Annotated in this window: 100 protein-coding genes, 8 pseudogenes and 4 riboswitches (1 of these 112 cut by a window edge); of the genes and pseudogenes, 74 read left to right on the top strand and 34 right to left on the bottom strand. The window is 40.5% G+C overall.

What is annotated here, in order from left to right; genetic code table 11:
* The first annotated feature begins 87 nt into the window (after positions 1 to 87).
* Positions 88 to 867, top strand: coding sequence for a DODA-type extradiol aromatic ring-opening family dioxygenase (locus AC1D7X_RS11065; RefSeq protein ID WP_495457090.1), 780 nt, complete (start codon positions 88 to 90; stop codon positions 865 to 867).
* 125 nt (positions 868 to 992) lie between these two features.
* Here the strand turns inward: AC1D7X_RS11065 and AC1D7X_RS11060 are convergent, their stop codons facing one another.
* Positions 993 to 1,517 (bottom strand): DoxX family protein, encoded by a 525-nt coding sequence (locus AC1D7X_RS11060; protein ID WP_495457089.1) that lies wholly within the window; start codon positions 1,515 to 1,517, stop codon positions 993 to 995.
* Positions 1,518 to 1,753: 236 nt separating this feature from the next.
* Here AC1D7X_RS11060 and AC1D7X_RS11055 point away from each other — a divergent pair, with 236 nt between their 5' ends.
* The 4 genes from AC1D7X_RS11055 to corA all read left to right on the top strand — a co-directional run bounded on the left by AC1D7X_RS11055 (position 1,754) and on the right by corA (position 5,717).
* A complete protein-coding gene (locus tag AC1D7X_RS11055) occupies positions 1,754 to 2,827 on the top strand; it encodes a DUF3048 domain-containing protein (RefSeq protein ID WP_495475232.1) in 1,074 nt (357 codons plus the stop codon).
* A 194-nt stretch (positions 2,828 to 3,021) separates the two neighbouring features.
* A complete protein-coding gene (locus AC1D7X_RS11050) occupies positions 3,022 to 3,636 on the top strand; it encodes a DUF47 domain-containing protein (RefSeq protein WP_495457087.1) in 615 nt (204 codons plus the stop codon).
* A gap of 14 nt (positions 3,637 to 3,650) precedes the next feature.
* Positions 3,651 to 4,640, top strand: a complete 990-nt coding sequence (locus AC1D7X_RS11045; protein WP_495457086.1) for an inorganic phosphate transporter — start codon at positions 3,651 to 3,653, stop codon at positions 4,638 to 4,640.
* Positions 4,641 to 4,757: 117 nt separating this feature from the next.
* Positions 4,758 to 5,717, top strand: a complete 960-nt coding sequence (corA, locus tag AC1D7X_RS11040) for a magnesium/cobalt transporter CorA (RefSeq protein ID WP_495457085.1) — start codon at positions 4,758 to 4,760, stop codon at positions 5,715 to 5,717.
* A gap of 69 nt (positions 5,718 to 5,786) precedes the next feature.
* On the opposite strand, the gene AC1D7X_RS11035 is transcribed toward corA, so the two are convergent.
* Positions 5,787 to 6,347, bottom strand: a complete 561-nt coding sequence (locus AC1D7X_RS11035; protein ID WP_495457084.1) for a tyrosine protein kinase — start codon at positions 6,345 to 6,347, stop codon at positions 5,787 to 5,789.
* Positions 6,348 to 6,647: 300 nt separating this feature from the next.
* On the opposite strand from AC1D7X_RS11035, the gene AC1D7X_RS11030 reads away from it, so the two are divergent.
* The 4 genes from AC1D7X_RS11030 to rlmD all read left to right on the top strand — a co-directional run bounded on the left by AC1D7X_RS11030 (position 6,648) and on the right by rlmD (position 10,150).
* Complete coding sequence (locus AC1D7X_RS11030; protein WP_068661038.1) at positions 6,648 to 6,938, top strand: YerC/YecD family TrpR-related protein; 291 nt, start codon at positions 6,648 to 6,650, stop codon at positions 6,936 to 6,938.
* Position 6,939: 1 nt separating this feature from the next.
* Positions 6,940 to 7,710 carry a sirohydrochlorin chelatase gene (locus AC1D7X_RS11025; protein WP_495457083.1) on the top strand — a complete coding sequence of 257 codons (771 nt, stop codon included), beginning with the start codon at positions 6,940 to 6,942 and terminating at the stop codon, positions 7,708 to 7,710.
* Positions 7,711 to 7,730: 20 nt separating this feature from the next.
* Positions 7,731 to 8,618 carry a diacylglycerol kinase gene (locus tag AC1D7X_RS11020; RefSeq protein ID WP_495457082.1) on the top strand — a complete coding sequence of 296 codons (888 nt, stop codon included), beginning with the start codon at positions 7,731 to 7,733 and terminating at the stop codon, positions 8,616 to 8,618.
* Positions 8,619 to 8,689: 71 nt separating this feature from the next.
* Entirely contained in the window at positions 8,690 to 10,150 is a 1,461-nt protein-coding gene (gene rlmD / locus AC1D7X_RS11015) for a 23S rRNA (uracil(1939)-C(5))-methyltransferase RlmD (protein ID WP_495475231.1), read from the top strand.
* Positions 10,151 to 10,550: 400 nt separating this feature from the next.
* Here the strand turns inward: rlmD and AC1D7X_RS11010 are convergent, their stop codons facing one another.
* On the bottom strand, positions 10,551 to 11,009 hold the full coding sequence (locus AC1D7X_RS11010; RefSeq protein ID WP_495457080.1) for a MarR family winged helix-turn-helix transcriptional regulator: 459 nt from the start codon (positions 11,007 to 11,009) through the stop codon (positions 10,551 to 10,553).
* 143 nt (positions 11,010 to 11,152) lie between these two features.
* Here AC1D7X_RS11010 and AC1D7X_RS11005 point away from each other — a divergent pair, with 143 nt between their 5' ends.
* Together AC1D7X_RS11005 and AC1D7X_RS11000 are read left to right on the top strand one after the other, a co-directional pair.
* Entirely contained in the window at positions 11,153 to 12,082 is a 930-nt protein-coding gene (locus AC1D7X_RS11005) for an ATP-binding cassette domain-containing protein (protein ID WP_495457079.1), read from the top strand.
* Positions 12,083 to 12,097: 15 nt separating this feature from the next.
* On the top strand, positions 12,098 to 12,886 hold the full coding sequence (locus tag AC1D7X_RS11000; protein ID WP_495457078.1) for an ABC transporter permease: 789 nt from the start codon (positions 12,098 to 12,100) through the stop codon (positions 12,884 to 12,886).
* 341 nt (positions 12,887 to 13,227) lie between these two features.
* On the opposite strand, the gene AC1D7X_RS10995 is transcribed toward AC1D7X_RS11000, so the two are convergent.
* Entirely contained in the window at positions 13,228 to 13,542 is a 315-nt protein-coding gene (locus AC1D7X_RS10995; protein ID WP_495457077.1) for a retropepsin-like aspartic protease, read from the bottom strand.
* 594 nt (positions 13,543 to 14,136) lie between these two features.
* Positions 14,137 to 15,042 carry a helix-turn-helix transcriptional regulator gene (locus AC1D7X_RS10990; protein WP_495475230.1) on the bottom strand — a complete coding sequence of 302 codons (906 nt, stop codon included), beginning with the start codon at positions 15,040 to 15,042 and terminating at the stop codon, positions 14,137 to 14,139.
* A gap of 198 nt (positions 15,043 to 15,240) precedes the next feature.
* Between AC1D7X_RS10990 and AC1D7X_RS10985 the strand changes: the two genes are divergently transcribed.
* The 7 genes and pseudogenes from AC1D7X_RS10985 to AC1D7X_RS10955 form a co-directional block, all read left to right on the top strand.
* Complete coding sequence (locus AC1D7X_RS10985) at positions 15,241 to 16,089, top strand: sugar phosphate isomerase/epimerase family protein (RefSeq protein WP_495475229.1); 849 nt, start codon at positions 15,241 to 15,243, stop codon at positions 16,087 to 16,089.
* Between the two features lie 23 nt (positions 16,090 to 16,112).
* Positions 16,113 to 17,132: a Gfo/Idh/MocA family protein gene (locus AC1D7X_RS10980; RefSeq protein ID WP_495457073.1), complete on the top strand. Its 1,020-nt coding sequence runs from the start codon at positions 16,113 to 16,115 to the stop codon at positions 17,130 to 17,132.
* Positions 17,133 to 17,156: 24 nt separating this feature from the next.
* Positions 17,157 to 18,380, top strand: a complete 1,224-nt coding sequence (locus tag AC1D7X_RS10975; RefSeq protein WP_495457072.1) for a Gfo/Idh/MocA family protein — start codon at positions 17,157 to 17,159, stop codon at positions 18,378 to 18,380.
* A 158-nt stretch (positions 18,381 to 18,538) separates the two neighbouring features.
* Positions 18,539 to 18,730 carry a CD3324 family protein gene (locus AC1D7X_RS10970; protein WP_495457071.1) on the top strand — a complete coding sequence of 64 codons (192 nt, stop codon included), beginning with the start codon at positions 18,539 to 18,541 and terminating at the stop codon, positions 18,728 to 18,730.
* Between the two features lie 595 nt (positions 18,731 to 19,325).
* Positions 19,326 to 19,871 carry a hypothetical protein gene (locus tag AC1D7X_RS10965; RefSeq protein ID WP_495457070.1) on the top strand — a complete coding sequence of 182 codons (546 nt, stop codon included), beginning with the start codon at positions 19,326 to 19,328 and terminating at the stop codon, positions 19,869 to 19,871.
* A 91-nt stretch (positions 19,872 to 19,962) separates the two neighbouring features.
* On the top strand, positions 19,963 to 20,478 hold the full coding sequence (locus AC1D7X_RS10960; protein ID WP_495475228.1) for a hypothetical protein: 516 nt from the start codon (positions 19,963 to 19,965) through the stop codon (positions 20,476 to 20,478).
* Between the two features lie 324 nt (positions 20,479 to 20,802).
* Positions 20,803 to 21,019, top strand: a pseudogene (locus tag AC1D7X_RS10955) (GNAT family N-acetyltransferase); the annotation flags it as partial.
* Here AC1D7X_RS10955 and AC1D7X_RS10950 read toward each other — a convergent pair.
* Positions 21,020 to 21,550 (bottom strand): VanZ family protein, encoded by a 531-nt coding sequence (locus AC1D7X_RS10950; protein WP_495457067.1) that lies wholly within the window; start codon positions 21,548 to 21,550, stop codon positions 21,020 to 21,022. It abuts the pseudogene before it with no gap.
* Positions 21,551 to 21,868: 318 nt separating this feature from the next.
* On the opposite strand from AC1D7X_RS10950, the gene AC1D7X_RS10945 reads away from it, so the two are divergent.
* From AC1D7X_RS10945 to AC1D7X_RS10915, 7 genes are all read left to right on the top strand, one after another.
* On the top strand, positions 21,869 to 22,837 hold the full coding sequence (locus AC1D7X_RS10945) for a tRNA dihydrouridine synthase (RefSeq protein WP_495457066.1): 969 nt from the start codon (positions 21,869 to 21,871) through the stop codon (positions 22,835 to 22,837).
* A 178-nt stretch (positions 22,838 to 23,015) separates the two neighbouring features.
* Positions 23,016 to 24,176 carry a cobalamin-independent methionine synthase II family protein gene (locus tag AC1D7X_RS10940; RefSeq protein WP_495475227.1) on the top strand — a complete coding sequence of 387 codons (1,161 nt, stop codon included), beginning with the start codon at positions 23,016 to 23,018 and terminating at the stop codon, positions 24,174 to 24,176.
* A gap of 351 nt (positions 24,177 to 24,527) precedes the next feature.
* On the top strand, positions 24,528 to 25,694 hold the full coding sequence (locus AC1D7X_RS10935; RefSeq protein WP_495457064.1) for a DUF4317 domain-containing protein: 1,167 nt from the start codon (positions 24,528 to 24,530) through the stop codon (positions 25,692 to 25,694).
* Positions 25,695 to 25,886: 192 nt separating this feature from the next.
* On the top strand, positions 25,887 to 26,627 hold the full coding sequence (locus AC1D7X_RS10930) for a LytR/AlgR family response regulator transcription factor (RefSeq protein WP_495457063.1): 741 nt from the start codon (positions 25,887 to 25,889) through the stop codon (positions 26,625 to 26,627).
* A 1-nt stretch (position 26,628) separates the two neighbouring features.
* Positions 26,629 to 27,927 carry a GHKL domain-containing protein gene (locus AC1D7X_RS10925; protein WP_495457062.1) on the top strand — a complete coding sequence of 433 codons (1,299 nt, stop codon included), beginning with the start codon at positions 26,629 to 26,631 and terminating at the stop codon, positions 27,925 to 27,927.
* A gap of 112 nt (positions 27,928 to 28,039) precedes the next feature.
* Entirely contained in the window at positions 28,040 to 30,088 is a 2,049-nt protein-coding gene (locus AC1D7X_RS10920; protein ID WP_495457061.1) for a serine hydrolase domain-containing protein, read from the top strand.
* A gap of 146 nt (positions 30,089 to 30,234) precedes the next feature.
* Entirely contained in the window at positions 30,235 to 30,804 is a 570-nt protein-coding gene (locus AC1D7X_RS10915; RefSeq protein ID WP_495475226.1) for an SF0329 family protein, read from the top strand.
* A 127-nt stretch (positions 30,805 to 30,931) separates the two neighbouring features.
* Here AC1D7X_RS10915 and AC1D7X_RS10910 read toward each other — a convergent pair whose 3' ends face one another.
* Positions 30,932 to 32,269, bottom strand: coding sequence for a M56 family metallopeptidase (locus tag AC1D7X_RS10910; protein ID WP_495475225.1), 1,338 nt, complete (start codon positions 32,267 to 32,269; stop codon positions 30,932 to 30,934).
* The gene (locus AC1D7X_RS10905) at positions 32,266 to 32,625 is read right to left on the bottom strand and encodes a BlaI/MecI/CopY family transcriptional regulator (protein WP_495457058.1); all 360 of its coding nucleotides are present in this window, start codon (positions 32,623 to 32,625) and stop codon (positions 32,266 to 32,268) included. Before AC1D7X_RS10905 ends, AC1D7X_RS10910 begins: the two co-directional genes overlap by 4 nt.
* 204 nt (positions 32,626 to 32,829) lie before the next feature.
* Between AC1D7X_RS10905 and yaaA the strand changes: the two genes are divergently transcribed.
* Positions 32,830 to 33,582 carry a peroxide stress protein YaaA gene (gene yaaA / locus AC1D7X_RS10900; RefSeq protein ID WP_495475224.1) on the top strand — a complete coding sequence of 251 codons (753 nt, stop codon included), beginning with the start codon at positions 32,830 to 32,832 and terminating at the stop codon, positions 33,580 to 33,582.
* Between the two features lie 246 nt (positions 33,583 to 33,828).
* On the opposite strand, the gene AC1D7X_RS10895 is transcribed toward yaaA, so the two are convergent.
* Entirely contained in the window at positions 33,829 to 35,604 is a 1,776-nt protein-coding gene (locus AC1D7X_RS10895) for an ABC transporter ATP-binding protein (RefSeq protein WP_495457056.1), read from the bottom strand.
* Positions 35,591 to 37,366 carry an ABC transporter ATP-binding protein gene (locus AC1D7X_RS10890; RefSeq protein WP_495457055.1) on the bottom strand — a complete coding sequence of 592 codons (1,776 nt, stop codon included), beginning with the start codon at positions 37,364 to 37,366 and terminating at the stop codon, positions 35,591 to 35,593. Before AC1D7X_RS10890 ends, AC1D7X_RS10895 begins: the two co-directional genes overlap by 14 nt.
* Before the next feature lie 161 nt (positions 37,367 to 37,527).
* On the opposite strand from AC1D7X_RS10890, the gene AC1D7X_RS10885 reads away from it, so the two are divergent.
* The 5 genes from AC1D7X_RS10885 (at position 37,528) to AC1D7X_RS10865 (ending at position 41,983) form a co-directional block, all read left to right on the top strand.
* Positions 37,528 to 38,154 (top strand): RNA polymerase sigma factor, encoded by a 627-nt coding sequence (locus AC1D7X_RS10885; RefSeq protein ID WP_495457131.1) that lies wholly within the window; start codon positions 37,528 to 37,530, stop codon positions 38,152 to 38,154.
* Complete coding sequence (locus AC1D7X_RS10880; protein ID WP_495475223.1) at positions 38,151 to 38,975, top strand: hypothetical protein; 825 nt, start codon at positions 38,151 to 38,153, stop codon at positions 38,973 to 38,975. Before AC1D7X_RS10885 ends, AC1D7X_RS10880 begins: the two co-directional genes overlap by 4 nt.
* Positions 38,965 to 39,846 carry an ABC transporter ATP-binding protein gene (locus tag AC1D7X_RS10875; RefSeq protein WP_495475222.1) on the top strand — a complete coding sequence of 294 codons (882 nt, stop codon included), beginning with the start codon at positions 38,965 to 38,967 and terminating at the stop codon, positions 39,844 to 39,846. The genes AC1D7X_RS10880 and AC1D7X_RS10875 overlap by 11 nt, the downstream gene beginning before the upstream one ends.
* Entirely contained in the window at positions 39,843 to 40,979 is a 1,137-nt protein-coding gene (locus tag AC1D7X_RS10870) for an ABC transporter permease (protein WP_495475221.1), read from the top strand. Before AC1D7X_RS10875 ends, AC1D7X_RS10870 begins: the two co-directional genes overlap by 4 nt.
* Before the next feature lie 116 nt (positions 40,980 to 41,095).
* Positions 41,096 to 41,983 (top strand): spermine/spermidine synthase domain-containing protein, encoded by an 888-nt coding sequence (locus AC1D7X_RS10865; protein ID WP_495475220.1) that lies wholly within the window; start codon positions 41,096 to 41,098, stop codon positions 41,981 to 41,983.
* 59 nt (positions 41,984 to 42,042) lie between these two features.
* Here the strand turns inward: AC1D7X_RS10865 and AC1D7X_RS10860 are convergent, their stop codons facing one another.
* Positions 42,043 to 42,723 (bottom strand): formylglycine-generating enzyme family protein, encoded by a 681-nt coding sequence (locus AC1D7X_RS10860; protein WP_495475219.1) that lies wholly within the window; start codon positions 42,721 to 42,723, stop codon positions 42,043 to 42,045.
* 24 nt (positions 42,724 to 42,747) lie between these two features.
* A complete protein-coding gene (locus tag AC1D7X_RS10855) occupies positions 42,748 to 43,113 on the bottom strand; it encodes a DUF4180 domain-containing protein (protein WP_495457130.1) in 366 nt (121 codons plus the stop codon).
* A gap of 321 nt (positions 43,114 to 43,434) precedes the next feature.
* On the opposite strand from AC1D7X_RS10855, the gene tnpB reads away from it, so the two are divergent.
* Together tnpB and AC1D7X_RS10845 are read left to right on the top strand one after the other, a co-directional pair.
* Positions 43,435 to 44,586, top strand: a complete 1,152-nt coding sequence (gene tnpB / locus AC1D7X_RS10850) for an IS200/IS605 family element RNA-guided endonuclease TnpB (protein ID WP_495457049.1) — start codon at positions 43,435 to 43,437, stop codon at positions 44,584 to 44,586.
* Positions 44,587 to 44,743: 157 nt separating this feature from the next.
* Entirely contained in the window at positions 44,744 to 45,427 is a 684-nt protein-coding gene (locus AC1D7X_RS10845; protein WP_495457048.1) for a hypothetical protein, read from the top strand.
* 407 nt (positions 45,428 to 45,834) lie between these two features.
* On the opposite strand, the gene AC1D7X_RS10840 is transcribed toward AC1D7X_RS10845, so the two are convergent.
* On the bottom strand, positions 45,835 to 46,374 hold the full coding sequence (locus tag AC1D7X_RS10840) for a PadR family transcriptional regulator (protein ID WP_495457046.1): 540 nt from the start codon (positions 46,372 to 46,374) through the stop codon (positions 45,835 to 45,837).
* A gap of 45 nt (positions 46,375 to 46,419) precedes the next feature.
* Positions 46,420 to 47,607: a YhgE/Pip domain-containing protein gene (locus tag AC1D7X_RS10835; protein WP_495457045.1), complete on the bottom strand. Its 1,188-nt coding sequence runs from the start codon at positions 47,605 to 47,607 to the stop codon at positions 46,420 to 46,422.
* Positions 47,608 to 47,899: 292 nt separating this feature from the next.
* On the opposite strand from AC1D7X_RS10835, the gene AC1D7X_RS10830 reads away from it, so the two are divergent.
* Positions 47,900 to 48,997: a nucleotidyltransferase domain-containing protein gene (locus tag AC1D7X_RS10830; RefSeq protein WP_495475218.1), complete on the top strand. Its 1,098-nt coding sequence runs from the start codon at positions 47,900 to 47,902 to the stop codon at positions 48,995 to 48,997.
* Between the two features lie 191 nt (positions 48,998 to 49,188).
* Positions 49,189 to 49,749, top strand: a complete 561-nt coding sequence (locus AC1D7X_RS10825) for a hypothetical protein (RefSeq protein ID WP_495457043.1) — start codon at positions 49,189 to 49,191, stop codon at positions 49,747 to 49,749.
* A 94-nt stretch (positions 49,750 to 49,843) separates the two neighbouring features.
* On the opposite strand, the gene AC1D7X_RS10820 is transcribed toward AC1D7X_RS10825, so the two are convergent.
* The gene (locus AC1D7X_RS10820; RefSeq protein ID WP_495457042.1) at positions 49,844 to 50,752 is read right to left on the bottom strand and encodes an EamA family transporter; all 909 of its coding nucleotides are present in this window, start codon (positions 50,750 to 50,752) and stop codon (positions 49,844 to 49,846) included.
* A gap of 143 nt (positions 50,753 to 50,895) precedes the next feature.
* On the opposite strand from AC1D7X_RS10820, the gene AC1D7X_RS10815 reads away from it, so the two are divergent.
* The 4 genes from AC1D7X_RS10815 (at position 50,896) to AC1D7X_RS10800 (ending at position 55,493) form a co-directional block, all read left to right on the top strand.
* On the top strand, positions 50,896 to 51,549 hold the full coding sequence (locus tag AC1D7X_RS10815; RefSeq protein ID WP_495457041.1) for a M48 family metallopeptidase: 654 nt from the start codon (positions 50,896 to 50,898) through the stop codon (positions 51,547 to 51,549).
* A gap of 149 nt (positions 51,550 to 51,698) precedes the next feature.
* Positions 51,699 to 53,084, top strand: coding sequence for an MATE family efflux transporter (locus tag AC1D7X_RS10810; RefSeq protein WP_495475252.1), 1,386 nt, complete (start codon positions 51,699 to 51,701; stop codon positions 53,082 to 53,084).
* A gap of 196 nt (positions 53,085 to 53,280) precedes the next feature.
* Positions 53,281 to 53,967, top strand: coding sequence for a response regulator transcription factor (locus AC1D7X_RS10805; RefSeq protein ID WP_495457039.1), 687 nt, complete (start codon positions 53,281 to 53,283; stop codon positions 53,965 to 53,967).
* Positions 53,967 to 55,493 (top strand): sensor histidine kinase, encoded by a 1,527-nt coding sequence (locus AC1D7X_RS10800; protein ID WP_495475217.1) that lies wholly within the window; start codon positions 53,967 to 53,969, stop codon positions 55,491 to 55,493. Before AC1D7X_RS10805 ends, AC1D7X_RS10800 begins: the two co-directional genes overlap by 1 nt.
* Positions 55,494 to 55,604: 111 nt before the next feature.
* On the opposite strand, the pseudogene AC1D7X_RS10795 reads toward AC1D7X_RS10800, so the two are convergent.
* Positions 55,605 to 57,001: pseudogene (locus AC1D7X_RS10795) on the bottom strand (RNA-guided endonuclease InsQ/TnpB family protein).
* 353 nt (positions 57,002 to 57,354) lie between these two features.
* On the opposite strand from AC1D7X_RS10795, the gene AC1D7X_RS10790 reads away from it, so the two are divergent.
* From AC1D7X_RS10790 to AC1D7X_RS10775, 4 genes are all read left to right on the top strand, one after another.
* Positions 57,355 to 58,563, top strand: coding sequence for a WD40 repeat domain-containing protein (locus AC1D7X_RS10790; protein WP_495475216.1), 1,209 nt, complete (start codon positions 57,355 to 57,357; stop codon positions 58,561 to 58,563).
* A gap of 18 nt (positions 58,564 to 58,581) precedes the next feature.
* Positions 58,582 to 59,280 carry a stalk domain-containing protein gene (locus AC1D7X_RS10785; protein WP_495475215.1) on the top strand — a complete coding sequence of 233 codons (699 nt, stop codon included), beginning with the start codon at positions 58,582 to 58,584 and terminating at the stop codon, positions 59,278 to 59,280.
* Between the two features lie 90 nt (positions 59,281 to 59,370).
* The gene (locus AC1D7X_RS10780; protein ID WP_495475214.1) at positions 59,371 to 60,285 is read left to right on the top strand and encodes a VanZ family protein; all 915 of its coding nucleotides are present in this window, start codon (positions 59,371 to 59,373) and stop codon (positions 60,283 to 60,285) included.
* 282 nt (positions 60,286 to 60,567) lie between these two features.
* Positions 60,568 to 61,044: a GNAT family protein gene (locus AC1D7X_RS10775; RefSeq protein WP_495457034.1), complete on the top strand. Its 477-nt coding sequence runs from the start codon at positions 60,568 to 60,570 to the stop codon at positions 61,042 to 61,044.
* A 110-nt stretch (positions 61,045 to 61,154) separates the two neighbouring features.
* Here the strand turns inward: AC1D7X_RS10775 and AC1D7X_RS10770 are convergent, their stop codons facing one another.
* The 3 genes from AC1D7X_RS10770 to AC1D7X_RS10760 form a co-directional block, all read right to left on the bottom strand.
* On the bottom strand, positions 61,155 to 62,234 hold the full coding sequence (locus AC1D7X_RS10770) for a mannose-1-phosphate guanylyltransferase (RefSeq protein ID WP_495457033.1): 1,080 nt from the start codon (positions 62,232 to 62,234) through the stop codon (positions 61,155 to 61,157).
* Complete coding sequence (locus AC1D7X_RS10765) at positions 62,227 to 63,333, bottom strand: glycosyltransferase (protein ID WP_495457032.1); 1,107 nt, start codon at positions 63,331 to 63,333, stop codon at positions 62,227 to 62,229. Before AC1D7X_RS10765 ends, AC1D7X_RS10770 begins: the two co-directional genes overlap by 8 nt.
* A 79-nt stretch (positions 63,334 to 63,412) precedes the next feature.
* Positions 63,413 to 64,609, bottom strand: coding sequence for a glycosyltransferase family 4 protein (locus tag AC1D7X_RS10760; RefSeq protein ID WP_495457031.1), 1,197 nt, complete (start codon positions 64,607 to 64,609; stop codon positions 63,413 to 63,415).
* A 202-nt stretch (positions 64,610 to 64,811) separates the two neighbouring features.
* Here AC1D7X_RS10760 and AC1D7X_RS10755 point away from each other — a divergent pair, with 202 nt between their 5' ends.
* The 4 genes from AC1D7X_RS10755 to AC1D7X_RS10740 all read left to right on the top strand — a co-directional run bounded on the left by AC1D7X_RS10755 (position 64,812) and on the right by AC1D7X_RS10740 (position 70,299).
* Positions 64,812 to 65,111 (top strand): helix-turn-helix domain-containing protein, encoded by a 300-nt coding sequence (locus AC1D7X_RS10755; protein WP_495457030.1) that lies wholly within the window; start codon positions 64,812 to 64,814, stop codon positions 65,109 to 65,111.
* Positions 65,077 to 66,018 (top strand): DUF1861 family protein, encoded by a 942-nt coding sequence (locus AC1D7X_RS10750; RefSeq protein WP_495457029.1) that lies wholly within the window; start codon positions 65,077 to 65,079, stop codon positions 66,016 to 66,018. The genes AC1D7X_RS10755 and AC1D7X_RS10750 overlap by 35 nt, the downstream gene beginning before the upstream one ends.
* A 301-nt stretch (positions 66,019 to 66,319) precedes the next feature.
* Positions 66,320 to 67,570 (top strand): hypothetical protein, encoded by a 1,251-nt coding sequence (locus AC1D7X_RS10745; protein ID WP_495475213.1) that lies wholly within the window; start codon positions 66,320 to 66,322, stop codon positions 67,568 to 67,570.
* 98 nt (positions 67,571 to 67,668) lie between these two features.
* Entirely contained in the window at positions 67,669 to 70,299 is a 2,631-nt protein-coding gene (locus AC1D7X_RS10740; protein WP_495475212.1) for a cation-translocating P-type ATPase, read from the top strand.
* A 129-nt stretch (positions 70,300 to 70,428) separates the two neighbouring features.
* Here the strand turns inward: AC1D7X_RS10740 and AC1D7X_RS10735 are convergent, their stop codons facing one another.
* Together AC1D7X_RS10735 and AC1D7X_RS10730 are read right to left on the bottom strand one after the other, a co-directional pair.
* A complete protein-coding gene (locus AC1D7X_RS10735) occupies positions 70,429 to 70,722 on the bottom strand; it encodes a hypothetical protein (protein WP_495457026.1) in 294 nt (97 codons plus the stop codon).
* A gap of 144 nt (positions 70,723 to 70,866) precedes the next feature.
* Positions 70,867 to 72,321, bottom strand: coding sequence for an esterase-like activity of phytase family protein (locus tag AC1D7X_RS10730; protein ID WP_495457025.1), 1,455 nt, complete (start codon positions 72,319 to 72,321; stop codon positions 70,867 to 70,869).
* A 335-nt stretch (positions 72,322 to 72,656) separates the two neighbouring features.
* Here AC1D7X_RS10730 and AC1D7X_RS10725 point away from each other — a divergent pair.
* The 4 genes and pseudogenes from AC1D7X_RS10725 to AC1D7X_RS10710 all read left to right on the top strand — a co-directional run.
* Positions 72,657 to 73,115, top strand: a pseudogene (locus AC1D7X_RS10725) (protoglobin domain-containing protein); the annotation flags it as partial.
* A 90-nt stretch (positions 73,116 to 73,205) separates the two neighbouring features.
* Entirely contained in the window at positions 73,206 to 73,655 is a 450-nt protein-coding gene (locus AC1D7X_RS10720) for a methyl-accepting chemotaxis protein (protein WP_495475251.1), read from the top strand.
* A 279-nt stretch (positions 73,656 to 73,934) separates the two neighbouring features.
* Positions 73,935 to 75,257, top strand: a complete 1,323-nt coding sequence (locus AC1D7X_RS10715) for a DEAD/DEAH box helicase (RefSeq protein WP_495457024.1) — start codon at positions 73,935 to 73,937, stop codon at positions 75,255 to 75,257.
* A 169-nt stretch (positions 75,258 to 75,426) separates the two neighbouring features.
* Entirely contained in the window at positions 75,427 to 75,867 is a 441-nt protein-coding gene (locus AC1D7X_RS10710) for a HEAT repeat domain-containing protein (RefSeq protein ID WP_495457128.1), read from the top strand.
* Positions 75,868 to 76,120: 253 nt separating this feature from the next.
* On the opposite strand, the gene AC1D7X_RS10705 is transcribed toward AC1D7X_RS10710, so the two are convergent.
* Positions 76,121 to 77,122, bottom strand: coding sequence for a MerR family transcriptional regulator (locus AC1D7X_RS10705; protein WP_495475211.1), 1,002 nt, complete (start codon positions 77,120 to 77,122; stop codon positions 76,121 to 76,123).
* Positions 77,123 to 77,375: 253 nt separating this feature from the next.
* Between AC1D7X_RS10705 and AC1D7X_RS10700 the strand changes: the two are divergent.
* Positions 77,376 to 77,556, top strand: a pseudogene (locus tag AC1D7X_RS10700) (helix-turn-helix domain-containing protein); the annotation flags it as partial.
* A gap of 1,031 nt (positions 77,557 to 78,587) precedes the next feature.
* Positions 78,588 to 78,803, top strand: a pseudogene (locus AC1D7X_RS10695) (integrase core domain-containing protein); the annotation flags it as partial.
* A gap of 470 nt (positions 78,804 to 79,273) precedes the next feature.
* Here AC1D7X_RS10695 and AC1D7X_RS10690 read toward each other — a convergent pair.
* A complete protein-coding gene (locus AC1D7X_RS10690; RefSeq protein ID WP_495475210.1) occupies positions 79,274 to 80,104 on the bottom strand; it encodes a copper amine oxidase N-terminal domain-containing protein in 831 nt (276 codons plus the stop codon).
* Between the two features lie 676 nt (positions 80,105 to 80,780).
* Here AC1D7X_RS10690 and AC1D7X_RS10685 point away from each other — a divergent pair.
* From AC1D7X_RS10685 to AC1D7X_RS10665, 5 genes and pseudogenes are all read left to right on the top strand, one after another.
* Complete coding sequence (locus tag AC1D7X_RS10685; RefSeq protein ID WP_495475209.1) at positions 80,781 to 81,896, top strand: hypothetical protein; 1,116 nt, start codon at positions 80,781 to 80,783, stop codon at positions 81,894 to 81,896.
* A gap of 69 nt (positions 81,897 to 81,965) precedes the next feature.
* Complete coding sequence (locus AC1D7X_RS10680) at positions 81,966 to 83,024, top strand: hypothetical protein (protein WP_495475208.1); 1,059 nt, start codon at positions 81,966 to 81,968, stop codon at positions 83,022 to 83,024.
* Positions 83,025 to 83,475: 451 nt separating this feature from the next.
* Positions 83,476 to 83,985: pseudogene (locus AC1D7X_RS10675) on the top strand (RNA-guided endonuclease TnpB family protein); the annotation flags it as partial.
* A gap of 586 nt (positions 83,986 to 84,571) precedes the next feature.
* Positions 84,572 to 86,002 carry a group II intron reverse transcriptase/maturase gene (gene ltrA / locus AC1D7X_RS10670; protein ID WP_495475207.1) on the top strand — a complete coding sequence of 477 codons (1,431 nt, stop codon included), beginning with the start codon at positions 84,572 to 84,574 and terminating at the stop codon, positions 86,000 to 86,002.
* Between the two features lie 200 nt (positions 86,003 to 86,202).
* Entirely contained in the window at positions 86,203 to 87,495 is a 1,293-nt protein-coding gene (locus tag AC1D7X_RS10665) for an amidohydrolase (protein WP_495475206.1), read from the top strand.
* 595 nt (positions 87,496 to 88,090) lie between these two features.
* Here the strand turns inward: AC1D7X_RS10665 and gcvPB are convergent.
* Genes gcvPB through gcvT form a run of 3 tightly spaced genes read right to left on the bottom strand, consistent with a single transcriptional unit; the run spans position 88,091 to position 92,027 of the window.
* On the bottom strand, positions 88,091 to 89,548 hold the full coding sequence (gene gcvPB / locus AC1D7X_RS10660) for an aminomethyl-transferring glycine dehydrogenase subunit GcvPB (RefSeq protein WP_495475250.1): 1,458 nt from the start codon (positions 89,546 to 89,548) through the stop codon (positions 88,091 to 88,093).
* Between the two features lie 8 nt (positions 89,549 to 89,556).
* Entirely contained in the window at positions 89,557 to 90,915 is a 1,359-nt protein-coding gene (gene gcvPA, locus AC1D7X_RS10655; protein WP_495475205.1) for an aminomethyl-transferring glycine dehydrogenase subunit GcvPA, read from the bottom strand.
* A 5-nt stretch (positions 90,916 to 90,920) separates the two neighbouring features.
* The gene (gcvT, locus tag AC1D7X_RS10650) at positions 90,921 to 92,027 is read right to left on the bottom strand and encodes a glycine cleavage system aminomethyltransferase GcvT (RefSeq protein WP_495475204.1); all 1,107 of its coding nucleotides are present in this window, start codon (positions 92,025 to 92,027) and stop codon (positions 90,921 to 90,923) included.
* Between the two features lie 99 nt (positions 92,028 to 92,126).
* Positions 92,127 to 92,244: riboswitch (glycine riboswitch) on the bottom strand.
* A riboswitch (glycine riboswitch) is annotated at positions 92,245 to 92,346 on the bottom strand.
* A 149-nt stretch (positions 92,347 to 92,495) separates the two neighbouring features.
* Positions 92,496 to 92,611: riboswitch (glycine riboswitch) on the top strand.
* A 4-nt stretch (positions 92,612 to 92,615) separates the two neighbouring features.
* Positions 92,616 to 92,694: riboswitch (glycine riboswitch) on the top strand.
* Positions 92,695 to 92,866: 172 nt separating this feature from the next.
* Between gcvT and gcvH the strand changes: the two genes are divergently transcribed.
* The 11 genes and pseudogenes from gcvH to AC1D7X_RS10595 all read left to right on the top strand — a co-directional run bounded on the left by gcvH (position 92,867) and on the right by AC1D7X_RS10595 (position 104,368).
* On the top strand, positions 92,867 to 93,253 hold the full coding sequence (gcvH, locus tag AC1D7X_RS10645; protein WP_495457019.1) for a glycine cleavage system protein GcvH: 387 nt from the start codon (positions 92,867 to 92,869) through the stop codon (positions 93,251 to 93,253).
* A 98-nt stretch (positions 93,254 to 93,351) separates the two neighbouring features.
* Positions 93,352 to 94,017, top strand: a complete 666-nt coding sequence (gene sdaAB / locus AC1D7X_RS10640; protein WP_495475203.1) for an L-serine ammonia-lyase, iron-sulfur-dependent subunit beta — start codon at positions 93,352 to 93,354, stop codon at positions 94,015 to 94,017.
* 13 nt (positions 94,018 to 94,030) lie between these two features.
* Positions 94,031 to 94,936, top strand: coding sequence for an L-serine ammonia-lyase, iron-sulfur-dependent, subunit alpha (gene sdaAA, locus AC1D7X_RS10635; protein WP_495475202.1), 906 nt, complete (start codon positions 94,031 to 94,033; stop codon positions 94,934 to 94,936).
* Positions 94,937 to 95,104: 168 nt separating this feature from the next.
* A complete protein-coding gene (locus AC1D7X_RS10630; RefSeq protein ID WP_495475201.1) occupies positions 95,105 to 96,619 on the top strand; it encodes a sugar ABC transporter ATP-binding protein in 1,515 nt (504 codons plus the stop codon).
* A gap of 29 nt (positions 96,620 to 96,648) precedes the next feature.
* The gene (locus AC1D7X_RS10625; protein WP_495457015.1) at positions 96,649 to 97,644 is read left to right on the top strand and encodes an ABC transporter permease; all 996 of its coding nucleotides are present in this window, start codon (positions 96,649 to 96,651) and stop codon (positions 97,642 to 97,644) included.
* A 48-nt stretch (positions 97,645 to 97,692) separates the two neighbouring features.
* The gene (locus AC1D7X_RS10620) at positions 97,693 to 98,700 is read left to right on the top strand and encodes an ABC transporter substrate-binding protein (RefSeq protein WP_495457014.1); all 1,008 of its coding nucleotides are present in this window, start codon (positions 97,693 to 97,695) and stop codon (positions 98,698 to 98,700) included.
* Positions 98,701 to 98,964: 264 nt separating this feature from the next.
* Entirely contained in the window at positions 98,965 to 99,753 is a 789-nt protein-coding gene (locus AC1D7X_RS10615) for a hypothetical protein (RefSeq protein ID WP_495457013.1), read from the top strand.
* Between the two features lie 162 nt (positions 99,754 to 99,915).
* The gene (locus AC1D7X_RS10610) at positions 99,916 to 101,013 is read left to right on the top strand and encodes a PRK06851 family protein (protein WP_495475200.1); all 1,098 of its coding nucleotides are present in this window, start codon (positions 99,916 to 99,918) and stop codon (positions 101,011 to 101,013) included.
* Positions 101,014 to 101,265: 252 nt separating this feature from the next.
* Positions 101,266 to 103,146 carry a molecular chaperone HtpG gene (htpG, locus tag AC1D7X_RS10605; RefSeq protein WP_495457011.1) on the top strand — a complete coding sequence of 627 codons (1,881 nt, stop codon included), beginning with the start codon at positions 101,266 to 101,268 and terminating at the stop codon, positions 103,144 to 103,146.
* A 188-nt stretch (positions 103,147 to 103,334) separates the two neighbouring features.
* Positions 103,335 to 103,553: a DinB family protein gene (locus AC1D7X_RS10600; protein ID WP_495457010.1), complete on the top strand. Its 219-nt coding sequence runs from the start codon at positions 103,335 to 103,337 to the stop codon at positions 103,551 to 103,553.
* An 85-nt stretch (positions 103,554 to 103,638) separates the two neighbouring features.
* A pseudogene (locus AC1D7X_RS10595) lies at positions 103,639 to 104,368 on the top strand (helix-turn-helix transcriptional regulator).
* A 107-nt stretch (positions 104,369 to 104,475) separates the two neighbouring features.
* Here AC1D7X_RS10595 and AC1D7X_RS10590 read toward each other — a convergent pair.
* Positions 104,476 to 105,027: a TetR/AcrR family transcriptional regulator gene (locus AC1D7X_RS10590; protein ID WP_495475199.1), complete on the bottom strand. Its 552-nt coding sequence runs from the start codon at positions 105,025 to 105,027 to the stop codon at positions 104,476 to 104,478.
* A 148-nt stretch (positions 105,028 to 105,175) separates the two neighbouring features.
* On the opposite strand from AC1D7X_RS10590, the gene AC1D7X_RS10585 reads away from it, so the two are divergent.
* Positions 105,176 to 106,111, top strand: coding sequence for a ketopantoate reductase family protein (locus AC1D7X_RS10585; RefSeq protein ID WP_495457008.1), 936 nt, complete (start codon positions 105,176 to 105,178; stop codon positions 106,109 to 106,111).
* A 424-nt stretch (positions 106,112 to 106,535) separates the two neighbouring features.
* Here AC1D7X_RS10585 and AC1D7X_RS10580 read toward each other — a convergent pair whose 3' ends face one another.
* Positions 106,536 to 106,772: a hypothetical protein gene (locus AC1D7X_RS10580; RefSeq protein WP_495475198.1), complete on the bottom strand. Its 237-nt coding sequence runs from the start codon at positions 106,770 to 106,772 to the stop codon at positions 106,536 to 106,538.
* Positions 106,773 to 106,945: 173 nt separating this feature from the next.
* On the opposite strand from AC1D7X_RS10580, the gene AC1D7X_RS10575 reads away from it, so the two are divergent.
* Entirely contained in the window at positions 106,946 to 107,440 is a 495-nt protein-coding gene (locus AC1D7X_RS10575) for an ArsR/SmtB family transcription factor (RefSeq protein WP_495475197.1), read from the top strand.
* Between the two features lie 35 nt (positions 107,441 to 107,475).
* The gene (locus AC1D7X_RS10570) at positions 107,476 to 108,813 is read left to right on the top strand and encodes an MFS transporter (protein WP_495475196.1); all 1,338 of its coding nucleotides are present in this window, start codon (positions 107,476 to 107,478) and stop codon (positions 108,811 to 108,813) included.
* Between the two features lie 14 nt (positions 108,814 to 108,827).
* On the opposite strand, the gene AC1D7X_RS10565 is transcribed toward AC1D7X_RS10570, so the two are convergent.
* The 4 genes and pseudogenes from AC1D7X_RS10565 to AC1D7X_RS10550 form a co-directional block, all read right to left on the bottom strand.
* Entirely contained in the window at positions 108,828 to 109,118 is a 291-nt protein-coding gene (locus tag AC1D7X_RS10565) for a hypothetical protein (RefSeq protein WP_495475195.1), read from the bottom strand.
* Positions 109,039 to 109,725, bottom strand: coding sequence for an XdhC family protein (locus AC1D7X_RS10560; protein ID WP_495475194.1), 687 nt, complete (start codon positions 109,723 to 109,725; stop codon positions 109,039 to 109,041). Before AC1D7X_RS10560 ends, AC1D7X_RS10565 begins: the two co-directional genes overlap by 80 nt.
* A gap of 71 nt (positions 109,726 to 109,796) precedes the next feature.
* Positions 109,797 to 110,132, bottom strand: coding sequence for an XdhC family protein (locus AC1D7X_RS10555; RefSeq protein WP_495475193.1), 336 nt, complete (start codon positions 110,130 to 110,132; stop codon positions 109,797 to 109,799).
* 39 nt (positions 110,133 to 110,171) lie between these two features.
* Positions 110,172 to 111,458: pseudogene (locus AC1D7X_RS10550) on the bottom strand (5'-deoxyadenosine deaminase); the annotation flags it as partial.
* Between the two features lie 564 nt (positions 111,459 to 112,022).
* Here AC1D7X_RS10550 and AC1D7X_RS10545 point away from each other — a divergent pair.
* Positions 112,023 to 112,490 carry an ASCH domain-containing protein gene (locus AC1D7X_RS10545; RefSeq protein WP_495457003.1) on the top strand — a complete coding sequence of 156 codons (468 nt, stop codon included), beginning with the start codon at positions 112,023 to 112,025 and terminating at the stop codon, positions 112,488 to 112,490.
* Positions 112,487 to 113,185: a pseudouridine synthase gene (locus tag AC1D7X_RS10540; protein ID WP_495475192.1), complete on the top strand. Its 699-nt coding sequence runs from the start codon at positions 112,487 to 112,489 to the stop codon at positions 113,183 to 113,185. The genes AC1D7X_RS10545 and AC1D7X_RS10540 overlap by 4 nt, the downstream gene beginning before the upstream one ends.
* Before the next feature lie 230 nt (positions 113,186 to 113,415).
* On the opposite strand, the gene AC1D7X_RS10535 is transcribed toward AC1D7X_RS10540, so the two are convergent.
* Complete coding sequence (locus AC1D7X_RS10535; protein ID WP_495475191.1) at positions 113,416 to 114,915, bottom strand: stalk domain-containing protein; 1,500 nt, start codon at positions 114,913 to 114,915, stop codon at positions 113,416 to 113,418.
* A 396-nt stretch (positions 114,916 to 115,311) separates the two neighbouring features.
* Positions 115,312 to 115,343 carry the end of a TolB family protein gene (locus AC1D7X_RS10530; RefSeq protein WP_495456999.1) on the bottom strand. 457 nt of this gene lie beyond the right edge of the window, so 32 of the gene's 489 nt are visible here — the last part of the coding sequence; the start codon falls outside the window, past its right edge — the gene reads right to left on this strand; it ends in the stop codon at positions 115,312 to 115,314.

Below are 115,343 nucleotides of genomic sequence, written 5' to 3'. Positions count from 1 at the left end.
GGGTGATCCGACAGTATTGGTAAAATACCTTCATAAACGGTAGAATATAAAGTAGGAATGTATACTGTAGGTGGAGGTTGATTATCAATGACAATACCTTCTTTATTTGTAGCTCATGGCTCGCCATTGCTAGCTCTGGAGGATCATGAATATGCCCAGTTTCTGCAGGGGTTAAGTCAACATTTCAGAACTCCGAAGGCCATTGTGGTATTTTCAGCACACTGGGATACGCCATGTCAGTCGATGACGATGGATATATCTCATAATACAATGCATGATTTCTATGGATTTCCAGAGGAGATGTATGAACTCACATATCCTGCTCAAGGTGATCCTGAATTAAACAAGCGAATAGATGAATTATTTAAAAAAAACAATTTGAAATATACTCCCATTCAAGGTCGTGGACTCGACCATGGAGTCTGGGTTATTCTCCAGAAGTTATATCCCGAAGCTAATATTCCTGTTATTGAGTTATCTGTCGATTCAAAACGGTCACCCCAGGAACAATATAATATCGGTGCAATGCTTGCGGAACTTCGTAAAGAGGATGTACTTATTATTGGTAGTGGTGGAATTGTTCATAACTTACGAACGATAAGTGAGGGAGCACAGACGGATGAATGGGCAGTTGAGTTCGATCATTGGATAGCTGAGGAACTCGAAGAATGGGATTTGAAATCGTTATTCGCTTATCGGCACAAAGCACCATATGCAGAACAAGCTGTCCCACCCTATGGAATAGAACACTTTATTCCATTGTTCTACGCGATGGGAGCGGCGGATGATGAACGCAAAGCTAAACGACTATTTCAAGAATATCAATATGGCAACCTTAGTCTGAACTGTTGGATGTTCGGTTCATAGTACATGCGTACTAATAGAATGATGCAGTAAACAAAAAAGATACCCACAACTTGATCACGATTAGTGTTCAAATTGTGGGTATTTTTAATGAGGGATACTGACAGTTATATTTATCATATAACATTTTAGCGTAGAGCTTCTTTGGGTCTGAATTGAGTGACTTTGTTGGTGTCTTGTTTATGAAATAGACTGCGAAGATAAGGGAGCACCCAACGATCTAATCCGATACGACCTCCGTTAGCAGCAGCGACGACGATGAAGCATTCCATCAATAACATTTGAACGTTCGTACTTACTGTACCCGAGAGCAGGAAGGCGGCATTCATAACCAGTGCCATAAGTGCAGCGAATGTGGTGAATACACCTAAGATAAGTCCTAGTCCAACTAAAGTCTCTCCTAATGGAATTAAGACGTTGAAGAATTTAACACCAGGTAATGCTGCATGTTCTAAGAATGCTGCCCACCAACCTTGAACGCTAGGATTCTCACCTGTACTCTTTGCTATTGCCCCTTGGAGGAATCCTCCGGCATCGAAGCCACCAGTTAATTTATGTAGGCCACCTTTTACCCATGTATACCCTAGATAGAGACGAACGAAGGTAAGGATCCATGCTGCAACTTTGTTAGTTCTTAGCCAATTGTTAAACATAATATAGTCACTCCTCAGTTTTGGATGTAGTTTCTTTTGAAAGATGATCATCTTCTATGTCTTTATTATATGTGAAAAAAATCACAAAAGGTGTGATTTAAATCACAAATTTAAAATATATATTAAGATAATTAAATCTGAAGCAAATAATGGGTTAATTTGTACGGATGAAGAAAGACAAATGACGAACTTTGTGATTAAATGGAAGAATCATATACAAGGAGGATCATACATCCATGCATCAATCAAAGTTGACATACTTACTTACTATGCTATTAATAGTACTTACTCTTTCATCATGCGCTAATTCTAAGCCAGAGGCTGAAGCACCTCCTGTAGCAGAACCCGCCATTGTAGAAGAGACGCCTCCGGCCGAACCTATTACACCTAAGTTAGAATATATTGCTCCACTTACGGGGTTATCTATAAAAGAACCTTCGAATGTCCGTCCGTTAACTGTAATGGTTAATAATGCTCCGGCAGCTAGGCCCCAGTCAGGGCTAAGTCAAGCGGATATGGTCTATGAAGTATTAGCAGAGGGTGGCATTACGAGGCTAGTCGCTATTTATCAAAGTCACAATGATGAGGTCACGATTGGTCCCATACGAAGTATTAGACCTTATCTCATTGAATTGGGGGAACTCTATAACGGCCTATTAGTACATGCCGGTGGCAGCCCAGATGCGTATTCGATCATTCAGAAACAGAAGAAGGAAGATCTCGACGAGATTGGTAAAGCAGGTGCCTTTTTCTGGAGAGATAAAAGTCGGAAAGCTCCACATAATTTATATTCTAATATAACCAAGCTACGTGCAGGTGCAGATAAACTTAATTATGAAAAAGAAGTAAAAATACCGACCTACCCATTTCGTTCTGAGAATGAAATTATATCAGGTGAGCATGCTACAAAAGTAGACATTACTTTTTTGCTCAAAAATTATGTCGTTTCTTATGAATATGATGACACGAATAAGCTTTACAAACGTTCCATTGATGGTAAACCACACTTAGATCTTACAAATGATAAGCAATTAGAAACAGCTAATGTGATTGTGATGAGCGCGGATCACGAAGTGCTTGATGATGTTGGACGTATCTCGGTCGATATTAACTCAGGTGGAGATGCACTAATCTTTCAAAAGGGTACCCTTATAAAAGGGAATTGGGTTCATGAAAAAGGTGATGTCATTCGATTTATGAAGGACGGCAAAGAGATTCCATTGGTCCCAGGTACCACGTACATAAATATCGTGCCTAATGACCCTAGTCTTGAGAACCATGTAACGATATCTAATGCAACACAGAATTAGGATTAAGAGGCAAATATTGAGTTAAATATTAGGGCGTTTGTGTTATTTTTTAGTAAATCATATAAATCATGGCTAAGTATGAAAATGCATATAGAGATCGACTTTACAAAGGGGTTAGGGGTTATGGTAAGATAGCAAAGGATGTCTTGTAAATTGACACATCTAAGGGGATATTTCAGTAGAGGAGCAATCAAATGAAATTGAAGAAAAAAGACATTTTTTTCGAAACGATGGAGAATATGGCAGATACAATTGTACAAGCTGCTGATTATTTTGCACTAAACGTGTCGAAATTTGCCGATGTTGATTTGTTTGCAAGTGACATGAAGAAGTACGAAACACAGTGTGATGAGTATACTCATACGATTATTAAGGAGCTCAATAAGACGTTTATTACGCCGATTGATCGGGATGATATCTTAGCACTGACCTCAAGCTTGGACGATGTTATGGATGGAATGGAAGCTACGGTATCTAGATTCTACATGTATAATCTGCTTGAACCAGACGAGTATATTATTCAGTTCGCAGAAATTCTTCGTCAATCCGCTTATGAGATTCAAAAGGCCATTCATTTGTTGTCTCAAAAGAAGCTTCTTGCTATTCGAGAATATACGATTCGTTTGAATGATCTAGAGAACCAAGGCGATGATTTACTGCGTATTTGTATAAAACATCTATTTGCAACGGTTAGTGACCCGATCGAATTGATCAAGAAAAAGGAAATTTACGAACGTCTAGAACAAACTACGGACACATGTGAAGATGTGGCCAATATGCTGGAATCGATTATTATGAGCAATTCATAAGGGGTTTACAAAACATGGAAACGTCATTTTTCGTTTTAAGTATCGTCATCTTTCTAGCACTAGCATTCGATTTCATCAATGGATTTCATGATACAGCTAATGCCATAGCAACTTCAGTCTCCACTCGTGCGTTGAAGCCGAGAGTAGCAATCATAATGGCCGCATGTATGAATTTCCTTGGTGCTATTTTGTTTACTGGTGTAGCCAAAACCATCGGGGGTAGTATTGCTGACCCCAACACTCTAGATAACGGGATTGAGGTTGTCATTGCGACTCTACTCGCTGCGATTATCTGGAACTTATTGACATGGTGGTTCGGTATTCCGTCCTCCTCATCACATGCATTGATAGGTGCATTAGCAGGAGCGGTACTGGTAGGAGCTGGGGCTAGTAATGTGAAGTGGGAAGGATTTATTAGTATTGTTCTGGTACTTATCTTTTCTCCAATCATTGCATTCGCCATTGGTTATATTATTATGACGCTCTTGAAATGGATATTTGCGAAGAAGAGTCCTCATACCGTAAATAAAGGTTTCCGTTCGGTACAAGTGATCACGGCAGCCGCTCAATCCTTCACCCATGGTACGAATGATGCACAGAAAGCGATGGGGATTATCACATTTGCTCTAGTCACATCAGGAAGGCTTGACACATTTGAAGTACCACTATGGGTTAAATTATCAGCAGCTACAGCAATGGCGCTTGGTACATCCATTGGTGGATGGAAAATTATTAAAACGATGGGAACTAAAATCTTTAAAATCGAACCCATTAATGGATTTGCAGCAGATATGACTGGAGCTTCGGTTATATTGACTGCTACGGTTCTTCACATGCCAGTAAGTACAACACATGCCATTACATCAGCTTTATTAGGTGTTGGTAGTGCTAAACGTGTATCTGAAGTGAAGTGGTCGCTTGCAGGGCGGATAGTCATCACATGGTTCATCACAATTCCTATTTCGGGAGTGTTAGCAGGAATTATTTACAAGATTTTATTCTAAACTATACAGCCTTTAGATCAACTATAGAGACATACTGGGGTAGAAGTGGCCAATCAATGAAGGTTGGCTTTTTTTGTATCATAAGGTTAGCGTTTTTAGAGAGGAAGTCTTTAAATTATGATTAGGACACTTGCGATTACCCATTCACATGAGGTGAAAGTCGGAATTCCATTGGAAGAGATTCGGATGGAAGACTACGCTTGGATTTGGACGGATTTCAACGCACCAACCCTAGAAGAATCAGCACTACTAGATACCTATTTTCAGTTCCATCCATTGGCTGTCGAGGATTGTATGCTCGTATTACAACGTCCCAAGCTGGATTTCTACGATGATATACAGTTTCTAGTTCTCCATGCACTCAACCCAGATACGTTACAAGCAGAAGAAGTGGATCTATTCCTGAATCAACAAATGATCGTATCCTTCCATCACCGGGAGTTGCCAGAGGTTGACGAGGCATGGGCACAAGTTATTCAGAATGCTCACAATCGTAAAGTATGGGCTAGAGGGCCAATTGCGTGTGCGTATACATTAATTGATATGATGGTTGATCGATACTTTCCTACGTTATACAGTATTGAAGATGAATTAGCAGAGATTGAGAATCAAGGCAAGGATGAATCGGTGGAAGAATTAATGAATCAAGTATTTGCTCTAAGAGGACGCTTGTTGAAGTTAAGAAGGACGATTGTTCCGATGCGAGATCTTATGTACCGAATTATTAATTCTCAACATGTGCAGAGCAGTAGTGAGCATAAGGTATATTTTGCCGATATTTATGACCACTTACTGAAATTAGCAGACATGATTGAGGCTGATCGAGAAATGACCTCAGATTTACGTGATAGTTATATCTCGCTTAACTCTAATCGCATGAATGCGATCATGAAGACACTGACAGTTATTACAGTCATCTTTATGCCTTTGACTTTAATTGCAGGTATTTATGGTATGAATTTCGTTCATATGCCTGAACTCGATTGGAGATATGGCTACGCTATCGTGATGGCAGTAATGTTCTTACTAGGTGGGGGCATGGTGATGTGGTTCATTCGCCGCGGTTGGTTTAAATAATAAGAGTGCTCACATTAGCTGTGGCACTCTTAACAACGGCGAACGAAGAATGTGTTCATGAGATTAGATTTAGGATTTCTTCTTGGTCTTCTTAGCAGATGTCTGCTTCGTTGTTTTTTTACTTGGAGTCGTCTTACGCTTCGTAGTTGAGGAGGATTTCTTGCGTTTACGTTTACGGGGCCGATAATAAATAGCCTCATCGTCTTCGGGAGTGCTTTTGGTCTTACCTTTACCGAAGGAGCCCATCATTAGCTTGATCATTGGAGCCATTTGTTGCACACTCGTCATGACCTTCTGGAATTTCCCCATTGAACTTACGATCCCATCAATACCTCCCATTCTGTCGATTACACCTTTGAGTTCACCAATATTTGCTAAAGAGAATCCTGTCTTAGCAGCTGCTGTCGCGGCGGGAACGATGGCTGTTGATGCAGCTGTAGAGTCAATTAGATCAGCCGCAGCTAATCCGTTCAATCCACCGCCTTGAAATGGAGATAAGCTAGATGATTCAAGTTGAGGGACATCACCTAAGGAATCAATACCAGGGTATGGATTAGTATATGAAGACGAAGAGAAAGGACCGAGTGAACGCTGGTTGCTCGGAGAACTACGATGGTAATGCTCAGCCATGATTATCACTTTCCTTTTCAGATTGGTTTACAATACTGTATGTGATAGGCGAACATTAAGTATGGACGAATGCCCCCATTACCCGAGATAGGAGCGGAAATGGGCATATGCCTAGCTCGATGAATATGCTAGAATAATAATGATATAGTGGTGCAGAAGAGAGCTATTCCTTATCAAATAAGTATCCATATTTATGATTGATGGCTCACTTCTCTACTGCGGGAAATCGTTAATGCTTGAAAAGACTGCTTCGACTACAGTACAATGAGGTTACATAGTAATAGTAGAGGATGATTAGCGGTGCAACTAAAGAAGTTAAATGATAAGAGTGTTGATCAGTTGTTTGAAGCGATATTGACGCTTAAGAATGTTGAGGAGTGCTATGTTTTTTTCGACGATCTGTGTACAGTGAATGAAATTCAATCACTCTCTCAGCGTTTGGAAGTAGCACGTATGTTAGGAAAAGGATCTACGTATAATCAAATAGAAGCTGAGACAGGTGCGAGTACAGCTACTATCTCCCGTGTTAAGCGTTGTTTGAATTATGGTAATGATGGATATAAAATGTCATTGGAACGTTTAGGGCGATAATATGTTTAAACCAGGTATATTAATCATCAGTCATGGTTCGAGAGAGCCTTCGTGGGTAAATCTGGTGGATGAAGCTGTGAATCAGTTGCCGCCGCAGGAATCAATTCCTGTGGCGGTTTCCTTCTTGGAGATTGTGGAGGGCAGATTGATTCAAGATGGAATTAATCTGCTCGAAGAACAAGGTGTAACAGATATTATCGTCATTCCCCTCTTTATCTCCTCGGGTAGTACTCATGTTGACGAAATTGCTTACGCACTAGGTGTGAAAGAGACAGCAGATTGCGATACGGATCTGGAACCTTATCACGTTCGTGCTAATATACATTATGGAGTTCCTATGGATGATGATACGGTTGTCGCACAAATGGTGTGGGATAAGGTACGCCATCTTTCTATAGATAGTGACCGAGATATGATTCTTTTAGTAGGTCATGGAAGCATTTATCAAGGGTTCAAAGAGCGTTGGGAGAAAGGAATATCTTCTCTTGCGGTCAAAGTAAAGGCGATTAGCGGAGTGGCTTCCGTGGATTATGCACTACTTAATCCCAATTCTGTGCAAGAACGTACGGAATACTGGCAGAGAGAATATGGCTATAATGTTATTGTGGCTCCTCTTTTTTTGAGCGAGGGGTATTTCACTCGACATGTTATTCCGGAAAGACTTAAGGAACTATCGTATCGTTATTCAGGTCAGGCACTGTTACCACATCCTCTGTTATCTCAATGGATAGGACAACAGGTACATGCCATGTTAGAACAGTTAAAATTATGATAACAGGTGGCGTATCTCGAATGAAGAGAGCAAGATTAATATATAACCCTACCTCAGGTCGTGAGGAAATGAAAAAAAGGCTTGCCGATATATTGCAACGTCTTGACCAAGGTGGAATTGAGACTTCTGTCCATGCTACTACGGGAGAGGGAGATGCTACCCGTGAAGCCTCGGATGCTGTTGAACGGGGATATGATATGATCATTGCCGCGGGTGGTGATGGTACGTTGTATGAAGTGGTTAATGGGATGGCTGGTAAGGAGAGTCTTCCACCACTAGGTTTATTTCCGCTCGGAACTACTAACGATTTCGCTCGTGGCCTTGGTATTTCTAAGAATTGGGAAGACTACTGTGATCTGATTGTAAGACAAGAGACACGACCTATTGATGTAGGGAAAGCGAACGATCGATACTTTATTAATATTGCAGGTGGTGGAACACTAACGGAATTAACATATGATGTTCCCAGTAAGCTTAAGACATTAATTGGACAACTTGCTTATTATCTAAAAGGGATCGAGAAGATGGTCAGTCTATCTCCACAAGAACTCTTCATTAAGGCCAATGGGCAAGAGGATCTTCACGACGAATTTATGTTGTTTCTTATTGCCAATACCAATTCTGTAGGTGGGTTCGAGAAGCTAGCGCCAGGTGCACGTATTGATGATGGACTATTTGATGTTATTGCACTGAAGAATTGTAATTTGGCTGAATTTGTTCGTGTCGTGAGTATGGCGCTACGTGGAGAACATCTGAACGATAAGAAAGTGATCCATTTCCAAACGGATTATATGGAAGTTACTTCACCTGGTGAAGTGCTGTTGAACCTTGACGGTGAGCTTGGGGGTTCATTGCCAGGAACATTCTCGATGTTGAAACAGCATATTCGAATATTTGCGGGATCATAAGAAATCTTATCCTAGGGATGAGTTAACACATATATGTTGAGAAGATTAAGGAAAGAAGTGAATATAGCATCATGAAAAAACACCGTAGCGGTCGGCAATCCGATCGCCGTAGCAATCCCACTCCATTGATCGGATTGCCGGTATCTAAGAATGATGAAGTCATTATCGACATCATCGGCATGAACCATGACGGAGAAGGGGTAGGCCGTACAGAAGGCTATACCCTTTTTGTGCAGGGCGCGCTCCCTGGGGAGTCAGTTCGTGTGAAGGTACTCAAGACCAAGAAACAATATGGTTATGCGAAACTTATGGATATCGTTCAGCAGAGCCCAGATCGCATTGCGGCACCTTGTCCGATCTATGACAAATGTGGCGGATGCCAACTTCAGCATATGGACTATACAGCTCAATTAGGATGGAAACGACAATTAGTCGTAGACAATTTAGTACGGATTGGAAAGTTAGAGGTAAGTGCAGACCGTGATAACGATGGACAAGGGATTACAGTTCTTCCTACACTAGGTATGAGTGAACCATGGCGTTACCGTAATAAAGCTCAAGTACCTATCGGTGTAATGGATGGTGGGCTTGTGGGTGGTTTCTATGCCAAAGGAAGCCATCGAATTATCGACATGGAGGCTTGTCTCATTCAACATGAGAATAATGATGAGATTGTGGCACATGTCAAAGCGATCGGTCGTAAGCTAGGTATCACGGCATACGATGAAGAAACAGGACAAGGCTTACTTCGACATGTCGTTGTCAAAGTTGCTTTTCGTACCGGCGAAATGATGGTTGTCTTAGTTACGAATGGAGCGAAGATTCCAAACGTAGATACATGGATTGCTGAAATCACGAAGGCAATGCCATCTGTGACGAGTATTTGCCATAATATGAATACCCAACAGACCAATGTTATCTTCGGAGACAAGACAAGAGTCCTGTGGGGAAAAGAAGTCATTTACGATTATATCGGTGATGTGAAATTTGCAATCTCAGCTCGTTCGTTCTATCAAGTCAATCCAGTACAGACCGAAGTATTGTACGGGAAGACGTTAGATTATGCAGGATTAACTGGAGCCGAAACCGTGATAGATGCTTATTGTGGTATTGGTACAATCTCACTATTCTTAGCTCAGCATGCGAAGCAAGTCTATGGCGTGGAGATTGTCCCTGAAGCCATTGAAGATGCCCGGGCCAATGCTGAACTGAACGGCATGAACAATGTTGAATTCGAAGTTGGCGCATCCGAAGATGTGATCCCGCGATGGAAAGAGCAAGGCATCACCCCAGACGTGATCGTTGTTGATCCACCGCGTAAAGGATGCGATTCACGCTTGCTAGAGACAATCCTTGCCATGCAGCCGGAGCGGGTAGTGTATGTGAGCTGTAACCCCTCAACGTTAGCGCGTGATCTACGCGTACTAGAAGATGGCGGGTATAAGACGGTGGAAGTGCAACCGGTGGATATGTTCCCGCATACGACACATATCGAAACGGTTTGTTCCTTGATCTATCAGGGTTTTGAGTGAGTGAATAGAGGAGTTGGGGACGAAATGGGGACGTGAGCTATTCACGTCCCTATTTTAATCGTGATTGAGGCTTGCCGGATACATCTCCATCCGATGGCTATTTTCTCTTGACCGGTATGAAAGGATACTAGTATGTCATTAGTCTTGCTTGGGAAGAAAGTGAATGCTCATAGATATCATTGATAAAAAATACATTCATTCACTCGGCTTGCCGGCGTGAAGCTAGCTGTAAGTAAAATCCCGTCCGCGATATGCGAACAGGATTTTTTTTTTGGTTTTGATGGGATGATCGGGCTGAAACGCAGATCTTACGGTGTTCTTCGATCATGTTGACCATAATGGGATGATGAAATGCCAATGCAACTGATCCAGCAACTGCAATTTCATGGATTTACCTACCTTAAGGATTGTTTCGAAATTTAGCGACTTCGGGTTTAATATCTGCTAAAAGTTTTTCTAAAATATGATTAAATTGTTGTTTTTCCTCAATCGTTAAATTACTTAAAAATACTGGCTGAAAATCTCCATTTTGATTTATAACCACTTTGCCGGCTTTAGTTAAAGTAATCATCATAACGCGTTGATCTTCTTCAGATTTATACCGCTCGATGAATCCCTTTTTTTCAAGCTTTTTAATAATTTCAGAAGCAGATTGTGGTCGCATATCTAATTGACTGACTAAATCTTTTTGAGAAATATTAGGAGTTTGATGAAGGATGCTCAATATTTTCCCTTGCCCTCGATTTACAACACTAAACGCTTTGCCTTTAAGCATACTCTCTTTTAGGAACAGCGTAAGTAAATCACTAAAATTCATGAAATTATTTGTTATATCAATATTCAATTGCTTTTCATCCATGATAATTTCCCCTCAACTTTTCTTAGTACACCTCTATTTTATCAGGTTACCGAAGTAATTCAAATAAGGGTGTTGACAATTTAGTAAGGGTACCTTATATTATTAGTAAGGGTACCTTATTAAATTGCAAAGGAGAAAACAAGATGACAGAGCTAGCTGTTTCAACAAAAGAGCTCGTTAAAGAGTTTCCTAACAAACGAGCAGTCGATGGTATTTCTTTGGATATAAAAAAGGGAGAGATCTTCGGCATTCTAGGTCCGAATGGTGCAGGAAAGACAACTTTCTTACGAATGCTTGCAACGATTACAAAAGTTTCGGGAGGCAAAGCCTTGATTTTTGGTAAAGATGTCACAAAGGAAGCTCGAACTATTCGGAGCCTAATTGGCTTAACGGGTCAATATGCAACAGTTGATGAGGAATTGACTGCTATGGAAAACTTGAAAATTTTTGGCCAATTGAATGGTTTATCTACGAGCCAATCCAAAGCGCGGGCTCTTGAACTTCTCAATCAGTTTTCATTAACTGAAGCAAAGGATCGACCAATTCGTGAATTTTCAGGTGGGATGCGTAGACGGTTGGATTTATCGGTGAGTTTAATTGTGAAGCCACCCATCATTTTTCTTGATGAACCTACAACAGGCTTAGATCCACGTACGCGAGGAGAAATGTGGGAAGTAATCCGCAGCTTAGCAAGTGATGGAGCAACGATCTTGCTGACAACTCAGTATTTGGAAGAAGCAGATCAATTAGCAGATCGACTAGCCATTATAAATCATGGAAGAATCATTTCTCAGGGAACTCCAAATGAATTAAAGTCGATGTTAAGTGAGACTCATTTTGAAATTACTCTGGAACATATGAAGGATGTTGAAAGAACCAAGGAACTAATCAAGACAGAAATCGCGCAAGAAGCAATATTTTCACCCGAAGGAACCAAATTAATCGTTAAGTTGGCAGACACAAAAGTCATGACGAAATTACTTTTATGTTTGACCCAGCAAGATATTGAAATCAAAGATTTTTCGGTGAGAAAGCCAACGCTTGATGAAGTGTTTTTGGAATTAACGAAATAATAAGGGGAGATCAATATGGAATCAATGATAAGTAAGCAAAACAACTTAAAAAGTACCATGGTTGATATTTTAGTAATGGCAAAAAGAAATATACTGAAAATTAAACATAATCCCGATAAATTGATTGATGTAACTGTGATACCCATTTTCTTCATGATCGTCTTTTCTTATTTGTTTGGAGGTGCAATTGCTGGCGGAGTAGAAGGATACTTACCCATCATCGTACCAGGGATTTTGATTCAAACACTGGTCATGTCGTCATCAGCAACAGGTACACAATTACGAGAAGATTTGGATACAGGTGTTTTTGATCGTTTCAAGTCACTACCCATTGTACGGATTGCCCCATTAGCTGGTTTAGTGGTTTCTGATATTTTGCGATATATCATGGCAGCTTTTTTCTCGATTGGTACGGGTTTTATTCTTGGGTGGCGTCCCGAAGCAGGGTTTGGTTGGCTAATCGTTGCTTCACTATTGGTTATTTTTGGTGCATGCGCAATCAGTTGGGTGTTTGCATTAATTGGTTTGCTATCCAAATCTGCATCAACGATCTCTAGTATTTCGACAATGGTCACAATGATGATGTCGTTTTTATCCAATGCCTTCGTGCCTATTGATACGCTACCTACCTTTTTGCAAAGAGTAGCTGAACATAATCCTGTTACTTATTTGGTCACGGCGTTTAAAGATTTAGCCAACCATGGAGAATTCACTTCAAATGTATTAATGACTATCATCATCGGTGTGCTAATGGTTCTGATTATCGCTCCAATTACAGTTAAAATATATAATGAAAAAATTTAGAAATCTAATTGGTAGCGTCAAAGAGGGATTCTAGCACATAAACATTGAAAACGAATATGGACGGTTTGTTGGTGAGGAATTTGAATAAACTAATGATAACATTGAGGATCGGATGAATGGATATGGGGGTGGGGGTCAAACCCAGTGCCATCAAGCCTTTCCTCTATTTTGATATCAAGACATTATTCAGATTGTAATAAAGTTGTGATAGAAAAAGTTGAGTCAAATATTGAGGGGACCACGGTTTTGTAGCAGAGGGTTATTATACTGAACAAAGGTTTTTTTGAGTGCATAGAGGAGTTGGGGAAGAAATAGGGACGTAAGCTATTCACGTCCCTATTTTAATCGTGATTGAGGCTTGCCGGATACATCTCCATCCGATGAAGATCAATGACCATGTTGCCATTCTTAAGGATGTCTAGACCGATGAGGCCATTAATGTAATTAATATCATCATGAAAAACACCAAAATCAATAGGGATGCCTTCCATGATAAAATCGCTTATTTGGATCTGATCAAGCTGTTTTTGAAAAGTGTATTCGTCTCCACCGATCCCAAAACTCCGAACAAGTTTATCGCCATTTTCGAATTTAATGCCTAGTTCAGATACAATATCAGAGGATAAAAGGGAGTATGCAGCGCCAGTATCAACCACTAAATATAACTTCGTAATCCGATTTGTGATCTGGCAGATGGGGAAATGTGGTTTTCTATCCGAGGCGGTATCACCTGATCATCAAACCTGCAAAAGTACAGTTTCCCTGCGAAAATACATGAATACCAAACCTTTATGGCTTGAGAAGGAATTTTATCAATCAAAAACTGTACAATCGGGGATAACCCCCGCCAAATCCAGCACCTCATATTCCGGAAGCATATTATCAAATTACCTCGTAGCGACCATCATACATTGCGGCAAAACAGCTTCTCCGCTTCCCGGTGTCCCCGTCGCAGACGGCCGCTTCTTTCTCCTGATCTTTTCTGCAAATGGTTTTGAAAAAGTGCCCCATGCGCTGCCTCGAAATCCATTGTGACTCACCTCCAAAGGATCATACTAAAAAACGCCCCAGTTCCATTCACACTGCGAGAATGGTCCGGGACGTTCTTCATCACTCGTTTTTTATTATATTGAAATATGATTCAGTTAGCCGTCCGAATTCGTTCAAATGCCCGCTCCTCTTTTTATTGTCGTGTGATTGTTATTGCTAGCTTCACATGAGGATGGGGATGTATGGATGGACAAAGAGTCCTACAAAATCCGCGACAGCTTGCGGTAATTACTCGCGGAGATTCCCTCATGGCGGCGGAACATTCTGCTGAAATAATGAATATCTGGGTAGCCGACGTGAATGCCGATTTGTTCAATAGTCAGATCCGTTTCCCGAAGCAGCCTTCTTGCTTCCCGATGGCGAATCGATTGTACATATTCGCTGGGGGGTAAGCCAATGATTTGCTTAAATAGCTTGGCAGTGTAATCGATACTTAGTGCTAGCGAATCTGCAATTGACTGATTCGTCCAGGAAAGACTTAGATTTTCCTGAATTTGTACAGCTATTTTGGCGATTTTGTGATGATATGGTGACGTTGCGGCCAAAGTCTGGGACGGCGATGTTCGCATGAGCTGAACCAGTATGTTCATCATCAAGGACTTGCAGATCAGTTCGAAGCCTCGCTCCCGCATGGTAAACTCCTGGACAAGCTGCTCCATCAGTTGAACACATATCAATGAAGGTGTATAAACCGTTTGTGAGGAGAGTGGAGGAAAAGCTTCAGAACATGCCTCTTGAGCAAATGTATTCATATGAATGCTGTCTTCATTGACGACCAGATCTGTCTCTGTCATGATCGTCAACTCATTAAAGAAATCAAAATGGATACCGAGAAAGAGAGCATCCGGTTCAGAGATGATTTTATTCTGATGATAAACCCCGGCGGGAAGAAAAATGAGTTGCCCAGCGTGAAAAACATATTCCCGCTCGTGCATAATTGTTACCGCTTGACCCTGTACGACATAGAGAAGCTCAAAATCATAGAGCCTCCGTCTCGGGAATATGAACGTCGCCGCACGCTGAAATTGAGCGTAATGAATATTCGGCGACCATTCTCGAAAGGTGGTATAACGCTGTAGCGGATATGAGTTTTCAGATTCAGCCATAATGAACTCCTTTACAGGTAATCAAAAATAATAACGGAATTGTCCAAATAATCACTTTTATGACTAAAGAAAATATCACCTAAATCGTTTATTCTAAAGTTATTATTACATGATTCCCCCTTAGATTCAAATGAGCTGAATTTGATGAAGAGGCTTAGCAGAGTTTACGGTTACTATTCAAAATAAGGAGGTAAATTCATGAAAAAAGGAATTAATGTCTGGTCATTTAACGGAGAATCATCAATTGCAGAATGTATCAAGCTTGCGAAAAAAGCGGGATTTGACGGTATTGAATTGTCGCTTAACGCCAGTGGTGAACTGGGGTTGAACAGCGGAGACAAGGAAGTTCAAGAGATTAAGGCACGTCTGGAAGAAGCAGAGCTTGAGATCGCAGGGCTGGCTACCGGCTTATATTGGGATTATCCAATGACTAGTGGAAGCAAAGAAACGCAGACAAAAGCCATTGATATATGCAAAAAGCAATTGGAGCTGGCTGGAGCATTGGGTGTAGATGCCATTCTGGTCATACCGGGTGCTGTTGGTGTTGACTTTATTCCCGGTGCTGAAGTGACAGATTATGAAAGAGCTTACGAAAGGGCGCAGGAATCTATTGGCGGATTGGTTTCTCATGCGAAAAGTGCAGGAGTATCCATCGCCATCGAGAACGTTTGGAATAAATTTCTGTTGTCACCGCTGGAAATGCGTTCATTCATTGACGAGATTGGTTCTTCCTATGTAGGTTCTTATTTTGATGTTGGTAATACACTGCACAATGGATATCCGGAGCAGTGGATCCGTATTCTCGGAAGTCGGATCAAGAAGGTACACTTCAAGGATTACCGTCGCCAGGCGGGTGGCTTGCACGGTTTCGTCGATCTGCTGGCTGGTGATGTGGATTATCCTGCCGTCATGAAAGCTCTTGAAGCCATCGGGTATGACAACTATGTAACGGCCGAAATGATTCCAAACTACACGTATTATACGGATCAGATCATCTATAATACTTCCGGCGCGATGGATGCCATATTGGGTCGCAAATCATTCTAACTACAAGGGGAGAGACTTAACTTATGTTAAAAGTAGGGATCATCGGATTTGGGTTTATGGGCCGAATGCATTTTGACAACTATGTAAGACTGACTGAAGAAGGCGTACAGGTGAAGGTTACTGCTATCTGTGACCTGCGCATTGATGAACTGAAGGAAAGCTCGGTTGAGGGCAACATTGCCACAGAACAAGAGGTGTATGATCTTTCTCCTTATAATTTGTATTCTTCTATCGATGCAATGCTGGACAAGGAAGAGCTGGATCTCGTCGATATTGCCCTTCCTACCTATTTACATGCGGATATTGCCTGCAGAATGTTGGAAAGAGGGCTGCATGTATTTTGTGAGAAGCCCGTCTCCGTCACATCTGCTGAAGGCTGGCGGATGGCTGAAACAGCGAAACGCAATAACAAAACGCTTATGATCGGACAATGCTTACGTTTCTGGCCAGCTTATCAATATTTGAAGGAAGTCGTGGAAGATGGCCGTTTTGGTCATGTGAAGTCCGGTTACTTCTTCCGTGGAACCGCACTCCGAGAAGGCTGGCAAGGCTGGTATCTGGACAAAAGCAAAAGCGGTGGCTGCATAACGGATATGCATGTCCACGATGTAGATATGATTCACTGGCTGTTTGGTAAACCTGATCAAGTATCCTCCATTGGACGTAACGTGGTTACGGGTAGCGGCTATGACATCGTCTCGACTAATTACTTGTATTCAGATGGAAAAGTACTAAATGCCCAATGCGATTGGACACTTGAAGGAGATTTTGGCTTCACGATGACCTATCGGGTGAACTTTGAAGGCGGCAACCTGGTCTTCGAAAATGATCAAGTCAAAGTGAATCCAAATGACGGCTCCGGCTTTATTGCCGAATTGTCAGAAAATACGGGCTATTACGGTGAGCTTAAATACTTTACCGAGTCAATCCTGAGTGGACAATCGGTAACTATATGTACACCTGAAAGTGCAGTTGGCACCTTGGAAATCATCGAGGCTGAGATTCGTTCGGCCGATCAGTCTGGTAAACTAGAACAGCTTTAAGAAGCTAAGATATTGGAGGCACAGATGAAACGTACAGTAAAGGTTGGCATAGTTGGACTCGGCAATCGTGGAATGGGATTATTGGATGAAATTATTTTGAGAATGAAAGATGTTGAAGTTCTTGCCGTGTGTGATCTATATGAAGATCGTTGTGAAGCTGCAGCGGCCAAAGTCGAAAGCACTGGTGGCAGTCGTCCGTTCGTTACGCAACAATACGGGGAACTGTTGGCGATCGCAGAGATTGAAGCGGTAGTCGTTAGTGCTTCCTGGAGTGATCATACCCATATAGCTATCGCTTCCATGGAAGCGGGTAAATATGTGGCAAGTGAAGTAGGCGGAGCCGCTTCCATCCAGGAATGCTGGAAGCTGGTTGAAGCCTATGAAAGAACGAAAGTGCCTTGCATGATCATGGAAAATTGTTGTTATGGAAGAGAAGAGCTTATGGTTCTTAACATGGTAAAGCAAGGTGTGTTTGGTGAAATCGTACATGCCTCTGGTGGATATCATCATGATTTGAGAAGCGAGATTGCGTATGGTAAGGAGAACCGCCATTATCGGCTGGACAATTATATTCATCGAAACGGTGAGAATTATCCTACTCATGAGCTCGGTCCCATTGCCCAAATTTTCAATATCAATCGAGGCAATCGTATGGTCTCTCTCGTTTCAATGGCTTCTAAAGGAAAAGGAATGCAAGAGTACATTGCAGAAAAGAAGCCGGATGATAAGGAGCTTTTGCATACAGACTTTATGCAGGGGGATATTGTAACGACGATTATCAAATGCGCACGCGGGGAAACCATCACCATAACACTGGATACAACATTGCCAAGATATTATTCCAGAGGATTCACGGTCAGAGGAACCAAGGGGATGTATATCGAGGAGAATCAGTCGATATTTATTGACGGGCAGCATGATGAGAATCATTTTAACTGGAAAGAGCAATGGGGTAATGTAGAAGCATTCCGGGAGCAGTATGAGCATCCGATCTGGCGGAAGTTTCTAAGTGATGGTGTTCAAGGCGGTCATGGAGGCATGGATTGGCTAGAGTTTGTAGAGTTCTTCGATGCAGTAAGGAATGGAACAAACACACCTCTGGACGTGTATGACATGGCCGCTTGGATGAGTATTACAACACTATCCGAGGATTCAATTGCCATGGGAGGACAACCGGTTGCCATCCCCGATTTTACAAATGGCAAATGGGTGAATCGCAAATCAAGCTTTCCTGACATTCAGCCGTAAATCGATAATCATACGGAACGCTTAGAATACCAAGCGTTCTTTTTCTAAATCATGTCTAAGTAAGTGAAATAACGTACAGCAAAGAGAAATTGATTGAATGGATTTATATAGACTTTATTTAGAAGCAAATGCTAAATAAAGCTAAAGAGTAGATAATTATGAAATATATAAATGCAGCAGAAGTACTACCGGAAAAATTATTAGTAGAAATCCAAAACTATATAAAAGGTGAAATGATTTATATTCCTAATAACGGTCTGCAGAAGAACTGGGGAGAAAAGAGCGGCTCCAGAAAATATTATGCAAAGCGTAATAATAATATAAAAGAACAATATAAAAGAACAATATAAAATGGGAGAGTCTATTGATAAACTGTCAGATGTTTACGGACCAGCATTTGATACAGTAAGAAAAATTATTTATAGCTAGTTATAAACAGGACTTCACTGTGTTGGAGTCCTGTTTTAGTTGTGGCCCTTGGTGTTATCAAGTTTTCACTAGAAAGTTTATGTGTCGTTTTGAATGAAAAAGTGAAAAACGAAAGATGAAGTTGACAACTATCTGTATGAAATTCGATATATTTTTTTTGTTATGTACGTTGCTTCTCACTTTTACGACTAGACATACTCTATATATTAGAGAGGAAAAATTATCAGTTTTTTAGTTGAGACAAGATTTTAGCTGATAATGGAATTTTTTTATATATTCCTTTTATGTCAAATTGCGACTTATATTATATATCACATCCTAAGTTATTTGTTATTCTTTTCACGTACTAGTACAAAACACAATACAGGAGGTAGTATAATGAAAGTGTTCAAAAAAGGAGCAGTTTTTTTATTGACTATTGTGCTGTTATTTACGTTGTTAGTGCTAGCGATGTTCAATCTACCGATGTTAATGGAGTGCGTGGTATTGACTTAGATCAATTTTTTGCAGACAATCTTGTACCACAAGAAAAACAGGTTCTGCTTAAGGAAAAAGTTAAAAATAGTGAATTATGGGATGCGTTGTGATCAGGATAAATATTATCGTTTCCCTGATGGTTCATTCATCTATGTAGGTACGGAGGTTGGAACGACAAGTAAGGATCCTGGAATGATACAACCATTTGGAAGCTCAACAGATCAATATGGAACTACATATTGGGATTTCAAATGCACAAAAACCATTGGTACAGCAAGTACCTATGTATACGCAGACTTCCTCTTGACTTTCGAAGGGAATGGATATAAATCAAACTTTAAATTATATGGTGCAAACGCTTCGGGGTTTGGAGTCACTGGGACCCCTTCCACAGAAATAGTAAGATCGGATGAGGACTTAGAAAAATCAAGATCTGCTTTGGCTCGTTCCTACTGGTTTGCAAAAACTGATCTTAATCTTTCTTGGGAAGGAAATGGAATTAATACTTCTATTGGAACCACTTGTTCTCTTTGGCTCGCTGCAATAAGAGGGAAATTGTATGTAGATTCAAAACTCCCATATTGAGGAAATTCATATAATTCAGTGGGAGACATCTATATGTCTCCCTAACTTTCACAAGTAGTCTGAGATAAATGTGATTAAAAGGAGAGACAGTATGTTTAGAAGAAATTTAGCGTTAACATCATTATGTCTTATTCTATTCACGACTATTATCATTCTTTCGTATCAACAATTTCTACTTCGTCAAGATCCGAAAGTCTATAGCTTCACTATTGAAACAACTGACTTTCGAATAAAGGACATCGAATTTATAGTTTATCCAGCCTCTAACTCTGTGTATGTTTCTGATCACTATTTAGAAATTATTGGGGAAAACAAGCGGTTTTCAAGTGTTGCCTACAATATATCTATTGATGGAAAAATGATTTTGTCGAATAATCAAGCGGATGATCCATTTACTTTACCCGATGCTTTCAATGGTAAGATAATCTACACCTTTAGAAATTTAATTCGAGATGTAAAAGTTCGATCTGATGATGAAATTAATATTGAAATAATATATGAAGTAAACGGGGTTACTAATAATAAGGTGGGAACTGTTAAATTGAAAAATGTAATCAAGCCTTTTTCCACAACAGGCAATAGTAATAAAAATATCATTCGCTATTAAGGTCACGATACCCCATCACCCGTTAAAGCCCAAGCGACCACCGGAAAAGCGCTGGCGTTCCATTGGGCTTTTTGCTTCGCTTCCAGCTCTGCAACCACGGTGCCTGATGGCGTGAAAAAAGCGCCAGAAGAGGAAGAGGCAGTCTCAAAAGTAGATAAATCTTCTACAGAGGTGCAGATTTCCCTAAAAAAATATTGATGCAAGATGCAAGAAAAATAGCAGGTCAAGGTGGGTTAATATGCTATTTGGTGTCTTTGGTCCATTGCGGCTTGCTTTGGGATAGCCCCTTTTATTTAGTTTGGCATAAAATAAACATAGCCATGAGATTATAATAAAAGGTCAAGGGTTAAGTGGGGGATATTTGCCAACCCTAAAACCGATCAATTACTTGGAATTATTGAAGCCATCGACTTTAATCAAAAGGTAAACACTGTGACGATTCGCTACTATTTATCGGATGAGACAAGCAACACTATGGGCAGGTAAAGTGATTGTCGACTTAGAAATATATAGTATTTTAAAAAAAGATTATGAGAAATGATCAACGATTAACTATAAAAATCAATGAAAATAATACTATAAAAATAGCTGTACCAATCGAAGCTAATATATTTACAATTCTCTTAGTCTTTGTATCACTTTTAAATATGTTGCACAGTATGAAGTAAACCCCAATTCCGATAATCCCACCTAGCGTATTTCCTATGAAATCGGTCATATCGGTAGCACCAATCGCAAATATGAACTGGATTACTTCAAACAATAAACTTACACTTGCTATAGGAGTAATTTTTTTTATAAATGTCGAATCTGGCTTCAACATACTTATATATATTCCGAATGGGATAAAAATAAGAATATTATTAATAATCTCTCCAAAATTAATCCGATTGTTAACAATAGCTGAACCGGCAAATGGGATTAAATTAATGCCTCTTAAATTAGGCAATTCTTGAAACGAAAAAGTCATTTTAAACAATATGATCCATGTTAGTGCTAACAAGTATATAACCAACAAACTCACAGTAAATCTCTTTTGAGTTCTCTTTTGAGTTCTCTTTGATTTCTCCAAAAAAAACGTCTCCTTCGTATGAATCAATATTTTATGTGTTATCACCCATATAAGTTGTGCTAATGAAATCAGTATATGCCTCTAACATGACTATCAAGTGACTCCATAGTGACAATCTAGTCACATACAATGAACATGGAGACAAGCACACTTAGGGTGGGTAGGTAAAGGAACTGTCGATTTAGAAGAAAGTGATTGATTGATAAAAATATACTTAAAGAAGACATTGGATGAAGATAATATAACAAAGCTAGGTTATACTTTAATAATGATTTAATTATTTTTATTTACCTGTAATGAGAGGAATTGAATTTATATATGAAAGAAAATTTTTGGATGGATTTACCTAGACCATTTTTTGTACTAGCACCAATGGAAGATGTGACGGATGTTGTTTTTCGACATGTCGTGAGTGCAGCAGGTAAACCTGATGTATTCTTTACAGAGTTTACGAATTCGGATAGTTATTGCCATCCTGAGGGACAAAAAAGTATGCGCGGGCGTTTGCTTTTTACTGAAGATGAACAGCCAATGGTTGCACATATTTGGGGGGACAATCCTGAGAATTTCCGTCAAATGAGTATTGGTATGGCAGATCTTGGCTTTAAAGGCATCGATATTAATATGGGGTGCCCTGTACCCAATGTGGCCATGAGAGGTAAGGGAAGTGGCCTTATCCTTCGCCCAGAGATTGCTGCAGAGTTGATCGAAGCAGCCAAGGCGGGAGGACTGCCTGTAAGTGTGAAAACAAGACTTGGGTACACGGAATTAGACGAGTGGAAAGAATGGCTAACACATATATTAAAACAGGATATTGCGAATCTCTCTATCCATTTACGTACAAGAAAAGAAATGAGCCTAGTCGATGCACACTGGGAATTAATATCTGAGGTCAAAAAGTTACGTGATCTTGTAGCACCGCATACGTTGCTCACCATAAATGGAGATATTCCCGATCGCCAAACGGGTCTAGAACTTGTTGAAAAGTATGGTGTGGATGGCGTGATGATTGGGCGCGGTATTTTTAAAAATCCGTTTGCCTTTGAAAAAGAACCAACAGAGCATAGTAGTAAGGAGTACCTCGATCTCCTAAGATTGCATCTCGATCTTCAAGATCAATACCAAGAAGAATTGCCACGTTCAGTTACAGCGATTAATCGCTTCTTCAAAATATATGTCAAAGGTTTCCGAGGCGCAAACGAATTAAGAATTCAATTGATGAACGCGAAATCTACGGATGAAGTACGTACATTACTTGATGATTTTGAAGCAAACCATATTGATTAATATCGGACGATAAGTGATCCTTTAAGAAAGCTATTATAGCTATCTCGTAATCTCAGATAGCAGTTATAGCTTTTAGCTATAACTAGATATTACTTTTAAGTGTTACGCCGTTCGTACTCCTCCATGCTAGAATCAAAACATTACAAAAAGACAGTTGTTAAATGGAGGAGGATTTATCATGTGTAATAGATTTCAAATCGTAGGTAGCCTGTTGCGACCGTCGAATTTATTAGAATATAAGCATCAAATTGAACATCGTGATGATATCAATTATCCCTTTTACGATAATATTCAGGGGTATGAGCAATGTGAATCTGAGGCGATTCAGGCTATAGTCGATAAAGAAATTAACAATGATTTGTCTATTCTTACGGATGGAGAATATTCCAAATCGATGTGGCATCTGGACTTTGTCTGGGGCTTCCAAGGAATTAGACGCTATATAGCGGATCATGGATATTTCTTCAGAGATACCGATGGAACTTCCAAATATGAGACTCGAAAAGATATTGGTTTGCGCATTACAGGTGAATTGAGTGGGAAAAACCATCATTTTATTCATGTGTATAAAGAACTTCAAGCCGCTGCTGGTGACCGTGAAACCAAGCTGTGCGTACCTTCTCCTTCACATATTTATGGTGAGTTATCATGGTCAGATAATATTGGTGGCAAAGATGCTGTTTATAAGGATAAACAAGAGCTTAAAAACGGTCTTGTTAAGGCTTATAAAGAGTTTGTCGAAGAATTTGCAGTTGCTGGAGGGAGAATCCTTCAATTCGACGATTGCTTATGGGAGCTATTTGCAGATGATAACCCGAACTCTCCATATACGGGTGAGAGTATCAATCAAGAGGAAGTACAGTCTCTTGCTACAGAATTTATTGATATTAACAATACCATAATTGATTACGGTCATAGCTTAGGTTTGAAAATGTGGACGCATAATTGTCGTGGTAACTACGATTCCCGTAATATGGGTGGTGGTTCCTATGCCAAAATTTCGAATCTGTTCTTGAAGCAGCTTAAATACGATCGCTTTTTCCTTGAATGGGATGATGAACGTGCAGGCTCACTTGAGGCACTTGCGGTATTCAAAGATAAGCCTGAAACAGAAATTGTACTTGGATTGTTGTCTTCTAAAACCAATACGCTTGATGACGAGGCTCGTGTAGTTAGAATGCTTGATGAAGCATCGAAGATTATTAATAAGGATAGATTATTACTGTCTCATCAATGCGGTTTTGCATCTTGTGATGGCGGCAATGAATTAACGGAAGATGAACAGTGGGCAAAAATTAAACAAGGACAACGTATTGCCCAGCAATATTGGGGTAAGTAATAGTAAATGAAGTAAAGTAGGAAGTGATTCCCTCCCTCAGATTGTCGAAGGAACTTGTCGACAGTCTTTTTGTGGATTATGGGTTTTGAGTGCGGTTTTGTTGTAAAATAATGGAGAGAAAGTGCTAGGATGGAATAAAGCAAGACTTCGATTGCGACTGGAGGTCATCCATTCTGCCTGAGTTGCGCGAGACTGTAACCCAGTTCAATATACCGATTCATATCGGTAGAAATGTTTGGATCGGTGCAGGAAGCGTGGTAACCAAGGTGAAATAGCCTTTCTAGCGAAGGTTATATATATCGTTTATACTGGTAAGACCCAATCCACCTCTTAGGAGTTGTCTAACAAATCATGAACAAAAAAGAAGTCGCGCACATACGCAAGCAGTTTAAGCTGGATCACGATATGATGGATATTCACAATATTCTCAACGTGTATATTATGAAGGACAGCAGCGAGGTCTATCATTGGGAACGTCAGGCGTTTGCTCTGGTAGACAGAGAGAAGCAGGAGCTTCATATGGCCAATTTCAAAAAACTACTGACTGGCGATTTGGATCAGAAGTTGTTCGAGTTGAAGTTTCATGAGGAAGCTGAGGACCCATCGCGCGTGATACTTCACCAAGCATTGACGACAGGCGATCCAGAAGAATGGAAGGACCTGATGTTGCTGTTGGTGGATAAAATGTTGGTGGACACCAAGTACGAAAAAGATATGGTAGTCACGTTCGTTCATGGACAGTACTTCCGGCCGACCAAGGGTAGAAATGAAGAATCAGAAGAGAGTGGCAATGACGAAGTGTCTGCGCATCCGTTCATTCTATGCAGCGTCAATTCCACCGAACAGCAACGGAAAACGCTCTTGTTTGATTATGTGGAGCGGGAATTCAAATACAACGTCATTGTAGATCCGATTATCAAATTAAGTTCGCCCGAGCAAGGATTCTTTTACCCGAGCGTGACGGACAACTATTCCGACGTGAGCCGCATTCTATATTGTACGGCCAAATCGAATTTTCCAGATCCGAACTTCATTGAACAGGTGTTGAATGCCGAGAGATCCGTGACAGTACTGGAAGAGAGAGCTATCTTCGAAGAGATCGTGAAGGAAGTGGTGGGTGAACAACTCGACGTATCCACTATCGCGCAAGTATACGAGGAAATCTACCAGGTCATCGAGAGCAACGCAGATAAGGAAGAACCTCCAATGTTGGATTTTAAAGATGTAGAACGCGTGCTAACGGTAAGTGGCGTTGAGAACGTGACTCCGGAAAAAGTGGAACTCGCATTTCAAACGATCATCGACGATAGGAACTATGAAATGAAGGCAAGTAGCGTGATGCCGAAGTTTACGTCAAAATCGATTAAGATCGATACCAAGGTAGCCTCCATTTCGGTTAGCCCGCAGGATTTAAAGTATGTGAGACAGGTGAATTATCAAGGGAAACGATGCATTATGATTGAGATCGACGAAGATGCCGTAATCGAAGGATTTACGCTCAGTACAGAGACATTATAGATTTGTAAATTTGGGGATTTGGATGAATGGATATGGGACAAACCCAGATCCATTCATCCAAATCCTCTTTTTTTGCATTTTAGGGATTGGAATGTGCAGTTGAGTCCAGTTTGGTTCATAAAGATTGAAAAGAATGTATACTGGAATATAGTCCCATAGTCGATGTGATGGAAAATGAGGTGTATGTTATTTATGTATAGAGTGGCTATTGTTGATGATGAGGAAAAACAGAGAAACCTAGTAAAGAGCATGCTGATTACGTTATCTATTAAGACAAATATAAATTTTGAAATGGAGTTATTCGACTCGGGGGAGCAGTTAGTGTCTCATTATGAGAATCATGAACCTCCATTCCATATCTTCATATTGGATATTGAAATGAATGGTATTAACGGGATTCAAACCGCTCGAAGAATAAGGGATTTAAATAAGCTGAATGAACAAATTATTTTTTTAACAAGTTACCCTGAATATATGGTGGAAAGCTTTGACGTAATCACATTTCAGTATTTAATCAAACCGATTGAACCCCATATCTTAGAGGAGAAAATAATAAAGCTGTGTCAGTATTTCCAAGCACTTGATAAGAAATTTATGATCATCAAGTCAGCGTATGAAGAAGTGGTTCTGAGATATGATGACATCATTGGTATTGAAGTAGCCAAAAGTCTCACCATAAAGAGCAAGTTAAATGTGATCACAACGAATCAGACCTATGAAAGCAAAGGCATGATCTCCGATTATGTTCAAGCCTTAAAAGAATATAATTTTTTGCAAATTCATCGGTCCATTATTATTAATCTTGTTCATGTTAGGAAATTCGCTAGTGGAGCTGTACTGATGTCAAATGGCATGGAGTTTCCTATAGGCCGTTCTAAAATGAAAGAGGTCAAAGACTTTTATACAAAATTTATGATAATGAAGGTCACTTGAGATGATTCAGACTAATTTGCCCATTGTCTTTTGTATTGCACTTGTTATCGGTTTTCAAATCAATTTATTCTTTAACTCGGTCTTTGATAAGTCTGCTAGAAAGCCTAAAAGATTCGGTTACTTCGTTATTACAGGTATACTTGTTGTTGTATATTTAGCTGTGCCTATGTCTGCTATCTTATCCTCGATTCTAGCATTGCTTATGATATTTAGTTTAGCGCAATCTTATCAAGTAGAAATAAAAGCAAAAATCATTTTCGCTATACTTTATGGTGTGTTAATGTCTATCGTTAATTTTATATCTCTTTATATTTTTTATGCGGTAGATTCCTTAGATATAAGCAACTTTGAGCCCGTTCATGGGCAAGACGAATTGGCATATACAAAGTCTGTCTTTCTAAGCTGTATTCTCATGTTTGTTGTTATTCAGATTATACGTCTCATTGCCAAACGTCGAAGCTTTTCTTTCCATTATCGTTACTACATTCTATTCATAATTGTCCCGATCATAAGTATATACCAGCTGAATGTTCTAACGTATTACAGTGAGAAGAATATCTATTATTTCATTTCGATTATTGGATCTCTTTTTATTAATGTTCTCATCGTTTATATTTTTGATAATATCGCTGATAAATATCAATTCATGCATGAGAATGCCCAATTGCAACAACAGATGGACTATCAAGATGCTAACTATGAAAAAACAGTTCACAGCTTCAAATCTATGAAAAGAATTATTCATGATACGAATCAACATTTTCTGTATATTGAAGAGTGTATTAAGCGAGATGAATTGGCAGCAGCAATGGAGCATATTAAGGTTACGTTGAACAAAGTTGAAGGTGCCTACCATAGAGTTAATACGGGTAACTTGGTCATCGATGCCCTTGTTACGAATACGCTTACTATTGGAGAAGCCAACGGCATAAGAATAGATACGAAACTTAGCTTATATTCGCAGGAAGTTCATATGGACCGTTATGACTTATGTGTCGCTTTGGGTAATATGTTGGATAACGCTATAGAAGCCTCTAAGAAAGTACGCAGTGCTGAAGATCGGTATATGCTTATCAAAATACATTCAGATGAGTCTGCGTTATTCATTCACATTCTTAATCATATGGAGAATGGCGTTACGCATTTGCAAAGCCAAAAGACCAACCCGGAATATCATGGGATTGGCTTAATCAATATAGCTAGGATCTGCGACAAGTATGGTGGGAATATGGCCATCGAAACAAAAAATAAAGTGTTTCACAATATGGTTGTACTTCCTTTTCATACGAACAATCCCTAAACATCCTGTTGTTTAGGGATTGTTTTTTTCGTTTCAGGGTGTTTTGAATCTATATCATCCTCGCTCATCGTATGATTCATTTAGCAATAATAAATAGAAGGAGGAATTGACAATGAAGAAGATCATTTCAGTATTCATGACTACCATGCTTTTTATATTACCGATGACCCCCGTTTTTGCTCAAGATCAACAGGCTCCAATAAAAGAGAGGGTTCAAAGTATGGCTTCGGAGATCGTGTCCAATTATGGCGTTAGTGGGGTGCAGTATGCCATCAATGATAATGGATCGATTGCTCTATCAGATAGCGCTGGTGTATACGATAAGGCTACCAAGGCTCCAATAACCAAAGACACGATGTTCGGGATAGGCTCCGTAAGCAAGATGTATGTAACGGCTGCAACGATGATGCTAGTGGATACGAATGAAGTTGATATAGATCAACCACTCACAACGTATATTAAGGATTTTAAAATGTTGGATGAACGATATAAAGAAATTACGCCGCGTATGTTAATGAATCATTCGTCTGGACTTTACGGTACTCACTACGGAAATAGTATGTTATTCGATGATAATGATACCAAGAACCATGATGAATTATTAGTAAGATTACAATCAGAAAGCTTGAAATCCAAACCGGGAGAATATTCCGTTTACTGTAATGATGGATTTCAGCTGCTAGAAATATTGGTTGAACGTGTAAGTGGGTTAAGCTACACCAAATTCCTTGAAACCCATATAAGTACCCCAATGAATTTAAGTGGTACTAAGACGCCACTCGACAATTTTGATAGACAAAGGCTCGCAAAAACGTATTTTCCTACAATGGATCAAGCTTTACCCGTTGAGAATGCCAATGTCATTGGGGCAGGTGGCCTATACTCAACTGCAGAAGAATTAAGTTTATTTTCCGAGGTGTTAATAGGTAAACGGACTGATATTTTATCTGAAAAGTCAGCAAAGTCTATGCAAAGTCATGAATATAAAAATGGAGTGTGGGTATCTGAGGAGTCCAACAGTTTTAATTATGGCCTTGGCTGGGACGCTGTTAATTTGGCACCATTTGATGATTATGGAATAACGGTGTTATCCAAAGGTGGGGATACAGTCATGTATCACGCTGCTGTGACTGCCATACCCGAATATAATATTTCTGTAGCTGTGCTCTCATCAGGTGGGAGTTCACTCTACAATACGATATTTGCATCTAATGTTCTATTGGAATACTTGAAAGATAAAGGGATGATTAAAGACATCCTACCTGACAAAACATTTGAACCTGCAACAAAGGTGGAAATGCCATCCGATTTGCTTAGCTATTCTGGATTATACGGTACAGTGGGTTCAACCATAAATATAGAAATCAAACATGGGGAGATGGCTTTACCAGAGCTAGAAGGGCTAATACCACCGCAACAATATGTGTATGCTGGCGATGGGAAATTCGAGAGCAGCGATGGCAGTGTAGTAGTAAGCTTCGACAAACAAACCAATGGGAAAACATATTTAAAAGTTAACGCGCATGTGAATTTTCCTGGAGTAGGTCAAATGGTTATGGTCGCTTATGATTATCAAAAGCTAGATGCCAATCCTCTAAACCAAACAACAGAAAAGGTATGGGAAAAAAGAAACGGAAAAAGTTATTATGCGTTAGATGAGAAAATCACTTCTATATTTTATCTAGCACCAGCGATATTAATCAAAAATATATCTCTTGATAAGAATCAAGGATACGCAAATGGGACTAAGGTTGTTGATGAGAATAAAGCTGTAAATGCAGTGGAAATCCCTATGATGAACGGGAGAGATGCCTTTGATTTAAATTTTCATACATTGAACCAGACGGAGTATTTAACAATTGATGGACTATCTTATATAAGCGAGGATGCTGTGAAGCCACTCTACGGAGGGAAATTATCGATTTCTACCTTACCTTCTGATGGTCATGCTGTATGGTATAAAATTGATGGGAAATCAGCCAATAAGAAAATGACAGTCAATATTCCAAAAGGTGGAGGATATGCTGTTTATAATAAAGAGGGAGAGATTGTGAATTTCACTATGGCAAGTAATAGTGATTCAGTCATTCTACCAGAAGGTGGATTGATGGTCTTAGGCGGCAATGCAGGAGCAGTGTTCAAGATCAGCCTGTCAAAATAAAATAAAATAGAACAAAGACGAGATCAATGTGAGGATTGTGATGAATGAATCTGGGGGCAAACCAGATCCATCAAGCCTTTTCCTCTATTTTTATATTAAGAGGGATGATAGTATACTTAGATGATAATGAATACTTAGGAGGATATATGTCCTGGAGCAAATTGAAGCAACAACTGGAGAGTTTCCTCTGTCCAGCGTTACATGGAAGGGTTGAATATCGAGCGACCAGTTATCGCTATGCACCCGATAAAGCAGGCACTTGTTATATTGCAGTAGATAAAAAGAATTTACTTAATATGAGTGATATAACTACCTTAATCAGATGGTACCAGACGGAACTGGAGATTAAGAATGATCCAGATATCCAAATTCCGATCAACAATGAAGAAATTGAAGCGGTTAGAGTAGATACCCATGGGAAAGTTCCGGAGGATCGTCTAAAAATAATGGCAAGAAGTCGGAAAATAACAGAACATGCCAAGGAGCTTATGTTAGCACAGACCGCATTGAGTAAGTCAAATTTTACTGTTGTCGCGACCAAGTATCTATCCACTCCAATAGAGGAAAGCATAGAGTGTAATGATATTTTATTAAATATTCTAGCTTTGGTGGACAGACGAATTGGCAAAAAGCGAATTCTAAACATGACCGAGAAGATGAAGTTAAAACATCCCATTGTGCAGTATTTCTATGAACTACGGCGTAGTATGGTGTAGAAAAATCGCCACATGAGACACCTGAACAGCAATCCATGATAAAAAGCCCTGTAGAGTTTCTACAGGACTTTTTATCATGGATTGCTCCTATAAGCCGCCTCCCTCCGGTAAATTACTGAAAGGTAGGTTAATCGCTACTTCCTGATTTAATTAATTGGTCTTCATAGACCGTTTTATAGTCAGTCACGATAGGTTTCCCATTTTCTTCGCCAATGGTGAGTATTTCCTCTGTTTTGTAGGAAGCGGGTTCGCTACTTTGCGTCAAATAAGTAATACTCGCACGGTTGTCGTCAATATTAATTTCAAAATCGACAACCCAGGGGCTAGAAACACCAATGTTGAAATTCCAATTCTCTCCGCTTCTAACGATCTGTTCTTGCTTGAATTGTTCCTTCATGTTTGTAGACATCATTTCATAGCGGGGTTCCCCGTCACGAGTTATAAGTGCATTTGCCCAAACTGTTGCTAACTCATTAATCGTGCTCTCCGATAAATCTTGTTTGTTCGCAGGGTTGGCCGTAAATCCCATTATAAATATGAGGGTTGCTATGCAAGTTGCTATGAGAACAGAAAACCCTGGTTTTTTATAGTTTAGGACATTTTTAATTCTTGCTTGAACATGGCTCTCTCCGAAAGCAAGCGGACTCCCAGACATTAAACCACATTTGGTAACGGATAGTGTAAGAAGAGATTTCGAATAGCCACCCTTTACCCCACTACCCATTTTTCTAATTACATTCTCATCACAAGACATTTCCATATCCTTACTCATTAATGAAAAGGAAATCCACATCAGCGGATTGAACCAGTGAACAATTAACACTAGAAACGAAAAAGGTTTAATTAGATAATCCAGTCTTTGAATATGTGTTTGCTCATGCGCCAGAATATAAGAAAGCTCATCATCACTTAGACCGATCGGAACATATATTTTAGGCTTAATAAATCCACATACAAAGGGTGTGCTAATCCTGTCGGTTTCAAAAATGCCTGCTCTTACAAGGGTTGCGGTGCGTACATTATTTATGACTTTTAAGTAAGAGATAACGCAATAGATAAGTAGCATTACCACCCCAATACCCCAAATGAATCCGGCAATCTCCATAGTGATTTGCATGGGATTAATACTAGTATAGGGGGATGCAGGTGGAAGAGGTGAATTCACAAGTTGATTTATTCCGCTAGAACCGAGATCAACCGCAGGAGTTTGCATCAAGCCGATATTAAAAGGGATATACTCCATTGTTCCACTATTTGCTTGAGTAGTAGGCTTCAGAAAGCTTAGAAAGCTAAACGCAGAATTAAAACTAGAAGGGAATACAAGTCTTATAAGGACAGCCAGCCATAATGAATAGGAGAACACCTTGGGTACCTTCTTTAGGAGTAACCTTATCATAATAACAGCGAGCGCTACATAACTTGCGGTAATGCTCATATTTAGTATAGCGATAAATAACGTGGTCATTTAGTCGCCTCCTCAATAATACGTTTCAACTGTTCTGCTTCTTGTTCAGTAATTTTATTTTTTCCTAAGAAGGCAGTTAGAAATTGCGGTAATGAACCATCAAAGGCTTTTTCTATTAAGGCTTCACTCTCATACCTTTGTGCTTCTTCACGCTTAATAAGAGTGGATACTATAGCATCTTGATTTTGCACAATACCCCGCTCACACAGCTTTCTTAAAACGGTATAAGTAGTCGACTTTTTCCAGCCTAATTTCTCGAGACAAAGTTTAACAAGCTCTGTTGAATTAATAGGTTCATGATCCCAAATGAGAGATACAAATTTATATTCTGCATCAAATAGTTTATAGGGCTCCATTTATTTCACCTCACATCATAAGTTTATTGCAGTAGACCTTAATGCGAGTTTATTGTAGTAAACCTGTTTTGTCAATAGGTGGTCCAAACGTACGAAGCGGCGGCAGTCAACAAATTTCACGAACTTACCCCAAGCCTGCGTTGATTAAGTGTGATAGGATAAGGGTATATTTAATTCCCCGCGGGGGTAAGAAAAGGGTGCATCATGAGAATTATTATTTCGCCTGCCAAGAAGATGAAAAGGGACACTGATATTTTTGATTGCCGCCAGATGCCGCAATTTATCAGTGAAACGCAGACGCTTCTGGCCTTATTACAAAAGTTGAATTATGAAGAAGCCAAATCGTTATGGAAATGCAATGATGCCATCGCCACGCTGAATGCGGAACGGATTCGGGACATGGATGTCATGAGGAACCTTACACCGGCTATTTTTTCTTATGAGGGGATCCAGTACCAGTACATGGCACCTGGGATCCTTCAAACAGAAGAGCTGGAATATCTTCAGCAACATTTACGGATATTGTCCGGGTTCTATGGAATCGTTCAGCCATTTGACGGCGTTGTTCCATACAGACTGGAGATGCAGGCTAAGCTTAGCGGACCTAGTTTCGCCAATATCTACGAGTTCTGGAATAGAAAACTAGCGGATCAGCTATTTTCAGAGACTGACATCATTCTGAATCTGGCCTCTAAGGAGTACAGCAAGTGCATCTCTCCATATGTTGGTGGAAACGTTCGAATGATTAGCTGTGTATTCGGGCAGGAAATTGATGGCAAGGTAGTTGAGAGAGCTACCCTGATCAAGATGGCCAGAGGGGAAATGGTACGCTATATGGCCGAACGCCAGATCACGTCTGTGGAGGATATTAAAGGCTTCGACGGGTTTGATTTCAGCTTCTCGGATGAGCTATCGAATGATAGTACGTATGTGTTTATACAAAAACAAAATAAATAGCGTAAGTAGTACATTTTGGGTAATCTTGAAGGCGGTTGAATAACCATCTTCGGGGTTACCTTTATTTTAATTCGCTATTTTTTGGCTTCAATTTATAGCGATATCGTAAATGGATATGTATGAAATTAGCCTAAGAGATGGGTGGTTATCTATACTTTTGTTATACGAAAAAAAGACATCCTTCGCACAAATAGAGTGTGAAATGGATGCCTGAAAATAAAAATGGAATACGTTCGAAGTAGCTGATTAAGCTTCCATCTTCTGCGCCGTGTAGAGCCGGTGATAAAGGCCACGTTGTGCGATAAGCTCATCGTGTGAGCCACTTTCTGCAATGCCTTTGTTGGACACATACATAATGCGGTCGCAGTTCTTCACGGTGGACAGGCGATGAGCAATAATGAACGAGGTACGTCCCTTAAGCAACTCATTCAAGCCCTTCTGAAGCAAGCGTTCGGTCTTCGCATCAATCGAAGAAGTTGCTTCGTCCAAGATAAGAATACGAGGATCAGCCAAAAGCGTTCTAGCGAACGAAATGAGCTGTCGCTGTCCTTGAGATAGCTTGGAGCCACGCTCGTTGACCTCTGTCAGGTAGCCCTGATCGAATTCACGGATGAATTCGTCGGCACAAACGGTTTTTGCAGCAGCGATGACTTCTGCTTCGGTGGCATCCAGTTTGCCATAACGGATATTGTCCAAGATGGTGCCGGAGAATATGAAGCTGTCCTGTAGCATAATTCCCATTTGGCTACGAAGAGATTTCAGTGTAACCTGCGAGATATCCTGTCCGTCGATAAGAATCTTACCACTAGAAATATTATAGAAGCGTGAGATTAGATTGACGACTGTCGTTTTACCTGCACCTGTTGGTCCTACAAGGGCTATACTTTCTCCTGCTTTGACATGGAAGGTGATATTCTCCAGGATATTGAGTCCCGGGTCATAAGCGAAGGTTACGTTATCAAAGGTAATATGGCCGGATACAGAAGGAAGCGCCTTAGCATCCGGAATATCGCTGACAGTAACTGGCTCATCTAGCGTTTCAAAGATACGCTCAAGATAGGCAACGGCGTTGATGAAGTTATTGTATAAGCTCGAGAGATTCAGAATCGGCTGCCAGAAGCGGGCAGCATAGCTACTCATAGCTAGAATGACACCAAGTGTCATACCCTCAGGACTGAGTGTCAAGAGACCCACAAGGAAAATCATCGATGTAACGATAGTAGACAAGTTGTCGACGGAGAAGGGGATAAGCATGTTGTAACGTAGAGCCTTCATCCACTCCGTGCGGAAACCGCCTGCGAGACGTGTGAAAATCCCCTCATTGCGTTGTTCCCGGGAGAACATTTGCGTCACTCCGATGCCGCTGATGCTCTCTTGCAAATAAGCATTTAGGTTGGAGTTTTTGTTAGACACAGCCTGCCATGCTCGGCGCTGTTTGGTTTTGATCAGCAGCATGATGCCTAGGAACACGGGCAATCCTGCAAGGATGACGAATGAGAGCCGGACATCGACCGCAAACATAAAAACCGCGATAAAGAGCAAATTCACGATTTCTAGAATAAAGTTAATAATACCGTTGGACAGTACATCTGAAACAGAGTTAACGTAGTTCACGACCCGGATGAGGATCTTACCCTGCGGCCGGTCGTCATAATATTTAAAAGGTAAGTTCTGCAGGTGCTTGAACAAATCCGTGCGGATGTCGAATATAATATCTTGCCCGACACTTGTCATGATACGTGATCGTATGGTAGCCAGATAAACGCTGACAACAATGGCCACAAGCATCAGTGCGGACCAGCCCAGTAATGCAAGCTTCGCTTTTGCCGGAATGGTCACGTCGACCACATGCTGCATGATAAGCGGAGCTGAGAGTGAAATGGCCGCAGAAAGTGCACTAAGCACAAACGCTACAATCATTGGTGTTTTCTTTCGTTTGATATATACCATCGCACGTCGGAAGTGTTTGATATTAAACGGCGATTCAAGATTTTCATCGACGTCGAATTTATTCCTTGCCATTTGCAATCACCTGCCTTCCAATACCCTCGTTCTGCAGTTTGAATACTTCATAGTAATAGCCTCGTTTCGCAAGCAGTTCGGCATGTGTGCCTTCTTCAATCAGCTTCCCATTATCCAAAATGAGAATACGGTCAGCTTGTGAAGTGGTAGACACCCGCTGTGCGATAATGATCTTCGTGCAAGGATAATCTAGCTCGCGTAGACTTTTCTGAATGTGTTCCTCTGTCTCATTATCTACAGCAGAGGTTGTATCATCCAGAATCAGGATGGGACGATGAACTGCTAAGGCTCGTGCCAATGCTATACGTTGTTTTTGACCTCCAGAAAGACCGACACCACGTTCCCCGACAACGGTATCATAACCTTCAGGCATCTTGGTGATGAAGTCGTGTGCGGCTGCAAGCTCGGCATAGCCTATCGCATCTTCTTCTGAAAGATCGGGATCGCCATAGGCGATATTTCCGTCGATAGTATCGGAGAATAAGAGGACATCTTGGGTTGCCATACCGATATTACCTCGAAGCTCATCAAGTTCCAGCTCTCGCACATCAACGCCATCTACGAGTACACGCCCTTCGGCTACATCGTAGAAACGAGGGATCAGGTTGATGATTGTCGTCTTGCCCGATCCCGTCGAGCCCATGATTGCGATGGTTTCACCGGGTTCAACGGTAAAACTAACATCGTCCAGTACGATTGCGCTGTCATATTTGAAGTGGACATGATCGAACTCAATACGTCCTTCGTAACGGCGTTTGTCTACGGATGTATGCTCGTTTACAATGTTAGGCCGGGCGTAATAGATGTCAATGATTTTGGATAAGCTCGCAAAAAAGCGCTGAATGTCGTTGATAATAATACCGATGTTGCGCATCGGGTTGGATATGGCCCAGATCAGTGACGAGAAGGCCATGAACTCACCAAAAGTGATCCGACCCTCCATAAGGAACAACCCACCGGCTAACATAAGAATGACGTTGAAGCCTTGTGCAAAGGATTCCAGATAAGGAAAATAATCAAGCCAAACAAGGGCAGCCTTTTTGTTAGCCGTGGAATAGTTGACATTCTTCTCTGTGAATTTCTGTATCTCGAATTCCTCGCGGGCAAATGCCTTGACTACACGGTTGCCTGAAATATTCTCCTGAGTAGTCGTATTAAGTTGGGACAGCCGCTCGCGTAGGTCAATATACATGGGACGGACACGTTTGGCGAATATGTAAGCAACAATAAAAATAGGAGGTGACAAAATAAGCATCCACAGCGTTAGCTCAGCATCTATGGTTAGAAAATAGATAACGGCGGCTATGAAGATCGTTAACGATTCAATGATCGTTTTGAAAATCCACGCCATAGAGTGACGGACCATGTCCAGATCACCTGTCATCTTCGTCATGAGATCACCAGTGCGGTTATGATCGTAATATCCCCTGTCCTGTCCCTGAATCTTGTTGTACATATTGATACGGATATTGTACATCATATTTTGCGAGGATTTCTCGTACTGCATGGTCGTAAAATAAGCTAGTCCTGTACGCAGTAAAGAAAATCCAATCATGCCCAGGCAGAGCATAATTAATAATTGCCGTTCTTGTGTAAGATTCTGCAGGGCATTGTCACCAGCTATAAACGTGTCGACAATGCGCTGACTGATGTAAGGATTCACGATCGTGAGACTTGAGCCCACTACCGAGAGGCAGAGCGCCAGAATGTATCGCGTTCGATTTCCCTCTAAGTTCTGCCATAGCCATTTCAGTTCGAACATCTGATCACCTATTTCTTATTGTGTTACACTCTTGCCTGAAAAGAGTGAATAAATCAAAGTGATTATAACATTATCGAACGATCAAGTATCGATTATGGTGAAATTTTCTTGTTACAATCATTTGAACATTTTGAAATAATGACATGTGCATCTATTAAAGGATAAATTTCGTAATTATATGTAGAAAGAGAGGGGGAGGAGAAATCAAAGAAGACAAATGGGTTCGTCAGGCAAAGGAAGGTAATGAGGCGGCAGTCGAGTTGTTGATTCGTCATACCTACGATGATATTTATCGTTTTGTGCGATGGAAGGTGTTTGATGCTGATTTAGCTTGGGACTTATCACAAATGACGTACGAAAGGGCTTGGCTTAAGTTAGATACCTTTCAGGAAGAGCAAGGTAGTTTCCGAACATGGCTGCTTACCATTGCTCACCATATCTGTATTGATCACTTACGCAGTAAGGCTACCAGACAGGCGGGGCTAACCGAGAACTTAATGGATCACATTCCTGCGAATGGAGATTTTCTCGATGGTGTGCTTATGAAAGAAGAGATTAGACAGGTTTACACAGCTATTCAATCGCTACCATATGAGCAACGTAATGCGCTGCTTTTACGATATAAAAGTGATCTTACGTTTACGGAGATTGCTACTGTAACAGCAGAATCCGAATCGACGGTAAAGTCGCGGGTACGGCGTTCGTTAATTAAACTGCGTGATATGCTGAGCCAATCTGCTGAAGATAGGTCATCCTCTCATTCCTACAAGAAAGGAAAATTGAAATGAAGCGTACTTATAATCATAGGGACGACCTAGATCTTAATTCACAGGACGAGCTGTCAGAAGATACTGTCGAGACGTTAGTAAGACATATACAGCTAATGCCTGAGTATCCACTACCTAAAGGTTTTGTTGAAGAAGCTATGTCAAATTGGCGTAAGTCTAAGCGTTTGCTTCCTTCACCCGTCGAACCATCTCATCTAAAACTGGCTCAGAAGGCTAAAATAATTGTTTCCCAGGGATTGTGGAGGGACGTTGTGTTGGGCGTGTTAATGTTTGTGATAGGTTTCCTCATTCTGAGTGTCAGTGAGCTGGTTCCAGCGATTCTCATTCTACCCGTTGCAGGCTGTATTCCCCTGTTAGTCGTCATCGCTAATACGGCTAGACATACCCTGTGTGGTATGGGGGAACTCTCGCGAAGTCTCCGCATCCCGATACACTGGTACATGCAAGCCCGACTGTTGTTCATCGGTATGGTGGCTTTACTGCTTAATATCACCGTTATCGCTGTTATTTTCCCAGCATGGGGTGGGGAAGTTCTGATGCGAGTCGCCCTGCTATGGTGTACACCCACCCTTATGAATGCAGCTATTGCTCTAATGCTATCCGCCCGTATTCGTAGCTTTGGGCAGTTAGCCACCGTGCTGGTTCTACTCCCTATCTTTTGGCTGATCCTGTTTTCGAGCGAGTCGGCTATCAGATGGACAGCTTCTATTGATTTAATTAGGCTCTCGCTGCTAGCCATTGTAACGATGGCCATACTAGTGGGGACGATCATCATGAATGGAAGATATCTTAAAAGGGGAGGTTTTTTAAGTGGAGCTTGAGTTACACAATATCGTACACAGTTTCAAAAAAAAGCGTGTTTTAAACAACATCTCAATCTCCATGACGCCTGGCATTTATGGTCTTTTGGGACCTAACGGAACGGGAAAAACGACACTAATGCGCATTGTGGCCGATGTACTGACGCCAACTCATGGACAAGTATTGCTAAATGGGCAGGACAAGGATGCGATGGGTGAACAATATCGTGCGCAGCTTGGTTACTTACCTCAGGAATTGGGCATGTACAATCACTTTACTGCACGTGATTTTTTATATTATATAGCGGCTCTTAAAGGGCTTACTAAACAAGAAGCAAGTAATCGAATGGAGGTACTCGCTCAAACGCTTAATCTGTCTGGAGAGCTAGACAAAAAATGTGGCAAATATTCAGGCGGCATGAAACGTAGACTTGGGATCGCCCAAGCTTTGCTTAATAACCCGCAGATTCTTATATTAGACGAACCAACGGTCGGACTTGATCCCATGGAGCGTGTACGCTTTAGAAATATGATATCGGAAATATCTAGTGATCGAATCGTTATTTTATCTACACATATCGTTCCTGACGTCGATCATATTGCCAAGCAGGTACTACTGATGGGACAGGGTAAACTGCTACGCCAGGGCACAATTAACGAATTAACAGCCGAATTGCGAGGGAAAGTATGGCAAGCGATTGTTCCCAGACGACGGCTAGCACAAATAGAGGAAAGGGGAGATGTGGTTAATATGCAGCAACTTGATTCTGAGTTAGAACTGCGAGTTGTCAGCAAGGAAGCGCCTTGCGAAGGTGCTGTCCAAGTAACTCCGTGCCTTGAAGATGTGTATATGCATTATTTCCGTTCTAAAGAGAGGGTTATATCCAAATGAAACGTTTAATCATGTTTGAGCTGCGCAAGATTATGGTCCGTAGAGTTTGGTTTGCCATGGCAGCGTGTGTCGCTATAACGATATTTTTCTTCGTAGAAACGGCTCCAGCACCGGGGATGAATAGTATTATGGCTGTACAAAAGGAGAGACCGGATCTTATTGCTGCTCATGAGGGTCCGATTCAAGATGCTCTAGCCAAGAAATACGCACCAACGTTGGAAATGGAGCGAGCTGAAGACACCAAAGGGAGCAAAGAAGAGAAATTAGAGCGGATTTTACAGCAAAATTATGCTGTAGCTGCTTATCAATCGAGTCTATTTAATGATCGCTTAAAGGATCTAAGAGTACAGAAGGAGCATTTGGAGTCTCAACACGTAACGGAATCCTATACTCACAAAAATATTAGTAAAAAGCTCACTATGATGGAGAGGATCGATCCTCCTGGTTTTTATGTGACAATGAATTGGAGAGATCTATTTTATTTTATCTCAGAATTATCAAGTCCTAGCATTTTATTTATCGGTCTTGTTATGGTGTTGGCACTAGCCCCGCTGTATTCAGGAGAAGCAAGCTACAGAATGGATTCGCTTATTCTATCCAGTAGATATGGTAGGCGAAGTGTTGTCGCTGCCAAATTAATCGCAGGATTTATGTTTACGTTTGGTTGGGTCACTGCTTTCTATGGGATATGTGTCATCGTAAGTTGTATGCCAAATGGATTTGTTGGTTGGAATGCTCCACTCAGCAGCTACCTTAGGGAGAGTCCTTACGCGTTGACAATACTTCAGGCATTTTTCCTGCAATATGTAATAGCTTTAATGGGTGCTTGCGGACTATTGTTATGGACGGCGCTTATTTCCGCAGCATTCAAGAACAGCTTAAGCAGTTTTGGATTGGCCATGACGTTGGTCATTCTGCCGTTCATCTCGCTCCCTGGAGTTATTGGAAAGGTAATCCCATTACTTCCTACCAGCATCATGGCAAGCAGTAACTTAATTAAGAATTATAAGTCATATGATATATTGGATACACCTGTTCTATATCTGAACCTATCTATTGCAGTCACGGTTATTGTGGGGATTGTCATACTACTACTCATTCCGAAGACTTTTGAAAGACGGTTAAAGGTATGACGCACATAATACATCGTTCTACGAGCCGAACCTCACTTTGCTTCTTGAAGCATATGACCGTATAATTCATGGGTATTGAATATTGAAGTGGGAAAATTCAAAAAACAGGTGAGCATATGGAATGTAATAAAGGAATATCAGATAAAATAAAAGAAGATAATCACAAATTATTTACGGTACTAAGTCATTATTTGAATAATTCACCGGACTATATTAACGAAGAAGAAATGAATGAGATGATCCAAAGTGGAGTAACTTCTGAATATGCTTTTAAATTAATGTTAGCGGCTGCTTTCGGTCTTGATATTGTGGACAATGTTAATGATAAGGATTTCTTTAACAAGTATTTTAACAACATGGTCCATCAACTGGATGCCAATGAATATCAGGATAATCCATACTATAAGAATATCAAGATCCCAACGATCAAGATCGGTAATAGTGAACTGAAATATGAGAAATATAAACCTTATGAAGGTTTTGTTTGTAATGATATCATTCAAACTGAAGAGGGGAGACAAATTCCTCAAATCGGATTTTTTGATACGGAATTCAGTTTTCCAGCCGTATTAGAAAACGATAGAATCTGGATGACGATTACACCGAATGAAATTGAAACGATGAAAGAAGCGGTCGATCAAGCATTTGGTGACGTACTTACTTTTGGACTTGGGCTTGGCTATTATGCGTATATGGTATCTGAACAAGAGAATGTGGAAAGCGTTACGGTTGTTGAAATGAATGAAGATGTCATTTACTTATTTAATAAATATGTATTACCACAGTTTCAGAATGCGCATAAGATTAAGATTATCAAAGCAGATGCTTTTGAATATGCTCAAAGACACATTACTCCCGGGACATATGATTTTGTATTTACTGATTTATGGCATGATGTTTCGGATGGGATAGACATGTATTTAAAAATGAAAAAGGTTGAAAACCAAAGTCCTGATACGATATTTACGTATTGGATCGAAAAGTCCATGTTATGTTATTTGTAAAGCCTGATATTTCAGGCTTTTTCACATTTTACTTACCATTTGCTTGAGAATTAACCCCATTACAAAGACCGCGCAAGGCGGAATCCAAGGTCATCGATCCCAAACGATGGGTGACTGCGACGGCGACATGAAGCCCCACAACCTCTGTCCTCTTCAGCCCAGCTACCACCTCGAAATATTCGATAGGAACCATATACGTTCTCGTCATATAGATCCCAGCACCATTCCCAAACGTTCCCTAACATATCGTACAGACCCCATGCATTAGGTTCCTTTTGTCCTACCACATGAATGTTGTCTTCTGAATTATCTTTGTACCAAGCGATTCTTTCTATTTCTCCGTATCGATATCCTGTGGTTCCTGCTTTACATGCATACTGCCACTCTGCTTCTGAAGGAAGGCGATAACCGGTTGCTTCCCAATCACAGAGAATTTCTTCACTGTCATTACTTATAGAATAACACTCCGTTAATCCAGCTTGTTGAGAAAGTAGATTGCATAAGTAGATAGCCTCATTCCATGAAATATTTACGACGGGCTTCTGATATCCATCAATAGAAATAGGCGATTTATTCGTAATGGAACAATACATCTCCGTTGTTACCTGATATTTCGAAAGAAGGAATGGTCTTATTTCGGTTGTCCATATCCGTTTAGTTCGGTCGTCTCTTAATTCTATTTCCCCGCCTGGGATGTGGACCATCGGATCATCATCATAACGCTTGTATCCATCGGACATGAACCTGCCTCCTTATCATCAGAGTTAACTAATGCTCAATTTATGAAGAGCTTGTTGTTCATTAGACATGAAAAATAGATCCTTCCCGTTATTACTCTCATACATAAAGTCTTTAAAATTCTTACTTGAATACTCAGAAAAGTCGCCAATGATCGCAATCTTTACGTGATAGTTAATAAACTTTTGCAATATTTCACCTGCAAGCCGCGTTTTTAAGTTGAAAAAGTCGTCACATATGGCTGACTTATTTATAATAATTCGATGACAACCAGCTTCATAATTTACGGTTGCTATCAAATCCAACGCCGACTGAACATCTGTTATCAGCATCTCACTGTCGCTTATAACAGCTATTTCTACATTATTCTCTTTTATTTTGGTTATTCTCATCGTTATCTCCACCATTCATAGCTTAATATTAATTCGTTCTTCACGACGTAATCTATATGATATGGGCTACTCTGTCAAGGATAGCAAAATGATTGACTTGGTTCCTTTATATAGACAACAAGGGAAATAAGAATACGTCATCGAATAGTAAATATGTTGGTCAAATCGAAGGATATGGTCATTCTCGGCAGTCCTAGGTTCGCACACCACCTGATGCAGCTTGATGAATTAGTTTTCGCAAACTCGTGACTTTAGTCGTGAGTTAGAATACAGAAACACAGATCCGGGAATACATCGAAAATCAGAAAGTGAGGTGAAGCTATGTCAATTAAAAAAGCTTATAAGTTCCGAATTTATCCTAACAAAGCACAAGAAACTCTAATTGCTAAAACGATAGGATGTTCAAGATTTGTTTTTAACCACTTCCTAAATAAGTGGAATGAAACATACAAGGAAACAGGCAAAGGATTGACATATGCATCATGCTCTTCTGAACTCACAAATCTCAAAAAAGAAATAGATTGGCTAAAAGAACCAGATAAGTTCTCTTTGCAAAACGCTTTAAGAAACTTAGATGATTCTTATAAGCGATTCTTTAAGAATCAGAATGATGCTCCAAGGTTTAAAAGTAAAAAGAATCCTATTCAGTCCTATCAAACGAATTTTACAAACGGAAATATTGCTGTTATGGACAACAAGATTAAGTTACCGAAACTTGGACTTGTTCGCTTTGCGAAATCGGGAGAAGTAGAAGGACGCATTCTAAATGCTACTATTAGACGCAACCCTTCTGACAAATATTTTGTATCTATACTTGCGGAAACAAATGTAGATTCACTTCCAAAAACAAATAAAGACGTCGGAATAGATGTGGGGCTTAAAGATTTTGCTATTCTGTCTGATGGTACAGTGTTTGGTAATCCTAAATTCTTTCGAACACTAGAGTTTAAGTTGGCAAAGGAACAGTGTATTCTTTCTAGAAGACAAGAGTTAGCGTTGAAGCAAAAACGTCCACTTATTGAAGCTAAGAACTATCAGAAGCAAAAGAAGAAAGTCGCACGTATCCATGAACACATAACCAATGCTAGAGCAGACTACTTACATAAGATCTCTACTGAAATCATCAAAAACCACGATGTAATCGGTATTGAAGATTTATCAATAAGTAACATGCTTAAGAATGGTGGTCTTGCCAAGGCAATCAGTGAAGTATCGTGGTCGCAATTCAGAACGATGCTTGAATACAAAGCAAAATGGTACGGAAAACAGGTTGTAGTCGTAGCTAAGAACTTTGCAAGTAGTCAGCTATGTTCAAGTTGTGGATATCAAAACAAAGCCGTTAAGAATCTTGCATTACGTGAATGGGATTGTTCAGAATGCGGAAGCCATCACGATAGAGATATTAACGCAAGCTTAAATCTTAAAAATGAAGCGATAAGATTTCTAACCGTAGGAATTACGGGGATAGCCTAATCCATTAGAAGCCATTAGGTTTCCGTACTTAGGAATCATGTCACTTTAGTGATGAGTAGTTCAATAGTAGCTAATGGACCATTTTTTCTCTGTTGCACCTTTTATTAATTAATATATGGTAAACTTGGGACATTGTTGAATAGTAGGGGGAAGGTATATGAACAAGAAATATTGGGTGGGGTTTATTGTGGTAGTGTTCTTGCTAGGCAACGTAACCGGAGCCTGGGCAGGATCTGCTTGGAAGGAAGTAAAGGCGCTCTTTAATCCTTCGCTCAAAGTGGAATTGAACGGTCAGGAAATCGATGGTGTCAAAGCATTACAGTACAATGGAAGTTTATATTTGCCCGCTAAGAGCGTTTCTGATTATTTCGGTCTAAATTCGAAGCTCGTTTTCGACAACAAGACAAATAAATTAATCATCGGCGGTCCCATGTACGTGCATTTGGATGATCGGGACACCGCGAACTTCTTCCAGATTGTCATTAACGGCAATTGGAGGCCCTCTGTAATGACTGATAATTGGATGTTATACAGCAACTATTATATGGGAGTGGACTTCCGATTAGAGTCAGAGGAAGGCTTGAGCTTGGACAAGTATGTCAATCAGGCATTAAAGAATGCGTTCAAGTACGTCAAAGTGAACAAGCAAACGAACACAAAGGTCGACGGAGCAGAAGCCCAGGTGATTGATTACGAGGCAAGTGACACGGTCGGTAAGTTGGTCTTCATCCAAAAGGATACCAATTTCGCAACCCTGCTGTTCTTTGTCGATAAGACTCGGTATCAGGCTAAAGATTTGAAGGAATACGAAAAAATTATTGCAAGCTTCAACATTCAGTAGACTCCGAGATATGGAATCTTGAGTCGAATATCAATATTAATTAACGGGCGCGCCGGATTTGGAGCCCCGTTTTTTTTTAATAAACTTGCCGTTACAGACAGCGCGGTTAACTGTATCGCAAGTAGTGTAAAGCAGAGAATCGAGCTTGAAATTGCAGGTTAGGGCTTAGGATGTCTAGGCATTCGACACATGAGGAGTGTATAACAGAAAATAATTTTAAGTATAGAAACGGCATTAATAATTACAACTGAAATACAATCTTCCATTACGCCAACGGGAGACGATAGCCCAATTAACCACCTTTTGACACAGGAGGTCTTCTTAGGGTCACAACTCAACATTATAATTTAACATAGCCATGTTGTTAAAAAGAGAAAGCCTTGGACTAAATAGTCCAAGGCTTTCTTTTATATGGTCTTATTTTTTAACTTTTCTAATAGAGTTTCCAACCAGTGGGTGGATTGCTCGATTAGAGATCCAAAGTAGCTATCCATGAAATCGACAACTTCACGAATGGAATCATCTACATCCATTTGATGGTATATTTGATTCATATACTCTGTTTTCTTTCGTGACTGTTCGATTTTCTTCTCGATAATCGGAATCACTTTGTCCGTTTCAACATAACGGAGATTCATAAGACCGACAATCATATCTGAAATCGATTCTGAGCTCTCTATTAACTGATATATTTTGAGTGGGAGTTGCTTACGTCCTTTATCAGTAATGGTAAATACCTGCTTATCTGGACGATGTTCTTCTTTAATAATCTCAACTTGTTCAATTAAGCCTTGTTTCGAGAGTGAATCAAAGTGATAATACAGTTTGCTTTCAGTAAGATTACCCATTTTATCAAATGGAATAGGATGAGATAGTTCTTTTTTTAATTTATACGGATAATTATCTTCATCCATTAACTTACTTAAGATATAAATTTGAATTGACATCACAAACCCACTCCTAATTTGTTGGCTAACTACATATTACCAAACTTAGGCGGTTAATTCAGCTTTGTTTTTCTCTTCAATAGTTTGTGTAGTTTCTTTAGTCACAGCCATTGGTTTATGAACAAACCGGACGATTACAACGTTGATCAGCATCGCACCGACGAATACCGCTGCTAATCCCCATAAGAATGGTGCTGGGCTGATCGAACCAAACATTTGTGCCAAGTAAGCTTGCACAGAATAATACATCGGTGTGATGCGGCCGAACCAGTCGTATGGTGTATACATCATCTCACGAGGCATAGTCGCACCATTAGCAAGTGTTTGCATCAATAGGATTGGAATATTTAGAACCATACCCCCTTGACCAGCTAAGAAGACCATCATTGCGCAGACGTTAAATGCAGCCATAAACATTAGAATTTGCTGACCGGCGACTGGCAGAAGTATAGATAAGTCTATATTTGCAACAGAGAATGCAATAGCCATAGCGAAGACTGTTGCTACTACCGCGATAATAAGAGCTGTTAACTGTACGTAAACAAATAATTTTGTCTTACTTGCTTTTCCACGGAATGCTACAAATGAACCAACTAATTGCAATGATGCAATCATAGCACCAGTATAGGCTGCCATCGTTAAGAACATAGGTAACATGTTGTTATGCATGCCATCTGGAACATCATTGATAACTACATAATTCCCAACATAACTGTTTTCTATTTGTGCAGCAAGAGCCGCGGCTTGTTCTTCAGGTACCTTGAAGTTCTTTAATATACCTTGTGCCGTTTGCTCTGAGAAGTTCGAGCTTAATTGATTGTTAATTTGTGATACAACGGAAGACATCGATGAAGATACCATTGTGGCGGAAGCTTCGTTGACTGTGAAATCAATACCTGCGGATACTTTGCCACTTTGAACATTGGCAGAGAACTCTGCAGGAATATGAACAACTAAAGCTAACTTATTATGCTCTAATTCATCCATTGCTTTATTATTTGTAACATCTGTTTTTATCGTTTTGAATGGTAAGCTTTCTGTAAGCTGACTTGAAATCTGAGCTCCATATTCACCGGCATCATCATTAACGATTGCGATTTTTAAGTCATCCATGTTTCCTGGAATTGCTGCATATCCCGGGATGAAAATTCCAAGCATGGCTACGGCATAGAACACTGCCATAAACATAGAGCCAATGGCCCCTTTAGATTTCAAAAATTGTTTAAACTTCAATGTGAATTTCCTTTCTCTTAGACGCTTTTTTTATAGTACTTTAATTAAAGTACTTTGATCAACTGTGATATATCTTACAATAATATAAATTGAATGTCAATTTTAGTTTGATTTGAATGAAAATAAGACGCCAGGAACGCTCCTGTACGTCTTGTTTATTTTTCTGTTGGGGCTTGATCCGATGACCCTTTTATGTGGTAGAGATTGAATATAATTGAAGTCGGACTACCTATTCTATCACGATGCTAATATAATAAAATTTAGGCGGTATATGATGGAGAGGAAGATAAATATGGATGACGTGATTAGACAAACAATCATAAATAAAAATGAAAATCTTATTCGTATGGTTATTGAACGTGCAAAAAGAGATTTTCCAGAGGATATTGCAATCATTGGGCTTACAGGTTCATTTAGTACCGGAGATTTCCATGAAAAAAGCGACCTTGATCTAATTATCATTAATAATACTGACCGTGGTTGGGGCATATCTTCCTGTTTTATTCTGGAGGATGTCGGATATGATATATATTGTACTCCTTGGGATACAAGGATAGAGGATCAAGCGAACCTTGAGAGTGAAATGGTTTCGTGTCTGATTGATTTACAGATATTATATTGTGCAAGGCCTGAATATTTGGAAAGGTTTAATGAATATAAACAGAGAGCACTCGATGCATTGGCAAAACCTATAGGGAGCGACTGCATTAGTAGAGCAAACAAATGTATAGCTATAGCAAAACAGGAATATACCAATACATTACTTTCGGATGATCTAGGAACAATAAGATATGCTTCATCTGAAGTGGTATACAACCTGTTAAATGCTCTGACGCATTTGAATAATACCTATTTTAAACGGGGCATGAAGAGACAGTTGGAGGAAATATGTACTTATACATATAAACCCGATCATTTTGAAAGAATATATATGGATGTGATCGAAGCTAAAACAATTGAAGAAATAAGAAATACATCATATGTTCTCCTAAAAAGCGTAGTTGATCTTTATGACAAAATGAATGAGCAATTTGAAGAAAAACCTATACCGACCTATGATAATCTCCGTGGCACCTATGAGGAATTATGGTGTAATATCCGCAATAAGGTGATCATCAGTGTGGAGACAAATGATAAATCTTATGTTTACCAGGTTGCTATGAGTGCACAAAATTACTTTGACGAAATGACAAAAACAATAGGAACAACAAAGATTGATTTAATGCAGTATTTTGACGCAGATCATCTTCCTGTATTTAAAGAAAAATTTCTGCAGGCTATGGATAACTATTTGGAGGAATACAACAGGGTAGGAAGAAACGTCGCACGATACGATACTTTCGAGCAATTATATAAGCAATATATGATGCTGAACACACCCAAGCAATAGCACAATTACTGGTTTACTAGGCCTCTTTCTGAGATTCTTATGTAAATTACTTAAAGATGGATAAGGTATTACGCTGATGTCTTCATGGACTTCAGCGTTTTTATTATGTGAAGGCATAAAAGAAGAAAAGAAGTAGAAACTATGTTCACATTGTAGTAGTAAATACAAATGAATTCCATGGAGGTAACGTAATGGTACACAACAATAAGAATTTTCAGAGACACATTCAAGCATCACTTCTAATCCTCATCTGTATGTTCACGATACTAAGTGGCTGTTCAAAGGCAGAACCTGAATCGCAAAGATCAACACCTTCAGCAGAATCTCCAACACCAACGGAATCCAATAAGAATAACACAACAGAACAACCTAATTCACAATCAGATGTAACCGGGTCGGAAACAGCGGGACTTCCCACAGGTGTGCAGATCAAAAAAGTTGTCAAAGAAGAGACATTGAAAAATGGTGTTCATAAAAAGGTGGAGTTATTAACAGATGGTGGTAAACGAATTACAATTACCGATTCAAACAATGAGATAGTGATTCAACATCTTGAATATGAAGGGATGATTCTAACGGTTAATGGAAATGAAGTTACCGTTCAAGTGGAAGACGGAGGACATCAAACCTTGAACATCCCTAATAAAGTAGTGATTGAAGATGATGAGAAGCTTGGGTTGAACAAAGGTGTTGAAATCGAGTGGGAGGTAAACACAGATGGACAAATTCAGAGTGTCGAATTAGATAATTGATTTTGATTTCGGATAATAATTTACTACATCTTTAACGAACTAAAACAGTCCTAAGCAGTTGAATTGCTTAGGACTGTTTCTATTGTAGAAACTATTACAGCTCATCAGCAATACCTAACAATGCGATACCTAGAATGACGACCACAATAACTCCGTATTGCACCTTGCTCAGTCTTTCTTTGAGGAATATTCGCGAGAGTATGATGGAGAATATGCTATATGAAGCAATGAGAGGTGCTGCTATAATAGCGTTACTAGACATAGCGAACACATAGAAGAACTGTCCGGTTGTCTCCAAAATAGCCGCGCAACCTTTGTCTCTTTCTTTGAATACGTTGAACGGCTCTTTCTTGATGAACTTGAGGTATATAAATGTAAATACGGCACAGATAAAAAAGGTAAATTCATAAGCCAGTAAGGCCGAGTCTTCGCTGATCAGACTAAGTTCATCTAAATAGATCGCGTCAGCGAAAGTTCCAAGTCCATCGATTATACAATATAGAATTGGGAACATTATGGCCATGAAGCCAATCTGATATTTCTTATCGATTTGTGTGGAGCTATCTCGGAGGGCAGCATGTTCTGCACGCTTCTCTAATACAGCAATTCCGACAACGCCCAGGGTGATAATAGCCACACCTAATAGTTCAACAATACCCAACTCATGCGTGAAAAAGATGAACAATAGTACAGTTGTTACAGCTCCAGAAGAATTCTGTACGGGAGATGCAATGGAGAGGTCAATATATCGGAGACCAATATAGCCTATTGCCATGGATATGATATACAGTGCAGATACAGGGAAGTATCGGATTAAGTCTATGGGATCGAAGGTAATTCCCTGGATAAACATATATGCTGTGCCATGAATACCCATGACCAGACCAACGATGATGACGATTTTAATATGGCTGAATCTATCGTTGCTATCAGTCCCTTTCTTATAAAAAAGGTCAGCACCTCCCCAAGCAAGAGCAGTTATTAAAGCAAATATAAACCACATGATCATAACTCCTTGTTATCAATTATCTTTAATTTAAAATGTTGTATGATTGTTCACAAAGCTTCACTATTATAATCAATGTACGAGGGATGTCAAGCGGGTGTCAGGTTTGAGAATGATTTTATAGAAATGACGGTGTACTTATGAAAATTGAAATTGGAAAAAATATAATAGAATATCAGGTTCAATATGGTCTTAGAACTAAAATATCTTTGCATATCGATTCGTTAGGACTCATAACGGTTAAAGTTCCAAGAGATACAAATGAAGAGACGATTATAAGAGCGATCAAACAGCAAAGTAAGTGGATCCAAGAGAGATTACATCTTATAGCAGCGGTTCAAGAAACCCATAAGCCCAAAGAATATCAGGATGAGGGTAAGTTTCTATATCTGGGTAAAGAATGTCTTCTTCATGAATTGATAGATACGAATGGTTTAGGGGAAGAGGAACTCAAGAAGAATCTCAAGAAATTTTATTTCTCTAGTTGTAAGAAAATTGTAGGGGAAAGAATAAAAAGCTACCAAAATCAACTAGGAGTTAAGCCCAAAACGATTGAAATTGTAGAGTCTTTAACGAAATGGGGAAGTTGTAGTTCAGACAAGAAATTGACTTTTAATTATCTTCTAGCCATGGCTCCACTTGAAGTGATCGATTATGTGATTATCCATGAACTATGTCATCTGACGCATATGAACCACGATCGGTCATTCTGGAGACGACTTGGTAGTGTGATGTCCGATTATAAGGAAAAGGAACAATATTTAGCAAAACATGGACGATCGATGACACTTTAAACATAACGGGGAACGGGTGCATTTTAAATTAAATGTGTTCTTTTTTGTTATTCACTGTACACTTCGGTTAAGAGTGATATAATGAGCGGTGGTTTGATAAACCATGTGTAGCACACAATTCTGACAAAGAAGTGATAAAAGTGAATAAAATGAACCAAAGTATGAACCAAAAGGTAGTTTTTTTACTAAATAAGTATTTTACAGGCGACTCCATTGATTACAAGCAAATTATCGCGATCATCATTCCGATATTTGTGGACCAAGCATTTATCATTCTAATGAGCTTACTGAATACGGCGATGATCAGCTCCTCAGGGGTTGCTGCTGTTAGTGCAGTGAGTATGGTGGATTCGCTGAATATTTTCTTAATTAATGTGTTTGTCGCTGTCGCAACTGGGGGTACCGTCATTGTTGCGCAATATAAAGGCAGTGGGAATCAGAAAATGGTATCCAAGGCGGCTTCGCAAGCTATAACCGCTGTTGCGATGTTATCTGTTCTAATCAGTACTTTCGTTATTGTTTTTCATACACCGACCTTAAACTTGCTATTTGGTAATGCTGATGCTGACGTATTTCACAATGCAAAGATCTTCCTGATCGGTAGTTGTATCTCATATCCCTTCATTGCCATTTTTCAAGCTGTGAGTGGTGTTCTTAGAGGGGTTGCGGAGACGAAAGCCTGTTTGGGATTATCGTTAATTATGAATATTACTTATCTGTGTTTAAATATCCTATTAATTACGGTATTCGACATGGGTGTCATGGGACTAGTGATTTCTATGATTCTGGCAAGAGTATTAGGAATGGTTACATCGTTAATCTATTTAACGAAGTATAATCAGACGTTACAATTTAAATTAAGAAATGCACTGCGTATTGATTTTTCCATTTTTAAAAAAATAATGTTTATTGGGGTTCCATTTGCTGCAGAACAGATGTTTTTTAATGGGGGTAAACTATTAACCCAGACGTTTATTGTGCAGTTGGGAACGATCGCGATGACGGTGAATGCCATTAGTGGTTCCATATCGCTACTGTTTCAAATCGGAGGAAATGCACTTAGCATTTCCATTGTAACGGTCGTTGGTCAATGTATAGGCCGAAGAAATATTCAGGATGCAAGGAAATTCATTAAATCTTTTATTGGACTTTCAACAGCATTTTTCTTGGTCGCAACAGCCATAATACTGCCGCTATTCCCGCTGATTGTAGGAATGTTCTCTCCACCAGCCGATATTATTCCGTCCATCTTTGCACTGACGTTATTAATATCGATTGCTCAACCTTTATTGTGGTCATTTAGCTTTATTATGCCTTCGGCATTACGTGCAGCTGGGGACTCCAAATTCACATCGATCTCTTCTTTACTATCTATGTGGTTGTTCCGCGTCATTCTAGGTTATATTTTAGGAATTACGTTTCATATGGGTATTATGGGTGTATGGGTTGCTATGGTTGCTGAATGGGCTATTCGTGGATTCGTCTTTGCATGGCGATTCAAAGGTGATAAATGGTATGCTCACAAGTTGATCTAGAATAGAAGTAAATAATCTCAATTATTGTAAGATGAATTGCACCCCCATAGAACAGACATTGGAGACCCGTAAGGTGTAGCTGATTGTTCTAGGGGGTGTATTTTTATGGGAAAAGGTTCTTTAATAAGATACATGGATGCTTCAATATATAGTGTAATATGTGTGACGAAAATAAATGGGAAGGAGTTATACATACATGACAAAGGTACTCGTAGTAGATGATGAAGTTAGTATTTCCAGTGCCGTGGCATATGCTCTTCGAAGAGAAGGTTATACGGTGGAAACAGCTGGAGATGGTCAGGAAGCACTGGATTGTGTAGATACATTCAAGCCGGATGTCATGGTGCTTGATGTGATGATGCCACGGCTAAGTGGATATGATGTCTGTCGGAAGTTAGATGACCGACACCGTCCGGCCATTCTTTTGTTAACTGTAAAGAACGATATTGTAGATAAGGTGCTAGGGCTGGAGCTCGGTGCTGATGATTATATGACTAAACCTTTCGATATGCGAGAAATCATCGCCCGAGTAAAGGCGTTATCACGTAGACGTGTGAATCAATCTGTTGAGCATTCCCCACAAGGGCAGTACCAGTTGGCAGGGCTTACGATAGAAATGTTCAGTCGTACCGTTCGTATGGAAGGGCAAGTACTCGACTTAACACCCAAGGAATTTGATCTGCTTGTGTTGTTGGCGCGTAATCCTGAGCGCGTATATTCTAGAGAAGCACTACTAGACCAAGTATGGGATATGGATTTCGCTGGCGGAACCCGAACGGTGGATATTCACGTGCAGCGATTACGCAAGAAGTTAGGGAAGCTCCAAGGTGTGATCCAGACGGTATACGGCATTGGATATAAGAGCACGGAGTCTCCCTATTGATGAAGAGAAAAATACGTATTGGATTGAAGGGAAAGGTAGCTTTACTACTAGCTTTACTCTTAGCGTCCGTTCTAATTGTGCTGAGCACGCTCGTTCTTGCAGGAATACGTGAGGATCAGCGTAGTCGCCTTGAACAATCATTTGCTCATGAAGCAGCAACGGCAAACTTGAGAGTACGACAAGAATTTTTGACAGGAACCCGAGTAACACCAGAATTATTCATGCAACAGAGCGGTCAACGTCTTGCGGTTGATCTGGGTGCGCAGAGCGGCATGGCGATCACTCTCTATCAAGCAAATGGTTCATTCGCGGGCACCTCACTTCCAGTTCAACCTAGAACAGATGTTAGCGATGCCCTGGCATATACGGCGAGAGGACAATCGGCCTACATAACAGAAGGAGATCAAATCCTGTATTTAGCCCCATTATACCAAGCGAATGAGCGACTTGGGACGATACAATTCCATGCTTCACTTGCAGAACAGAATGCCTTTTATTTGCGGATACAGAATCTATTTATCGTAGCGGGGGTAGCCGTTCTCGGAGTTGGATTTCTCATTGGGTACATCTATGTATGGCGTCAGGTGAACGTTATCGCAAGATTAAATCTAGCGGCTAAGCAGATAGGCGAAGGGAAGTATCTCGATACACTCCCAGTTCGTAGGAGGGATGAGCTTGGGGAGCTTGCGGAAGGGATATATGAGATGAGCGGAAGCATCTCTTCTTCTGTTAACCAGCTTACGGAAGAAAGGCTGAAGCTACTGGATGCTATCGCACGGTTGCAGGAGCTGGAACAGCAGCAGAAGCAGTTTATCGGTAATATTAGCCATGAGTTAAAGACACCACTCACTTCGATACTGGCTTACGCTGACCTTCTAGAGATGTACCACGATGATCCGTCTTTATTGGAAGAGGCTAGGATTCAGATCGGAAGAGAGGCGGAACGGCTGTATGAACTTATAGAGAAGGCGCTTCAGTTATCTTCGATGGACATTTATGATTTCGAGACAAAGGTGGATCATGTTCAAATACGTCCCCTTCTTCAAGAAGCGGCTGACCGTATGCAGGCGAAGGCAGGGAGAAATCAAGTGGCCTTAGAGACTCATGTAACAGAAGGAACAGCGTGGGTGGATCCAGAGAATGTGATGCATATGGTGCTTAATTTATTGGATAATGCTATAAAATATAATAAGCCTGGAGGAACGGTGACGCTCTCAAACCATTCGGTGAAGAATGTCAACGGTGACGATCATATGGTCATTGAAGTACTAGATACCGGCATTGGTATTCCAGACGATGTGCAGAGTCGCATATTCGATCCTTTCTATACGGTCAGTGGTGACCGATCTAGAGCGCATGGTGGAACAGGACTGGGATTATCTCTCGTACGCAGTCTGGCAGAGAAGCAACATGGCTCGGTCAGACTCGTTAATTCCAGTATCCATGGCTCGAAGTTTGAGATTACTGTACCCATGAATCCTCTGATAGCTGAACAGCATTTAAAAGAAAGCTCAGACGCTCATTAGTCTGGGCTTCGTTTGTATTATCATGCATGTTAGAACTTAAGATGAATACTCCCGCCACTTACCAACGCTATCGCTTTGGCTGAAGTGGGGGTTTCTGATGTATCATCCAACTTAATTCAGGATGCTTAACACCAGTGGAGTTGACACGTTGATGGTCTGGTTACCATCCAACCCCTCTATCCCATTTGCTACTTTGGCGGATACGTTTGGGAATACTTTTCGCATAATATTGGCTGCGCCGTTTACATCGGCATGTACTAAGCCCTTACAATTCTTATACAGACCGCGATACATCCGTTTGCCTGAGAAGGTCCATGTTCCCTTTTCGCCATAAGTCGGCAATGGGTCTAGATCTTGGAAGCTAGCTTTCGAGGTATACGCCTCTTCGGTCAGGATAACGACTATTCCCTGTTCTTCTGCCTTATACTTGATCATCTTGATGAGCATCTGATGGGGAATATGACTGAAGGACTGATTGTTTCGCCGTCCGATCCCGGGTGCTTGTTTCCATCCATCGTTATGCCCAATTACGATCGTACCGATGTTATGCTCCACTGCCAACGTAACGATATGATGACTTACCTTGTGGAAGATGTCTTTGATCCTACGGTGGCGCTTCAAATGGAGTTGTTGTTCTAATCGTCTGGACGTGTACGCTCCTTCGCGTAGTTCCTTGCCCTGACGAAGAATGCTGGTATAGTACGCCTTCATCTTGTTGTAATACTGATTGATCGCTTTAACGATCTTGCCCTTCACGATGAGCGGTTTCGCTCCGGTGGTCGTGACGATGGTTGCAAGATTGTCAACGCCAAGATCAATGGCTAGCACGTGTTCTTGTACCGCTTCCTTCTTTTCCATAGGATAAGCGAAGATCATTTCAACCACGTATTGTCCATGGCTTGGGACGACACGTACTTGCATCAGTTGTCTGTCAGTATAGCCCAGTTTGCCGATGTTCAGTTGTAGCTTGGTTTTTGGAAACTTGAGACATTTCCGTTCTTTGATCACACAATCTTGATTGGAGAAAACGACTTCCTTCACCCTGTTCCGAGCGTACCCTGGAATATGTGGCTTGCCGTTGTACTTCTCAGGATGCTGGCGGTAGTCCTTGATACTGGCAAAGAAGGCATTCCAATTGTGGAACACCACCTTCATGATTCCCTGACTGCACTGCGTTGGGAGCGCCCGATAATCGATTTGATTCATCACTTTGAACAAAGCATCCAAGAAGTTATAGTGAACAAAAGGACTCTCTTGCGAGGGTAGCTTGAACGGATGGGAACGGTTGTTATCTCTTCTTCGTTCATGACGTCAATATGGGATGCCAGCGTGTCCAGAACTTCCTGTTGCAACGGCTGAAGAGGCTCATTCTTCCCAAAAGCGGTAACGATCTGTCGGATGTAAAAGTTGGTTGTGTTATACAGGTTCTTGGCATCCTGACATGCTTGATCGAGGTACGCAAACATGCGATGACCTGGTTTAACCCACACTTGATAGGTTCTGTACATTGACTTTGAATCTGACAAAGCTTCACCCCCTTACAGATACATGATACGAACATATGTTCTAAACCTATTGTACCTCTTAAGATATAAGAAGGGAAGAACATCTTGTGGAATTATTCAGGAGGTCGCCGATTCACCTCACCACTTATAGAAGTGGGAGTCCTCTCGGCGAAAAATGATAGATGATTGATATAAGGGAGATATTGTTTACAAGTTCGTTACAAGACAGATATCTTTTCGAGATATCCAGAAATTATACTGTAGTCAACAGGGATACATGGAGCAAGGAAAACATGATGACTACGGCCTCTAAGTTACATGCTCCCCGAACAAATTCATCATTTAGGAGGCTCTATATGAGACGTAATCACAAGAAACATATCGTAAACTTGATGTCAGTTGTCACGCTTGTGCTTACCTTAGTTGCCTGTCAGTCATCCCCTGAGAAACTTACTCCTGTGTCGCCGGATAGTAGTCAGTCTGGGTCAGATACGCAGACTAGTTCAGGTGGTAGTCCAACAGATGAAAGCGATCGAACGCTTACCGTTGTGAAGGGATCTGGACAGCAAGATAATCAGGAACTGACTATAGAGCGGATTCATCGGTTGGAAGGCTCTAATATTGAAGCTTGGTTATCGGACAATGAGGTTAGAATTAATACAACGAAGCTATTGAAAGCTGGAACTAACACAGAAGAACCGAAGTATTCGTACACAACATCCATTGTTGACTTGAGTACTGAGGAGCAGCGAGAAGTTACGGACTATCAGTCAGACCCATTTACGGTTAAGGAGGATATCTCACCGGACGGTTCCTTCATCTTCATCCAGGAGTGGAAGGATAAGTACACAGCAGATAATTTCATTACGAATGTGAGCACAGGTAAACGTATTGCTGTAAAAGGAGATAACTATATGGAAATGGGCGGATGGTTGGATAACGATACGTACATTCTCGCGGCTGGTTCTACGGAAGGACGGGGGGATATCCGCCAGATTGCCACCGATGGTTCTTTTACAGAAATGACACTTGAGGATGATGCTGTTGAACAATTTATTCGATTTCAAGTGGGTAGTGGGCATATATACTATACGGATTCAAAGAATAACTTAAAAAGGGTTGTATCGGGGAAGAGTCAACCTACCTTACTTGCAAAAGGTGTTTGGGATTTCGAAATATCCCCGGATGGTCATCATATCGCAGTCACAACGGCAAGTGAACAAGGGAAGATGGGAACAAAGTTACTCATTTACGATACGACAACAACGGATTCACAAGAATTATTGATTGCGAATGGGGATATGATGTCTTACCTAGCTTGGGCACCCGATTCATCTAAATTAGCTTTTGACGTGTATACGACAGATAAGAAGGGAATGAACGGTGTGTATATCTTCGATTCTACTTCAGGAAAGGTATCGCCCATGGGTCCATCCTACTCACCAATGGGTCTATCTTATAACCCGCAGTACCCATTGACCTGGAGCCCTTCTGGTAAACGGCTTGGCATTACTATTGAAGACAAAGAATCGCTCATTGTCACACAGGTTATTGATTTTAAATAAGAATAGGGGATGAAGAATATGAGTAAAATGAAAAAATCTATCGTGTCGTTAGTTGTGTTAGGAATGACCTTATCTGGTGCTGTAGGTGTCTATGCAGGAACCAATATGCAGAAGATCACAGCCTATCTTAATCATAGTATCGGGTTTAAAGTGAATGGCGTTGCGTATCATCCAACAGATCTTAATGGAAAACCAATAGCTCCAATCACGTATCAAAATACGACCTATCTTCCCGTGCGGGCAGTGGCAGATGCGTTAAATGTTCCTGTGGAATATAACACGAAGAGTGGACAGGTGCTGATCGGAACCAGTCCATCGACATCAGGGATAGAGGTATCAGAGGTCAAGTATAGCGACGCACAGGTTAAAGAGATTACGAAGGCTTATGCTAATTTTGAATCCTTTGAGACCGTGTATGTTCCCAAACAAATGACTAAGGGAGATGCTTTCCAGAAGGTTAGTGGTGCAGGGGATGGCGTAGTTTTCTTATTTAACCACATGAAGGTTAATGTTTCACCACGAGATTACTCTGATGGTTACGATAGCAAATCAGTTAAGCTCGCTAATGGCATCGAAGCGCAATGGTATACACCTGATGATACGTCAATGTTAGGCTTCAAGCTGGATGATCGAAATGTGACGATCAGCTCACCAGATGATACCTTGAATCAGGCACAAATCGAGAAGGTTGCGGTAAGCGTAGCGAAGCTGAAATAATAACATATTATAAAAGTACCCATTATAGCCAATTAACAGTAATATACCGAAAATCAATAGTGAGATAATAATTAGGAGACATTTATGGAAATGAAATTACGGAAACTCATCTTTACAGGAACCATCTTATACACAATTGTTGTCTTATATTTTATTTTCTTTGCTTTTAATAGAGTGGATCATACAGCCGGAGTAAATGGATACACATTTATGCTTGTCCCAGAGAGAGTTCCGCTTCAATTCCCAGAATTAACTTCCTCATGGATATTTGACTTTGGAAATATTGTTGCTTTTATTCCTTTTGGTGTACTCATACCCCTACTGTATCGTATCCGCTTTGGGAAGTTTATAACCTTCTTTATCTTGGCGATTCTCATTCTCGAAACGCTGCAGGCGTTGACTTATCTTGGCAGCTTTGATGTAGTTGATGTGATATCCAATACATTAGGTGCAGCAATAGGATTTATCGCCTATAGAGTTGGATTTTCTTCAAACATTTCTTATAAAAAGCTTATTGCTTCGGTCCTATCTATTGGTGTTCTTCTAGTTGGAATAATCGTGATTTCGGAAACCATTAATTATGTTGTAGCCAAAAGAGAAGGCCCGATTCAATCATTACACGAGGTGAAAGAAATAAATGGATCTATGCCTATGACTGAAGATCTTCCTAGTTTGACCATATCAGGCAAGAAAATAGAACCCAAAATGAACGTGTATAACAGTGATGGTGCTAAAAGCAAGTCATACACCTACATTTTAGGGAATAAGACAGATGTGAAGTTTTATTCATATTATGGCATTCCAGACAAGGGAGATCTCAAGGGAGAAGTCACTGTACTTGCGGATGGAGGAAACTTTGGAACCTTAAAAGTTCAGTACAATCAAAAAGGTGCAGAACCTTTAAACATACCCTTGGACAAGGTAAACGAACTTACGATTATCGTATCCGGGAATGCTAAACTATGGGACGTTGGATTCAGTGAAATGAAGCATTGGTGGGAGTGAAGAACAAACACGCAATAAATTGAAACCGCGATAATCGCAGCATGCCTGCTGAGAAAGTCTCGATAGCCTTCTTTTTATAAATAGAATGTAGATATGAAAAGCTTCAAAGCAGCCCGGCAGACCCTCAGGTCATGACCGGGTTGTTATGCGTGGCGGTCTTTTTATGGAATGTATGCTCCTTAACAATGAATTACAATCTTAAGCAAAACTTGAAAGATTGACGGCAGGTAATTGGTTAAGGATAATAGACCTATGCTATATACAGCACAAAGGAGATCGAAAATGCCTACCATTACTACAAAGCCATTTGATCAAGAAATGCAAACGATACTAGGTGACTTAACATCTGGATATCATTCCGGGGAATTGAGTAAGAAGAATATCACGGAACTACCTGAGGAGCTATACATCATTGAAGATGGTAATCATATGGTTGGGTATGCCGCGATTTGGGAATATATAAGTGGCAAACAGTTAGTTAACAAGGCCGAACAGAATTATTTCAGTGATGATGAGAGATATCTGCAAAAAGATTTCTATATAGATATAAAAAACAAGACAGATATTATCTTCATAGAAGCATTGGATGTGTTGAAAGATTATGAAGGTAAGGGTTATGCGGCGTTCTTTATGGATTGGCTAAAAGTGAAATATCCTAATAAGAAATTGTACGTATATCCTATAACGACTTCACGTAATTTTTGGTATAAGCAGGATTTCCAGGTCGTCGGGGATACCCTTTGGATGTCCTATAATTAAGTATGTGAGTGTTAAATAAGTGGATGATGAGAGAAAGACAGATCGAAGGATACTCGATCTGTCTTTTTCTTGTCGTTTTATTCATATCTCTTTGTTACTTGGTAGACCACCTAGATATAATTGGTCATTCCTTTTTCCTTCAGCAGTTCAACGATTTCTTTGACAGATTGTGCTTTCTCCTTGGGACAGATTAATAGTGCATCCGGGGTATCAGCAACAATGAAGCCGTCCATACCTATAGTCGTGATGAGTCTACCGTTTCCATAGATGATCGAATTACGTGTATCTATGCCTATATGATTCGCTTTTATAATGTTGCCCGATTCATCAGGAGGAAAGATTGCACCAAGAGCATCCCAGCTGCCGATATCGTTCCAACCAAACTGACCAGACAGAACAACAACTTCATCGGAGCGTTCAAGGATGCCATAATCAATCGAAATATTCTGAAGTGTCGGATAAACCATATTAATGATGTCTTCTTCTTGTTCCGTACCCAATCCTTCGCTGATGGGGAGCATCGACTTATATAGTCGAGGGAGGTAACGCTTGAAGTTATCAATAATAACAGATGTTTTCCAAATGAATATCCCACTATTCCATAAATAGTTACCTGATGATAGATACCCTTGTGCTTTCTGGAAATTGGGTTTCTCCACAAATTCTGCTACCTCGTAAATTGCCACAGGACTAGTAGCAATAGGATCTTTATCAAAAGCAATATAGCCGTAGCCAGTAGAAGGGAAAGTCGGCTTAATACCGATCGTTACGATCTTGTCCGCTTCTATCGCGACAGTACAGGCTTCATCTAATGTAAGCCGGAATTGATCTTCATCCGTTATATAATGATCGGAAGGCAAGACGACCATTAAAGAATCACCGTGGGATTTCTCTATAGATAATGCGGCGAATAGTATACTCGCTGCCGTGTTTCGAGCAACAGGTTCTATCAAGATGTTATGTTTCAATACACTACTATGCATAATGCTTTCCAGCAATACAGCTTGAGTTCGATTCGTAACGATGACTGTATTTTCCTGAGGGATAATACCTTTGAATCGTTCGATCGTATCGTTTAACATAATATCGTTTCCACTAATATTGAGAAGTTGTTTGGGAATTTCTTGTCTAGAGAGTGGCCAGAATCGGGTTCCGCCCCCGCCTGCAAGGATTGTAGCAAATTTATTCATGATTCATTACCAAATGAGCAATAGAGAAGGATATGATACTTTCCGACCCTTGATTAAGGTTCAACCCAGTCGAATGGATACCATCATAACAAGCCCCTGTTTGAGGATCTATTAGAGACTTTTGTAAGGAATTATGTCCCAGATACCATTCATAACATAAGGATGCTTGTTTCAGATAGATAGGATCTTGAAGCACTATAGTTGCTTCCTTGCACGCAAGGAGCATTTCACATGCTTCAATGGGTTGTTCGTCGTACGGAGCGGATGTTCCATCACGCATTAACCAGCCATGGCTACCAATAGGCTTATAATATCCTTCTTTAGAAAAGGTCTTGGATGCTAGAAAGTCCAGACTTTCCTTAGCTGTTTCCTTTAAAAGAATGTTATCTGAAATGCTGAATGCTTTTAATAGTGCCCATGGTAGCATCGAGTTTCCGTAGGTAAGGCTGTCTTCGAACCAATTCCAATCGGTACCCTTATTGCGAATATATTGATTGTGTAATCGGGTTGCCATATTTTCGATCAGATCGACGATGAATGCTTTAGGTAGAAAAGCCTTTTCTTCGATAGTACTTGGTGTATGGGGATATGGAAAAGAATAAGTTAAAGCATCAGGTGTTTCTATTAAGTAACTTAGACCGATGATGGCATAGGCATTAGCACGGGGAGAACCCAGTGCATTGAGATGCGGTAATGCCTGATTAATTAAATAACGACAGGTATTCAGTAGATTATCTGGCAGAGAGGCAGAATGAGAAAGAGCAAATCCAAGTGCCCATATCGTGCGTCCTTGGCAGTCCTCTGAGCCACTCTCCTCAACGAATGAACGGTTATAATCCATGAAATTTCTGAAGTTACCATCCGCATTCTGTGAGTGATGAATGAATGAAATATAGGTATGAATGAGGTTGAGTGTGTCTGAATCTTGATTATTTGTGTACAATAATACAGCTGCAATTAATGCCCGTGCATTATCATCTGTCGTATAACCTTTAGAACGATCAGGAACTCCGAACTTGGTATGTTGAAAAATACCTGTATCATCGGTTATTCTGCTTATATAGTCGGACTTGAACTGTAATAAGGTGGGTATTGGCATTAAATCACTCCTTAAGTTTTGCTTAAGCAAAACTGGCATCGTAAGCATAGACTTAGTTTTGTTTTAGCAAAACTTTTACTTAGGCAAATTTGGCATCGAAAGCATTTATTTTGGTTAGCTCTGAAATGATAATTTTTTCTTGAAAGATGGTGGCATAGGTTTTGGCGATTTCGCTCCACATCATGGTCTTTCCAAGTTCATGTGTGCGATGTTCCATTTCTTGTATAGTAGTAGGATTATTCAATAATTGGAGGATACAAGCTTCTAATGAGGCAGAATTGCGGAAGTCTGCTAGCATCCCTCGTCCTTCAGCTAGCATTTCTTCGGCATATCGATAAGGAGTAGATACTATAACTCTTCCGTATCCGACGCCGTACGCCAAAGTGCCACTTACGGCCTGATCCTTACCTAAGTAAGGAGTCATGTAGATGTCCGTCATGACAAGTGATTGAATGACTTCTTTCTGTGTTAGAAGCTTGTCGACGAAGTGAACGTTTGACTTTAGGTCATATTCGTCCACAAGATCGGACAACTTTTGTCTATATACCTCACCTGTTTCTTGTTTGACGACAGGATGTGTTTTCCCCCAGATGATATATAGAGAATCCGGATGCTGTTTAACAACGCCACGCATGGCTTCTATACCATATTCAATTCCTTTACCAGGACTGAGGAATCCAAATGTGGATATAATTTTGCGATCAGCATAGCCATATTGTTCTTTAAGTGTTGATCTGGATTCAGTCTTGACATAAGGTACGCCATGGTGAATAAAAGTGACCTTTGCAGCTTCGATTCCATAAATGGAGGTTAAATCCTGCACTGTGGATTGAGCCATCGTTACGACTTGAGCACTTAGTTCAGCGACTCGGTTCATAATCTGTCTCTGCTTGGCAGAAGGTTTAGTTAATACGGTATGAAATATAACGATATATGGAATAGTAAGTCTCTCAACGAAAGGAATTAGATACTCCCCGCTTTCCCCGCCATAAATACCGAATTCATGCTGGATAACGAGAAGATCAACATTAGACAAGTTGAGATAATCAGCTGTATCTGTATAGTCAGACAAATTGTGTTGATCAATCTCTTTTATAACTTGATCCTGATAATGGTAAGTTTCATTGTTGTTGATGGCAATAATACGAGGTTTGTTGAAGCCTTGAATGTGTTCGAGTTGGTCTAGTAAATCTTGTGTAAATGTAGCAATACCGCATTCTCTAGGTAAACTTGTTCCTAGAAAAACGATGTTCCGATTGCTGGTTTTATCGTTCATAATAAGAGCCTCCATATTGGTTCATGATTTTTGGATAAAAAAAAGAAAATAAAGAGGTCTTTATTTCTGAAAGGAAATACTTTATATTTATTTACAAAAAATAGTAATTATGGCCTAGACACACTATAACATGACCATTTTTTCTTGTCAATTTATTGACTACCCATCATTTTCCATATATATTAATGCAGGAGGTGGATGTATGTCAGTCATACGAAGTCATTTGAAAGAGGTTATGGAGAATCATGATCCTAAGTTGTCTATACGTAAACTTGCAAAGGATGTTAATTATCACTTTGATTCTATACGTCGTATGTATAAAGATGAGATGGTACAGTATCCTAGGGATTTGTTGTTAAAGCTTTGTCTATATTTCAATGTCCAGCCTGGACAACTTATTAGGATCGATGATCACAAGGAATGTGTTCTGACGATAGATGAATCAATCGATCATAAGGAGGACGGCAATGACAATGAAACCAATACTACCGGAAACATGTAAGCAACTTCTGGAGACATTTTATGCGTTGCCACGCAAGACGACAGTGGAGAAGCTAGTGTTCGCCGGTGTTGGAAATCGAGATGTATATAATATAACGGCCCCGTTTCGGTATGGTGGGGAGGAAGTGATCTTAGGAAGAGTTGAGGAACGGGATAGTGAGTTCTCTCAAGTCTTCTTTTTTACATGTGATCATCAAGTGTGGAGTCCTCGTAAACACACCCATACCTATAATTTGCAGGACCCTTGTACAACAATCATTAAGGGTGAATTAATTGTCGGTGGAGTTGAAGTAATCACTTCTGCCAAAAATCCAGGTAAAATTATATCATGGGTTACGCAATTCTATCGTGGGTTTCAAATTGATTCTTTATGCCACTTCTCATCTGGACCCGGTACGATGAAGGATATTCGCCTAATTGAGCTTACCGATGGTAGGGTAGGTGTATTTACAAGACCTCAAGGATTAAAAGGTGGAAGAGGACAAATTGGATTTACAATAATCGACTCACTTGATGAGCTCAATGAGCAGACTTTTATTAAGGCAGAAGTGCTTCACAATCAATTTGTTCCTGAAGAATGGGGCGGTGCGAACGAAGCACATTTATTGAGTAATGGTCATGTGGGGGTTCTGGGGCATATAGCTTGTTTTGATAGATTAGATAACAAACACTATTATGCGATGGTTTTCACGATTAACCCTGCTACCTGTGAGACGACACCTATTAAGATTATTGCTACAAGAAGTGATTTTCCAAAAGGTCCTGGGAAGCGATTAGATCTACAAGATGTTATTTTTAGCGGCGGAATTATACGATTATACAATGGTATGGCTGCTCTTTCCGTTGGGGTTAGTGATGCGGAGGCTTATCAGATTGAAATTCCTGATCCTTTTATAGAGTATGAATAAGGAGTAAGAAACAGCTTTTCTTATCTAATATCCATAAAGACAGTGGTGTGAAAGTTCATGTTTATGAACCTAGACATTGCTGTTTTTTAGTTTGCAGGGATGAGTACGTAAGACGACTTCCTATAGTGTTATACTGTGCTATTTTTCTTAAAAGAAATGATTGGATAAATTGACGTAATGAAATTATGTGATTAGAGGAACATGCATTTTGTTTAATTAAGAGTAATTAGACAAATATTAAATTGGGTTGATTAAATAATGTATGGGTACATTGAATAGGTTTATAAAGGAGTTCATATAGATGAAATTATCAAAGAAGAAGAAGGTTAACGTTGGTGTTGGTTTCGTAACAGGACGAAAAAATTTTAAAAATGTTGTGAAAGCATATATTGATGATTGGAACGAATCCAAAATAGTCGATCATAAGAAGAATGCCCTTCACTTGTTTGTTGCTTACGATTTAAAATACAAAGGCACAAAAGTTAGTGATTACAAGATTATAGACGAAGACATGTTGGATATGGTCGATTCGGCACATTACTTAGGGAATTCCTCGATAGCAAACGAAGTGCAATATCTTCTTGATAAAAAAGTAATTCATTTAAAAGAGGCAAAATTGATATTCGGTGAAGGGTACGCGATGAAAAGAAATGCGGTTCTGTACTTCGCAGTGAAAAACAAAATGGATTATCTTATTTTCCTTGATGATGACGAATACCCTGTAGCTAATTTAAATATTAATGATAACCTCGTTTGGAAAGGGCAAGAGGTTCTATCCACACATATTAGCAATATTAATAATGCGGATATGACACATGGGCATCATTGTGGTTACATATCTCCAATACCCTATTTGGATTTCAATGATAAGCTCTCTGAAGACGAGTTTAGAATCTTCATAGAATCGATAAGCAACGATATTATTAACTGGGATTCAGTAAAACAAATCATGAATAATGGTGGAGTGACCTATGCTGATCTAGATACAATGAATAGTAAACGCAAGAAAGTTGTTAAGGAAATCGATGGAATGAAATTTATATCGGGTGCTAATTTGGGTTTTAATCTGAAGACAATTGATACATTATTTCCATTCTATAACCCACCTGGAGCAAGAGGTGAAGACACTTTTTTAAGTACATGCATTACGGAGTGTAATATAAGAAAAGTTCCCTGTTATACCTTCCATGATGGATTCTCCTCTTATCAGCATTTGCTATCTGGTGTACTTCCAAACCAATTAAAAGCGATGAGGGTTGATTCAAGCGGGATTACTAAAAGATTCTTAAGAGCGGCGATCGGTTGGATAAGGTATAAACCGCTTTTGCTGTATATCACTCAAAGAGATACTTACGAAACAGAAATGTTGAAAATGAAAGAAGACTTATCCGTTGTCCTACCGAAAATAAGCGATTATTTTGGGAATAAGGAATTTGAAAGCATATTGGATGAACTTGAATTTTATCATCAACATGTGGAGGAACATTTTATAGCTTTTGAAAATACAAAATCAGCATGGGCGAAAATAATAACCTTTTTAAAAAATCATTGAAAGACTACATACGTCTCACCGTATACGTAGGATCTAATATGGGGAACGATATTTAAATGATGTGAATTGCTCTAAACTAAATACAAGAGGTGTTCCTAATGTGGTTCTCAAAGTCAAAAGAAGATGTGCTGCAAGAGCTTCAAGTAAACGTAGCAACGGGGCTGACAACGTCTGAGGCCCAATCTAGACTTGAGCAATATGGACCTAATGAGCTAAAAGGTAAACCCAAAAAGAGCATGATAGCTCTATTCTTTGCGCAAATGAAAGATATGTTGATTTATGTTCTTCTAGCTGCAGCGGTTGTAACATTAGTGATTGGAGAATTTGTAGATGCCATTATCATTTTTGCCGTAGTCATTCTAAATGCGGTAATCGGTGTGATTCAAGAAAGCAAAGCGGAAAAAGCGATTGAGGCACTGCAACAAATGACGACCCCTAAAGCACTTGTCAGACGTGACGGAGAAGTGAGAGAAATACCATCCGAGGACATTGTTCCAGGTGATATCGTTATTCTGGATGCGGGAAGATTTATCTCTGCTGACTTGCGGTTACTAGAAAGTGCCAACCTGCAAATTGAGGAATCTGCGTTAACCGGCGAATCCGTGCCATCAGACAAAGACGCGAATGCGTTACTTACAAATTCCAAAATTCCTATAGGTGATAAGTCTAATATGGCATTTATGTCTACTCTGGTTACCTATGGGCGAGGCGAAGGCATTGCTGTAGCAACGGCTATGAATACAGAAATGGGAAGAATAGCGAGAATTCTAGATGAAGATCACAAGGAGTTAACCCCGCTTCAGAAAAAGTTAGAGGAACTAGGAAAGACTTTAGGATATATTGCGATTGGAATCTGTGTATTCATTCTTATTGTTGCTCTGATCCAAAAAAGAGACTTATTCGAAATGTTATTGACGGCAATTAGTCTAGCGGTTGCGGCTATTCCCGAAGGTCTTGCTGCGATCGTGGCGATTGTGCTAGCGCTTGGTGTTACAAGAATGTCGAAGATTAATGCCATCGTGAAAAAGTTACCGGCCGTTGAAACGTTAGGTTCAGTGAATATCATTTGCTCTGATAAAACAGGTACACTTACTCAAAATAAAATGTCTGTCGTAAAGCATTACACATCTCCACATGAAGTTCAGAGTGAAGAGCCTCCTGTTGAGTTGATTAAAGCTCTTGTATTATGTTCAGATGCTACCTTCGAACATGGAAAGAGTACCGGAGATCCAACGGAAGTAGCTTTAGTCATATTCGGTGATCAGAATCATTTATCTAAACGATCTTTAGATGCAGAATTCAAAAGAGTTTCCGAAAAGCCTTTTGATTCTGATCGAAAGCTAATGTCTACGTTAAATGCAACCTCAACGGGGGGCTATCGCGTTCATACGAAGGGGGCTATTGATCAGCTATTACAAATATCAACCACAGCATTAGTGAATGGTGAAGTGGTGTCCCTGACACAAGAAATGAAGTCTCAATATCTTGCTGCTGCAGAAGGTATGTCCAACGATGCCTTAAGAGTGCTTGCTACCGCTTATAAGAATACTGATCAAGTCATTGATCCTAATGCAATGGAACAAGATCTTACCTTTCTTGGATTCGTTGGTATGATTGATCCGCCTAGACTTGAAGTGAAGGATTCAATAAGAGAAGCGAAAGTTGCCGGAATTACTTCGGTGATGATCACTGGAGATCATAAGAATACTGCATTTGCTATTGCGAAAGAACTTGGCATTGCAAATACCATCACGCAAAGTATGACAGGTGCGGAAATTGATGAACTGTCAGACGAAGCATTTGCGAAACAAATCAATGACTATAGAGTTTTTGCCAGAGTGTCACCTGAGCACAAAGTAAAAATTATTAAAGCCTTTAAGGCACAAGGGAACATCGTCTCCATGACGGGGGACGGAGTTAATGATGCACCATCCCTAAAATATGCTGATATTGGGGTAGCTATGGGGATTACCGGGACCGATGTATCCAAAAGTGCAAGCGATATGATATTAACAGATGATAACTTCACGACCATCGTACAGGCGATTAGGGAAGGTAGGAATATATACTTAAATATTCGAAAGGCAGTTATTTTCCTACTATCCTGTAACCTTGGAGAAGTTATTGCTATTCTGGCCTCGATCCTATTCTTTTGGCCTATACCGCTGCTACCTACCCAGATTCTATGGGTTAACCTTGTAACGGATACATTACCTGCCATTGCCCTAGGAGTTGATCCTGGTGATAAAGATGTGATGAAGAAGAAACCAAGGGATCCTAAAGAAGGATTCTTTGCAAAAGGTGCAGGTCTGCAAGCCGTGATCGGTGGTGTACTGATCGGAATATTAACCATATTGGCCTTTTACCTAGGATTGTATGAATATGGATATAACCTCGGCTCAAGTTCCATTTCTGAGGACGCCATGACTTATGCGAGAACGATGGCCTTTGTTGTACTTGCAACGTCACAATTGTTCTATTCATTATCGATGAGAAGCGAAACAAAGAATATATTTCAAGTCGGATTGTTTACAAATAAGTACTTGGTAGGGGCAATAATCATTGGATTACTTCTACAGTTTGCGGTGATTTCGATACCCGTATTTGCTTCAGCATTTAAGGTGCAATTCCTCTCATTCGGGGATTGGTTATTGGTTATTGGATTAGGATTAGTCCCACTCATTGTAAATGAATGCATTAAATTGTTCCGGAGGAGCACCAAACAGTGATGCATCTCTCGTGAAGAATCACAAAAAATACGACACAAAGAAATCGCACTTTAAAATGGCGTACCATCCACCATTTCAAGTGCGATTTCTTGTACATGCAATATATCTCAAAGGACAGCATTGCCGTTTTTACTTGTTTGGAGGGAGTTGCTGATTGAGTTTTTCACTTTTAATTGCCAACTGTTTAGATAATTCAGCTTGTAAAGAATTGCTTTGTTTGATATCTTCCTTTAGTTTACTTATCCGACTCATTTTACTGCTTAAGTCGTGAGCTGAAGTACTTAGTTTCATATCTCTTTCTAATTGATTTATTTTGGAAAGTGCCTTTTCTGCCCTTTTCTTTTCATTATTTTGTTTGGTGTGAATGTCAGCTATTTCTTTATTTAAGTTACTTACAACCGTTTTAGTGAAACTAATAGGCATGTAGACAGCTCCTAATCGTAGTATAGAATCACACCATTTTACTATAAATAGCAGCGATTCACCAATTGAGAAGAACCCGGAAGACCTTTGGGTCATATCCGGGTTGTTCCCATTTCTAGTGTGATTAAGAAGTAAGGATCTATATTACTTAATTGAATAGGGTAATTTGAATGTCCATAATTCCGTACCATTGTCTGTAGATGTACTATCCACGCCGAAATCATTGTCATTGATAATGACAAGCGTGTTGCCATTAATAAGTGAGATCCCCTCGATTTTCTCATAGGGATATTGATACTCAACAGAATCCAGTACAGTTCGTTTAGTTGGGGGGAGGATCCCGTTGATTTTTAGATCAGTGGTTGTCATCTGTTCAAGCGTCTTACCAGCAGTAGAAGCATCGTCATACTTACTGAGGATATTCGTAGCGGTAGAAAGATCGATGGCGTAGATGCGTTTCAATTGTGCTTTGTCACCTGTAAATTTATCACGTTCATCGATGAGCAGTGTGTTCTCATTGATGGCCATCATGTCGGAGATGACGATATCAGCTTGAACTAAATTATTGAATTTCGTAGCATCTTCTAAGACATAGGCATATTCAGCTACGGGTTTAAGTGATGCTAACTCGAATTTGATGATCCGGACTTGGCGTGAGTTATCCATGTCTTTATCGGGGTTACGTAGAGCATTCTGCATCGCCATGAACATGTATTTGCCATCAGGCGTAATGCCGACGGATTCTGCACCACGATTTTGACGTAGCTTATTATACACGGATGGTAGTACTTCCCGTACTGGAACTAGTGGTGTTGATACTTGCTCCGCCCAGCCTTTAGGTACAATACGTTCAATAATCGTACCATCCCGTTGGACATGTACAATGGATGGACCGTACTCATCTGATATCCAGAACGTGTCGTCTTGTGCGTTATAGGCAATACCTTCAATATCGAGACCATATGGATCATAGGATAGTGCTTTCTCTCCTTTAGCGTCATAAGGTGACTCATCACGACCCTTGATATTGGGTAACCCTGTAACATGGGTTGTACCTGTTGTTGGATTGATACCCTTCAATATCAAAGGAATTTGTTCTAGGATCATAATTTTCCCGTCGTTGAGCTGAATTTTATAGATTGTTGGCGTGTAATCAGCTAGTGGAAACGTACGAAGCGTCTTACCATTGACGTCAACTTGCCCATTGGGTCCACGGTCTGCTGTTGAGTAGAATACATTGTCTGGGTCACCTGGTACATGTGTTAATGAGGAGCCAACACCCATTTTGATTCCATCTGCCAAGTCTGGAGCATTTAGCGTATATTTTCCGGTCAATAGAGGTTTGTCTGTCAAAGCAACACTGCCGCGGAACTCGTCCCAATCCACATATTTACCAAGTGTATCGCTGAGTGATCGAATAGGTAAGAATAGACTGCCGTCAATATTGATCGCTGAAGTCGAAGGTTTAACCTCAAGTCCATTATTGGAGTATGTAATCTTCTCTGCTGTTGTTCCAGTTACATTCGCTGCAGATGCCAGATTTGTCCCGAGAGTAAGGGTAAGTGCTGTCGTTGCTGTGATCAGAAGTTTCTTATTCAATTTATTAATCTCCCTTCGAACTGTTATATCATGACTATGTAATATGTTATCAATAGATTGTTAACGCTAAATCATTATAGATGCTTCATTATGTAAAAATTATGGCCGTGATATATTTAATTAAGAGGATAGAAGTGGAAGAGATATAAATCATTGACAAATGTCTCCATGAAGGAAAATAGAACAATGTGTCGAATAAGCTAAAAAGTTCAAATTATCCACCTTCATTAGGAGAAGCGAGACAGACGAAGCCTATAATAGTATTTAATGTAGTATTAAATATGACAATGAATTATAAAAATGCATTGAAGGAAACCATTTTGGGGGAATAATGAATGATTCAAGTAACAGAATCACGTAGTAAACAACTGAATTATACGGGGATTACAGAGGAAGATCTCACTTATTTAAGTGAACAACGAGAACATTTTAAAGCGATTACAAACATCGTCGTCGATCATTTATATGATCATATCTATGAGCAACCTGAACTCGTGGAAATTATCAGTAAGAATAGCACCATAGAGCGATTGAAGGAAATGCAAAGATGGTACTTCATGACGATGGTAGAAGGCCATATCGATATGGAGTTCATCGAGAAAAGGCTAATCATCGGGAAGGTACATTCACGAATTGGGCTCACAACGAATTGGTACTTGGGCACATATATGATCTATTTAGATGTAGCTGTTCAGCACCTTCAGAAGATTGTTCCTGACCAATGGATGAAGGTTACGCTTAGTCTATCTAAGATATTTAACTTTGATTCTCAGTTAGTATTAGAAGCTTATGAAAATGATGAGAAGAAGAAGATTCAAGATCTGTCGGATGAACGAGATGTAACGCTAACGAAGGTGAATAAAGCAGTGCAGGATCTTGTACTGATGATAGTAGAGTTAAGTGGCAGTAGTCAGACCATTGCAGATACGGCAACACATACCGCAGATCTTCAAGACCAAGCATATCATAAAGTAGACTTACTTCGTTCAAGATTGAGAGAAATAACGGCAGTTGGTGATTTATTACAACAAGTATCAGATCAGACTCATTTACTTGGACTGAATGCAGCAATAGAAGCAGCACATGCTGGAGAATTTGGCAGGGGTTTCGGTGTGGTAGCAGATGAAATTCGTAAATTAGCCTCACATTCTAAAGATTCACTTAAGGATATAAAATCCAAAATAAATGAAATCGCTTTCGTCCTTCATGAAGTCATGCAGGATTCGGAAAGAACAACCTTGCTTGCAAGGGAGCAAGCGGCAAGCTCACAAGAATTAACTGCTTTTGTTAATATGATAGAATCGGTTATGGAGCAATTAGAAAATATAAAATAATATACGTATCGTCCACGTTAGGCCAGGAAATACTGATGAAGAAGTTCATATATTTCCATATAAACAGATGCCGTCTTTGAAAAAGGACGGCATTGTTGGTTCTATTTGGATGTTCATGATGAAATAGTGACGATGAATATGGATTTGTTACCATAAGTGCGCTCTTTTGTGGTATCCTTATTTGTTATGACGTAAATGATGATATCCTTGAAGATGCTGTCAAGGGATGTCGAATGTTACGTGATCTAGAATACATGTATTGAAAATTAAGGAGATAAAATGACATTTAATGATTTAAAAATTATACCTGAGATACTTAAGGCTTTAGCTAAAGAGAATTATACTACGCCTACACCCATACAAGAACAATCGATTCCATCTGTATTAGCAGGTAAAGATTTACTTGGTTGCGCGCAGACCGGAACGGGAAAGACGGCTGCTTTTGCAATACCGATTATTCAGCGGTTATGTGAACAACAGATTAAACCGACTACACTACGCCGTATTCGCTCACTAATTCTTACACCAACAAGAGAACTTGCGCTTCAGATTTCAGAGAACATTGATGCGTATAGTCAATTCACAAATTTACGTTGTACGGCTATCGTAGGTGGAGTTTCTCAAAAGGTACAGGAGCGGGCGCTTAATCAAGGTGCGGACATTATTATTGCCACACCGGGCAGACTTATCGATTTAATAAATCAAAAACGTATTGATCTACAATACGTCCAAATATTGGTTCTTGATGAAGCAGATCGTATGTTAGATATGGGCTTCATTCATGATGTGAAGCGAATCATTACGAAGATGCCAAGTAAGAAACAAACCTTGTTCTTCTCAGCAACAATGCCTCCAGAAATAACAAAAATGGTCAAAACGTTGTTAGTGAATCCTGTGAAAGTAGAAATCACTCCGGTATCTTCAACAGTGGATAGAATTACGCAGTCTTTATATATGGTAGACAAAGCCAACAAACAGAAGCAATTGAATCACATCCTACAAGATAAGTCGATTGTTTCAGCATTGGTGTTTACGCGTACGAAACACGGAGCAGATCGAGTTGTCCGTGAATTGGATAAAGTGAAAATTTCTGCTCAGGCTATTCATGGTAACAAATCTCAAAATGCCCGCCAATCGGCATTGAGCAATTTCAAAAGTGGTGTAACACGTGTGTTAGTAGCTACAGATATTGCAGCAAGAGGAATAGATATTGATGAGCTCTCTCATGTGATTAACTTCAACCTTCCTAATATTCCAGAAACTTATGTTCACCGCATCGGTCGTACAGGTAGAGCTGGATTAAGTGGAAGTGCGATCTCATTCTGTGAAGTAGAAGAAATTCCATATCTGAAGGATATAGAGAAATTGATCGGAAAGACGATTCCTCTAGTGGAGGATAATCCCTATCCAATGCTAATTACAACACCACCTGCAAAGGTGTCAGGATCATCATCTAAATCTGGAGGTTCACCTAAATCTGCAGGTTCGTCGAATCGTGGAGGGTCATCGAAAACTTCTGCTACGAAACCTGACAAGTTCAAGTCGAACCCGAAGAAACCTAAGTCCGAATGGTTCAAAAAGGGAAGCAAAACAACGAGATAGTTTATAAATATTAGGTTTGTTTACTTTTAAGAGTCAAGAGCAATAATAGACCTAGATAAGGTATAATAAACACTGAGGCATGACAAATATTGTTTCTAATACGTTGTTAATGATTTCATATAGAAGGGAATTGAATGGTTTGAATAATGAAGAAGTAATGAATGAAGAATTGAATAATGAAGAAATCGTGGAGAATATTCCAACAATAGAAGAGATGAAAAAGGCTGCGAATGGTACATCCAATTGGAGAGCACGGGTTCAAGCGGTTGAAGCTCTAGGTGAGTTGGGCGACCAACAAGCGATCGGTATCCTTTCACGCATTATGGCGAATGACTCTGTCTATAAAGTTCAAGAAGCGGCTTTCCATGCACTTAAAGAATGTGGCGAAGATGTTGAGTTACCACCAAGAAAAACAGGTGAGTTGTTTAAAGGGGTAACTAAAATCTTATTAAGAGTTAAGAAGAGTCTACCTGCAGGTCATACTTTTGAAGAGTTCAAAGAGAAACTTCATAAGATGAGAATTGATATTTATGATACGTACGAAGGTGATAAGGGCGAGGATTTCGACAAATGGCTTGAGAGCGTCTGGTCATATACACCGAAGAAATAGAGAGTTAACGATTAGCACGGAAATATGAAAAGACAGAGGGAGATAACTCACTCTGTTTTTTTTGTTCTTTTTTAAAATATAAGAATTTATAAGTATTTTTGCTTATAAATAGGCTTATATTTCAACGCTAAACGTTTCTTCGCCGCTAAAGGACGGCGAGGCCGTTTATGCTTGTTAATAGAGATAATTTCTCTGCTTAAGTAGGATTCGACAAATACATGTAAGATGTCATTAGGTACTGTCATATTGTGTATTATCTTAAAGGTACTGCATAAACGATATGCAGAAGCTCATTGATCTGATGATACTTGGTTACATATCCCATGGTGTCAAACAAATGTAGTAAATCGGTAAGAGATGTGTAATATTTATTTTCTTCCGTTGGTAAATCTGTATCATGGTTAGCAACCATTAGATCGGTAATGCAGATCCGTCCATGTGGTTTCAAGACTCTGCGCATTTCATGTATCGCTAATATCTTCTGTTGATCTGTTAGATGATGAAAGGCAAAACTAGAGACAATAAAATCAAATTGACCATCCAAATAGGGTATGGCAAGGAAATTTCCGAGTTTAGTCTCCATGTCCGGGAATTTCTTGTTACATTGTTTTAACATTTCCTTCGATTGATCCACGCCAGACATACGCACACCTTGATGCATTAGCTTTCCCGCAAGATTTCCAGTCCCAGTTCCTATATCTAATCCCACTTCATCAGGTATGGGCGAAATCCATCGGAGTGTGAGATTCAAAGCTTCCTCGTAGTCCTTATAGGTTAGAGAGTCATTGATGACAAGCTGGTCGTGGCTACTTGCTAAATAATCATAGTTCCATTGATCCTGCCAACTGTTTCTTTGTTCTCGTAATCTTTTAGAACCATCTGCTAATTCATATATGTCGTCAAGCGGTAGAAATTGTTGGCTTCTCACGATATGGATCATGTGGTCCGTCGTTTCGATGATTTGTTTGATCTCTAGCCATTTCGAGAACATAACGGATCGCTGTAATTCTAAATAATATTGAAGTTCTTCATGATCTTTTCCTTCGATTTCTTCAAGAGCTTTTGCAATGTGCGTAACACTCATGCCTGCTTCTCTTAATGAAATGATGGTTTGCAACCGCCAAATATCCTTCTCATTGAATTCCCTATATTGATTGTTGTCTTGTTTGGTAGGCGCGATTAACCCTTTTTCTTCATAAAAACGTATAGCTCTTGTAGAAATATTGAGTTTGTCCGCAACCTCTTTAATTTTCAACGAAATCACCTTCTCTATCTTTACATTAAACCTTGACGTTAGGTGAAAGTAAATAACTATTCATCGCTCTATCGTATGTTTACGTATCGGATAATAGATTTTCTATAGCATCATGAAGCATATTTCACGCCATTTTATTAAGATTTTGAGAACACTGGTGACTTCAGTTATGAGATGAATTAAAATGGTTTTGTCTTTCTAAATAAGTACATATGTTCTATAATTAAGGTAATATTAACCAAAGGGGGTGCACATGATGAACCATCACAAAGCTTTTAAATTTCGTATCTATCCAACCAAGGAACAAATCACCTTAATTTCATAAAACCTTGGGATGTACTCGATTTGTTTTTAACTTTTTCTTGAGCAAGCAACAGCAAAAAGACGCCTATTGGAATATCTGCGAACTAATGGTTCAAAATGGACAGCTCCCTCAAGATTGTAATCGATGAGGATTTCATTCAGGTCTACCAGGAGTGGAAATCTGGAGAGATCACAGCCGTCGCAGCTATGCAAAGGGTGAATATGAAACATCGTACTTTTTACCGGAGAGTAAAGGAATACGAGACAGGGTTATACAAATGAGCATCGCGGTTAATTTAAAATTTTAGGATTAATTGATATAAAAGATTGGGATATCACCGATCAAGAGAAAACAACATGGCAATTGCAAGGTTAGTCCAGGAGGATATCCTACCGGCTCCAAACCTATTCTGTGCGGTTGTTCCCTGAGAGGTCACTGCACAATTATATATACGCCTATTAGTGGCTAATTCCTTCTAAATACCGTACCAGTTACCACAAATACTTTATAGAAGTCTTTCTAAGCTCCACATTATAGAAAAACAAAGAACTTAACAGAGACGGCAGGAAAATGTTTCCTTATGTCGAAAGAACTTAATAGAAGCCCTTTAAAGTTATTGAGGCAGATTCTCGACCTCTCAGTTTATTATGGGTAATGAACCAAATCAAAAACCTGACATGCTACTGTCACGGTCAATTTTTCTTCAAATATAATTTCTGTAGGTTGCTATTGCACCATTTTTCTGTCTAGAGGAGTGTAACCGACTCAACAATAACTTATATCAATAAAATAAAAAAAAGCCGCAGAAATGCGACTTTTAAAGCATATATGTTCTTGTCATCCGACACAAGCTGAAACTTTTCCTGTTAAAAAATGCTTTTATCAATAATCTCTCAAATTAAACAACAACTTACTTCAATTCTAGCCTACTTTAAGAACGATTATGGCTTACTGACATTCTTAAATATGATTTTCCAATATATCACTTATAAGAAGTATATATTTCAAAATCACCAATCTTATTTCCGTTTTCATCGTAAAGTGGGATTAAGTAAGAACTATCATTCGCTGGATTATTTGTAGCTGCTTCTTCCGGTGTATTAAAATCGTTCAAGTTTCCGTGTCGGCAGGGTCAGTTGCGATATGCAAATCCGAACCGCCAAGGGGTGTCCCTATGACAATGCTCCTATTGAAAGTTTCCATGCCATATTAAAGAAAGAAATGGTCTATCGAACGGTATTTAGTTCATTTGAAGATGCACGAACAAGGCTATTCAAATATATAGAAGGTCGTTATAATCGCAATCGCATTCAATCTGCTATAGGGTATAAAACTCCCCAGCGGATGGGAGATTCATTTCCTGTGCTCACGGAATGATGAACCCCCGCCCGATGTAGAAGCACTGATCCGCAAAAACATTTTGCCGATTCGCCCCATTCGCCCAGGACAACAGAATACGCGCAAAATCCGCTGGAAATCAGCTGTTAGCTTCGTCTACAGAGTAGCATAATTCGGTTCATATGAACATTTTTTTTAAGCGGATATTCCATCCGCTTTGTTTACTGTACGCATTTTTCCTTGCTTGCCCAAAAAAACAAACGGCACAGGTCTTTTTCCCATGCCGTTTTAATTTCCATTTTTATTCCCTGTCTTGTCTTTGACTTAACTTAATGACATTGCCCTAAAGGGCAGCCATCCTATTAATCTAGTCCATTCTGGAATAGATTGGAGGTATAAAATCATATATCCAGTAACAATGGACATTAACTCCAGCTAGAGGAGTATTATTCCGATAATTCGAACTAGATGGAGCTTATATCGTGTGTCAGTGCAGTAACTGAAATATATTATCTGGTTACAAAGTAATTGCAAAAAATATAACGAACTGGCTCATCTTTAACGGTCTTAATTAAATGAATGTTATCAGTATATACACTGCCTGATTTAATGTCGACCAAATTATTATCAGACATGTTTATCAATCCTCTTGTTCCAATAAATGCAGTTTTGGAGTCGCTTACGAAGAAGACAATGTTACCATTTAAGTTCCCCTTTTTTACTGTTTGAGAAGAATAGTTCATTACTTTTACGGATAGTTTATTATTTTTAGTGTTTTTCTGATCTTCAAAGATAGTAACATTTTTTGGGACAAGCTTATCATTAAAGTTATTGTCTAATTGTTGCATTTCATTAATTGCTGTAAAAGTTTCTGAACTCATTATTCTAGGATCTGTTAGATGTACAACATTTAATGTTTTGTTGTAATCAACTTTTATTCCAAACGCTTCGGAAATAAACCGTGCAGGTACCATTATTGTAGAGTTCTTAGATACCACCATCGTATCCAGCTGTTTTTGTTCTCCGTTAACTATTGCTGTTTTCTGTCCAAGTACTAATGATATTGTGTCTTTTTCCATCGATACTATTGCTTTTTTGTCCTTACCAATCCAAGAAATCTTTGCACCCATCACATCACCAATAAGCCTTAATGGAATGAGTGTTCTTCCATTTTCATCTGCATATGGGAGCTGTTGATTTGAATATAAAACATAAGAATTATTCAACTTTAATTTTAGATTAGTATCTTTAACCGTATCGGCACTCACGGAATTAAAGCCAAGTCCTAAAATTATACAAAGTGAAGTACATGTTAAAGAAATAGACCGTAGTAATTTCATTTTTGTATCCTCTTCTCAAATAGATTTTTGTCTGGTGTTTTTTTGATGTGATATATATTATGTTTAATTATACCAGTTAATAATAAGACGTTAAAAATTACAAAATGTTGCATACTTAGTATTATTTATTATTGATAGTATTTTGATGCATTACAGAATTAGGACTGAAATACGTCTACAATTAAATAGTGGGCTACGCCCATTATTGCAGAGGCTGCTGCCATCCAAGTTGTGCATCGTCTGACAAAACGATACACCTTGAATCTACTAACCCTAAATCTGCTTGACTTCAGTCTTGCACTTGCCTTTTTCATCCAAATTCCGAGTTATCTTGCCGATACCATAAGCATTTTTTTCATCATCTATCGATCCCCTTTTATATTGTGCTGGGACACGCACCATAAAAGGAATCCGTCATATTAAATCTATCATGTATTGGTAATTTGTTCTAGTAACCTCACATAATAAACATTGAAAGCTTCGATTCGTTCTATTTCTTTGGAGTACCAAAATAATACCAAAATAATAAATATAGAAATTCAAGCCTTAAATAATAACTGAAAAATTAAATATTAACTATATAAATATTTATATTCAAAAAAGGGTTAATATGTAATTGTTATGATGAGAGAAATCGGCCGATGCTCTACTTTTATAATGCCGGAGTGTGAAATCATTGAAACTAAACTTGCTAAAAGTTCCAGTTGTTATTGCAGCTACTCTATTATCGACTACATTGTATCCAGTATTTGCAGACTCCATATCCACCCCTCCAACAGATAAGTTTGAGAAATACCGGAACGCTATTATTCAAGATGAGATCGAATTAACTCAAAACAATATCAATACTTTTAGTATGAAGAGTGCAGATCTTGAAAATCGTATTGAAACACTTGAAAATGCGGAAATAGTCGAGCTGACCTTTGATACGAGTGGATTGCTGGTTAACGCTGATAGTTCTGAGGATGGAAACGTTGTAAATCGTTTTATTCATGATACCATCACTGAACCTAGTAAACCGGATTTACAACAACCTGAAATCAGTCCGCTCAGTGTAATCCCGAATCCATCCACGGCGCCCGCAGGAGCGAGTACTGGAGCTTTTCATCGAATTCAAACTCCAACGAGCAAAAGCCTAGCAGCCTCATATACAGGTGTAGTTGCCGATTCAATTACCCTACCTACTTATGATGTTACGAAAGCACTCGATACCACCGAGGGCAAAACAACCGAAGCGGCTTACCTGTATACCGGCATTGATCCTGGTATTGCCGAAGTGGGTCTTGAGGTGACGAGACAAACGGTATATGGTATGACGCCAGGCTGGTATCCAGTATTTCATGCTAAAGCAGCTCATGAAGTAGGGAGTGGAAATACAAACGGTCAGGATAATACTAAAGAATATTACTATGATAGTGCACATCGTTACGACAATGGAGCTATTATTAGTAATTACAAAGTGTATTATAAATATGACGAAGCAACATTAAGTGTAAGATTCCTTATTGGTTCGCAAATCTACCAGGTCAACTTTCCAGGAACAACATCAACAGGAAAGTCGGTTAAGCGCCTGACGACGATTGCAATGAATAAAGTTACGAATGATTCTCAAAAGTTCAGAGTTCCTTTTGAAACTGCGGCCGTATGGAATAATATGAGGTTTTTATATAATAACGGAACACAGACCAAGTATCCCAGCGAAATTACAGACTTAGTTACGAATACTTGGAACCACGGTGGTACACTGGATTATGTAAAGTCAGGAAATGTTGAAAACATTAAAATTTATTAGTATTATATTAACAAATGCTAGATAATTCCTATCTAGCATTTTTTCATTGATTATAGAGGAGGTCCATTCATGAAAAAACAAAGCATACTGCTCTTATTATTCACAATCTTGCTGTTCTCAGTTACTTCACAGGTTAGTGCAGCAAACATTTCATCTTACTCAGATAGCTTGTTGGATAATAGCACGCAGACACATCCTGTGAGTTCTACCACGACATTATTCGTAGATAAATTAAATCATCAAATTCAGCTTCTCGAAATAAACACTGGAAAGATCGTATGGAGTAAGAAGTTTCCTGCCATATATGATTGCGAGGTTCTCATGAACCCAACCAAAATTGTGGTCATTACGGAAGAGAGAAATAAACCTCTGAAAATAACATTTTCTGCGGAAGGAACGCAGTTAAGTCAGCAGCTTTTTACTGCGATAAAACTAACCGAGAATCAGAAGCTTCAATGGTCTCCTGCTCTTCTTCAAGTGAAAGAAAGATTAGCCCTTGTCAGTGAAGACCATCTTCTCGTATATCAATTTCCGTGGAAGAAGCCCATTATAAATATATCTATTGCAGTACCAGACGATAAGAAGTATGAAAGCCCAATTGTCCAAGATATTCAATTCCAATCTCCGTACGCAGTAGTCAAAATTAACGGGAGTGGTATTGGTCAGTCGAAGGATTATTATAAAATCATTAACTTGGTAACAAAAAAAGTCGATGTAATCGCGTTAGCCTGGAATGTGAAAAGCAGGTTTGTAGTTGAGGGATCGACATTGGTTGTCAATACTTCAAGTATCATCGGCAGTCCCTTAGGAATCTTAACAAATGAAGAGCAGACAATTTACGCAAGATATGACTTAAAGACAAACCAAGTTACTACGAGTATAAAGCACACTTTTACCATGTCTGATTCCAACTGGTCTTCTAGTTACTTTAATGGTTATCTTCTCATTACGGATTCAGAACAAAATCAACATGCTCTTTTTCAAAAAAATGGTGAACTCGTCGCACAGAGACCTGCAACAGCAACTGATTTAAACAGCAAAATGGTCGGTTACTACAACAAACAAGCATATAACATAGCTTGGACTGATAATAAAATTGTTGAACTATTTGCCGACAAAATAAATTAACTAAACCTTCATCGATTCGACTGTTCGGTCGTCAGAAGTCTGATCTTAATAGAGGTCTATCTCTTACCGGCGATAGACAACCTGACAAAAAAATTCTGATCTGAATCAAATCTCAAACGCTCCAAAGAAAGATCAAAATTACTAGTTTTGTGAACATGTCTGGCTTCCGGATCTCCAGATTCAGCCGAATTGGACTGTGACAGCCGATTAGCATTCCGTGGAACAATCAAAAAAACCGTGTTTGGCTTGTTGGCCATAACACGGTTTTTGGACTTTTTTCGTCCAATTAGACCCCCACCCACCGGGGAGCTACCCCCATAGACCCCTACAATAAGTGCTCCAATAATTTACATAGTATTTTTTTAACTCCAGGGACATATAAAAAGAGCCCCCAAACGCTGGGAGCTGTCGTCCTAATATGGTGAATTATTGTACGTGTCTTTTGCCTCGTCGACGCTCGAAGCAAAAAATCAAGGTAGCCCGAATTCACGAACAAATTGGTAACGCCAGAAAGGACTTCTTGCAACAACACTCAACGGCATTGGTCAAAAACAACGACCTCATTGCTATAGAAGATTTACAAGTATCCAATATGATCAAGAACCATCGGTTAGCCAAAAGTATCGCAGATGTGTCTTGGACTGAGTTCCGTAGACAACTGGAATACAAGGCGAAATGGTATGGCAAACAAATTGTGGCGGTGAGTCCATGGTTTCCGTCTTCGCAATTGTGTTCATGTTGCGGATTTCAGTACAAAGAAGCAAAGAAGCTATCCATTCGGGAATGGGACTGCCCGCAATGCGGAACCCATCAGGAACGAGACCACAATGCCAGCATCAATATTCTTCAAGAAGCGAAAAGACTTCTTTCCGCACTAAAAAGGAAAACCGTAGGGACTACGGGGATAGCCTACTTACCTTACTCCGATAGGAGTATTAGCGTAGGAATCCGGCGACTTTAGTCGTGGGAGGTTGTGCGGGCGGCAGCTCATAATGGATGTTAGACATTCCGTAAGACGAACAGGCTAACACTATGCAGTGATCAGTATGGTAAAGAATATATCTAGGGCGATCCCGTGAGGGACGTGGCGGAGGAGAAGGGAACAACCGAGAGGCTCCTATCTGAAATGTGCAGGTTGAAAGCGAAATGCTGAATGCCGATGCGGCGTGATGAACTGAGGACGCTGCGACTTCTGCGGAGCTCAAAACCTATAAGGTAAGGCAGTCTTGTAGATCACACAAACGAGATATGAGGTTCATCATGTGGAGGGATAGACATGCACATTGTAGCCAATATGAGTGACCCTTCGAGATCTTCTTGCCACCAGTCAATGGACATGAGTATATAAGGGTATCCGAAGTTACCCATGTGCAAGTAGAAGTCAGAGCGTTTTCATAGTAGCGAAGTAGCACTAGGAACATAACCTACTGTGAAGCGAAGGGAAACGTCGTTATCGAAAAGATAAGTCAGAGATAGACATGTCAATTGGCAAGCCTCCGCTGTGAAACACTGCCAAGAAGGTTCTATCTGCGAGGAGACGCTTATAAATGAAATGGCACAATCTATACGGCAAATTGCTTAGCTATCGTAGACTCTATGAAGCGTGGGAAAAGGTGAAATCTAATGGTGGCGTAGGTGGGACAGATGGGGTATCCATTAAAAGTTTTGAGGGAAATATAGAATCAAACTTACAAGAGATTCTCTTAGAGTTAAAAGCCAAGACATACAGACCCCAACCAGTAAAGCGAAGGTACATCCTAAAGAAAAACGGTAAACAACGACCTCTTGGTCTACCAACGATTAAAGATAAAATTGTACAGCAAGCAGTTGTAAACATACTTTCACCGCTGTATGAGACGATCTTTCATCCTGCATCTGTAGGATTTAGACCAGGAAAGGGTGCGTATAATGCTTTTGGACGAATCATCAATTTAATGGAAAATGGATATGTATGGATGCATGATGCCGATGTTAAGGGGTATTTTGATTGTATAGACCATCGACTACTGATGAAAATGTTAAAGGGCAAGGTAGCAGACCGATCTATATTAAACTTAATATGGAAATGGCTGAAAGCGGGAGTTATGGAGGGCGGAATAACAACATTCTCTAAAACAGGAACTCCGCAGGGCGGAGTTATCTCGCCATTACTTGCGAACATTTATCTGAATGAACTCGACTGGAAACTACACAATCATGGCATGCAAATGGTGCGATACGCCGATGATTTTATTGTATTCGCCAAAGATGAAGCCACGATCAAACAAGCTGAAAACATCGTGGTTGAAGGTATTTCTTCCCTAAAACTCACACTATCACCCGATAAGACGCATACCACTCACCTCATGGAGAAAACCGCACCAAATGGAAGGATAATCCCCGAACTTAATTATTTAGGGGTGACCTTCCAAGGCTGGTTTCGTAAAAGAAATGGCGATTGGAGCTATGGTATCAAATGCTCGCCAGAGGCAATGAAAAGCTTCAAACAATCGGTCAAAGAAACCACACCGAAAACCCTTACGCAAAGCTTAGAAGCACTTGTTAAAAATGTGAATCCCATCATAAGAGGAAAAGCAAAGTATTGGGCGCAAGCAGCAAGAGCAGTTAACACGTATCGTGCAATCAGAGGAAACTGTAGATGTTCGATAGCGATACTGGGACAACAAGCCCAAGTTCTAGATGCGTACGTCAGAATAAGATTAAGACGATGTAGACTCCCCGCACGGGGTGGTAGCAAAACCTACAGACGAGCTAAGATGCTGGAATCTATATACACTCAAGAAAAGTTCGTAGGTGCTAGCCTCTGTTATGTGGAAAGAACAGTTCGAGATGCTTATGACGGGAATCCTATGTCAAACAACGAATTTCTAAGTGTTATTCAAGGTCGTAGGGATAAACAAAAGGTACGGAAACAAAACTACAAAACGGATGATCCTGCGTATTGGGATCGAAGAAGGCAAGCAATCGCTAGAGCATAAGAACGTGTTATGAAGTATAAGAGTAAATAACGTAGAGCGGTTTGCGGGAAAACCGCACGAGCCGTTCATTGAGGGGCTGACCTCGTAAGAGGCCGGCCTACTCTATCAAATGACAAAATGCAACGAATACCGTATTGACTTTCTCCTTACGGAAAGGTTTAACCTTCTATGTATCCCATGAAATGAATAGGAGGATTTGCATGAGAACACTTATTAAAGAGGTAACGATTGTATCCATGAAAGATGAAGTAGAAGCACCTTTTGTCGGAGATGTTGTCATAGAGGGAGATATCATTTCAGACATTCAATCCAGTGTTCATATTCAGGCAGATGAGATCATACAGGGAAAAGGTATGGTGGCGATGCCGGGGTTGGTCAATGCCCATCAACATACACCTATGAGCTTACTAAGAGGATTCTCTGATGATCTGAAACTGATGGATTGGTTAGAGAAGAAAATGCTACCCGCAGAAGACCGTATGACCCCTGAGGATATATATTGGGGAGCGAAACTTTCAATGGCTGAAATGATTAAGTCGGGAACGACTGCTTTTGCAGACATGTACATTCATATGAACGAAATTGCTGTAGCTGTAGAGGAAGTGGGCATGCGTGCGTCTTTGACAAGAGGATTGGTGTTCGGTATAGATGTTGGGGGGAGGAGGATGGCGGAAGCACTAGATCTAATTGATCGCTGGTCTGGGAAGGCAGAGGGTAGAATCACAACGATGTTTGGCCCACATTCTCCTTATATGTGTCCACCCGAACATTTGAAAGAAGTCATCCTGCTTGCAGAGCAGAGAAACATACCTATACACATCCACCTAGCAGAGACGATAGAAGAAGTAGTAAAGATTAGGGACAAGTATAATCAAACGCCTACGCAATTTTTGTATGATGTTGGTTTATTTGAAAAAGCACATGTTCTTCTAGCACACAGTGTCCATTTGAATCGGAGGGATATTGGATTGTTAAGGGGAATGCGTGGAGGCGTGTCCCATAATCCTCTAAGTAATTTAAAGCTGGGTTGTGGCATCGCTCCTGTACTTGATCTGATTGCCCAAGGCATCACTGTAGGACTTGGAACAGATGGAGCAGGAAGCGCAACAACATTGGATATGTTTGAAGAGATAAAGGCTGCGTCATGGTTACAAAAATGTGATTATGGTGACCCTTCGTGGCTCCCAGCTAGTCAGATCCTTCGTATGGCAACCCAAGAAAGTGCAAAGTTACTGAACATCGATCAAGAGGTGGGTACACTTGAGGTTGGTAAGAAAGCCGATCTTATTCTAATCGATATGAACAAGCCACATTTACAGCCGATCCATAACGTTAAGTCACTATTAGCCTATAGCGTTAATGGAGCAGATGTGGACACGACGATTGTAAATGGTAAAGTGCTAATGAAACATCGCCAACTCCTTACAATAGATGAGGATGAGCTACTTCAGCAAGTTTCTATGCGTGCAAGACGTATTGTGGAAGGGATATAGTTGGTAATCAATAACTTATATTTCGGCTGTTGCTAATATAAATATAGGTACGGTAGGACCTCGAAATTAGTACTTGATGGTACGAAGGACGAGTCTGGTGAAGTGGAAGATGAGCTTGATGTAAAATAAGTTAAACTTGATGTCTACGGATGACGAACAGTGAATTCCTCAATTAATGTGACTAGTGGAGCCTCTGGGAGATAATTTAGATGTAGCTACTCCAGTTAATGTGACTAATTTACCCTCTGGAATTATTTTAGATGGCATTTTGGACCACCGTTAATTGAAGTAAGACCCGATGAAGCCCTCCCCTCTCGGTAACTGAATCTATTGATGGAAGTCTGAAAGAACCGCAAAGAACCGCCAAAAGGCGGTTCTTTGTTCAAATATAAGAAACAAACATGGCTTTATCGCCATACCCCAAAATTAAGTTGGGTTTTGTACAAAAAAGAATTTTTACAGAAAAAAGATAAGTTTCACTTGAATCAAATTCAAATCGCATATGCATCTAAATCGATTTGTGTAATGATTCTGGATACTCGATTCCTGACTGGGTCTGCCTTATTTCTATATCATAATGTGGCATATATTTCCGCTAGTTACAACTACAATTCAGCACTGGCTTCCGTGCTGCTGTTGTCTCATCTAGACGTCGTACGACCGTGTCGTATGGGGCATTAGTGACGAGTTCTGGTGTTGTTCTTGCTTCTTCCGCGATCTGAATCATCGTATCGATAAAGCTATCGAGCGTTTCTTTACTCTCTGTCTCTGTGGGTTCAATCATGATGCATTCTTCGACATTAAGTGGGAAGTAGATGGTTGGTGGATGGTACCCGAAGTCAAGCAGCCGCTTAGCCACATCGAGCGTCCGTACGCCATACTGCTTAAGACCGCTACCCGACATAACGAACTCATGCTTACAGACGCCGGGATATGGAATCTCGAATTGAGGAGCAAGTCGGTGCATCATGTAATTGGCATTTAGAACCGCGCATTCGGATACGTGCCGTAGACCCTCTGGACCATAAGTTCGAATATACGTATATGCTCGAACGAGAATGCCGAAGTTACCGTAGAATGCCTTCACCCGACCGATCGACTCGGGACGATCATAATCGAAGAAGTATGTTCCATCCTCACGTTGCTCAACGATTGGTTTCGGTAAATACGGAATCAGGATACTTTTCACACCGACAGGTCCGGATCCAGGTCCGCCACCGCCGTGCGGAGTACTCATTGTCTTGTGTAAATTGAGATGAACGACATCAAAGCCCATGTCGCCAGGTCGAGTAATACCCATAATCGCGTTAGAGTTAGCTCCATCGTAATAGAGTAGTCCACCTGCATCATGGATGATCTCTGCAATCTCAACGATCTGCTCTTCGAACAGACCAAGTGTACTAGGGTTGGTGAGCATAAGTGCTGCTGTATCACTACTTACTGCTGCACGTAAGGCATCAAGGTCGACCATTCCCCGTTCATTCGATTTGATGGTGATCGTCTCGAAACCAGCGACTGTCGCACTGGCTGGATTCGTACCGTGCGAGGAGTCAGGAACGATAACCTTGGTACGTTTCTCTCCACGGCTCTCGTGGTATGCACGGATCATCATGAGTCCTGTCCATTCGCCGTGCGCCCCAGCTGCTGGTTGGAGTGTTACTTGATCCATTCCAGTGAGAGCAGCAAGATCGTTCTGAAGAGTGTACAGCAATTCAAGAGCGCCTTGGATGCTCTCTTCTGGCTGATAAGGATGGATCTTGGCAAAGCCAGCGAAACGTGCGGTGTCCTCATTGATCTTCGGATTATACTTCATCGTGCAGGATCCTAGTGGATAGAAGCCGTTGTCGATTCCGAAGTTACGTCGAGATAGTTCTGTATAGTGACGAATCACGTCTACTTCGTATACTTCGGGTAGCTGAGCGGGTGTTTCTCTTAGCATCGCTGCTGGAATATATTCTGAGGGTGCTGATTCTGGAACATCACAGGGTGGAAGCGAGTAAGCCACACGTCCTGGCTTGCTTAATTCGAAGATAAGTGCTTTTTCTGGTTTCATATTCGTAGTCATGCTAATTCCCCCAGTCTGCTTGCGAAGCTATCGATCTCCGTGCGGGTACGTTTCTCAGTGACAGCGACCAACATATGACCTTTGAGTTCTGGATAAGCCATGCCGAGGTCGTAACCACCAAGGATGCCAGACTCTAACAGCTTCAAGTTCAACTCTTTCACGGATGTCCCCTCAGGAAGTTCTATGACAAATTCATTGAAGAAGGGAGATGAGAATGGAAGCTTGATCCCACGCTGATTGTTCATTTCACGGGATGCATAGTGAGCTTTCTGTAGATTCAGATTGGCTGCTTCACGAAGCCCTTCCTTACCCATGGTGGACAAGTAGATGGATGCGCACAGGGCTAGTAATGCTTGATTAGAACAGATGTTAGACGTCGCCTTCTCACGTCGAATATGTTGCTCCCGGGCTTGTAGTGTCAAGACGAACCCACGCTTACCATCCAGGTCAGTCGTCTGTCCGACGATACGGCCTGGCATACGTCGCATAAGCGGTTCAGCCACAGCGAAGAAACCGCAAGTGGGTCCACCAAGCGATTGCGAGATACCGAGTGGTTGCGCATCGCCTACGACAATATCAGCACCGAGCTTGCCTGGCGCTTCGAGTAGACCAAGCGACATCGGATTCGCACTAACAACGAGCAGTCCTTTGACGTCGTGAATAATGGGCTCAATGGCTGCGATATCCTCAATACAGCCAAAGAAATTTGGTGACTGAATGAGCACAGCTGCTGTTTCTCCCGTTACGGCTTCCTTTAATGCACTTAGGTCTGTTACACCATTGGAATAGCCAACCTCAACGACTTCCAGATTTAAGCCATGAGCCATGGTGTTGACCATTTCACGCGCTTCGGGATGAACGGTACGTGAGATGATAAGTTGTTTACGTTTGGTTGCTCCAGTTGCAAGAGCGCCAGCTTCGGATAATGCGGTCACTCCGTCGTACATACTTGCATTGGCAACGGCCATGCCAGTCAGTTCACAGATATAGGATTGGAATTCAAAGATCGCCTGAAGTTCTCCTTGGCTGATCTCTGGTTGATAAGGTGTATAAGCGGTATAAAATTCGGAGCGAGAGATCATATGATTAATAACAACGGGAACATGATGGTCATAAATACCAGCGCCCAGAAAGCTAGTGTAACGGTCAGTATCTGCATTACGTCCAGCCAATGTCTTCATATGTTCAAGCAATGAGAATTCATCAAGTGCAGAAGACATCGGCAGGGTGCCACGATAGCGTATTTCCTCAGGAATGTCGCGGAACAGAGCTTCCGTTGATTCTACACCGATCGTTTCTAACATGTCGGCTTGGTCTTGTTCAGTCATCGGGATGTAGCGGTGTTGGTTGGTCACGTTGTTCACTCCTTAGGAATTCTTTTGTAAAATGGTGTTTTCACAACTTCGGCTTTCAACTGCTTACCACGAATTTCTACCCACACTTCAGTTCCTAGTTCAGTGTAGTTGGCGTCGATTAGTGCGAGTCCAAGGTTACGTTTGAGTGACGGTGATTGCGTTCCGGTTGTCACTTCACCTATACATTTGCCATATGCATATATAGGATAATGCGTACGAGGAATACCACGGTCTATCATCTCAATACCAACCATCTTACGTGTTAACCCATTAGCCTTTTGTTGTACTAACGCTTCGCGGCCAATGAATTCGCCTTTGTTCAACTTGACGAAGAAACCAACACCAGCTTCGAGAGGAGAAATGGTGTTCGATAATTCCTGTCCGTATAGTGGTAGACGGGCTTCAAAACGTAGCGTGTCACGTGCGCCCAGACCAGCTGGGATCAGACCGTGTGGCTCACCCTTAGCCATTAGAGTATTCCATACGTTTGCGGCATGATTGACGGAGACATATATTTCAAAACCATCTTCACCCGTATAACCCGTTCGAGAGACCAACGCCTTGACTCCGCCTATAGATACGTCTTTGGCGAAATGGAAGGAAGCTAATTGATCACAATCATATTCTGTAACCAAAGCCATGATGGCAGCTGCGTTAGGGCCTTGGAGAGCAAGTAGTGCAAGCTCAGAGGATATATTCTCAAGCGTAACGCCTTCGATTAAATGCTCACGCATCCATTCGAAATCTTTGTCAATATTGGAAGCATTCACAACGACAAAGTATTGATTGGCACTGAATCGGTACACGAGTATATCGTCAACTACACCTCCGTCTGGATAACACATGAGTGTATATTGAGCTTGACCGTCGGAGAGTTTGGATACATCGTTGGTTGTTAGTTGTTGCAGGAATGCTTCTGCGAAGGTTCCTGTTACCATGAATTCACCCATGTGGGATACGTCGAACAGCCCTGCTTGTTTACGAACTGCATCGTGTTCTTTTTGAATGCCGGAGAATTGAACGGGAAGATCCCATCCGCCGAAATCTATACAGCGGGCACCAGGATAGTTAACATAGAGTGGGTATAGCGGTGTTCTCTTAAGTTCTGTCATCCTTCATATCTCCTCCTTAGATTTCATATATAGTGGAAACGAAAATAAGAACAGCAGCAAAAAGGGGCGCATCCGTAGCATTGTGCTACAATTACGTTTCCTCTTCGCTCTGTCCTTTGTACCTGAGAGTTACCCCGAACATCGAACTTAAGTCCAAGTTTCCCCTTGGGTGACGTAAGGGACGATATTATCGTTCCATACATTCTCTCCAGAGTTACGTCCGATAAAGGTCCTTTTGCCTGAGAGATTCACCTTTGTTAGGTTTACTCCTTCGGCGCCGCCAAAGACTATTGTAGGCGGTCTCTCCCTATACCATCATCCGCATATTCGGTTGTCATAGTCTACTTATACACGACCAAATAACTGGATGTCAACGATAACTTCATTTGATGCAAATAATTTGTTAGGTATCTTGACATGGGCTTGTATTGTGCATTAATCTAGATATATAAATTTATAGTAAGTGGATGACAATGGTAGGGAGAGACTCGAGCGGATGAGACACTCGCTGGGCACCGAAGGAGCAAGTCAATGGCTAGCCAGCTGATTGATTAATCTCTCAGGTAAAAGAACCGCCATTCGACGCAACTCTGGAGAGAGCGCATAAGCCACCAAAGGGGTAACAGCAGTCTAAGACTGCTTAAACTCTCAGGTACCCAGGACAGAGAACATGGCATTTAGCCAGTTCTCTGTCCTTTTTTGCTGTCTGAACTAGCGTATGCGACTCTTTCTTCTAAAGGATATGCTTAAAGGATGAGTAATAACGCTAGATACTCGCGGATTGATGCAAATCGTACGAAATCAAATCATCTAATTATACCAATGAGAGGTTGTTAACTATGAGCGAAGTTAAAGTTGGATTGGGATATACAGAGGAACATGAGTGGGCAGAAGCTAAAGGGAATGTGGTTCGAATTGGAATTACAGATTTCGCTCAAACTCAGCTAGGTGATATCGTATTCGTAGAATTCCCAGCAGTAGGAACAACGCTTGAAGCAGAAGCAGCCATGGGGACGATTGAGTCCGTCAAAACCGTATCTGATCTCTTCAGTCCGGTTAATGGAACGGTAACGAAGGTGAACGAGGTCCTACTGGATTCCCCTGAACTTGTGAACTCGGATTCATATGGCGAAGGCTGGTTGATTGAGGTTGAAGTGGATGGGGATGCAACAACTGCCATAGCAGGACTGCTGAATGCTGAACAATATGAGAAATTAATTAATTAATTCAGGCTAAAATAGTGAGGAATAAAATGGTGCATATTACGTAATGGATGAGGACGGATCTCTGATGTGTTTGGTAAGGGGAAGGGGAATTTTTTGCTATGCGGTTTAAGAATGTTTTTTCAATTATTGGTCCAGTGATGGTCGGACCATCCAGCTCTCATACCGCAGGTGCGGTGCGCATCGGCCGTGTAGCCCAACAACTATTAGGATGTACGCCTGAACTCGCTATCATTACACTGTATGGTTCTTTTGCAGAGACATACGCTGGGCATGGAACGGACCTAGCTCTTATCGGAGGATTACTCAATTACGATACGGACGATGAGAGAATTCCAGATGCCTTCGTGGAAGCAGAGAAGGTTGGGATGCGATATGAATTTCGCCGGGGCACAATCATGAGTCCTCATCCTAACTTTGCTGAGATTACAGCAAGCGTAAGTGGCCGAGAGATTACAGTAAGCGGCTCCTCCATTGGTGGAGGTAATATTGAGATTCATTCGATGAATGGTTTCGCTGCAGGATGTTCAGGTTATTACCCTACATTGGTCATCACTCATGATGATCATGTAGGTATTCTCGCTTCTATTACTAGTGCGATCAGTGAAGCAGGGTTAAATATTGGATTTATGAACGTAGATCGCAAAGAAAGAAGCGGTGCTGCGATGACGGTACTTGAGTGTGACCGGAGACCTGAGAATACAGTACTCGAATTGGTTTCTCAGATACCTCATATTAGTACAGTATCCGTTATCGATCTGAACTAGAGGAGTCGTTAACATGCGTTTTCGTAGTCTGAAGGATATTTCTGAAATATGCCACAGGGAGTCGCTGACGATTGCCGAGCTTATGATTGCTGAGCAGGCGAAAGAAACCGATGAGACACCCGACAAAATTGTACAACAGATGACAGAATATTATCGAGTCATGAAAGATGCAGTTCGTAAGGGGATTGATACCGAGATTACTTCAAGGAGTGGTCTGGTGGGAGGTGACGGGCGCAAGATGAATGAGTACGCTCAGCGTAACGAGCCTTCCGTGGGAGAATGGTCAGGTAAGGCGATGGCTTACTCATTGTCCGTATCTGAGGTGAATGCTTCAATGGGACGTATCGTAGCGACGCCAACGGCGGGGTCCTGTGGTATCATTCCGGGTGTATTTGTTAGTTCGCAGGAGCGGTTTGGTTGGGATGATGAAGTACTCGTGAATGGTCTCTTCTGCGCCGGAGCGATCGGTTATGTTATTGCGAATAACTCGTTTATCTCCGGGGCAGAAGGAGGGTGTCAAGCAGAGATAGGGTCAGCTATCGGCATGGCGGCAGGTGCGATGGTCGAGTTACGTGGTGGTAGTCCTGAACAGGTGGTTCATGCAGTGGGTCTCGCTTTAAAAAATACGCTGGGTCTAATCTGTGATCCTGTTGCAGGGTTAGTCGAAATACCTTGTATTGTGCGTAACGGTCTTGGAGCTGTGAATGCATTGGCAGCTGCGGACATGGCACTTGCTGGAGTCCAAAGCGTTATTCCTTCGGACGAAGTGATTGGTGTTATGTTAGAGATAGGTACTAATATGCCAAGTGAACATCGCGAAACAGCGCTTGGGGGCCTTGCTCAGACACCAACAGGACGGAAAATAACGGAGCAAATCATGACAGCCAAATCGTCATCTGTTAGATTTCAAGGAGAGTAATTCATGACTGACACTGCGTAGTTTCTAGTAAGCATTCTATTCTATTTAAAATATAAATGATAACTCAAGCGAAAGAATGGCTTGAGTTTTTTTGCGTCTGGAATCCAATGGTTCTATCACTACTAGTTATGGCAATATATTGTCTATAAGTTGGAAAGGGGGCGGGCGATGAGTGACATTGTTGTGAAGATGGAAGGAATCAAGAAGCATTTCGCCGGTGTTCAAGCATTAAAGCAATGTGAGTTCGAATTACGAGCTGGGGAAGTGCATGCCCTTGTCGGTGAGAATGGCGCAGGGAAGTCAACGATGATGAAAGTGTTGACGGGCGTTTATCAGAAAGATGAGGGAAGCATTACTTATAAAGGTAAAGAGGTAGATATCCTGGATACGCGTACAGCTCAGAAATTGGGGTTCAGTATGATTCACCAAGAGTTGAATTTGGCTCCTGATCTGACGGTAGCTCAGAACATCTTTATCGGCAAAGAGCCCCGCAAAGCATTCCGATGGTTTCTAGATGATAAAGAAATGAATCGACAAACGGCCATTTTATTAAAGCAGATGAATTTAGATATTGACCCGACTACGCTCGTATCGAAGCTGACAGTGGCCAAGCAACAGATGGTGGAGATTATTAAAGCTATTTCTTATGACTCTCAGGTAATGATCATGGATGAGCCGACAGCAGCTCTAAGTGATGCAGAGATTGAAGAATTGTTCAAAATGATCCATCATCTTCGTGCAAAAGGAGTTGGAATCGTTTACATTTCCCATCGGATGGCGGAATTGAAGCGGATTACTGATCGCATTACCGTTATGCGCGATGGGTGCTATATAGACACTGTAGCTACGGAAGAGGTCAGTATTGACCGAATTATAGCGATGATGGTAGGTAGGGAGATATATCAGCCTCTGAAACCCGATCTAGTCAATATCATTAGTAGCGAAAGGGTACTTGAGGTACATAATATCAATCGTAAAAATGTACTACACGACGTAAGTTTAACCCTCCATAAAGGAGAGATCCTTGGTGTAGCAGGTCTTATTGGGGCTGGAAGAACGGAGGTTGCCCGGGCGATTTTTGGAGCGGATCCGATGGATTCTGGGGAGGTCTATATCCATGGTCGTAAAGTCAGTATCACGGGTCCTCATCAGGCTGTAAGTCATGGTATTGGATATTTATCTGAGGATCGAAAACACTTTGGTTGTTTACTGGAAAAGGATATCACAATGAATATTGCGCTAGCGACGTTAAGTCGCTTCACAAAGAAGGGTGGATGGATAAATGACAAACGGATGACGGATGTATCCAACAAGGTCATTCAAGAATTGAAAGTAAAGACACCTAGCGTTAAGCAAAAGCTTAAAAATTTGTCAGGTGGGAATCAGCAAAAGGTCATTATCGGCAAATGGTTAACACGGGACTGTGACATTCTTATTTTCGACGAACCGACACGCGGGATTGATGTTGGGTCTAAGAGTGAGATATACAAGCTACTAGAGAGTTTGGCAGCATCAGGGAAGTCGATCATCATGATTAGCTCAGAGCTACCTGAAATTTTAAGGCTAAGCCATCGAATCATCGTCATGTGTGAAGGGAGAATTACAGGAGAGTTGATGAACGATGATAGCGTGACACAAGAACAGGTTATGGCATACGCGACAGACCGATCTAGCAAAGGATGAAGGATGATTTTAGGAAGAGAGGGAGTCAAATGAAGGGAGCAACGGAATCATCTCAGAAACAGCGTATGAAGGTGAACGCAGGAGTACAACAATTTTTGGCCTTCGGGAGTTTGATCTTTCTCATCATTTTTTTCTCTGTAGCATCAAGCAATTTTTTCAATTTCTCTAATATCGTGGGTATATTGCTGTCTACAGCGGTTATCGGTGTGCTGGCGCTTGGCGCCACATTCGTTATTGTTACTGGCGGGATTGATTTATCAGTAGGAACGGTGATGACGCTTAGTGCAGTAATGACTGGTGTATTCATTACGATGTGGGGACTCCCGGTGTGGGTCGGAATTATAGGGGGGCTGATGACAGGTGCTATATGTGGATTTATCTCTGGTTTTGTTATCGCTAGACTAGGGATTCCACCGTTTATCGCTACACTAGCTATGATGATGATTGCGAAAGGACTTGCACTCGTGATCTCGGGTACGAAGCCGATTTATTTTACAGATAACGAAGTGTTCTCGAAAATTTCATTAGGGACAGAATTAGGGGATCTCATTCCAGGGTTCAATATCCCGAACGCCGTGCTTATTTTCTTTCTCGCAGCAATCATCGGCAGTCTATTGTTATCCCGTACCATTGTAGGGAGGTATAACTTTGCGATCGGGAGTAATGAGGAGGCAACACGTCTATCCGGAGTTAACGTTCAGAAATGGAAGATTATTATTTATATGATCGCTGGTTTATTTACGGGTCTTGCAGGTATTCTCATGGCATCCCGTCTTAATTCCGCCCAACCGGCACTAGGTATGGGTTACGAATTAGAGGCTATTGCTGCTGTCGTCATTGGAGGTACATCGCTTAGCGGGGGGAAAGGGACGATCGTCGGTACGGTTATTGGTGCATTAATCATGAGCGTACTCACGAATGGTCTTCGCATCTTGTCCGTGCCGCAGGAGTGGCAGACGATTGTTGTCGGATTCGTTATTCTGCTTGCTGTATATGCGGATATTCTACGTCGGCGTAAATCATAACGTGGAGCGTCATGTAGTTATTATTTTATTAAAAAAGGGGATATGAATATGAAAAAGGGTTGGTTAATAACGGTATTGTCACTTGTATTCGTCATTAGTGCGTGCGGTTCGAATAACAGTAACAATAAGAATGCATCGAAGAACCCAGAGCCTACCAAAGAAGTGGTAGCGTCAACGGATGGAGATAAAATGTACATCCCGATTATATCGAAAGGTTTCCAACATCAATTCTGGCAAGCGGTTAAGGTTGGCGCAGAGAAAGCGGCGAAGGAGCTCAATGTAGAGATTACTTTCGAAGGACCTGAGACAGAAGCACAGGTGGATAAGCAGCTCGAGATGCTCCAAGTTGCCCTAGACAAGAAACCAAGCGCAATCGGATTTGCGGCACTGGATAGCCAAGCATCGATTCCACTTTTGAAAAAAGCACAAGAAGGCGGCATCCCAATTGTTGCATTCGACTCTGGCGTTGAGAGTGATATCCCCGTCTCCACGGTAGCGACGAACAACGGCGTAGCAGCAGGTGTCGCAGCGGATAAAATGGCTGAGCTCATCGGCAGTCAGGGCGAAGTTGCAGTGATCGCGCATGACCAGACGAGTCGCACAGGCATTGATCGTCGGGATGGATTCGTAAATCGCATGAAGGAACAATATCCCAATATCAAAATTGTTGATGTTCAATATGGCGGTGGGGATCATCTGAAATCAACCGACTTAGCTAAAGCCATTATGCAAGCGCATCCAAATTTGAAAGGATTCTTCGGTACAAATGAAGGATCAGCCATCGGTGTTATTAATGCTGTAGCCGAAATGAAAATGCAAGGTAAAATCATCGTTGTCGGCTATGACTCCGGTAAAGCGCAAATCGATGCGGTCAACAATGGGCTCATGGCTGGTGCCGTTTCCCAGAATCCAGTAGGGATCGGTTATGAAACGGTAAAAGCCGCGGTTGCGGCAGCAAAAGGTGAAAAGGTTGAACCAGCCATAGACAGTGGCTTCGTATGGTACGACAAAACAAATATTAATAATGAAGATGTGAAGGCAGTACTTTACGAATAATTGAAGAATGATGGGCTGGCCTATAAGCTTTCCAAAGGAAAGCTACTTCGAAAGCATACACTGTGTCTGGATTTTTACCGCTAAGGGAAATTCCAAAAAAATCAGGACACAACAGCGATTGGAACAACGGTCCGTTCGCGGAGCGCCCTCACGAGTTTGTATCTATTCATCATTTAAGTTTCTCTGTCGTAATTCCGATAAATAAGGTAGGTGGTTTATGAATGGAATATTCAAAATCATGACTAGTAGCTAGGAGGAAATGATATGCAAATTTCTAATTTATCAAACAGTGCAGCTCGGAGCCAACATGTTGGACTAAAGGTATCGGTATCTGGTGAACACACAATGACTCATAAAAAAGAAAAAGAGAATAAAGATTCGTTATTCATCAGTGATCAAGCGCGAAATATTTTCAAAAGTAAAGGGCAGTCGTCAGGTGTTAGCAAGTCCATTGAATTGTTAATGAAACAAAAGGACAATATTATGGATAGTAAAAATAAATTAATCGATAAAACATTGGAAAGTGGTGCCCAATTAGATTCGATTAAGGATCGCTTGAAAGAGATGGATGAACAAATGTCGTTGTTGGACGAACAGATGAGTAAACTGCTATTAGACGAACAACAAAAAGCTTTAGGACTTGATGAGGATAGCAAGAAAAGTGCTGAAGTAGATCGTGAACCGAAAACAGAGCAAGAAGTAGAAGCGGGTAAGCAACAGAACATGCTTCAGTTGGCTGGAAGCATCGACCAAGTAGAACAATTGTCTTCACAAAGAAGTAAAATGGAGGGTGAAGTGAGAGTGCTCAAAAGCGAAATAGCTTTAGATGAGACTCGTTCTTCTCATCCGTCAACGGCTAAGCGTGAGAGAGTACTTGAATTGAATAAGAAGATGGAACAAATCGGGGAACAAATCGGCGAGATTGGACAGTCTATCACAGAGAAATTAAAAAATGAGCTGGATCAACCGGTGGAACGCATAGAAGAAGAGAGTGATTCTTTATTTGTTAATGAAGAAAGTGATGAGAATCAATTAGAGTCAACTGAATCGTAAGGTTAATAAATAGAAGCTACAAGTAGACGTTGGGAAATAATAACCTCAGCGTTTTTTTTTATTTATGTGTAGGATAACATATAAATTTAGTTGCACCTTATGGATAGGCGAATAATACGATGTAACATATGCGTGATATGAGCTGAGAAAGGTGTGGTCATCATGACTGGAAGTATTAAGAATTTTTATGTGGGTGGAAATACGGCCCATGGATTTGTGAGCTTAATGGAATCGTCTTTACAAGGGTTGGAAAGACTCTTTATTCTGGAAGGGACGCCGCGTTCGGGAAAGTCAGATTTGATTCGGACCATAGGGGATCAGTTGGTGTCTGCGGGCTATGATATTTGGAATATGCATTGCGCTTCAGATAATTCAGCACTGGATGGTATGGTAGTTCCTCTGTTAAAAGTCGGAATCATCGTAGGAACAGACAGATATGTCATCGAACCTTTGCTACCAGAAGTTGAAGTTCAATACGTGAACGTAGGAGAAGCTTGTCATCTGGATCAACTGATCACCCAACAGGGTAGCATCAACCAATTGAACGAACAAATATCTCAAACATATCAACATGCGTATGCTGGTTTTGCAGAGGCGCTTCGTATTCATGATGAGTGGGAAGACTTATATATTGCGAACATGGATTTTCAAGAGGCTAATGTGCTGACGACAGAAATGATTCATGTGCTCTATGGTGATCGGAAGCTAGAGAAAGAGAGTAGGGTAGATCATCGATTCTTAGGTGCTGCCACACCACAAGGTGCTAAAGATTGCGTTCCTAATCTAACCGAAGGATTAAAAAGGTACCTTATTAAAGGCAGACCTGGATCCGGTAAATCAACTATGCTCAAAAAAATAGCTGCTGCAGGAACTGAGCGTGGGTATGATGTTGAGATTTACCATTGTGGATTCGATCCTAACAGTCTAGATATGGTTATTGTACGTGATCTCAACTTTGCTATATTTGATAGCACTGCACCACATGAGTATTTCCCTGAGGGTGGCACCGATGAGATTGTGGATATGTATCGTCGTTGTATCCAACCGGATACGGATGAAAAGCTGGCGGAGGCCATTAATCCGATAAAAGAACGCTATGCTGCGCAAATGAAACGATCGATACAGTTCCTTACCGATGCTAAGTCTCTTCAAGATCAATTAGATGAAATCTACGCTCGATCCATTGATTTCTCTCTTATAGATTCTCTGAAGGATGAGATTCTACGGGAAATCATAGACATAGCAGCTGTTTGTGACTAGGTGGGTATCGAATAATTTATAGAGGGTTAGCTACTAATAAATGACTTCTGACATTAGGGAGTCATTTTTTTGTGTTTTTTATATAGGCATAAGTTGACAACAAAAATTGTTATGTGTAAAAATAAGAATTAGCACTCTAGTCCTTAAAGTGCTAATTGGTTTAATGAGCGATATTGATCATAAATTTACAGCAAGTAATTCTAACTAGATGAACATTTTACTTTTTGCATATCGAAGGGAGATTAACTATTCATGGCTAAAAAAGAGTTTAGAGCAGAATCGAAAAGAATGTTGGAGATGATGATTAACTCCATTTATACACAGAAGGAAATATTTTTAAGAGAGCTTGTTTCAAATGCTAGTGATGCTATCGATAAAATGTATTACAAAGCACTAGTTGATGAGTCATTGGTATTTAATAAACAAGATTACTTCATTAAAGTGACAGCAGATAAGGAACATAGAACATTAACGATCACGGATACAGGTATGGGAATGACGCAAGAAGAGCTTGAGAACAACTTGGGTGTTATCGCGAAGAGTGGTTCATTAGCATTCAAGAAAGATAACGAAGCAAAAGATGGTCACAATATTATTGGTCAATTTGGTGTTGGATTCTATTCCGCATTTATGGTGGCGGACGTCGTTACAGTGATCAGTAAAGCGTTGGGTAGCGAAGAAGCATTCAAGTGGGAATCAGAAGGTGCTGAAGGATACACGATTGTACCATGTGAGAAGGATACCGTAGGTACTCAGATTATCCTGACGATCAAAGAGAATACCGAAGATGACCAGTATGATGAGTATCTGGAAGAATATCGTTTGAAGTCTATTATCAAGAAGTACTCTGATTTCATTAGATACCCAATTAAGATGGATGTGAAGGAACAACGTCCAAAAGAAGGTACTGAAGATGAGTTTGAGGAAGTTAGCGCAGAACAAACAGTGAATAGCATGGTTCCGATCTGGCGCAAAAATAAAAATGAGCTTACAGAAGATGATTATAACAATTTCTATGCTGAGAAACGTTATGGGTTCGACAAACCTCTGAAGCATATCCATATTAGTGCGGATGGTGCTGTAGTCTATAATGCGATTCTATTTATCCCAGAGAATACGCCATTTGACTATTATACAAAAGAGTTTGAGAAGGGATTAGAGCTATACTCCAATGGTGTATTGATCATGGACAAGTGTTCTGATTTATTACCGGACTTCTTCAGCTTTGTCAAAGGTATGGTGGATTCTGAAGATCTATCGCTTAACATTTCTCGAGAAATGCTACAACATGATCGCCAATTAACGTTAATCGCGAAAAATATTAAGAATAAGATTAAGAGTCAGCTACAAAGCTTACTGAAGGATGAGCGTGAGAAATATGAGCTATTCTTCAAATCTTTTGGCAGACAGTTGAAATTCGGAGTCTACAATGATTACGGTATGCATAAAGAATTGCTACAAGACTTATTGATGTTCTACTCATCCAAAGATAAGAAATTGGTTACCTTGGATGAATACGTAGCAAGAATGCCTGAAGATCAGAAATACATCTATTATGCTTCTGGCGAATCTATGGAAAGAATTGATAAGCTTCCACAAACAGAGATGGTATCTGATAAGGGATATGAAATTCTGTACTTTACGGATGATATCGATGAATTCGCAATTAAGATGATTATGAATTATAAAGAGAAGGAATTCAGATCCGTATCGAGCGGTGATTTGGGGATCGAGGCTGATGAGAAAGATAAGCCTACGGATGCAGAAGAGAACGAGAATAAGGAACTCTTTGAAGCGATGGCAAGCATCCTTACAGATAAAGTGACGAATGTCAAAGCGTCTAAGAGACTGAAATCTCATCCTGTATGTTTGTCTTCTGAGGGCGAACTAACGATTGAAATGGAAAAAATATTAAAAGGGATGTCCAATGGTCAGGAAGTTAAAGCTGACAAAGTATTGGAAATCAACGTCAATCATGAAGTATATCAATCCTTAAAGGATGCATACGCTAATGATAAAGACAAACTAAGCTTGTATACCAACCTCTTGTACAATCAAGCGTTGTTGATCGAAGGACTACAGGTCATTGACCCTGTACAATTCACGAATGACATTTGTAAAATAATGATCTAATTAAGCAACTTACATCAATGAATTTAGATAAGTTATCAGACAAATACCCTGTTCCTGGCATGAGCCAAAACAGGGTATTTGTCATTGTCTTCTGATATATTTAGAATGGTGAATCTTCACTGACGTTAGATGTCAGTGAAGATCAATTATAGTGAATATAGGTTCACTATATTGAAATATTGGAGGCTATGGAGACACAATGGACCAATGACACACTTACAGAAATGACGGATATGGGTGGAGAGAAATGGACAAATGGTGCATCACTCCGGTTTGTACTTATGCACCAAGCCCATCATAGAGGACAGATGACCGTTCTAATGCGACAAGCTGGGTTGCGTGTACCTGATGTATACGGTCCGACAAGAGAAGATTGGATTGACAAAGGAATGGAACCTTTTAAATAGAGGAACGTTTATTAAAATTGGATTACACCATATAATGGGTATTAATTCATCCATTTCACGAGAGAAGGCAGGTGCCGGTAACGTTATGTCCAAAGCAGATAATATATTATCAATTCTATGGTTGTTGAAATCAGGTCAGCGAAAGACTGCTCAACAGCTTGCGGACGAATTGGAAGTACATATTCGAACAGTATACCGTTGCATCGATTCTCTTTGTGCGAGTGGGGTGCCTATTATTGCGGATTCAGGGCATTATGGTGGATACCGGATATTGGAGAACTTCTCAGAGGCTCCATTAATGTTTGACATGGACGAGCAAAAGGCGCTCATTCACGCATCTACTTTTGCTAGAGAAGCGGGTTATCCATTTGCAGATGCATTGAACCGAGCCATCGATAAATTAAAGTTGTATACCAATGAGGAACAGTTGGCCCATATGGAGCGGCATTCAGACGGGTTGTCTGTCATTCATCCTCCTGTCGATCGGAGCCAACAATCGCTTCTTCAAGAATTAGAGGTAGCTGTTGCCAATGGTCGTACATTAGAAATGCAATACACAAGTGGGAATGAAGCTACTTCATTGGTACGTTGTTGGCTATTGTCATAAACGCCAAGAACCACGGAGCTTTCGTGTAGATCGTGAATTCCAATTAGGCTTAGAATCTTGGCTGACCTATGTCCCGTATTTCCTTCTCTCATATGGGAAGTCAATTACGATAACCGAGCCTGATGTTCTTATCGAGAAGATGGTGAGTGTTACCTCTGAGCTAGGAGATAACTATCGAGATATGGATAAGGAAATGAAGAGGATTTGAATACATCATAAAGGGATCAACAAATGAAAAGGGTGCCGTCTTTGAATAAAAGAACGGCACCCTTTCTGCTTGTGCCGATATATTGCATCCCACGCCACATCTGTGACTCATTCTTTAAAATAGGGCGTAATCCCTCTTGAATAAAGGTTCTCTACTAATTTGAAAAATTCTTCTGACGATAAATCCTTTTGACGTTGGAGCCAAAGACGAAATAAAGAAAGGGCAGTTGTTAAGTAAAACTCAATGAAGTATGGCGTTAAGGAATGGTTTTGCGGAACGTTTAATTCTATTTGACCCAAAGTGATTTCTTTTTTTAAGCGTTTTAAAAAACGGGTACTTCCATAATCACCCAAAATGGCATTAAGAACCAGGAGATGTTCTCTTTTGTCCAGACAATAGAGCGTTTCTTGAACCGTATGCATCGATAGCTCTTTATTCGCCAATTCTTTTTTTATGTCATTTAATAAGTCATTTTCAACAGAGTCTAACAATTCGTAAATGTCAGTAAAGTATTGATAAAAGGTGCTGCGGTTATATCCAGACTTATTCGCAATTTCCTGAACCGAAATTTTCTCAATCGGCTTTTGGCTATATAACTCACAAAAAACTTCTACTAATTTTTGTCTTGTTTTCTCCGTTATTTGGGGTTGTTTTTGCATGTTTTCCTCCTACTGGCGAATAAGAATATCATCCGACAAATCATAAAAAACTGATGGTTGATCAAGGAATGATAAAGATTTACAATCACATCATACAACATGCTGTCGGATGATCAAAAGGAAATGTTAATAAGTAGGGGTGGTATAAATGTCAGCAAAACAAGATAGAATTTTAATTTTTGGTGCAGGTGTCATTGGGAGCATGTACGCCATTAAGCTTATTGAAGCAGGGTTTGACGTTAGCCTGTTTGCACATTCGAATAGATTTAAATCATTAAGAGAAAGTGGCCTGCAATATATAGAAAAAGGTACAGTTAGAGCGATACAAGTGAATGTCATTGATACGCTCGAAAATGACGATGTATACGATTTTATTCTCGTTACTGTTCGTTATGATCGGTCCGAATCAGCGTTGTTAGCGCTACAAGATAATCAAAGCAAAAATATAGTTACGATGATTAGTAATTCAATTGGATTTTCTTCGTGGTTGGATATCGTAGGGGATAGGCTGATACCAGCTTTTCCCGGATTCGGCGGACAGATTAAAGATGGAGTATTGCATGCTCGATTTCTACCAAAGTTTATAGCGGCAACTGCATTTGGAGAAATTAATGGTGTAGTGACAGAACGCATAGAAAACCTCGCAAAATTATTTAAAACAGCGAAGCTTCCCTACGTTATTAAAAAGGATATGCAAGCATATTTAATCACACATGCCGTATCAGACATTGCCATGTTGAGCGTTCTGCATTCTGAGAATAAGATCATTGACCAAAAAACAGCCAGAACCAGAAAGACGGCACGCAAAATAACAGTCACTTTAAAAGCGTATCTAAGGGCCATACAAAAAGCTGGCGTTTCAATTGATCCACCCATGCTTAAAATAGTGCTTAAATTTCCAAACTTATTTTTGGATCTTTTCTTTATGACATGGCTACGCACTAAAATGGTTAGGGATATGAGGTTGCCGGATTATGCGAATAATGCTAACAATGAGATTGTGCAGCTAAGTAATGATTTAATGAAATTCTTAAGTCAAAATGATACCAAATCGGAAATACATGTTCATACAGAACAATGTTGACTGAGATAATTCAGATCCGCAAGAAGTCTATTTCTCAATAATTCATATAAATGATACTATTCCTGGCTCAATAGTCTACACAGAAGATAATGACACAGCCGGGCGTTCGGGTGGAACATTGCAGAGAGTTAATATCGCGCAACATGACACATATATTACTGTTACATTTAGTGGAACTATTTATAAGGATGTTAAGTAGTAGGGCAAAATAAAAAGATCGAGCATTTTGCTCGGTCTTTTATTTCGTCTTAGCATACCTGCTGATAAATTCAAAGTATCTTAATTGTCATGAATTTGTTTTGAAATCTCCAGCAATTTATTAAGATGAGCCGGCTGGATACCACGTTAAAAGACCTTGCTCGCTCTATGGGGCATATCCGGAGCGCAGCTTGTTTTATGTGTATAGAGTTCAGGGCCCCATATTTTATGTGTTTCTCAGCTCGGCCAGATTGGTTCCTATATGGACGCCAACCGTTCCAGACATGTTGTGTCCCGAGGAAATGGTGATGTAGAAAAAGCCCGAAGACCATACGGATGTAGAGAAATAATTGTGTGGTAGTCCATCATCTGGGACCGTGTAATACATCTTTTCCATACCTGACGGGCTGCCTTGGTTAACTGTAAACGTGATAGGAGTAGATCCAGTATTCTTAATGCCCACTTTTACATAACCATATCCTGGTTAAACTTATTAGCTTAATTTTTTTGAAAATATTGTATTTACATAAAATGGGTCGTGTGATAATATGCTTATGTATATACGATCTAAATTTTTAGAACGACTAAATATTCTAGATCAGTATAATTAAAACTAATTCTCTTAGGGGTGATGTTATGGATTCGAATTCAATTCCATTAGTCAATATTTCAGTTGAGCAGTCCAAATTACTGAGTAGCGCTAAGCGTATTCAGATTATTAGTTGTCTTCAGAATACGGCGAAGACAGCCAAACAGGTGGCTGTAGAGTTAGGCCAATCTCCAGGAAGTACGCACTACCATATCATCAAATTATATGAAGGGGGACTTGTGGATCTGGTGGAGACACGTTCGGAGGGTGGAATCATCGAGAAATATTATCTAGCCAAATCGAAATGGTATACCACGAATTCAAAAAGCGGACAATTCAGTGATCCGCTATTGGCAGATGATATCGATGTGTCATCCAGAACAATGCTAAGTCTCCGATTATTTCTTACAACAGCTCAGACGGAGGAATTCAATTCGGAGGTCAAAAAATTGCTAGAAAAGTGGGTTGACATTACTTCGGAAACTGAAGGTGAAGACGTTAAGGAGTTCGCAGTTGGGGTCAAGATTGTGGCCGCGGATTAACGTGTTGAAAAACAAGCAGAATAGGAGGGCTAACCGTGGATATTTTTAAAAACAGAAACTTTTCACTCATGTTTATAGGTAGAATATTAACCAATATAGGGGATAGCTTATACGCTGTCGCAGCCATGTGGCTAGTGTATGATCTGGGCGGTTCTACTTTATATACGGGATTAGCAGGTTTTTTATCGATTATACCCAAGATTATTCAGCTTCTCTCAGGACCGATCATAGATCGTATTCCCATTCGTGGTGTACTTGTGTACAGTCAACTCATTCAAGGTACCTTGTTACTTATTGTGCCTATTGCATCCTATTTCGGGTTCTTATCTGTAGGGTTAGTGTTGATCATTACACCTATACTAACGACGTGTAATACGTGGGTATATCCTGCACAGATGTCGGCTCTCCCTAAGATTTTGGAAAAGAAGCAGTTAACGCAAGGGAACTCCCTTTTTTCAGTAGCTTATCAAGGGATTGATGTCGCCTGTAATGCCGTATCTGGCATCCTTATTGGTGTGCTTGGTGCGGTGTCGTTATATTTATGGAATTCAATAGGGTTCTTTATTGGGGCGTTACTTTTCTCTCAAATCCGTATAAAGAGTGCGGGAGCGAGACCAGAAGCTAGTTCGGAAGGCCATTCAGAGATTAGTTCAGAAGTCGAATCAGAAACGAAGAAGAATTCTTCTGTTAGAAAGAACAATTACTTCTCGGATTTGATGGATGGTATACGATTGCTTGTGAAGACGCCGCTTGCCAAACTATTGTTTGGGATTATCATTATTAATGCTGCCGGAGGAGCGACATTTAGTGTCCTTCCGATGTATAGTGATCACTTGGGTGGGGCTGATATTTATGGCATATTGTTGATGGCACAAGCGCTTGGAAGTCTGCTTGGCGCACTGATCGTACCTTATTTCAGATTCGACCGAATACGGTTAGGACGGATATATTCCTTCGCCTTTATCCTTTCAGGATTAGCTTGGAGTCTGAGCACTTACAGCCCTTGGGTATGGATAACGGTTCTTATCTACGGGTTAGCATGGTTTCCTGGAGGAGCAGTTAACGTAATTATAAACACTGTTGTTCAAAAAGGGGTACCTCCGCAATATTTAGGCCTTATTTTCTCAGCAACTATGGCTTTGAGTGGCATGGCATTACCTCTAGGCAGTCTTATTGGTGGTAGTCTGGGTGTATGGTTAAATAGTTCTACCATTATTTCATTGTGTGGAGTCATAGTCATGTTAGTAGGCGTGTATTGGTCAATAGATAAGAGTTCTCGCAACCTACCTGCACCCGAACATATTCATGAAGGATTTTTCGATTTCTCTCGGGGGAATGATGTAGCCAATCTTCCGAAGGACATGAGAGCTTAATGGTTATGATCTTGTTAACAACTCATTGTAGTAATATTAGAGTAATATGCAACGGCACGTAACCAATCTTCCTGGTTATCCACATCGTATAACAACATAGGATCATCACAATGGACGAAATCCCAACTTCGAACAATATGCAACGCGGCATTGTCGACTAAGTCACCTGGGAACCAGTCAAGTGGATCTTCAGGTCGTACGACAATATAAATATCTGTGATTCCGCTAGATAAGAGAACACGAAGTGCCATACTGCCCAGCGTTATTCCGGGGAATAACGCCAAGGATTGTTTCGCTGTTCCCATTCGGAAACTCTGACCTGCCGCCATATAGATCGCGGGTATCTTCATATGCTCTGATCCCTCCGTCTAGTTGTTCTTTGCCACTTCGTATAGCAATTAACTGTGCCACAATACTAACGGCAATCTCAAAGGGACCTTGAGCTCCGATGCTCAGTCCAATTGGAGCATATACATTGAACGGAATGGGTCTGTTTTCAAATAGTAATGCGATTCGTTTCCTTGACCCAATAATGCCAATATAACGAGGCTTACATGGAAGCGCATATTGTAGCAATAGCTGTTCATGACGGAGATGATGGCTACAAGCCACAATATAATCGGTGGAGGATAACTTGAGTGGTGCCACAATTTCTTCTGGGGTTCCTACCCATAGTTCCGCATGTGGAAATCGCTCAGCACTACATAGTGACGATCTCCAATCCGCAATCACGATACGAAATCCCGCTTGTCTAGCTAGCTCATAGATCGGTTCCGCATCAGCTCCAGCTCCAAATAGGATTAGACGTGGGCATGGAGTCCACAAGGAAGTAAGGGTGTTAGCATTAGAGAATTCGAGCCTATCTTCAGGAAGCGCAGGATACATAGCTTCTTCTGGCTTATAGCTATACACCCAATGGCTGACCCTCCCAGGATCGGTTAACTTGAACAGTGGAACCTTCTTGAAGAATGATCCGCGCTGCATCAAGGGTTCTGACGAAACGTTCCCGTTACGGGCTCTAGAAGCACCTCGATGACACCGCCGCACCCTGTCATTTCACCCCACATCACATCTTCTTCGGGCTCCATATTATAGATGACCAGTTCGGAACAATCTTTCTCAAGAAGGAGAGATACCCGCTGTTGCAGATCTGATTCCAGACATCCGGGACTAATACTTTTATATTTACGACCATCTGACGTGAATAACATGGCGGCACCTACCTTTCGGTAAGCGTGGCCTCTCGTTCGAATGACGGTTGCCAGAACACAGGGCTGCTTCTCATGTTCAAGGACGAGCAACAATTCATGCATATCCATTACGTTACTCTCCCTTCGTGATTTGGTCGTAAGGTCATGTTACAGTCGTTCCAATAAATTACGTAGTGCAATATCAGATTGTTTCAATACATGAGTCTTATCAATCGTTTTCATGATTCGATTCTCCATCACAATCTTTCCGTCAATCATCACGGTATCTACGTCTCCGCGTGTAGCTGCATAGACAACCCGGGAGAACCAATCTGCGTCGAAGGAAGGATAGACGTGGAAATCCTCCAAATCGAGCAGTTGTAGATCAGCCAGTTTACCAACCTCAATACTTCCGATTGTCTTCTCCATTCCAAGCACTTCTGCGCCACCCATCGTCGCCATACGAAGCACCGTTCGTGCATCCATGACCGTCGGACCATGCTTTACCTTTTGCATCAAAGCCGCCAATCGCATCTCCTGAAACATATCCAGATTGTTATTACACGCAGCACCGTCGGCTCCGAGAGCGATAGGAATTCCCTCTCTCATAAGCTCTGGTACCTGGGCAATTCCTGAAGCTAACTTCATATTAGAGCCTGGGCAATGGGTCACCTTCACTCCTCGTTCACGGATGATCTGCTTCTCCTCCTCATCCAACCAAATACTATGTGCTAGAACGAGGTTTGGTCGAGCAAGTCCGATATGATCAAGGTAAACAATATTTCGCATACCTCGCTCTGCCTCAACAATAGAGATTTCCGTCTGATTCTCGGAAGCATGTGTATGAACTAACACACCGTATTCCGCCGATAAGTCTCTTACTCCCATCAAGAGTTCTTCCGTACAAGAGACAACGAACCGTGGACAGAATGCATACTGAATTCGGCCATTTCCTTTTCCATTCCATTTCTGTAGCAAATCTAAGCTTTCTTGGAGAGAATGCTCGGTCTTCTCTTGAAGGGCAAGCGGTACCTCTGTTCCATGATCCATCATCACTTTCCCAGAGATGGCGCGTATTCCACTCTCTAGAATGGCTTGAAAAGCGGATTCTGTATGATGAACCGTCTCCATGTCTAGAATCGTGGTTGTTCCACTTCGGATCAATTCACCAATGCCAAGTAAGGCAGAATAATAAACAGATTCTTCATTATGTGCCGCTTCAAGTGGCCAGATTCGTGTGCGTAACCAATCGATTAATTCCAAATCATCTGCTCTGCCCCGAAACAAGGTCTGACACAGATGAATATGTGTCTGAACAAATCCCGGTAGAAGGACTTTTCCTCCCGCTTCTATAATACGATCAGCCACTTCCGTGATCGGTTGTTCACTAACGTTCACAATGCGATTGTCACGAAAAAGGACATCACCTTGAAACACATCATTCTCTGCATTTAATGCTGATCAGTTGTAGTATTTATGGTGATTAGTTACTAGTATTAACGGGGCCGGGCTAGTATTAACGGCGATTGATTGCTAGATTAACGGTTATTGGACCAGTGTTAACGGTTATTGGGCTAGTATTAATGGTGATCAGGATAGTGTTAATATAGACACGACCTCGAATTAGTACTTGATGATACGAAGGACGAGTTTGTTGTAGTGAAAGGTGAACTTGAGGCAATATAAGGTGGACCTGATGGATATGGATTACAAATAACTGGAAATATTCCTGTTAATTTGCTCATTGTATGCTTGGCAGATAACTTAGATGGTATTTCTCCATCTAAAAGGGTCTTTACTAGGAAATTCATGGTTAATGGATTGAATTAAATGGATATTTTCCTGTTAAAAAGGGAAACAATGGGCTTTACCAGCCCTGATGAGACCTCTGTTAACTGAACTCAAGTTGAAACGGGTGCCGTCTTCTGAAAAAGTATGGAACTCCCGTTTCTACTTGCGTGTTATGATAATATAAATAGCAAGAATTAAAATAAGAATAGATTGAGGTAGTTAAATCAAATGGATAACCAGTCTGCCCAACAGTTATGGGAACGATATGTGACATTAAATCCTAATGCTTCAGACAAGTATGAAGCATGGAGATTTGGATATACGAAAGAATTAGCGGATCGGCTATCGGATTTAGTTCTATCAGGGACTAAAACAGCGACAGCTTCGAATTATGCGCTCTATGAAATAGAGAATGAGCCTCTACCATTCGTAGGAAAATACAATATTGTCCTTGATGGGGATGACATAGCGAAATCCATTGTCGTTACGACATCGGTGGAAGTCATTCCTTTTGATGAAGTGAGTGCAGAACATGCTTTCCTCGAAGGTGAGGGAGATCGTTCATTGGCTTACTGGCGTGAAGTTCATGAAGCGTTTTTCACGGAAGAAATTCAGAAGTATCAAGGTAGATTTGATCCGAAAATGCTTGTCGTATGTGAACGATTCGAATTAGTGTATCGGTCTGATCTATCGTGAGAATCAATAAATATATGAGTGAGACAGGGTATTGCTCAAGACGGGAAACGGATAGATTAATTGGTTCCGGTAGAATTACGATAAATGGTGTGACATGTGAGCCAGGAGACGAAGTAGTTGCGGGTGATACGGTACTTATTGATGGGCAGCCTATACCTAGTAGAGATGAACCCGTATACATCGCATTAAATAAGCCAATAGGAATTACTTGTACTGCGGCGCCACATGTTAAAGATAACATTATTGAATTCGTGAATCATCCTTCTCGGATATTCGCTATTGGCAGATTAGATAAAGCATCCGAGGGATTAATTTTGCTTACGAACGACGGCGATATTGTCAATAAAATGATGCGTTCAGAGAATGACCATGAGAAAGAATATGTCGTGAATGTAGATAAGCCCCTGACAGAACAATTTATCGAGGAAATGTCTAAGGGTGTAGTTATTCTTGATCATGTGAGAACAAAACCGTGTGACGTATTTCAGATAAATGAGCAGGAATTTCGAATCATTCTAACCCAGGGTCTCAACCTTCAGATTCGTAGAATGTGCAAAGCTCTTGGTTATAGAGTATTAAGACTTGAACGGATTAGGATTATGAACATTTCAATCGAGGGTATAGAGCAAGGGCAGTGGAGAGATCTAACGGAGGAAGAATTACAGAAACTACACGAGCGGTTGAATGGAGTATAGTAGTTAAGTGGTGGATCATCTATAACAATTTAAAAGGGGTGTCCTTATTAAAAAGACTAGGGACACCCGATTTTTTTGTGTATGCAATTATATGATCCTTAGTCTTAATGATTATTAAATAATTCAGTTAATAGCTGTAAAATTCATAAGCTTTTCCACCAGAAATAGCAAACGGCAAGACTTCCTACCTCATGTAGGAAGTCTTACCGTTTAAGTTGTGAATGGTTAGTCTACTTCATTGTTATCGAGATCTTATCGTCCTTTTGAATCCAATCAACGGTTGCTCCAAGCGTTTCGCTAATGAAACGAAGCGGGAGGTAAGAAGTTCCATTTACGCTGAAAGGAGTATTTTGAAGTGTCATAACTTTGTTATTAACCGTTACAACGCCTGATTTGTAATTGATACTTATTGTAAGAGGCGGCATCCCCGCGTCAGATCGTTTAATGGTTACGATTTTAGTCAGGTTATCAAATGTAATCGTAGCCCCTAGTTTTTCAAATACGGAACGAAGCGGAATGAAGGCTTGAGAATTCTGAATCATGACACCATTATTCAAAGCTACCGATGTACCATTTAAATGAACTGAAATTGGTTTTTGCATGGGAACAGCAGTGCTATGCATAAATTCATAGTCTCCGTATCCTAACTGTGCGTCCTTATTGACACCCCAACCCCAAAGCGTTTTATCGCTTTTTTGCATGATGACAGAGCGGTAGCCTTGCTTGATTAGATCAACGCCAGATGTAAGTAACGTAAATTTCGCATTTCCAGATAATGATGTACCTTCGATAGACGTTTCATAGACATTACCCGATTGGGTAAGCACGACTAGGGAGCGTTCCACGACGAAAGCATCTTTGACATTTTTTACATTGGTTAATAAGACAGGAACCTTCTCCTCATGATATGTTGTTCCATCAGACCAGCCAGTTATCGTTGCTCCCCAGAACCACAGACGGGATTGGTCATCAATAGCTAGATTAGTGTTACCATTGGATTTGAACGCTTTAATGTTGCGTAATCCACTTATGATGGCAGGGGTTGTGTCGACGGAAGTTACCTCTCCGCTAATTTCATTCGGCCATGTCCAGATGGTCCCGTCCTTCTTTAGTGCGAAGTTTTTGTCAATGGCGGTAATATCGTTTAAAGAGGGTAGGGGTTCGAAAGATTGTAATGATTCATTACCTTTCCAGACAGTACCGTCCTTCTTCAGAAATATCAAACACCATTCTCCGCCGTGCTGGTTGTACTCATAGTAACTACTTATGCTAGTTACATTATCTATTCCCGTTAGCTGAACAAATTGGGTAGGATCCAGATTATCAGCTGTATGGACTGCAGTGTAGACTTTCCCATTGGGGTCCAAGGCCAATAACTCATTCCAGATGGAATAATAAATGGTGCTAATATTACTACTTAAGCCCTTAACTTCATGTATTGAAGTACTAGATAACGATTGATTTCTTTCAAAAGTCCAGATGGATCCATCTTTCTTCATAACAAAATCATTGCCAAGAGAAGTCTCTACATCTGTTATCCCGTGAACCTGCGTAGGAGCAGATTGATCTCCACCCCATACCCAATAGGTGCCATCGTTTTTAACGAGTGAAGTAGGTTCGAAGGATCGAATGTTGGAAGTTGTGTCTGCTGCAGCTGCAGAGACAGGTAGGCTCGATGATAGTAAAGTAAGACCTACGATGAAGCTAAGGAAAACATGCCATTTTTTCATTTCATACTCCTCATTTCTTATGTTCGTCTAATCTTCCCCTAATGAATGGGTACTAGAAGATTAAACGTATGAACCTGGGAAAATGTTGCCAACTACCAAATTTTATGAAAAATAAAAGGGCTGTCTATCATCTAATTAAATGATAAGTAGCCCTATAGCAAAGTAGAAGTTGCTACTTGATTCTACACTTCGATATGTTCTTCGAACCAGCGCACAATATGTGTCAGACGATTCACACGAAGATGTGGATGTCCTGATCGAGAGAGGTTATGGTCTGATCCAGGGAAACGAATAAATTGCGCTTCTTTACCCAGTGCGATGCTCAGAACCATCTAATGCGAACTGACCAATACTCACATTACCATCCTTACTAATTGGATATTTACGGATTGTCCATCAAGGACTAAACGTTGGCGCAGTTCCAGCAC

It is taken from the genome of Paenibacillus sp. Y568 (assembly GCF_059445545.1).
Note: the sequence above shows the minus strand (reverse complement) of the source record. Positions and strands in the feature narration are given on the sequence as shown.

Coding starts and splice junctions, on each gene's coding strand:
- AC1D7X_RS10740 (WP_495475212.1), top strand. CDS start 67,669: ATGTGGTTCTCAAAGTCAAAAGAAGATGTGCTGCAAGAGCTTCAAGTA.
- AC1D7X_RS11055 (WP_495475232.1), top strand. CDS start 1,754: ATGCATCAATCAAAGTTGACATACTTACTTACTATGCTATTAATAGTA.
- AC1D7X_RS11010 (WP_495457080.1), bottom strand. CDS start 11,009: ATGGATGAAAAGCAATTGAATATTGATATAACAAATAATTTCATGAAT.
- AC1D7X_RS10810 (WP_495475252.1), top strand. CDS start 51,699: ATGAACCAAAGTATGAACCAAAAGGTAGTTTTTTTACTAAATAAGTAT.
- AC1D7X_RS10665 (WP_495475206.1), top strand. CDS start 86,203: ATGAGAACACTTATTAAAGAGGTAACGATTGTATCCATGAAAGATGAA.
- AC1D7X_RS10625 (WP_495457015.1), top strand. CDS start 96,649: ATGAAGGGAGCAACGGAATCATCTCAGAAACAGCGTATGAAGGTGAAC.
- AC1D7X_RS10775 (WP_495457034.1), top strand. CDS start 60,568: ATGCCTACCATTACTACAAAGCCATTTGATCAAGAAATGCAAACGATA.
- AC1D7X_RS10865 (WP_495475220.1), top strand. CDS start 41,096: ATGGAATGTAATAAAGGAATATCAGATAAAATAAAAGAAGATAATCAC.
- AC1D7X_RS10980 (WP_495457073.1), top strand. CDS start 16,113: ATGTTAAAAGTAGGGATCATCGGATTTGGGTTTATGGGCCGAATGCAT.
- AC1D7X_RS11065 (WP_495457090.1), top strand. CDS start 88: ATGACAATACCTTCTTTATTTGTAGCTCATGGCTCGCCATTGCTAGCT.
- gcvPB (WP_495475250.1), bottom strand. CDS start 89,548: ATGAAACCAGAAAAAGCACTTATCTTCGAATTAAGCAAGCCAGGACGT.
- AC1D7X_RS10600 (WP_495457010.1), top strand. CDS start 103,335: ATGGAGACACAATGGACCAATGACACACTTACAGAAATGACGGATATG.
- AC1D7X_RS10585 (WP_495457008.1), top strand. CDS start 105,176: ATGTCAGCAAAACAAGATAGAATTTTAATTTTTGGTGCAGGTGTCATT.
- AC1D7X_RS10715 (WP_495457024.1), top strand. CDS start 73,935: ATGACATTTAATGATTTAAAAATTATACCTGAGATACTTAAGGCTTTA.
- AC1D7X_RS10815 (WP_495457041.1), top strand. CDS start 50,896: ATGAAAATTGAAATTGGAAAAAATATAATAGAATATCAGGTTCAATAT.
- AC1D7X_RS10880 (WP_495475223.1), top strand. CDS start 38,151: ATGAAGCGTACTTATAATCATAGGGACGACCTAGATCTTAATTCACAG.
- AC1D7X_RS10790 (WP_495475216.1), top strand. CDS start 57,355: ATGAGACGTAATCACAAGAAACATATCGTAAACTTGATGTCAGTTGTC.
- AC1D7X_RS10970 (WP_495457071.1), top strand. CDS start 18,539: ATGAAATATATAAATGCAGCAGAAGTACTACCGGAAAAATTATTAGTA.
- tnpB (WP_495457049.1), top strand. CDS start 43,435: ATGTCAATTAAAAAAGCTTATAAGTTCCGAATTTATCCTAACAAAGCA.
- AC1D7X_RS10920 (WP_495457061.1), top strand. CDS start 28,040: ATGAAGAAGATCATTTCAGTATTCATGACTACCATGCTTTTTATATTA.
- AC1D7X_RS10825 (WP_495457043.1), top strand. CDS start 49,189: ATGGTACACAACAATAAGAATTTTCAGAGACACATTCAAGCATCACTT.
- corA (WP_495457085.1), top strand. CDS start 4,758: ATGATTAGGACACTTGCGATTACCCATTCACATGAGGTGAAAGTCGGA.
- AC1D7X_RS10690 (WP_495475210.1), bottom strand. CDS start 80,104: ATGAAATTACTACGGTCTATTTCTTTAACATGTACTTCACTTTGTATA.
- AC1D7X_RS10745 (WP_495475213.1), top strand. CDS start 66,320: ATGAAATTATCAAAGAAGAAGAAGGTTAACGTTGGTGTTGGTTTCGTA.
- AC1D7X_RS10960 (WP_495475228.1), top strand. CDS start 19,963: ATGTTTAGAAGAAATTTAGCGTTAACATCATTATGTCTTATTCTATTC.
- AC1D7X_RS10910 (WP_495475225.1), bottom strand. CDS start 32,269: ATGACCACGTTATTTATCGCTATACTAAATATGAGCATTACCGCAAGT.
- sdaAA (WP_495475202.1), top strand. CDS start 94,031: ATGCGTTTTCGTAGTCTGAAGGATATTTCTGAAATATGCCACAGGGAG.
- AC1D7X_RS11025 (WP_495457083.1), top strand. CDS start 6,940: ATGTTTAAACCAGGTATATTAATCATCAGTCATGGTTCGAGAGAGCCT.
- AC1D7X_RS11000 (WP_495457078.1), top strand. CDS start 12,098: ATGGAATCAATGATAAGTAAGCAAAACAACTTAAAAAGTACCATGGTT.
- AC1D7X_RS11035 (WP_495457084.1), bottom strand. CDS start 6,347: ATGGCTGAGCATTACCATCGTAGTTCTCCGAGCAACCAGCGTTCACTC.
- ltrA (WP_495475207.1), top strand. CDS start 84,572: ATGAAATGGCACAATCTATACGGCAAATTGCTTAGCTATCGTAGACTC.
- AC1D7X_RS10895 (WP_495457056.1), bottom strand. CDS start 35,604: ATGGCAAGGAATAAATTCGACGTCGATGAAAATCTTGAATCGCCGTTT.
- AC1D7X_RS11060 (WP_495457089.1), bottom strand. CDS start 1,517: ATGTTTAACAATTGGCTAAGAACTAACAAAGTTGCAGCATGGATCCTT.
- htpG (WP_495457011.1), top strand. CDS start 101,266: ATGGCTAAAAAAGAGTTTAGAGCAGAATCGAAAAGAATGTTGGAGATG.
- AC1D7X_RS10735 (WP_495457026.1), bottom strand. CDS start 70,722: ATGCCTATTAGTTTCACTAAAACGGTTGTAAGTAACTTAAATAAAGAA.
- AC1D7X_RS10630 (WP_495475201.1), top strand. CDS start 95,105: ATGAGTGACATTGTTGTGAAGATGGAAGGAATCAAGAAGCATTTCGCC.
- AC1D7X_RS10785 (WP_495475215.1), top strand. CDS start 58,582: ATGAGTAAAATGAAAAAATCTATCGTGTCGTTAGTTGTGTTAGGAATG.
- AC1D7X_RS10940 (WP_495475227.1), top strand. CDS start 23,016: ATGTGTAATAGATTTCAAATCGTAGGTAGCCTGTTGCGACCGTCGAAT.
- AC1D7X_RS10575 (WP_495475197.1), top strand. CDS start 106,946: ATGGATTCGAATTCAATTCCATTAGTCAATATTTCAGTTGAGCAGTCC.
- AC1D7X_RS10855 (WP_495457130.1), bottom strand. CDS start 43,113: ATGAGAATAACCAAAATAAAAGAGAATAATGTAGAAATAGCTGTTATA.
- AC1D7X_RS10905 (WP_495457058.1), bottom strand. CDS start 32,625: ATGGAGCCCTATAAACTATTTGATGCAGAATATAAATTTGTATCTCTC.
- AC1D7X_RS10770 (WP_495457033.1), bottom strand. CDS start 62,234: ATGAATAAATTTGCTACAATCCTTGCAGGCGGGGGCGGAACCCGATTC.
- AC1D7X_RS11050 (WP_495457087.1), top strand. CDS start 3,022: ATGAAATTGAAGAAAAAAGACATTTTTTTCGAAACGATGGAGAATATG.
- AC1D7X_RS10845 (WP_495457048.1), top strand. CDS start 44,744: ATGAACAAGAAATATTGGGTGGGGTTTATTGTGGTAGTGTTCTTGCTA.
- AC1D7X_RS10830 (WP_495475218.1), top strand. CDS start 47,900: ATGGATGACGTGATTAGACAAACAATCATAAATAAAAATGAAAATCTT.
- AC1D7X_RS11020 (WP_495457082.1), top strand. CDS start 7,731: ATGAAGAGAGCAAGATTAATATATAACCCTACCTCAGGTCGTGAGGAA.
- AC1D7X_RS10610 (WP_495475200.1), top strand. CDS start 99,916: ATGACTGGAAGTATTAAGAATTTTTATGTGGGTGGAAATACGGCCCAT.
- AC1D7X_RS10925 (WP_495457062.1), top strand. CDS start 26,629: ATGATTCAGACTAATTTGCCCATTGTCTTTTGTATTGCACTTGTTATC.
- AC1D7X_RS10985 (WP_495475229.1), top strand. CDS start 15,241: ATGAAAAAAGGAATTAATGTCTGGTCATTTAACGGAGAATCATCAATT.
- AC1D7X_RS11045 (WP_495457086.1), top strand. CDS start 3,651: ATGGAAACGTCATTTTTCGTTTTAAGTATCGTCATCTTTCTAGCACTA.
- AC1D7X_RS10680 (WP_495475208.1), top strand. CDS start 81,966: ATGAAAAAACAAAGCATACTGCTCTTATTATTCACAATCTTGCTGTTC.
- AC1D7X_RS10565 (WP_495475195.1), bottom strand. CDS start 109,118: ATGGGAACAGCGAAACAATCCTTGGCGTTATTCCCCGGAATAACGCTG.
- AC1D7X_RS10780 (WP_495475214.1), top strand. CDS start 59,371: ATGAAATTACGGAAACTCATCTTTACAGGAACCATCTTATACACAATT.
- AC1D7X_RS10720 (WP_495475251.1), top strand. CDS start 73,206: ATGATAGTAGAGTTAAGTGGCAGTAGTCAGACCATTGCAGATACGGCA.
- AC1D7X_RS10590 (WP_495475199.1), bottom strand. CDS start 105,027: ATGCAAAAACAACCCCAAATAACGGAGAAAACAAGACAAAAATTAGTA.
- AC1D7X_RS11005 (WP_495457079.1), top strand. CDS start 11,153: ATGACAGAGCTAGCTGTTTCAACAAAAGAGCTCGTTAAAGAGTTTCCT.
- gcvT (WP_495475204.1), bottom strand. CDS start 92,027: ATGACAGAACTTAAGAGAACACCGCTATACCCACTCTATGTTAACTAT.
- AC1D7X_RS10930 (WP_495457063.1), top strand. CDS start 25,887: ATGTATAGAGTGGCTATTGTTGATGATGAGGAAAAACAGAGAAACCTA.
- AC1D7X_RS10990 (WP_495475230.1), bottom strand. CDS start 15,042: ATGGCTGAATCTGAAAACTCATATCCGCTACAGCGTTATACCACCTTT.
- AC1D7X_RS10615 (WP_495457013.1), top strand. CDS start 98,965: ATGCAAATTTCTAATTTATCAAACAGTGCAGCTCGGAGCCAACATGTT.
- sdaAB (WP_495475203.1), top strand. CDS start 93,352: ATGCGGTTTAAGAATGTTTTTTCAATTATTGGTCCAGTGATGGTCGGA.
- AC1D7X_RS10545 (WP_495457003.1), top strand. CDS start 112,023: ATGGATAACCAGTCTGCCCAACAGTTATGGGAACGATATGTGACATTA.
- AC1D7X_RS10800 (WP_495475217.1), top strand. CDS start 53,967: ATGAAGAGAAAAATACGTATTGGATTGAAGGGAAAGGTAGCTTTACTA.
- yaaA (WP_495475224.1), top strand. CDS start 32,830: ATGAGAATTATTATTTCGCCTGCCAAGAAGATGAAAAGGGACACTGAT.
- AC1D7X_RS10755 (WP_495457030.1), top strand. CDS start 64,812: ATGTCAGTCATACGAAGTCATTTGAAAGAGGTTATGGAGAATCATGAT.
- AC1D7X_RS10535 (WP_495475191.1), bottom strand. CDS start 114,915: ATGAAAAAATGGCATGTTTTCCTTAGCTTCATCGTAGGTCTTACTTTA.
- AC1D7X_RS10935 (WP_495457064.1), top strand. CDS start 24,528: ATGAACAAAAAAGAAGTCGCGCACATACGCAAGCAGTTTAAGCTGGAT.
- rlmD (WP_495475231.1), top strand. CDS start 8,690: ATGAAAAAACACCGTAGCGGTCGGCAATCCGATCGCCGTAGCAATCCC.
- AC1D7X_RS10820 (WP_495457042.1), bottom strand. CDS start 50,752: ATGTGGTTTATATTTGCTTTAATAACTGCTCTTGCTTGGGGAGGTGCT.
- AC1D7X_RS10860 (WP_495475219.1), bottom strand. CDS start 42,723: ATGTCCGATGGATACAAGCGTTATGATGATGATCCGATGGTCCACATC.
- AC1D7X_RS10760 (WP_495457031.1), bottom strand. CDS start 64,609: ATGAACGATAAAACCAGCAATCGGAACATCGTTTTTCTAGGAACAAGT.
- AC1D7X_RS10750 (WP_495457029.1), top strand. CDS start 65,077: ATGACAATGAAACCAATACTACCGGAAACATGTAAGCAACTTCTGGAG.
- AC1D7X_RS10620 (WP_495457014.1), top strand. CDS start 97,693: ATGAAAAAGGGTTGGTTAATAACGGTATTGTCACTTGTATTCGTCATT.
- AC1D7X_RS10915 (WP_495475226.1), top strand. CDS start 30,235: ATGTCCTGGAGCAAATTGAAGCAACAACTGGAGAGTTTCCTCTGTCCA.
- AC1D7X_RS10840 (WP_495457046.1), bottom strand. CDS start 46,374: ATGTCAATTCAAATTTATATCTTAAGTAAGTTAATGGATGAAGATAAT.
- AC1D7X_RS10945 (WP_495457066.1), top strand. CDS start 21,869: ATGAAAGAAAATTTTTGGATGGATTTACCTAGACCATTTTTTGTACTA.
- AC1D7X_RS10890 (WP_495457055.1), bottom strand. CDS start 37,366: ATGTTCGAACTGAAATGGCTATGGCAGAACTTAGAGGGAAATCGAACG.
- gcvH (WP_495457019.1), top strand. CDS start 92,867: ATGAGCGAAGTTAAAGTTGGATTGGGATATACAGAGGAACATGAGTGG.
- AC1D7X_RS10765 (WP_495457032.1), bottom strand. CDS start 63,333: ATGCCAATACCCACCTTATTACAGTTCAAGTCCGACTATATAAGCAGA.
- AC1D7X_RS10555 (WP_495475193.1), bottom strand. CDS start 110,132: ATGGATATGCATGAATTGTTGCTCGTCCTTGAACATGAGAAGCAGCCC.
- AC1D7X_RS10870 (WP_495475221.1), top strand. CDS start 39,843: ATGAAACGTTTAATCATGTTTGAGCTGCGCAAGATTATGGTCCGTAGA.
- AC1D7X_RS10975 (WP_495457072.1), top strand. CDS start 17,157: ATGAAACGTACAGTAAAGGTTGGCATAGTTGGACTCGGCAATCGTGGA.
- AC1D7X_RS10805 (WP_495457039.1), top strand. CDS start 53,281: ATGACAAAGGTACTCGTAGTAGATGATGAAGTTAGTATTTCCAGTGCC.